This is a genomic window from Pseudomonas sp. NFACC42-2 (genome assembly GCF_900116055.1).
Lineage (GTDB): Bacteria > Pseudomonadota > Gammaproteobacteria > Pseudomonadales > Pseudomonadaceae > Aquipseudomonas > Aquipseudomonas marginalis.
This window is the reverse complement of record NZ_FOZO01000015.1, coordinates 1-115,343: the sequence shown is the minus strand read 5'-3', so window position 1 is coordinate 115,343 and position 115,343 is coordinate 1. Positions and strand designations below refer to the sequence as shown.

Below are 115,343 nucleotides of genomic sequence, written 5' to 3'. Positions count from 1 at the left end.
CAGCGGCATCTTCCAGCGTCTTGCCGTGCTCTTCACTGATCAGCTGCGAAATGCGCGCTTCGTTCTGCTCCAGCAATTGCTTGAACCGGAACATGACCTGGGCGCGCTTGGCCGCCGGCGTGCTGCGCCAAGCCGGAAAGGCCGCCTTGGCCGAGTCGATAGCACGTTGAATGGTTTCGCGGCTGGCCAGTGGCACCTGGTGAATCACCTGGCCGGTGGACGGGTTATACACATCGGCAGTACGGCCGGATTCACTGACCAACTCACCGTTGATCAAATGCTGGATAAGGCTCATGCAGGGCTCCTGAAAAGTTGTTCTATATAGAAGGAGAAATCAGTCGATCTTGTTCAGCACTTCGCCGACCGCATCGAACAGACGATCCAGGTCCTGCGGCTTGCTGTTGAAGGTTGGCCCGAACTGCAGCGTGTCACCGCCAAAGCGCACATAGAATCCCGCTTTCCACAGAGCCATGCCGGCCTCGAATGGACGCACGATGGCATCACCGTCACGCGGCGCAATCTGAATCGCACCGGCCAGGCCGTAGTTACGGATGTCGATCACGTTCTTGCTGCCCTTCAGGCCGTGCAGCGCATTCTCAAAGTGCGGGGCGACTTCGGCCACGCTCTGCACCAGGTTTTCCTTCTGCAGCAGGTCCAATGCGGCCAGGCCGGCCGCGCAGGCAACCGGGTGCGCCGAGTAGGTGTAGCCGTGGGGGAATTCCACTGCGTACTCAGGCGTCGCCTGGTTCATGAACGTCTGATAGATCTCGCTGCTGGCAATCACCGCGCCCATGGGGATCGCGCCGTTGGTGACTTGCTTGGCGATGCACATCAGGTCCGGGGTCACGCCAAAGCTGTCAGCGCCAAACATCGAACCGGTACGACCAAAGCCCGTGATCACTTCGTCGAATACCAACAAAATGTTGTGCTGGTCGCAGATCTCACGCAGGCGCTTGAGGTAACCCTGTGGCGGCACCAGCACGCCAGCGGAGCCGGCCATTGGCTCGACAAACACCGCGGCGATGTTCGACGCGTCGTGCAGTTCGATCAGTTTGAGCAACTCATCGGCCAAGGCGATACCGCCCTGCTCCGGCATGCCCCGGGAGAACGCATTGCTCGCCAGCAGGGTATGCGGAAGATGATCAACATCCATCATCGCCTGACCAAACATCTTGCGGTTGCCGTTGACGCCGCCCAGGCTGGTACCGGCGATGTTCACACCGTGATAACCACGGGCGCGACCGATCATCTTGGTCTTGGTGGCCTGGCCCTTCAGGCGCCAGTAGGCACGCACCATCTTCACCGCGGTATCGGCGCACTCGGAACCGGAGTCGGTGAAGAACACGTGGTTGAGGTTGCCTGGGGTCAAATCGGTAATTTTTTCCGCCAGCTGGAAGGACAGTGGATGGCCGTACTGGAAGCCTGGAGAGTAATCCAGCGTGCCCAGTTGCTTGGCGACCGCCTCCTGGATTTCCTTGCGCGTATGCCCGGCGCCACAGGTCCACAGGCCCGACAACGAGTCGTAGACCTTGCGCCCCTTGTCATCGGTCAACCAGCTGCCTTCAGCGGCCACGATCAGGCGCGGGTCACGCTGAAAGTTACGGTTGGCGGTGTAGGGCATCCAGTGAGCGTCCAACTTCAATTGGCTGGCCAGGGACGATGGGGCGTTTTCGGGCATGTTCATCAGCAAAACCTCGCAGGGCAACAGGCAGCGTCGGGATTGAAAAAGCGTTGTTGCAGCTAAATTGCCACGGGGATAAAGTCGGTGAAATCCAACTCTTCTAACCTTCAGTCAGGCCTTCACTAAACTATGAGCAGCCGTCGACCCGATCCCCTGGCCCAAGTCAGCGACTTCGATATTCGCCTGCTGCGCATCTTTCGCAGCGTCGTGGAGTGCGGCGGCTTCTCGGCGGCGGAAACCGTGCTCGGCATCGGCCGTTCCGCCATCAGCCAGCAAATGAGCGACCTTGAGCAGCGGCTCGGATTAAGACTTTGCCAACGCGGCCGCGCCGGTTTCTCGCTGACCGAAGAAGGCCGCGAGGTCTACCAATCGGCCCTGCAACTATTAAGCGCCCTGGAAAGTTTCCGCACCGAGGTCAACGGCCTGCACCAGCACTTGCGTGGCGAGTTGATCATCGGCCTCACCGACAACCTGGTGACCCTGCCCCATATGCGCATCACCCACGCCCTGGCACAGCTGAAGGAGCGTGGACCGGACGTACAAATCCAGATCCGCATGATCGCTCCCAACGAAGTCGAACAAGGCGTACTCGACGGCCGCCTGCATGTCGGTGTGGTGCCCCAGGCCAGCGCCCTGTCCGGCCTGGAATACCAGGCGCTGTACAGCGAACGCTCACTGCTTTACTGCGCGGTTGGCCACCCCCTGTTTTATGCCGACGACAAGCAACTGGGCGACGAGCGCATCGACGCCCAGGACGCCATCGCCCCCACCTTCCGCCTGCCCGCCGAGATCCAGGCCCACTACCAGGCGCTCAACTGCACCGCCAGCGCCTCGGACCGCGAAGGCATGGCATTCCTGATTCTCACCGGTCGCTACATCGGTTACCTGCCCGACCACTACGCCAGCCTATGGGTGCAACAAGGCCGACTGCGCGCGCTGAAACCGGCTACGCGCTTTTACGATTTAAGCCTGGCATCGGTCACGCGCAAAGGCCGTCGCCCTCATTTGGTGCTGGAAAGCTTCCTGGAAAGTCTGGCGGCAACGCGCTAACGCGGGCCTTACGAAAAAAGCTGAGCACCTGGACAGCTTTTTGCAAGGACACGAGGACCTAGAACCGTACGCCTCGAGTTTGCTTGCCATGCCACCAGAATCCTCCAGCCCCAGCGACCTGATCTACGGTCTCAATGACCGCCCCAAACCCGCCCCTGCATTGCTGGCCGCACTGCAACATGTGCTGGCCGCCTTTGTCGGCATCATCACGCCACCGCTGATCATCGGCTCCACATTGGGCCTGACCGCACACTTGCCCTACCTGATCAGCATGGCGTTGATGGTGTCCGGCGTCGGCACATTCATTCAGGCCCGCAGGCCATTTGGGATCGGCGCCGGGATGATCTGCCTGCAAGGCACCAGCTTTGCGTTTCTCGGCGCGGTGCTGTCGGCCGGGTTTCTGGTCAAGCAACGCGGCGGCAGCCCGGAAGACATCATGGCGATGATCTTCGGCGTGTGCTTTTTCGGCGCTGCCGTGCAGATCATTCTCAGCCGCTTTATTGGTCAACTGCGCCGAGTGATCACCCCGCTGGTGACCGGGATTGTCATTACCCTGATCGGCATCAGCCTGATCAAGGTCGGTATCACCGACCTGGGCGGCGGTTTCAACGCACCGGACTTCGGCGCACCGGCCAACCTTGCGTTGGGCCTGTTCGTGGTGCTGACCATCATCTTGCTCAACCGCTCCCACACACCCTGGGTGCGCCTCTCGGCGATCATCATCGGCCTGGCCCTCGGCAGCCTCGCCGCCTGGTTCAGCGGCAAGCTGGTGCCCCAGGCCCTGGGCGACTTGCCTTTGGTCAGCCTGCCGATCCCGTTTCGATTCGGCTTCAACTTCGACTGGAGCGCCTTCCTGCCGATCGCGCTGATTTATCTGATCAGCAGCATTGAAACCGTCGGCGACCTCACCGCCAACTGCATGATCGCGCGCCAGCCCATCAGCGGCCCTTCCTATATAAGCCGGCTCAAAGGCGGCGTCCTCGGCGATGGCGTCAGTTGCATGATCGCCGCCACGTTCAGCGCCTTCCCCAACACCACCTTTGCCCAGAACAACGGCGTGATCCAACTGACTGGCGTGGCCAGCCGTTACGTCGGCCTGTACATCGGCGTGGTGCTGTTCTGCCTGGGTTTGTTCCCGCTGATCGGTGCCGTGCTGCAACAAATCCCCAAGCCCGTATTGGGCGGCGCCACCCTGGTGATGTTCGGCAGTGTGGCCGCCGCCGGCGTACGCATCCTCGCCCAGGCACCACTGGACCGTCGCAGCATGCTGATCATCGCCACCTCGTTCGGCGTCGGCCTGGGCATCGCCGCCCAACCGAACCTGCTGCACCTGATGCCAACCCTGGTGCAGAACCTGTTCGACTCAGCCATCACCAGCGGCGGCCTGACCGCCATCGTGTTGTGCCTGTTACTGCCGGAATCCAAGGTGCCCGCTCGTGACGCAAACCACGCGCAGGAAAGCGACACCCTGGAACCGCTTTGACGGTTTTATTGCATCGGGACTTGTCTGAGGCTTGAGGGTGGGTTATCTGTGCACACGTCGTCTCTATCGATCAGCACGGAAACCTCCATGAGCCTCGAAGTTCCTGCCCACAGCAACCACGCCGGTAAGCCCGCCAGCCGCATTCGGCAAAAGAACGAACAAGCGATTCTCCAGGCTGCTGAAGATGAGTTCGCGCGCCATGGCTACAAGGGCACCAGCATGAACACCATTGCTGCCAGTGCCGGGCTGCCCAAGGCCAACTTGCACTACTACTTCACCAACAAGCTGGGCCTGTATATCGCGGTGCTCAGCAATATCCTCGAACTGTGGGACAGCACCTTCAACACGCTGACCGCCGAGGACGACCCGGCCGTAGCCCTCTCCCGCTACATCCGCACCAAGATGGAGTTTTCGCGGCGCCAGCCCCAGGCCTCGCGGATCTTCGCCATGGAGATCATCAGCGGCGGCGAATGCCTGACCGAATATTTCAGCCAGGATTACCGCGCCTGGTTCAGTGGTCGGGCGGCGGTGTTCCAGGCCTGGATCGACGCCGGCAAGATGGACCCCATCGACCCCGTGCACCTGATCTTCCTGTTGTGGGGCAGCACCCAGCATTACGCCGACTTCGCCACCCAGATCTGCCGCGTCACCGGTCGCACCAAGCTGACCAAGCAGGACATGGAAGACGCCGGCACCAACCTGATCCACATCATTCTCAAGGGCTGCGGCATCAAGCCGGCCCTCTAGACGAAGCCATCTATGTCTTTCACGCTCACCGGCCTTTGCGAGTTCCGCGAAGAAATTCGCAAAAGCCGCTTCATTACCCTGGCCGCACCGATCACCAGCCCGCAAGAAGCCCAGGCATTTTTTGAGCAGCACAGCGACCTTAACGCCACGCACAACTGCTGGGCCTGGAAGCTGGCCGATCAATACCGCAGCAGTGACGACGGCGAACCCGGCGGCACCGCAGGACGGCCCATCCTGGCGGCCATCGAGGCCCAAGGTTTCGATCAGGTCGCGGTGCTGGTGATTCGCTGGTATGGCGGCATACAACTCGGTACCGGCGGCCTGGCCCGCGCCTATGGCGGCGGTGCGAACAAGTGCCTGCAAAATGCCGAGCGCATCGAACTGATCAGCCGCGTGCCGCTGAGTTGCGCCTGCGGATTCTCCGAGCTGAACCTGGTCAAGCTGCGCGTCGCCGAGTTGGGCGGGCTGGTGCTGGAAGAAACCTTCACCGCCAATGGCGTGGAGTTACAACTGGCCCTGGGCGAAGCCCACATCGACACCCTGCAAACCCAGCTCGCCGACCTGAGCCGTGGGCGCATCCTGCTGCAACGCTGAAACTGCTACTGTTGTTCGCTGAACACCCTGAACCGCGACTTTTAAAGGAAGCCTTCATGTCTACGCCAAAAACCGCACTGATCATCGGCGCCTCACGCGGGCTGGGCCTCGGCCTGGTCAAGCAATTGCTCCAGGACGGCTGGGAAGTGACCGCCACCGTGCGTGACCCGAACAAGGCCGATGCCCTGAAAGCCGTGGGCCCGGTGCAGATCGAGAAACTCGACATGGACGATCAGCAAGCCGTGATCGCCCTGAACCAACGCCTCAAGGACCGCACCTTCGACCTGTTGTTCGTCAACGCAGGCGTCAAGGGCCCCGCCAATCAAGAACCTGGCCATGCCACCCTGGCGGAAGTCGGCCAGCTGTTCTTCACCAACGCCGTGGCGCCGATCAACCTGGCCCAGCGCTTTGTCGGGCAGATCCGCAAGGACAGCGGCGTGCTGGCGTTCATGAGTTCAGTACTGGGCAGCGTGACCATCCCCGACGGCTCGGACCTGGCGCTGTACAAGGCCAGCAAGGCCGCACTCAACTCCATGACCAACAGCTTCATTACCCAACTGGGCGATCACAAACTTACCGTGCTGTCGCTGCACCCGGGCTGGGTGAAGACTGACATGGGCGGCGAAAACGCGCACATCGATGTCGACACCAGCGTGCGCGGCCTGGTAGACCAGGTGAACGCCTACACCGGCAAGGGCGGCCATCACTTCGTGGACTACAAGGGCGACACCATCGCCTGGTAAGCCGCACAGGGTCGTTATCGAGCGATTGCCGTCGATAACGATCCGCGCGTAGACTGCCCACCTCGCCCTCACCGGCGACCCTGGATCAGCAGACAGGGCATCACTGAGCTGGCAAACCTGAACCCATCATTCAGAGGAGCCGGCCAATGCCTGCGACCCGTATCTGGTTAAAAAAACCCCTCGCGATTTTCACCGCCAACGGCCTCGACGCCCGTGGCGGCCTGGTGCTGCAAGACGGTGTGATCGCCGAAGTGCTGGCACAGGGTCAGGAACCCGCACAGCCCTGCGCCCAAGTGTTCGATGCGCGTGAGCATGTGGTCCTGCCCGGGCTGATCAACACCCACCATCACTTCTATCAGACCCTGACCCGCGCCTGGGCGCCGGTGGTCAATCAGCCCTTGTTTCCCTGGTTGAAAACCCTGTACCCGGTCTGGGCGCGACTGACTCCGGAAAAACTCGCCCTGGCGTCGAAGGTGGCACTCGCGGAGTTGCTGCTCTCGGGCTGCACCACGGCGGCAGACCACCACTATCTGTTCCCCGACGGCCTGGAAAACGCCATCGATGTGCAAGTCGACAGCGTGCGCGAATTGGGCATGCGCGCCATGCTCACCCGCGGTTCCATGAGCCTGGGCGAAGCCGACGGTGGCCTGCCACCGCAACAGACTGTGCAACAGGGCCAGGTCATCCTTGACGACAGTCAGCGCCTGATCCGCGAATACCATCAACGCGGCGATGGCGCGTACATCCAGATTGCCCTGGCGCCCTGCTCACCGTTTTCCGTCACCCCGCAAATCATGCAAGCCAGCGCCGAACTGGCCAACAGCCTGGATGTGCGCCTGCACACCCACCTGGCCGAAACCCTCGACGAAGAAGATTTCTGCCTGCAGCGCTTCGGCCTGCGCACGGTGGATTACCTGGACAGCGTCGGCTGGCTCGGCCCGCGCACATGGCTGGCCCATGGCATTCACTTCAATCCGGATGAAATTGCGCGCCTGGGCGCCGCCGGTACGGGCATCTGTCATTGCCCAAGTTCAAATATGCGCCTGGCCTCCGGCATCTGCCCGACCCTGGACCTGATCGCTGCCGGCGCGCCCATCGGCCTGGGTGTGGACGGCTCTGCCTCCAACGATGCGTCGAACATGATCCTCGAAACCCGCCAGGCCCTGTACATCCAGCGCCTGCGTTACGGCGCCGAAAAGATCACCCCCGAAGGCGTGCTGGGTTGGGCGACCAAGGGGTCGGCGCAGCTACTGGGGCGTACGGATATCGGTGAACTGGCCGTAGGCAAACAGGCCGACCTGGCGCTGTTCAAACTGGATGAGCTGCGTTTCTCCGGCAGCCATGATCCGATCTCCGCACTGCTGCTGTGCGGCGCGGATCGGGCGGACCGGGTGATGATCGGCGGCAAATGGCGGGTTATCGACGGACAGGTGGAAGGCCTGGACCTGAAAGGCTTGATCGCCGATCACAGCCAGGCGGCACGGCGGCTAATCGCCGGAACCTAAGCCAAACACCGCTCAAACATGTGGGAGGGGGCAAGCGCCCTCCCACTTGGAGTGAGCGGTGCTTACAAGCCCAACAGCGACAACATGATAAAGGTCGCAAACAACACAAAATGGGTCATCCCTTCGATGGCATTGGTTTCGCCATCGTTGAGGTTGATCGCACTGACGATCAGCGTGATAAACACCATCACCGTTTGCACCGGCGTCATCGCCATCTGGAACGGCTGGCCGGTATAGAGCGCCATGGCTTCCATCACCGGCACCGTCAGGATCACCGTCGACAACGACGCACCCAGGGCGATGTTCACCACCGACTGCATGCGGTTGGCCAGCGCAGCACGCAAGGCCGTCAGAATCTCCGGTGCCGCCGAAATAGCCGCCACCACGATCGCCGTGATCACCGGCGGTGCGCCCGTGCCTTCCAGGCCCAGGTCGAGGGTCTTGGACATCACCTCGGCCAGCGCACCGATCACAACCACGCCAAACACCAGGGTGCCGATGGAAAACGCCAGGTTCACCGGCGGCGACGCTTGTTCCTCGGGCAGTGTCTTGCGGCGCTTCTCCGGGTAGCTATAGCTGAAGAAATAACTGTGGGGCCCCACCTGCATGCGCAGGAACAGGGTGTAGAGCACCACCATCGCGCCGATGGTGAAGGCCGAGTAAATTTTCCAGTCGGCTTCGGGGATAAATTCCGGCACCACCATCGACACGCCCATGGCGGTCAGGATCATTACGCTGTAGGTCCGCGCCGAATCATCATTGTAGGACTGTTCGCCATGCTTGATGCCGCCCATCAACGCTGCCAGGCCGAGGATGCCGTTGATATCGAGCATCACCGCCGAATAGATGGTGTCCCGCACCAAGGTGGGTGATGGCTCGTTGCTCATCATGATCGCCAGGATCACCACCTCCACCAGCACTGCGGCGAGGGTCAGGATCATGGTGCCGTAGGGATCGCCGACCTTTTCCGCCAGTTGCTCGGCATGGTGGGCCACACGCATCGACGCCACGACGATAAAACCGATCAACACCACGCCGGCCAACAGTGCCACCATTTGCCCGCTGTGCAGCATCCAGTGCTCCAGCGGGTAGGCGGCGATGGCGGCAATCAGCGCCAGCAGCATGAATTTTTCTTGCTTGAGGGATGTGAGCATTCCGGGCCTTTTAGTACGGCAAATCAGTCATTGATGGGGTACAGACTGCGCCAAGCCGCTAACGTTTCGTTACACCTTAGTTCACACAGCCCTTGCGTGAATAAATCGAATACTCTTCTGCTGGTCAGGTTTTGCCGATTATTTCAGCCACGGCCTGTAGAATGCCGCCATTGCACCTGATGAGAATTTAGAAAATGTACGATTGGCTCAACGCCCTGCCCAAGGCTGAATTGCACCTGCACCTGGAGGGCTCGCTGGAGCCTGAGCTGCTGTTCGCCCTGGCCGAGCGCAACAAGATCGCGCTGCCGTGGAACGACGTCGAAACCCTGCGCAAGGCCTATGCCTTCAACAACCTGCAAGAGTTTCTCGACCTGTATTACAAGGGCGCCGATGTGCTGCGCACCTCCCAGGATTTCTACGACCTGACCTGGGCCTACCTGCTGCGCTGCAAAGCCCAGAACGTGATCCACACCGAGCCCTTCTTCGACCCGCAAACCCATACCGACCGTGGCATACCGTTCGAAGTGGTGCTCAACGGCATCGCCGCGGCGCTCAAAGATGGCGAACAGCAGCTGGGCATCACCAGCGGCTTGATCCTCAGTTTCCTGCGCCACCTGAGCGAAGCCGAAGCCGAGAAAACCCTCGACCAGGCGCTGCCGTTCCGCGATGCGTTTGTGGCCGTGGGCCTGGACAGTTCGGAAATGGGTCATCCGCCGAGCAAGTTCCAGCGAGTGTTCGACCGTGCCCGCCACGAAGGCTTCCTCACCGTCGCCCACGCCGGTGAAGAAGGCCCGCCCGAGTACATCTGGGAAGCGATCGACCTGCTGAAAATCCAGCGTATCGACCATGGCGTACGCGCCATCGAAGACGAGCGCCTGATGCAGCGCATCATCGACGAGCAGATCCCGTTGACCGTCTGCCCGCTGTCCAACACCAAGCTTTGCGTGTTCGACGACATGGCCCAGCACAACATCCTCGACATGCTCGAGCGTGGCGTGAAGGTAACGGTGAACTCGGATGACCCGGCGTACTTCGGCGGCTATGTCACCGAGAACTTCCACGCGCTGTACACCTCGCTGGGCATGACCCAGGACCAGGCCAAACGCCTGGCGCAGAACAGCCTGGATGCGCGCCTGGTAAAACCCTGACTGGACGCAAAGTCATCATCGCCAGGTCCATGGAATCAAAAAGGCCAGGGCGATGATCGCAAACCCTCAAGGCTAAGGTTGTTCGGACATGGCCAATCGGGCGATTTCTGCCAGCCCGTTGTCGTTGAGCTGCACCGCCTGGGACTCATTGACCAGGCTGATCCAGTTCGATTGCAGGAACAACTGCAACAGCCCCGCACCCAGCGCGCCGCCCAGGTGCGGTTGCCGCTGGCTCCAATCGAAGCAGTCGCACACCAGTGGCGACGCCAGCGCCTGGGTATAAATACCCAGGCCCGCCAGGTGCTGTGCGCCCTTGATCGTCACCTCAATGCGTTGCTCATGACGCTCGATCCACCCCGCCGCCAACATCCGCTCATGCAGCTGCGCCGCCACTTCGCCGCCGAGGTGGCCCTGGCACAGACGCGCATGTCGCAACAATGGCGGCGCCACCAACACCGGCGGTGAAGCATGCGGCGCAGTACGTGCTGCGCTGGCCAGTGTCGTACTGGCCAAGGCATCGATGGCGACGCTGACATCGGCCGCCGCCATGCGAAACAGCCGCTTGCCACGCCGACCCTCGGTACGCAGCAAGCCACTCCCCGTCAGCCGTGCCAGATGGGCATTGGCCGAGGCGGGTGACAACCCGGCAAGCAGCGCCAGTTCCTCCGAGGACTTGGTCGAGCCGTCCATCAGGGACCAGAGCATGGCGGTGCGTTTGGGTTCGGCGAGCAAGCTGGCGATCTGACTGATGCATGGTGCTTCTTCCATCGATTCACTCCCTGTCGAATTATTTTTCTGCTGTGGTGGGCGCCAAAGTATAGGTGCGTAAACCAGCGGTTCCGCGGCGTCTGACAGCATGAATAGGGACATGAGCTGAGTGAAATTTCCTTGTGTGATGGAGGCTAATACGTCGTACCCAATCGCTCCGGCAATTGAGCGGTCAATGTCGCACAGCGCGACACGAGCATTTCCCGCAGCAGGTTGATGGGTTTGCTCAACTGGGCCCGATGGGCGCATAGCAAGTTGAGCGGTGTGCGCTCGCCACGCAATTCAGGCAAGACCAGGCGCAAGCGCCCGGCCAGCACATCGGTGCTCACATCCAGCCAGGATTTGTAGGCAATGCCCACGCCCGCCACCGCCCAGCGGCGCACCACATCGGCATCGTCGCTGAAGCGATCACCACTGACCGTGAGGCTGACTTCGCGTTTGCCATCGTGGAAGCTCCAGTGGTCATGCACTCGGCTGCCAAGCATGTAAAGCAAGCAATTGTGCTGGGCCAATTGCTCCAGCTGTCGCGGCTCGCCATAACGCACGAGATAGCTGGGGGCTGCACACAACACGCGAACGTTGTGCGGCGCGACGGGCAGGGCGACCAGGCTGGAGTCTTCGGGCTCGCCATAGCGCAGGGCAATGTCCACCGGCTGGCGGAACAGGTCGGCAATCCGATCGCCCAGCAGCAGGCGCACGGCGAGTTGCGGGTACTCGTGCTGAAATTCGTCCAGCCAGGGCAGTAATTGGTTACGGCCGAAATCCGAGGGGGCCGAGAGTTGCAACACCCCACTGACATGGTCCTGGCCACTGGCCAATAAGCGCCGTCCTTCGTCCAGGGCGCTCAATGCAGTTCGGGCATATTCCAGGAAACCCTCACCTTCGGCGGTCAGGCGCAGGCTGCGGGTGGAGCGCGCCAGCAAACGCGTGCCCAGCTGCTGTTCGATACGCTTGAGCGCCGCGCTGGCCACGGCGGGCGACAGGTCCATCACCCGCGCCGCCGCCGACAAACTGCCCAGGTCCGCGGCGCGTACAAACAACTGCAAATCATCAAAACGCAGCATTCAACCACCCATTATCAAAATATTATTGAAACAGAGTGCTGTTTTAGCCGCTTTTATCTTGTAGGGAAATGGCTAATCATTTGCCCATCCCGTTATCACGTGTCTGGAGTTGAATATGTCCACAGCCTTTAACGTCATCGCCACACTGATCGCCAAACCTGGCCAACAGGCCACCTTGGAGCCGCTGCTGCGTGACCTGCTGGAACCCACCCGTCTTGAAGCCGGCTGCGAGCAATACGACCTGCACCAGGACCTGCAACACCCTGAGACCTTCTACATGCTCGAACGCTGGAGCGATGACGCCGCACTCGCCGACCACGACCAGAGCGCACATATCCAACATTTTCGCGCTAAAGCCGCTGATGTCATCGAGCACTTCGAACTCAAGCGCCTGAAGTTTCTCGCCTGATCACCGCCTTTTTCCGGAGCCCCCCCCATGAAAGCCATTGCCTACTACGCATCACTGCCGATCAACGATGAAAAATCCCTGCAAGACATCCAGCTGCCGGAGCCCGTCGCCGGCCCCCGGGACCTGCTGGTAGAAGTCAAAGCCATCTCGGTCAACCCGGTGGACACCAAGGTGCGCCAGAACGTCGCCCCGGAGAACGGTGCGGCCAAAGTGCTGGGCTGGGACGTGGCCGGTGTGGTCAAGGCCGTCGGCAGTGAAGTGAGCCTGTTCAAAGTCGGCGACAAGGTGTTCTACGCCGGTTCCCTGGTCCGCCCGGGCGCTAACAGCGAACTGCACACCGTCGATGAGCGCATCGTCGGCCATATGCCCAAGAGCCTGGGCTTTGCCGAAGCCGCCGCGCTGCCGCTGACCGCCATCACCGCCTGGGAGCTGCTATTCGAACGCCTGCAAGTGCGTGAAGGTAAAGAGGCTGAAGGCCAGAGCCTGCTCATCGTCGGTGCCGCCGGTGGCGTGGGTTCGATCCTGACCCAGCTGGCCAGCCAGCTCACCGCCTTGACGGTGATCGGCACCGCGTCGCGCCCGGAAACCCAGGAATGGACCAAGGCACTCGGCGCCGACCTGGTGATCGACCACAGCCAACCGCTGAGCGAAGCGCTGAAACAAGCCGGCCACCCGCAGGTGACCCACGTCGCCAGCCTGACCCAGACCGAGCATCACCTGGACCAACTGGTCGAAGCGCTGCAACCCCAAGGCAAGCTGGCGCTGATCGACGACCCCAAGGCGCTGGACGTGAGCAAACTCAAGCGCAAGAGCCTGTCGCTGCATTGGGAGTTCATGTACACGCGCTCAATGTTCGAGACGCCGGACATGATCGAGCAGCACAACCTGCTCAATCGCGTGGCCGAACTGATCGACGCCGGCACCTTGAAAACGACGGTGGGCGAGCACTTCGGTGTGATCAATGCGGCGAACCTGCGCCGTGCCCATGCCCTGCTGGAAAGCGGCAAGGCCAAGGGCAAGATCGTGCTGGAAGGGTTCTGAAGATAACGTCTATCAGTGTCGTCCGTTATTCGTGTGAGTGAGGGACGACACCGCTAGTCAGAGAGTTGATCTTTGTCATATTTGTGAGCGTATTCGGGTTTATATTGGCCGCCTTTGCCACGATTCTTTTACGTGAGGAAGTCAGCAATGAAAATCCTGATAAAAGCGTTAGCAAAATCCCCCGGCAATAAATGGCAGGTTCGTCTCGACGGCGATGCGTTCACCTTCCGCAGCGAGGCCGAGGCCCGCGCCTTTGCCGAAACCCTGCAAGCCCGCATCCAGGCTCCCCACCGCTTCCCGCTCAGCCAGCAACGCTCCGCCGCTGGCTGACCTGCATTTCAGCCCTGCGCCTGCGTGGCCCTTGCCCGTTGCAGGCGCTGGGTCGACATCGCAATCGTCACCGCCAACACCCCGCACAAGCTGATGACCATCGCCATCGGTATCGCCGTGCCGTCGTGCAGCACGCCCACCAACGAAGCCGCCCCTGCCGCCACGCCAAACTGAATGCAACCGAGCAAGGCCGACGCGCTGCCGGCCCGGGCGCCCTGCCCGCTCATGGCGCAGGCCGAGGTGTTGGGCAGAATGCAGCCCAGGCTGGCGATACAGATGAACAGCGGTACCAGCAACGGCCATAGCGCATCGGTGCGCAAGGCCGCGATGCCCAACAGTGACAGCGCCGCCAGCAGATAGACCCACACCGTGCGCGACAGCAGAAACGCCGGGCCACGCTTGGCCAGCAACCGCGCGTTAACCTGTGCAACCAGGATGAACCCAGCGGCGTTGGAGCCGAACAGCCAGCCGTAATGCTCGGCGGGCACGCCATAGAGTTTGATAAATACGAACGGGGAGCCGGCGATGTAGGCAAACATCCCGGCAATCGAAATGCCCCCGGTCAGGGCGTAACCGAGGTAGACCCGGTCTGACAACAGCGCGCCATAGCGGCGCAGCGATCCCGACAAGGGTTGACGCGGCTGATGGGCTGGAAAGGTTTCCGGCAAACCGACCGCCACGGCAATCGCCGCCATCACGCTGAAGATCGACAGTGCGAGGAAAATCGACTGCCAGCCCCACAACCCGACCATCACACCACCCGCCAATGGCGCAAGGATCGGCGCCAGGCCGGTCACCAGCATCAGTTGCGAATACACCTTGGCCGAGCCCACCGCATCACATTTGTCACTGACCACGGCGCGGGAAATCACCATGCCCGCGCAACCGCCGAGGGCCTGCACGAAACGTGCGCCAATCAGCCATTCCAGGGACGGCGCGTACGCGCAGGCAAAGGATGCCAGGGTAAACAGGGTCACGCCGCTGAGCAGCGGGCCGCGTCGACCAAAGCGGTCCGCCAGAGGGCCGTAGATCAGTTGGCCGATGGCCAGGCCGGCGAAATACACCGCCAGGGTCAGCTGGATATGTTTTTCGTCGGTCCCGAAGGCCGTCGCCATGGCAGGAAAGCCAGGCAGGTAGAAATCGATCGCCAGCGGCGCGAAGGCGCTCAAGGCACCCAGGATCAGGATTATGCGAAGGTTCATCAGGCACCCAAGTGTGTCGGCAGCCCGACAGTTTAGCCGCGCTTGGGTGCATTGAATACGATAGCTCGCTAACTATTTGAATGGGTCAGGCGAGCTTGGCGCTGTAGCCCTCTTCGCTGATCAGGCTGATCACTTCCTCGGCAGACAGGCGGCTTTCGACGCCCACCTCTTTCGCCGCCAGGTCGACCTTCACGCTGGCCGCCGGATCCTGGCTCTGCACCGCCTGGGTCACGGCCCGAACGCAGTGGCCGCAGGTCATTCCTTCAACGCTGAATATTTGCATGACATGACTCCTTTGATGAGGTTGAACCCAGTCTTGACCTTGCCACGATGGCAAGGTCAAGTTCTGAAACTTTCGGCCGGGCTGGTATTACACCGCGGCGTCGGCCAAGCTTCACCCATCTTCGATTCAAACCACGGAGCATTCGCCATGCGCTGGTCGTTTTTTGGCCTTGTCGGCCTGATGAGCTTGTCTGCCGCTGCGGCCCATGCCCTCGCCGCAGAAGACTATGCGGTGCTGATCATTTCCCGCGAACGCCTGGAAGTACCGACCAATTGCGAGATCGGCCTGTACATCCAGGACCAGTTGGCCGGGCGTCTGTTCCAGGAACAGTCCACCTCGTTCAACCTGCCCGCCGGCAATGTGTCGCTACGCCTGAAACTGCTGCCGGGCCAGTCACCGGGTTGCTTGCCGGGCCTGCTCGCGCCGCCGGCGCAGAACATCACACTCAAGGCCGGTGACGTACGCAAGTTGCGCATTGCCCAGGGCCCGGAAGGCATGTACCTCAAACCCGCCGCACTGGAATACTGAAGACGCTTGACCTTCCCCACAGGTCAAGGTTGATCCTAGGGGCAACTTCTCTGGAGGACTGCCCCATGAATGGATCCACCACCTTTGACCTGCCCATCGGCGGCATGACCTGCGCCAGTTGCGCCGGGCGTGTCGAGCGCGCGCTGGGCAAAGTGCCGGGGGTGCAAAGCGTCAGCGTCAACCTGGCCAACGAGCGCGCCCACGTCGAAGTGCTGGGCCAGATCGACCCAGCCGTGCTGATCGCCGCCGTCGACAAAGCCGGCTACACCGCCAGCCTGCCGCAAAGCGAAACCAGGACCGAGGCCGATCAGGCCCAACGCCTGCACCGCGAGCGCTGGTCACTGCTGCTGGCGGTTGTGCTGGCATTGCCCCTGGTTCTGCCGATGCTGGTGCAGCCCTTCGGCCTGCACTGGATGCTGCCGGCCTGGGTGCAGTTCCTCCTGGCGACCCCGGTGCAATTCATCTTCGGTGCACGCTTCTACATCGCAGCCTGGAAGGCCGTGCGGGCCGGCGCCGGCAATATGGACCTGCTGGTGGCCATCGGCACCAGCGCCGGTTACGGCCTGAGCCTCTATGAATGGCTGACCGCGCCCGCAGGCACCATGCCCCATCTGTACTTCGAAGCGTCGGCCGTGGTGATCGCCCTGGTGCTGCTCGGTAAATACCTGGAGAGCCGCGCCAAACGCCAGACCGCCAGCGCCATCCGCGCCCTGGAAGCCCTGCGCCCTGAACGCGCGATTCGTGTGCAGGATGGTCGCGAGGAAGATGTCGCCATCAACGCGCTCAAGCTTAATGACCTGGTGCTGGTCAAACCCGGCGAGCGCTTCCCGGTGGACGGTGAAGTGGTAGAAGGCCAGAGCCATGCCGATGAGGCATTGATCAGCGGCGAAAGCCTGCCGGTGCCGAAGCAACCTGGTGATGCCGTCACCGGCGGCGCCATCAATGGCGAAGGCCGTCTGCTGGTGCGTACCACCGCACTCGGTGCCGAAAGCGTACTGGCGCGCATCATCCGCCTGGTGGAAGACGCCCAGGCCGCCAAGGCACCGATCCAGAAGCTGGTGGATAAAGTCAGCCAGGTATTCGTGCCGACCGTGCTGGTGCTGGCGTTGATCACGCTGGTGGGCTGGTGGCTGTACGGTGCGCCGCTGGAGACCGCGATCATCAACGCCGTGGCGGTGCTGGTGATCGCCTGCCCGTGCGCCCTCGGGCTGGCCACACCGACCGCCATCATGGCCGGCACCGGCGTGGCCGCACGCTATGGCATCCTGATCAAGGACGCCGAAGCGCTGGAGCGTGCCCATGAAGTAAGCACCGTGGTGTTCGATAAAACCGGCACCCTCACTTCCGGCACCCCGAAAATTGCCCATTTAGCGGCAGTGGATGGCGATGAAGCCACATTGCTGCAACAGGCCGGTGCGCTGCAACGTGGCAGCGAACACCCGTTGGCCAAGGCTGTGCTGGATGCGTGCAGCGAGCAAGGGCTGACGGTGGCGGATGTGAGCGCCAGCCAATCCCTGACCGGACGTGGCATTGCCGGCACTCTCGACGGGCGTCAACTGGCATTGGGAAATCGGCGCCTGCTGGAAGAAAATGGCCTGGACGCGGGTGGGCTGGCCGACTCTGCCACGGCCTGGGAAGCCGAGGGCCGCACCTTGTCCTGGCTGATCGAGCAAGGCGCACAACCCCGTGTGCTCGGGCTGTTTGCCTTTGGTGACACGCTCAAGCCTGGCGCGCTGGAAGCGGTGGCACAACTCAAGGCCCGGCACATCGGCAGCCACTTGCTCACCGGCGACAATCGCGGCAGCGCCCGCGTCGTTGCCGAAGCGCTGGGCATCGATGACGTACACGCCGAAGTCCTGCCCGCCGATAAAGCCGCCACCGTCGCCGAACTGAAAAAAACCGGCGTGGTGGCCATGGTCGGCGACGGCATCAACGACGCGCCGGCCCTGGCTGCCGCCGACATCGGTATCGCCATGGGCGGCGGCACCGACGTGGCCATGCATGCCGCCGGCATCACCTTGATGCGCGGCGACCCACGCCTGGTCCCGGCCGCCCTGGAGATCAGCCGCAAGACCTACGCCAAAATCCGCCAGAACCTGTTCTGGGCCTTTGTGTATAACTTGATCGGCATTCCCCTGGCCGCATTCGGCCTGCTCAATCCGGTGCTTGCAGGTGCGGCCATGGCCTTGTCCAGCGTCAGTGTCGTGAGCAATGCCTTGCTGTTGAAAACTTGGAAACCCAAGGAATTGGAGGATCAACGCCCATGAACATCGGCCAAGCCGCCCGGCAAAGCGGGCTGAGCGCGAAGATGATTCGCTATTACGAATCCATCGGCCTGCTCAAGGCGGCCCATCGCACCGACAGCGGCTACCGCATCTACGGCACCGACGACCTGCACACCCTGGCGTTTATCAAACGCTCGCGGGACCTGGGGTTCTCATTGGAAGAGGTGGGCAAACTGCTGACCTTGTGGCAGGACCGGCAACGGGCCAGCGCCGATGTGAAAGCCCTGGCGCGCCAGCATATCGATGAGCTGAACCAGAAGATCCTGGAGCTGGGGCAATTGCGCGATACGTTGCAGGACCTGGTGGAGCACTGCCAGGGCGATCACCGGCCGGATTGTCCGATTCTCAAGGAGTTGGCGTCGGGAAGCTGCTGCGCGTGACGGAATCTATCTGAATGCATGCAAAACCAAATGTGGGAGGGGGCTTGCTCCCGATAGCGGTGTGTCAGTTACAGATATAGAGACTGACACACTGCCATCGGGAGCAAGCCCCCTCCCACATTTTGATCTTCATGTACCCGAAGATCACTGCATCCAGGGCGGCGGCGGTGGCTCTTCCGACGCTTTGCTCGGTGGCGCATCATCCGCCGCCCGAATGGCCTGACGCCGTTCTTCATCCAGCCGCGCCGCTTCGATCTCGCGGATCACACCGCCCACGTCCGCCAGTTCTTCCGGCTCGTCGAACTCGCCGGTCAAGACGCTGGCCGGGTGCAAGGTGCCGGCTTCGTAGAGTGCCCACATTTCCTTGGCGTACTTGGTCTTCTTCAACTCCGGGGCAAAACGCCCGAAGTAGGAAGCCATGTTGCCCACATCCCGCTCCAGCATGTTGAACGCGTGGTTGTTGCCCGCCGCATCGACCGCCTGGGGCAGGTCGATGATGACCGGACCGGTCGGCGTGAGCAGTACGTTGAACTCGGACAGGTCACCATGCACCAGGCCGGTACACAGCATCAGCACGATCTGGGAAATCAGGAAGGCGTGGTATTCACGCGCCTGGTCCGGCTCCAGGGTCACGTCATTCAGGCGTGGCGCAGCATCGCCGTACTCGTCGGCCACCAGCTCCATCAACAACACGCCTTCGAGGAAGTCGTATGGCTTGGGCACGCGAACGCCCGCACCGGCCAGGCGGAACAACGCCGCTACTTCGGCGTTCTGCCAGGCATCTTCGGTTTCTTTCTTGCCGAATTTCGAGCCCTTGGCCATGGCCCGGGCCTGCCGGCTGTTACGGACCTTACGGCCTTCCTGGTATTCGGACGCTTGACGAAAACTTCGTTTGTTCGCCTCCTTGTAAACCTTGGCGCAACGCAATTCATTGCCGCAGCGCACCACATAAACAGCTGCTTCTTTACCACTCATGAGTGGGCGCAGCACTTCGTCGACCAGACCGTCTTCGATCAGGGGTTCAATGCGTTTAGGAGTCTTCATCAGCTTTTATTGTGGGTCCTTTATTACCAAATACGCGTATGGCACTCGTTATACGGCAATCGGCTCGCCGGTGGGAGGGGCTACCGACCTCTGACCACTCAAGAATGCATCCAATATGCCAATTTCGGCGAATTCAACGTTCGATGATCGCCGTCACGCCCTGGCCGCCGGCGGCGCAGATCGAAATCAGCCCGCGCCCCTTGCCCGCCGCGTCGAGCAACTTGGCCAGGTTGGCGACGATGCGCCCACCGGTGGCGGCAAACGGATGCCCGGCCGCCAGGGAACTGCCCTTGACGTTCAGGCGGCTGCGATCGATGGCCCCTAATGGGGCGTCCAGCCCGAGACGGGTCCTACAGTAGCCCGCGTCCTCCCACGCCTTGAGCGTGCACAACACCTGGGCCGCGAAGGCTTCGTGGATCTCGTAGTAATCAAAATCCTGCAGCGTCAGGCCGTTGCGCGCCAGCAAGCGGGGCACCGCATACACCGGCGCCATCAGCAGGCCTTCGGCGCCGTTGACGAAATCCACCGCAGCCGCTTCGCCATCGCGCAGGTACGCCAGGATCGGCAAACCACGCGCCTGGGCCCATGCCTCGCTGCCCAACAGCACCAGGGATGCACCGTCGGTGAGCGGTGTGGAATTGCCGGCCGTGAGCGTGCCTTTTTCGCTGCGCTCGAACGCAGGCTTGAGTGCGGCGAGTTTCTCCAGGCTCAGGTCGGGGCGCAGGTTATTGTCGCGGGTCAGGCCCAGAAACGGCGTGAGCAGATCGTTATGCCAGCCTTCGGCATAGGCAGCGGCCATTTTCTGGTGGCTCTCGAGGGCGAGTTGATCCTGCTCGGCACGGGGAATCTGCCAGGTCTGTGCCATCAATTCGCAATGCTGGCCCATGGACAAACCGGTGCGCGGCTCGCCGTTACGCGGCAGCTCAGGCTTGAGGTGCTGGGGACGAAGTTGTAACAGGACTTTTAATTTATCCGCCATGGACTTGCTGCGATTGGCTTGCAGCAGGATCTTGCGCAGCCCTTCATTCACGCCGATAGGCGCGTCGGACGTGGTATCCACCCCACCGGCAATCCCGCATTCAATCTGGCCCAGGGCGATCTTGTTGGCCACCAGCAACGCCGCCTCGAGCCCCGTGCCGCACGCCTGCTGAATGTCATAGGCCGGGGTTTGCGGCGACAGGCGTGAACCCAGCACGCATTCACGGGTGAGGTTGAAGTCGCGGGAATGCTTGAGCACCGCGCCGGCGGCCACCTCGCCCATGCGCAGGCCGTGCAGGTTGTAGCGTTCGATCAGGCCCTCCAGGGCCGCGGTCAGCATCGCCTGGTTGCTCGCCGTGGCGTAAGGGCCATTGGAGCGGGCGAAAGGAATGCGGTTACCGCCAATGATCGCTACACGGCGCAATTGAGTCATGGAAAGCTCCCTGTCGGTTGTGGTCTGGATAACTGAGCCTAGTCGAACGACTGCTACCCTGGGATGGTCAACCCTTTGAACCCCAGCCTTCGGAGAGCGTTCCATGTCTGACCGTTATATCGACTTCGCCAACTCAAGCCTCGGCCATCGCCTGGTCGCCGCCCTTGGCCTGCCGTCACCGGTACGCCTGGAACGCTGGCAAGCCGGGCGCCTGCGCCCGGTGGAAGGTGCGCTGTTACTGGGTGGTGGCGCGCTGGCAACGAACGTGAAAGCGTTCGCCAACCGGCTCACCGACGCCATTTACACGTACGGCGCCGACACTTCGACCTGGATTCCCGGCCACGGCCCCAAGCTCAAGGCCGTGGTATTCGATGCCAGCGACCTGCAACACACCGACCAGCTCAAGCAACTGCGTGAGTTTTTCCAACCGTTGCTGAAAAACCTGGATCACAGTGCACACCTGGTGATCCTCGGCCGCGCGCCGGAAAGCCTCAGCGACCCGTTCGCCGCCAGCGCCCAGCGCGCCCTCGAAGGTTTCAGCCGGTCGCTGGCCAAGGAACTGCGCAACGGCGGCGTGTTGCAATTGCTCTACGTCGGCGACGGTGCCGAAGACCAACTGGAAGGCGCACTGCGCTTCTTCCTCTCACCGAAAAGCGCCTATATCTCCGGCCAGGTGATTCGCCTGAAGGCCTGTGCCACGCCCGTCGAAGACTGGACTCGCCCCCTCGCCGGGCGCAAGGCATTGGTCACCGGCGCAGCCCGTGGCATTGGCGCGTCCATCGCCGAAACCATGGCCCGCGACGGTGCCGAAGTGATCCTGCTCGACGTGCCCCAGGCCAAGCCCGACCTCGAGGCCCTGGCCGCACGCCTGGGTGCGCGCACCGTGGTGCTGGATATCTGCGCCGAAGACGCCGCCGGCCAGTTGATCGAACACCTGCCCGACGGCCTCGACATCCTGGTGCACAACGCCGGGATTACCCGTGACAAGACCCTGGCCAACATGACCCCGGAATACTGGGACGCGGTGCTGGCGGTCAACCTCAATGCCCCGCAGGTGCTGACCAAGGCACTGCTGGACAGCGGCACCCTGCACGACAACGCCCGCGTGGTGGTGCTGGCCTCCATCAGCGGCATCGCCGGCAACCGTGGGCAGACCAACTATGCCGCGAGCAAGGCCGGCTTGATCGGCCTGGTACAGGCGTGGGCACCGTTGCTGGAGGAACGCGGGATCAGCATCAACGCTGTAGCCCCAGGCTTTATCGAAACCCAGATGACCGCGCATATTCCGTTCGCCTTGCGTGAAGCCGGGCGGCGCATGAGTTCCCTGGGCCAGGGCGGTTTGCCGCAGGACGTCGCAGAAGCCGTGGCCTGGCTGAGCCAGCCGGGTTCCGGTGCGGTCAGCGGGCAAGCGCTGCGGGTGTGTGGGCAAAGTCTATTGGGAGCGTAAGCATGGATTGGCAAACCTTAGGCAGTACGCCGTTTCTGCCACCGTTGTATTGGCGGGCAGCGCTCAAGCGCAAGATCACCGGCAACACGCTGCCCGAGCAAGGCTTGCGCTGCCGGGTGAGCGTCGACCCCAAGCAGGTGGCGGCGTACCGCCATGTCTGCGGGTTTACCGAGAGCCCCATGCTGCCGGCGACCTATCCGCACATCCTGGCATTCGGTCTTCAGATGCAGTTGCTCACCGATAAGAAGTTTCCCTTCCCTCTGCTGGGATTGATTCACCTGAGTAACCGTATCCGCATCCATCGCCCACTGGGCGGAGTCAGCGAATTGTCCATCGGCGTGCACACGCAGAACCTCAGGCCCCACCCCAAGGGCGCGACCTTTGAAGTGGTCACCACAGTTGAAGACTCTCTCGGCCTGCTGTGGGAAGCCGAGAGCCGAATGCTGTGCCGGGGTGTAAAGCTCGAAGGCGAAGCGACCGATGACGCCCGTCCCAGCCCTGCCGAGATCAGCGAATTGACTCGCTGGAAGGCCCCAGCCGATATCGGCCGCCGCTACGCACGGGTGTCAGGAGACTACAACCCGATCCACCTCAGTGCGCCGACCGCCAAACTGTTCGGTTTCCCCCAGGCCATCGCCCACGGGCTATGGAACAAGGCGCACACCCTCGCCGCCTTGGGCGAGCACCTGCCTGCCGCCAATATCGAAATAGACGTGGAGTTCAGGAAGCCCGTGCGCCTGCCCAGTGACGTCAGGCTACTGGCCAGCGCCGCCGGTTCCAGCGGCGAATTCTTATTGAAAGGCGCGGGTGACATCGAGCATATGCTGGGTAGATGGCAGCCCATTGCATAAAAGCGACTGATAAATTGTATATATACACCCTAAGTGATAGCGGGCCTTTTCAGGCTCGCTTTTTTATATACAGGTTTTTGATTTTAAATCATATATACATCCAGAAATATCATGCCCTATACCTTTGGCATTAGTCGCTTAAACGGTACAAGCCAGCCGTATATAAATCATTAATACCAATTTGAGCATTGAGAGAAAGAGCGCCCGGGCCTGTTATAGCCACACGGACAAACGCATCGCTATCCGCAGAAATAGCCAGCGTTTGAGACAACTCAGGTTGTACAGGTGCAAGGAACTCAATCATGAAGACTCAAGTCATGTTCTGGAAAGCAAGTACCACACTGGCACTGGCAATCGCACTCACACTCGGCGGTTGCAGCAGCGGTGGCGGCGGACATCACAGTGGGGGCTCCGCTTCCTCGGGTACTGCCGCTGGCGGTGGCGGCAGCGGTGGTGGAGGCACAGACGGTGGCGGTACCGGCACAACCAGCACCCTGGTAACGGCCAGCGTGGCCGACACCCTCGGCGATACCGTGACCGACCTCGGCGGCACCGTCAGCAGCCTGGGCACTACCCTCGGCAGCCTGCCTATCGTGGGTGCAACCACGCGCAGCCTGGTGCGTGCTACCGGCAACGCCGTCAGCAGCATCGGCGACGGCCTGTCGGATGGCCTCGGTTCACTGGGTACCGACAGCAATGCACTGGGCAACACCGTTGCGGGCGTGGCCGACGGCGTCTCCGACCTCGGTGCAGGCGTGACCGCCACCGGCCAGAACGTCGCCACCTTGCTGGGGCACGTGCCTGTGGTCAGCGGCGCGGCACCCGTGGCAGGCAACGTCGTCGGCAAGCTCGGCAATGCCGTGACCATGCTCGGCGACACCCTCAGCACCGCCAGCACCACCGGCCCGCTGGGTTCGGCCACCCATACGCTTGGCGCAAAGGTATTGGTCCCTGTGGTGTCGCTGGTGGAAAGCACCACCGGTAAAGTCGGCAGCACGACCGGCCTGGACAGTCCCGTGGGCGGCCTGCTGCAAAAGCTCGGCGATACCGTCGATAGCCTGGGCAATCAAGTCGCCGACACCGGCGGCAGCGGCAACCCGGCGACCGGCGCCGTGGGCGGCGTGCTCAATGGCGTGGGTACCGTGGTCGGCAAGGCCAGCGGCTATGTCGACGCCACGGGTAACAGTGGCGGCAGCAACCGCAGACCGGGCCTGGCGGAACTCATCGGCGGCGTGATAGCGGGCGCCGGCAGCGGCCTCAATGCCGGCAGTAGCAGCGGTCTGGTCAGCGCCACCGGCGTCACCGGTGTGAAGGCGGGCACTACCGTGGCATCCCTGGGCACCCTTCTGGGCGGCAGTGGCGTCCCCAACACCGCCGCAAGCGCCCCCATTGCCACGTTGACCAGCCAGGTCGGCGGCGCGTTGAACCCCGTCACCAGTGGCGTCACCCGCCTCACTCAAAACGTCGGCAATGCCACCGGCCTGGGCACTCCAATCAACGGCCTGGCCACCAACGCCGGCGGCGCCGTCAGCAGGCTGGGCAGCCAAATCACCGGCACCAACGCCAACCCGGTCATCAACGCCTTGGGTGGTACCGTCAACGCAGTGGGTGGCACCGTGGCCTCGGTCGGAGGAGTGGTCAGCGGCGGCCCCAACACCGGTGGTGGTTTGCTCGGCGGCGGCCTGGCCGTGACGACCTCCGCGGGTGCCAGCACCAGCACGAATGGCGGTGCCCTGGGCGGGCTGCTGGGTGGCCTGACCGGCAGAAAATGATTGCACCTGGCCGATTAGACGGCCTCACCTACAGCGCCTACGCTTGGTTGAGACGAGAGACCAGCTAAGTCTCTCGTCTTTTTTCATGGGTCAATGATCGCCCCCTGAAAACACCCAGACCGCGCTCCCCGAGCCCGACGGGAACCTGCAAAACGCTGCAGCAGTTTTGACCATGGAGTGTCCTATGCGCGCTTTGACACCATTGTTACTGCTCACCCTCAGTGCTTCCGTCCACGCCGACCCCCTGCCCAGTTTCCTGAATAGCAACGACACCGTCCGCAACCTGCCCGTGCCTAACCTGCCCGCCGACGCCTATCGACCGGCGCCCCCGCAGACCCGACTGCCCGCCCCTGCTGCCAGCGCGGAGCAGCCGTTGCTGATGGACACCAAGGTGACCATTCGAAAGCTGCAGATCGACGGTGGCACGGTCTACCCGCTCAGGGACGTCGCCCAGGCATTCGAACCGCTGATCGGCCATGAGACCAACCTGGCGCAATTGATCGAAGCCACCCGCAGCATCACCCGCCGCTACCAGGAAGATGGCTACCTGCTGTCCTATGCGTTCCTGCCAGAACAGCGCTTCGACGGCGGCCTGGTGCATGTGGTGCTGGTCGAAGGCTATATCCGCGATTACCAGCTGCAAGGCGACATCGGCCCGGTTTCGTCCTACGTCGACAAACTCGCCGAAAAACTCAAGGCCGAACGTCCACTCACCCGTAAGACGTTCGAGCGTTACACGACACTGATGAGCGCCATCCCGGGCGTAACCTTGCAGGCCCAGGTACCGCCGCCCGCCACCACCGACGGCGGCACGCCGATGCACATCACCGCCAGCCGCAAACCCTTCACCACCAGCATGAGCCTCAACGAGGCCAGCCGAGGCGGCACGCAGGCGCTGCTCACCGGCACCGGCAACTCCTGGACCTCCATGGGCGAACAACTGAGCCTCAGCGGCCTGCTCCCGCCCGGCGACGACAAAGAACATTACTACCGCGCAGCCTACAGCCAATTCATCAATGCCGAGGGCACCCAGCTCACGCTGTCGGGTGAACGCTATCGCGCCGATCCACGCACCAGCCTGCAACTGGGCGAAGGCCTGGAGCTCAAGCCACACCAGGAAATCGACCGCTACGCCATTGGTTTCAGCCACCCGCTGATCGCGTCGCCCAACGAGTCATTGAACCTGGGCGCCCGCTACTATGCCGTCGACCAGACTACGCGCTACCAACTCGAAGGTTTCCCGCAACGCCTGACGCTGCAAACAGACCTGCGCGCACTGGCGTTCGAAGGCGATTGGCGCAAGGCCGACACGACCCAACTGCGCATCCTCAGCGCCGGTGTGTACCAAGGCATCAACGGCATGGGCGCCAAGACCCGCACAGACTTCGGCGGGCTCAAGCCGGACCTCGACTTCTTCCGCCTGCGCCTCTCCGGCGTGCAGAGCAACAGGCTCTTCGATAACTGGCAAGGTGTACTCTCCGGCGCACTCTACTGGAGCCACGACGACCTGCCCGACAGCGAGCGCGCCACCTTCGGCGGGCAGAATTTCGGCCGTGGCTACCCCGATGACCAGGGCTCCGGCGACAAAGGCTGGGGCGTGGCGTATGAGATCAACTACAGCTACAACCGTACCGGCGAGTGGGTGCGGATCCTGCAGCCCTATATGGTGCTCGACCGCGCCAGGGCCTGGTTCAACGACCTGCCGGTCAAGGGCAGCGATATGTCATCGGCAGCCCTGGGCCTGCGTTTTGGCGACGCCAGGTACTACAACATTTCCGTGGAAGCGGCCAAGCCGATGGCGGATGTGGCGCGGGATAACTTCGACCGACGGCCGCGGTATACGCTGAGCTTCACTTATCAGCTGTGAATGAGCGCTTAATACCTGGAGTGAGAGAGAGGAAACAGGTTGTTGAGCGTATCGATCAGGCGCACCAGATAGATCGGCTTGCGGAACAGGTCCAGCACCTGCAGGCGCAGCATGTCGCTGACGTCATCCATCTCGGCATGGCCGGACATCACGATCACCGGCAGGTGCGAGCGCGAGGTGTGTTCGCGCAGGCGCTTGATCAAGGAAATGCCGCTTTCCTCAGGCATGCGCAGGTCGGTAATGACCAGGGCGATATCCGGATGCAGTGTCAATTCTTGCAAGGCGAAGGTCACGGAGGTGGCGGTAAAACAGACAAAGCCCTCGTGTTCGAGGGATTCGGCCAGCTCAACCAGAGCATCCTCTTCGTCGTCCACCAATAGTATTTGTTGGCGAGACAAAGAAGATGTGCTCATGGCCGTACCTGGAAGAATGGGGTAATTGGAGAATAGCTGCTGCAACTTGGCAGTCAGGTCGCCGTTGGCAGCTTGGTAGCGATCGACGTGAAAATTCCACTTATCTTGGTGCCCAGGCCGGTTCCGGCACCCACAATGACAAGGGCCACCAGCGCCACGATAATGGCGTACTCAATACCTGAAGCAGCCTCTTTGCGTTTGAAGAACAGTTGTGTTTGAACATATAACTTCAACATCAGGTCAAGGAACATACGACTTCTCCCTAATACGCCACTAAAAGCCAGTACGGCTCTAGCACGATGTTTGCGACGTGCAATTAGAGCATTGCCAACAAACCTCAGCCTCACAACTGTAAGAACTCATTAATCAGAAAGTATTAGTCGTCGGCGCATGCCTGACTACCCGGCTGCAAATAGCGTTCAAATAAAATTTTATCCGTGACAAATGGCGTTTCGTCCTGGCTGAGCTACCTTCAAATAGCCAAATCGTTAGATGTTCATCACAGCCAGGTTGCGAATTAGTTCGTTTGGATTGACGAGCAGGTAGTGCAACGGGAAAGGGAGAGCCGTCATGAACAGTCGCATCAGCATGGCCCTGGCCGCTGTGCTGCTAATCGGGGCATTGATTGCAGGGTACTGGGGGCTGGTGTTGAGCCGCCAACCGGAGCCCGTCGCAACACCTGTCATTTCTGCCGAAAAGCCCACTGCTGTCGTCGAAGACCAGACCCGCCAACCAGTGGTCGTACTGGCGCATGACGTCCCTGCCTTCGTTGCACTTACCGCTGCCGACCTGGTCGTGGAGAAACTCCGCACGGTGCCCGTCGGCAGCCTGACGCGGCTGGACCAGGCCATCGGCCGCCAACCACTGCGCGCACTCGGAGCAGGTACCTGGCTCAGCGAAGAAAGCTTCAGCGCCGGCGGCCCGCTTGCCCGCATGATTCGTCCCGATGAGCGCGCATTGGCCGTGGCCGTCGACGAGGTGATCGGCGCGGCAGGCCAACTGAGCCCCGGCGATTATGTGGATGTGCTGCTGTTCCTGCGCCAGGATGCTGGCAACGCGGAGCAGTCGGCACAAATCGTCCTTCCGGCCCTGCGCCTGCTCAGCGTCGGTGACCAATTGGGCCTGGCCAACGATGGCTTGCCGGCCGTGCCGCCCGCCGCCACGCCCGAGGAGCGCGCCCAGGCTGCCCAGCGTCGCGCTGCTGCACGCACCGTGGTGCTGGCCGTGCCGGAGCCTCTATTGAGCCGCCTGATGCTGGCGTCGCAAGCCGGTACCTTGCGCCTGGCCGTGCGCAGTGCCGAGGAGCAACTGCTCAGCCAGTACTGGGCCGGGGAAAACGACGCTTCGGACAAACTGGCCAATGCCAATCGTGACCTCTACCAATTCACCCAGCTTGCCCTTGTGGGACCGCCCAAAAGCGTCGCGCAAATCAGCGGCGCACCCGCTGTACGCCGGGGCGTCGAGGTGATTCGCGGCGCGCAGGCCACTGAACAAACCCCGTGATTGAGCAAGGATGCCTTGAATGAGCCATCGCTACGCCCTCATGTTCACGCCAATTGCCTGGGCCTTGATGCTGACAAGCCTGCCAGCCGCCATGACCCTGGCGGCACCCGGCAATTGCAGCGCCATGGGCCAGTTGCCTGCCGTGGTCGAGGTGGGCGAAGGCTTGCAACAGGAGCTGCAATCGCCGGTGCCAATCACCCGCCTGGCGATTGGCGACCCGAAGATCGCGGATGTGCGCGTCAATGGTGACCGTCATTTCCTGCTGACCGGCGTCGCCAGCGGCGCTACCAGCCTGATGGTGTGGACTGCCTGTACCAAGGCGCCGCGCCAGAGCATGGTGTTCGTCAAGGGCAAGGCCACGTCGGCACTGACCAGTTTGTCGCGGCCACCCTCCGAAGACCCATTGCTGCCCAGCCAGGTGCAGACGGATATACGCTTTGTCGAAGTCAGCCGCACCAAGCTCAAGGAAGCCAGCACCCAGTTCCTGGGACTGGGCAACAATTTTTTCCTCGGCAGCCCCAGCCTTCTCTCCCCGGCAGAAGGCGTGTTCAAACTGCCGGTGAGTGCCGAGTCTTTCAATGTCGGTTTTGGCGGCGGTCGGGTCAAAGCGATGATCAACGCCCTCGAGAGCAGCGGTTTTGCCTACACCCTGGCGCGTCCCAGCCTGGTAGCCCTGAGCGGCCAGAGCGCAACCTTCCTGGCCGGCGGTGAAGTACCTATACCCGTACCCAGCGCCGGCAGTGACACCATCTCCATCGAATACAAGGAATTCGGCATTCGCCTGACCCTCACGCCGACGGTGATTGATCGCAACCGCATCACCCTCAAGGTAGCGCCGGAGGTCAGCGAGCTGGACTACAGCAACGCCGTACAGATCCAGGGCATCCAGGTGCCGGCCCTGACCGTACGCCGCACCGACACCAGCGTATCCCTGGCCGATGGCGAAAGCTTTGTGATCAGCGGCCTGATCAGCACCAACAACCGCTCCAGCATCAGCAAGTTTCCGGGGTTGGGCGATATCCCGGTCCTGGGTGCGTTTTTCCGCGACACCAATATCCGCCGCGAAGAAAAGGAGCTGCTGATGATCGTCACGCCGCACCTGGTGCAACCGCTGGCGGCCAACGCTCAGTTGCCTTCCTTGCCCGGCGAAAAACTGCGCAACTATGACCCCAACTGGTACCGCCTGTTTTTCCTCGAAAACGGTAATTTCGACCGCCGCAGTGGACTTTCCCAATGAGCGATAGCTTGAGCCAGACGTTCCTCGCCATCACTCGCAACACCATCGACCTGGAGTGGCTGCAGGGTGCCCTGGCGCCCCTTGGCCAAGTCGTGAGCGCTGGCACCGGCAGCCTGGACGAGCTACTGGCGCTGGTAGACGTGACCTTTGCCAACCTGGTGTTCATCGGTCTGGACCGTGAAAACCTGGTGGCCCAGAGTGCGCTGATCGAAGGCGCCCTGGAGGCCAAGCCGATGCTCGCCGTGGTCGCCCTGGGCGACGGCATGGACAACCAGTTGGTACTCAACGCCATGCGGGCCGGCGCCCGGGATTTCGTCGCCTACGGCTCACGCTCCAGCGAAGTGGCCGGCCTGGTGCGCCGCTTGAGCAAGCGCCTGCCGACCGTCACCCCCAGTGCACATTTGGGCGGCCTGACCGTTCTGTTTGGCACCCAAAGCAACGCCGACGGAGCGATGCTCGCGACTCACCTGGCCCTGGTGGTGCAAAAAAGCGGCCAGCAGACCCTGCTGCTGGATCTGGGCCTGCCACGCAGCGACAGCCTGGCGCTGCTGGGGCTGGAGAGCACTTTCAACTTCGGTGACGCGTTGCGGCATTTGCGCCGCCTCGATACCACGCTGATCAACAGCGCCTTTACCACAACCGCGGATGGCCTGCGCATCCTGGCGTATGCCACCGGCGACGAACCGCTGAAACTGACCAGCGCCGCCGAGCTGTACATGCTGCTCAGCGCACTGCGCCAGCACTTCCAGCACATCGTCGTGAACCTTACCGGGCAACCGGACAGCGACGCACTGCGCACCTTTGTCGGCCACTGCGACAAACTGCTGTGGTGCACCGACCAGAACGTACTGGACTGTCGCCGCAACCTCGCGGTGCTCAACCGCTGGCGCGACAAAGGCATGAAACTCGACCACGCCAGGCTGGTGGTCGACCGTTATATCAAGTCCTGCGTACCAGACACCGACACCCTGGAAAAAAGCTACGGCCTTGAGTGCGTCGCCGTGCTGCCGCTGAGCGCCGAACTGCGCCTGAACGTAAAAAACCAGGGCCAGACCCTGTTTGCCCTGGCCCCACGTGAAGCGTTGAGCCAGGCCGTGCGCACCTTGGGCGAACGCCTGGCGAAACGCTCCGAGGGCTTGGAAAAACCATCAATGCGTTGGTTCGAACGCATCCTGGGGACGGTGCGATGAACGGCGAGAAACTCTTCGGCGGCCCGGCCCGCAGCGGCGGCAACACGGATCACGATGGCTTGAAGCTGGTGCTGCATCGCTACATCATCGACGCTATCGAGGAGTCGGGTAAGAACCTGCTTGAAGACACGCGCCAATCCCTGGCGCAATTTGTCGTCGACAAGGTGTCCGAGTACATCACACGCATGCGCCTGGCGATCTCGCGCTATGAGATGGAACGCCTGGCCGAAGAGATCGTCGACGAACTTACCGGTTTCGGCCCGCTGGAGGTGCTGCTGCGCGACCCATCGGTCACCGAAATCCTGGTCAATGGGCCGCACCGGGTGTTTATCGAACGTGAGGGCCTGCTGCATCAGAGTGACCTGCGTTTTATCGACGACCACCACGTGGAGCGTGTGATGCAGCGCATCCTCGCGCCGTTGGGCCGGCGCCTGGACGAGTCCTCGCCGATGGTCGACGCACGCTTGCCTGACGGTAGCCGGGTCAACGCGATCATCCCGCCGATCGCCCTGGATGGGCCATGCCTGTCAATCCGCAAGTTCCGCAAGGACATGCTCAAGAGCAGCGACCTGGTTGCCATGCAGACCATCGACCAGAGCATCTTCGAGTTTTTCCAGGAAGCCGTCGGCAGGCGCTGCAATATCCTCATCAGCGGCGGCACCGGCACCGGCAAGACCACGTTGCTCAATATCCTCAGCCAGTTGATCAATCCCCACGAGCGTCTGGTGACCATCGAAGACGTTGCCGAATTGCAACTGGGGCATCCCCATGTGGTGCGCCTGGAAACCCGTCCGCCCAATGCCGAGGGCCACGGTGAGGTCAGGTCCAGCGACCTGATTCGCAACGCCCTGCGGATGCGCCCGGACCGCATCATCCTGGGGGAAATCCGTGGCGTGGAAGTACTCGACGTAATGACGGCCATGAACACCGGCCACGACGGTTCCATGAGCACCGTGCACGCCAACAATGCCCAGGATGCGTTGCTGCGCCTGGAAACCCTGGTGGGCCTGACCGGCCGCGTGATCGCGGAAAAAACCCTGCGCCAGATGATCTGCGCAGCGCTGGATGTGGTGATCCAGCTGACGCGCATGCCCGATGGCCGTCGTTGCGTGAGCGAGGTGGTGGAAGTGGTCGGTGTGCGCGATGACGTGTATGTCACCAATACCCTGTTCCGGCTGGACCGGCGCACCGGCGTCGGTTTCCTGCGCGAAGCCATCAACCCGGCCGGCGATAAGTTGCGCCGCGCCACAGCCATGCCGCTGTAGGGAGCGCCTGATGACCGGACCTGTATTGCTGCTGGTTTGCCTGTTGCTGATCGGTCTGTCGTTCTGGCTGTTTCAGCATGGCCTGCGCAAGGCTCGGACCAGTCGCGTGCTGGAGCGCCTCGGCGATGGCCAACCCGAGGCACAGGAGCAGCCCGGCACCTGGACCGGCCTTGAGCGCATGTTTCTGCGCGCCGGGCTGGGCAAACCCAAGGAACGCCTCGGCCTGTGGCTGAGCGCGTGGGTGGTCGGCGCCCTGCTGGGCTACTTGGTCGCCGACGGGCTGGGCCTGGTGTTGATGGCCCTGGGCCCGCCCCTGGCATTGCGAGCCTATATCGCCTGGCGTTACCAGCAGCGGGTGCAACGTATGGTCGAGCAACTGCCGCAGTTGTTGGACCATAGCGTACGCAGCCTCAAATCCGGCCGCACCCTGGCCGACGCAGTATTGGGCGGTATCGAGAGCGTGGAAAACCCGCTCAAGCACGCCATGGGCCGCATGCAGCGCAACGTGCGCCTGGGGGTGAGCCTGCCGGATTCGGCCAGCGACTTCGCCGAATTCTACGAACAGGACGAGTTCCGCCTGTTCGCCCTTGGCCTGAAGGTCAACCACCGCTACGGCGGCAACGCCAGCGAACTACTGGAAAACCTGATCAAGATGATCCGCGAGCGGGACCAGGGCGCCCGGCAACTCAAGGCGATGACGGGCGAGACCCGCATGACGGCCTACGTGCTGGGCGGTTTGCCGATCCTGATCGTGGGCTACTTCATCATGGTCAACCCTGGCTACTTGATGACCATGTGGAACGACGACACGGGGCGCTCCCTGCTGTTCGGCGCACTGGCGATGGACCTGACGGGCACCTTTGCCATGTGGCGCATGCTGAGGAGTGTGTGAGATGGCCCTGATGGTCAGTCTGTTGCTGGCGCTCGCCGCCATGGTACTGGTGGGCGGGCAATGGCTCGAACATCGCCGTCGTGATCGCCGGGTCGTTGAGCGCTTGCAAGGGCGCAGCGCCAGCGATGACAAACTTGGCACATTCATTCGCCAACTGGGCGCAAGCACGCTGGCCCAGCGCTCAGTCAGCCTGGATAACGAGACCCAGGTCCTGCTCAACCGGGTCGGTTGGCGCAAGGCCAGCCAGCGCTCGCTGTTTGCCGCCTTCCAGATCGGCGTGCCTGTCGCGGCGATGGGCCTGACCCTGCTCGGCCAGCAACTACTTTTCCCTCACGCCAGTCCCGCCTGGATTGCCCCGGCGGTCGCCCTGGGCATCGGCTACCTGTTGCCAAAACGCGTGCTCGCCGCTGCCGCCAAATTCCGCCAGCAGCGCATCGCCAAGGAAATCTCAACCTTCATTCCGCTGCTGCGCATCCTGTTCGAGTCGGGCATGGCGATTGAACAATCCCTGCGCGTGATGGCCAACGAAGCCCAGCGCTTGCTTCCAGACCTGACCCACGAATTGCGCCTGATCCTGGCACGCGTCGACTCCGGCCTGGAACTGAGCGAAGAACTGGGCAAGACCGCGCGCATATTGGAGGTGGATGAGTTCACCGACACCTGCATCATCCTCCAGCAATTGATCCAGCAGGGTGGTGGCGCGATGAAATCCCTGCTGACGCTCAAGCAATTGCTCGACGACCGGCGCCTGACCCGCATGCAGGAATACATCTCGAAAATGTCGGCCAAAATGTCGGTGGTGATGATGGTTTTCCTGTTTCCCGCCTTGCTGATCGTGCTCGGCGGCCCCGCCTTTATCGGCATCGCCCGCGCTTTGAGCCAATTCTGAGGACCACCTTGATGAAACCACTGATTGCCGGCCTGACCCTGCTGATGCTCGGCGGATGCGCCACCAACGGCCACACCCCATGGGCCGCGTTGACCGCGCCGGGCAGTTGCGCCAAACCCAGTGCGGAGCAGGAACTGACGCTGAACCTGTCCGATGACCTGGCCAACGAGGGCAAGCTGCACGCCAGCCTGGCCAACCTGCAGAACCTGCCCGACAGCTTGCCCCAGGTGCGCCAGCGCCAGGCCCGTAACTTTCGCTTGCTGGGCCGCAGTGAGGCCGAACCCTTGTATCGCAGCCTGCTGGGTACTTGCATGACCGCCGAAGGCGAACATGGGCTGGGGCAACTGGCAGCGGCCAAGGGCGACCACCCACAGGCGATGGCTCACCTGCAAAGGGCCGCGCGCCTGGCGCCCACCGATGAAAAAATCCGCAATGACCTGGGCGTGGTGTACCTCAACCAATTACGCCTGGAAGACGCACGCTTTGAGTTCATGACAGCTATCGAGCTCAAACAGGGCGACACGCTGGCTGCGGTCAACCTGGTGACCTTGCTGATTTATCAGGATGATTGGGGGCAAGCGGCCAGAGTGGTCAGCCAGCTGGGCTTGAACCCCGGCCAGGTCACCGAGGCACAGGCCCGCGCGGCCCGGCTCAAGCGCTCAGCCAGGACCGCGCGCAACGTCGCGACGGCCGCCGATGCCCTGCCGGTGAGTATCAAGTGAGGAGTCGATGATGAAAGCCCATTACGTTGTGTGTCTGGCGCTGCTGCCATTGAGCGCCTCGGCCATTCCACCGGGGCCCTCGTCCCCGCAGCAGGCCGAAACGGAAAACTGGATGGCATTGCAGGTCAATGGGCGGGCAGCCTCGCCGACACCGCAGAGCACCACTCCGGCGGAAAAGGAGCAGGCCTTGCAGCGTTGGCTGGACAGTCACAAGCACCCGATCCCGGAGTTCTTTGAAACCAAGTCGGAGGCGGGCGGCAAGAGCCAATGAACCCCGTGCGTCAGTGCGCACTCATCTGCTGGCGCATCGGCGAGTGGCTTGGCGACAACGCCAGCGCCAGCTGGGTGCGGTTGTGCATATGGGTCAGGCGCAACACCTGGGACACATACAGCTTGACGGTGTTTTCGGTGATGCCCAATTCGCAGGCGATCTGGTAATTGGTCTGGCCCTTGCCTACCAGCCACGCAACCTCCATCTGACGCGGTGACAACTGGTTGAAGATGGATGGAATCTGCGCCGGCCCGGCGTCTTGCCCGCCCTCGGCGTCAGCGTCCTGCAGCGGGCCGCGCCGTACCTTGTCGAGGTCCTGGTACAAGTCATTGATGGATTCGGAAAGGTACTGCAGTTTCTGGTTCAAGTGCCCCAGTTGCAGCTCCTTCTGCCGCTCTTCCAGCGCCGCTTCCTGGCGCTGCAGGCCCTCGAGCAATTCATCGAGGTTGATCGGCTTCTGGTAGTAATCCGAGATGCCCGCACGCAGGGCCTTGATCACGTCCTGTTTGTCAGCACGCCCGGTGAGCATGATGGCCTCGAACGCACGCTGCTTGCCGGCGATCTTCTGCATCGACTGCACCAGCTCGATCCCATCCATGTCCGGCATGTGCAGGTCACACAGCACCAGGCCGACCTCGGCGTCCTCGCTGAAACGCTGCAAGGCCTGGCGGCTGGATTCACACGGGACGCAGTGGTAGCCACTGCTTTCGAGGAACTCGCAAAGCTCCTCAACGATAATCGGTTGGTCGTCGACCACCAGCACTTTTACAGCCGATTTCAGCTTGTTCACACGCGACTCCATGCCTGGCAAGCCAAAAGACTGACCTATCCGTTTGGACGAAGAATCCTATACATCCGTTCCATAAACGTAGACCTACTTTCCGACTCTGTACATAGCAATAGAGGCATTGTGCGACTAAAGGGTCCACACCCCATACAGCACAAAACCCGCGAATAAAAACGTGGCGAAAGGCTGCTTGGCAGGCGGGCCTTGTACCCGATCAGCAGCGCGCGGACCGAGCTGTTGACGAACGACCAACCAGCCGACCAGGGTGATGGCGGCACCGATCAGCGACCACAACACATGATCCACCGTGGTGGCCAGGCCCAGCGCCGCGAGCAGCTTCACGTCGCCCGCACCGAAGCGGTCCAGCGCATAGCCCGGCAGGGTCAACAGCAGCGCCAGGGAAAACGCCAAGAGACCGGCGCTCGCGGGCGCGCCCAGCCAGGTGACACCTGTACACAACAGGTATAACAGCGCCAGCAACGCCACGCCCAGGGTCAAGCCATTGGCGATCTGTCGCCGGCGAATATCCTGCACCGCACAGATTCCCAGCCAAAGCATTATCACTACGCCATGAATCACGTAAAAACCGTTCCTTTTCGCTGAATGATTCTATGCTGATATCGAGTCGTAGACGTCAGGGTAGACGCAGTCATGAAAACAGGCCTGCCGGTAAAGCAAAAAGGGGCTGCGGCGATCGAATTCGCCTTGGTCTTCGGGATCTTTTTTGCGGTGTTCTATGGCTTGATCAGCTTCAGCCTGCCGCTGCTGTTGATGCAGTCGTTCAACCAGGCAGCGGCCGAGGCCGTGCGCCAGGCCATGGCGGTAGACCCGGTTGCGGCAGGATCGGCCTATCCCACCCTTGTCACCCAGCGTGCGAAAGATGCGGTAGCGGCGCAATTGAGCTGGATCCCCGCCAACTTCCAGTTCCAGCCGTCCTTCATCAGCGCCACCTACACCGGCACCACGCTGACTGTCACGATCAAATACCCCTCCTCCAACCTCTACTCCGTATTCCCGGCGCTGGTGGTGCCAGGCATTGGCACTGTACCGAACCTGCCGACCAACCTTTCGGCCAGCTCGAGTCTTCAGTTTTGACTGCGGGGAATAATTTCTTCGAGCGCCTGCGGGGCCGTGTCGGCACCCAGGCCTTCGAGGCGCCCACTGTCCCTGCGGCAGGGCTGCGCGTGTTATTGGATCATCAAGGCCATGTGGTGGACATCAGCGGCACACTGCGCTCGCAACTCGCCATGCCCGTCGCGGGTGAAGCACGGCCGCTGCTGCGGGAATTGCTGTGCGCCAGCAGCGCCTTGAGTATCGAGGGCAGCCCTGCCGACTGGCAACCCCATACCCTGGACCTGGACTTCCAGGGCTCTGCCGGCCAGGTCCTGCCCACCCGCGGCTGGGTCGAGCCGGAGGGCGACCGCTGGGTGCTGCACCTGCTGGACATCGGCGACTTGCTCGCCGGCCGCCACTTGGCTGAACAGCGCGAGCAGAACCACCAACTCGCCTGCAGGATGAGCGAACAGTTGCGAGTGTGCAGCCTGAGTCGCTTGCCCGAGACGTTCAACGAGCAACTGCGCAGCCTGGCCCAACGCTGGCGTATCCCCTGTGTGGCCCTGGCATTGCTCGATGAAGCCAACCAGGGTTGGCGGATCTACAGCCAATACACCGCTCACGACGCCCCGGGCTTGTGGCAAACCGGCCAACATCTGGGGGCCAGCCTGGACAGTGTCAACGGCAACGCGCTCCTGAGCCTGGCCCGCGGGCGCATTGACAACCCCCGCCTGCAGAGCATTTTCGGCGATATCGACGGTTTGCTGGTGCCCTACCGTGACAGCCAGGGCGTGGCGGCCTGGTTGCTCTGCGGTTTCTACAGCGGCGAACCGCACACCCGCGAACGTGACTGGCTGGACCTCACCGCCGCACTCGCCGCCCCGCTGCTGAGCCGCCTGCGCGAACAACGCAGCCATCAGCAACTGGAGCGCATGGAGGCCCTGCAAGAACTGCTCGGCACCGGCTGGTGGGAACTGCTGCCCGCCACCCAGGAGATCCAGCTCGCCCCCCAGTTGTTGCATAGCCTGGGCCAGGAACACGGCGACACTCGCCAGGCACTGGCCCTGTGGCTGGAGCTGATCCACCCCGCTGATCGCCAGGAACTGCTCAGCCACCTGCAAGACCTGCAGGCACTGGACAAACCCCTGCTGACCAGCGTGCGCCTGCCAGGCAGTGACGCGGACCACACGCCCATCTGGTATCGCGTGCAGGGCCAGGTACTGGGCGTGGGCGACAACCGGCGCTGGGTCGGTTTCATGCTCAACATCAGCGACATCAAGAACCAGCAACTGCAAGCCGCCGCCGCCCATGCACGCCTGGATAACCTGATCGCCAGTTCACCGGCGGTAATCTACGTGCAGCGCTACGTCGGCGGCGCGCTGCACCCGGCGTTTTTCAGCGACAGCCTGTTGCCGCTGCTGGGCTGGAGCCTGGCCGATTGCAGCCATGACGGGCTGGCCTCGTTGATCCACCCCGAAGACCGTGAGTTGTACTTCCAACGCACCCGTCAATTACTACGCGAAGGGAATGTACGCAGCCGCTACCGGGTGCGCGACACCCGCGGCGACTACCATTGGCTGCTCGATGAGGCCAAGCTGCTGCGCGATGACCTGGGCCTGCCGGTGGAGGCCGTGGGGCTATGGCTCGATGTGACCGACGCGACCCTGGCCGCCGAACAGGTCAGGCAGAGCGAAGAGCGCTACCGCATCCTGGTGGAAGACTCGCCGGCAATGATCTGCCGTTATCGCCCGGACCTGACCCTGACGTTTGGCAACACGCCACTGGCCAACTACCTGGAGTGCTTGCCCGCGCAACTGCCGGGGCGGCAATTGGACGCGTGGTTGTCGGATGAACAGCGCCAGGCATTTATCCAACGCATCCGCCAACTGACCCCCGAGTTTCCGGTGAGCACCGCCGAAATCAGCCTGCAGCTGCCCGGGCGCGAACATGCCTGGTGGGTATGGTCCGACCGTGGTGTGTTTGATGAACAAGGTCAACTGGTGGAGGTGCAGGCCGTGGGCCGCGACAACACCGAAGTGCGTCGCTCCCAGCAACAACTGACCCAGAGCGCCAAGATGGCGACCCTCGGCGAAATGGCCACGGGCCTGGCCCATGAGATCAACCAGCCGCTGAACGTGATGCGCATGGCGATCGTCAATGTGCTCAAGCGCCTGTCCAACGGCGACGCGCAGATCGATTATCTCACCGAAAAACTCAAGCGCATCGACACCCAAGTGCAACGCGCGGCGAGGGTGGTGGACCATATGCGCGTGTTTGGCCGCCGTTCGGAAATCGAACAGCAACCGTTCGACCCAGTGCAAGCCGTGGAAGGGACCTTGTCGCTGCTGAGTGAAGGCCTGCGCGGCAAAGGCGTGGACCTGCGCATCACACCTGCGGACTTCAGGGTGCAGGTCAAAGGTCATGTCGACCAGCTTGAGCAGGTGTTGATCAACCTGATGGTCAACGCCCGCGATGCGCTATTGAGCCAGCGCGAAACAGCCGCGCAATCGCGCCCCTGGATTGCGCTGCACTGCGAGCACGACAGCCGGCATGTGCGCATCTGGGTCGAGGACAACGGGGGCGGCATCGATTCACGATTATTGGAGAGGATTTTCGAGCCGTTTTTTACCACCAAGCCGATTGGGGTGGGGACCGGCCTGGGGCTGTCGGTAAGCTACGGGATTGTGGAAAACATGGGTGGGCGCTTGAGCGTGATCAATGGCGAGGAAGGCGCACGGTTTTGTGTGGAACTGCCGGTGGTTCAGATCACCAGGTAGGCGCGGCCCATCTGACACGTCAGGTTGGCGCCGACTTCGGCGTTGCCCAGGTTGATGCCCAGGGCCGGGAGCAGCGTGTTGACAATGGGGTCGAGCAGCGGTGACAGGACGTCCTGGACAAGGGTGACCACCGCGCTGGTGATGGTAGCCAGGGCCGTCGTAACAGTGCCGTTCGCCGCACCGGGTGTGCTGCCGCTGGGCGGTACGTAGGTAACCTGCAGGCCGCTCAGGGTTGCTCCGAGGCTATTGACGATATTGGCGGTGCCGGGTGGACTTTTGTAGGTCGGCGCGGCATTCATATCGGCGACCGGTAAAAACAGCAACGAGCTGGTCTGCGCCGCCACGGTAGACAACGCCTTCACATTCAAACCACCGCCTACACCCGCTGTACGCGTGCCGCATATCAGCGACAGCACAATGCAATAGCGCTGGCCAAAATCGATCAGCCTGACCGGCTGCACGGTGACTGGCGCCGATGACGAAAACGCGGTGGCAGGGTCGACATAGCCCACGCCCAAGGTGGCCATGGTGGTGGTGGCCTGCACCGTTAGCGACTTTGTGGCCGGCGTGGCACAGCTGTAGTCCGTAACTTGACTCTGCGCACTGGCCGCTTCGATGTAGATGGACAGTGATTGTGTGATATCCACGTCGGTGACGTTACACGCCACCAGGCACAACACGCCGCCCACCACTGCCGGGATATTCAGGTTCAACAGGCCGCCGACCACCTTCGACACCGGTGTCGCCAACCCGGTCAGGATTGATGAAACCCCCGACACCAGCTTGATAATCGGCGCATCTACCGTAACCAATGTGCGCACTTGCGCGGTTCGGACAACAATCTGATCCGTCTGCGGGTTATTCAGAAGCCCCGCCTTGGCCTTCGCCGGATTACCGATCGCCGACAATTGCGGCGGCTCGATGACTTTGGTCTGGATCGAGACATTGCCCACCAGGGGAATATTCACCTGAGCGGCCGCACTCACCGCACTCTTGCTATTGGACAGCTGCGCCACGGCCTCCAGCAATTGAAACAACTGCACATTGGTATTCAACGCCGCGGCCGGTGTTCCGCTGGCAACCTTCAGCAGGTCTGCGACTTTCAGCAGCTGGGTAGTGGGCGCGATGGCTTTCAATGAAATCACATCGTTGATGACGGCCGTGGCCACCGCGCCGTTTTTTTGCAGCACCTTTACCGCGGCATCGATCAACTGGTTGGCGGATACGGCGGTGTTGAGCAGCGCATCGTAGTCACCCGCCCTCACGTTCAGCTCAATCGCCAACTGGTCCAGGTAGCCGAGCAGGTTGACGTTCGTCGCCAGCAAGCCATTCCAGCCCGCCGCCGTCAGCGACAGGCTGCCGCCCAACAGGTTGCCAATGACCATGTTCAATAGCGGGGACTTCGCAGAATCCACCGTCGCCAGGTTGCTGCGAATCGTCAGTTGCGCCACTGGCGGCGCGTACGCGGCCACGGCGGTGGCACCCAGGGTCATCTGGGTGGACGCCGGCGTACCGCTGAACATATTCCAGATACCGGTGGCGACGCTGGTTACTACGCTGCGCGTCGCCACTACCCGAATGGCCTCGTTTTTGCTGGCGTCGGCGCTGAATACGCGGATGTTGCCGGCATTGGTCGTCAATGTGCCGCAGGTCACGGCCAGGCCACGACTGCTGTCGCCGGCAACCACGGTGAAGCCATTGCGCGCGGCGTTCTGCACGGCATAGTCGTTGGCGCTGGTGGTCGGGCTGCACAGGCCACCACGCCCGGCGGCCTCCAGGGCGGCGGTGTCGGCAATGGACTGCAGCTTGCGCTTTTCCAGGTAGAGGCGGCCGCTGTCCACCGCCAGCAGCAGGAACACCAGCGCTAACGCCAGGGTGCCCGCTGCCATCAAGCCAATCGCACCACGCTGCCTGCAACCGAGTCGGGGAGACATCAGGCACTCCTTAGCGCTTACTCTCCGTGTTGCGGTGGAGTGTAGACAAGGCTTGGCAGGTGCGCCGGCCGGTCGCTACAAACGGTCAGTGCGGTGGGTAGCTGGAGAGGATCCGGGTCACCGTCGTGCGAATTGCGTTATTACGATCCTGGGGGTTGGGCGTGCTGCTCATCATCTGTTCATCACTGCCGCGCCACACCAGCTTGCCGTCCTTGCCGTCGAGCAGGTCGATCTGGATGGTCGCCACCTTGTAGGTGATGTTGCGTGTTTCGTTGTACATCGGCCCGCCCCAATAGCCGTTCCACGGGCCACCCCAGGCGCCGCCATAGTTGGTGGTGACTTGTTGCTGGCGGTCTTCGACGATCAGGTAGGCCTGCACGTTCAGGTCAGCCCGGGTGCCTGCGGCTGCCGGGCGCAGGCCGCGCTGGTCAAGCTGTTCACCCACGGCCTGGCGGATGCGTTGTTCGGTGAGGTCGCTCTTGATCCGTGGATCATCGGGGCGGTATTGCAGCGCCGGGTCTTTCCAGGCCCAGTTGCGGTAGGCGCCGAAGTCGCGGCTGGCATCAAAATCGTGGTTGACCTGGCTGGTCTGGCAACCGCCCAGCAGCACAACAAAAGCTAGCGTAGCGATACGACGAAACATGGTTGATCTCCAACAAGCGACCGGGCTTTAGATGAGAATAGCTGTTAACTCGGAGGATAGGCGGTCATCGCCTTCTGCACGGCCTGGCGCAACGCATCCGCACGCTCGCTGAGGCTGCCCTGGCTGCCGGTTTCCGCACTGGCACTCCACACCGGCTGACCGCTGCGGGCGTCGAACAGGTTGACGCGCACCACCACCACTTGAACTTCATAGGTGCGCACGATCGGCACCGAGTTGTACATGCCGTAGCCCGGACCGTAGCGGTTATAGCCGCCGTATCCGTAGCCGTAATCGTCCCGGACCTGCTTGAGACGCTTCTCCAGGCGCACATCGGCGCTCACCAGCAGGTCCGCCGGGCGGTTGTCGTGCAAGGGCCGCAGGCCGCGCTGGTCAAGGGCGCCACTGACCGCTTCGGCAATCTGCGCCGAGTCCGCCCAGGCCGTGCCGGCCGGGAGCTGGCCGTTGCGCCAGGCCCAATTGCGGTAGGCGCCATAGTCGCGCACCGGCGCCGGGTAGGCGCTGGCGTCGAAGGTAGTGGCCGCCTGCGCGGGCGCCGGCGGCATGGGCGCAGAAGCCGCCACATAAGGGTTGGGGCTGGAGCAGGCGCCCAGCCCGAGGGATAACAGGATCAAACAGAGACGACGCATTTCGACCTCCGCAGACTGGGCCGCTTATACCGGACGGCAGATCCAGTGCAAATAACGCCCAAGTCCGGCAAAGCTTGGGTGACGACGGTGAGCGAGCTCCATCTCTACAAGGTCCTTCAAGTCGGCGCGGGCCTGGAATTCCACCGGCATATAGTCGTGGAATACCCGCACGCCACTTTGGCTTTCGACCTGCCAAAGCCCTTCGAGTTGCGCCGCCAGCTCGCGCGGGTCGAGGGGCTGTTGCGGGGTCAGGCTCTGCTTTTCGCCGGCCATGTCATTCTTGCGCATCTTGCGGAAATGGCCTTTGAGCAGGTTGCGATAAATCAGTGCATCGCGGTTGTAGAACGCCAGCGACAGCCAGCCTCCGGGCAGCGTCAGCTGGTGCAGCACCGGCAGGATCCCGTGGGGTTCGGCCAGCCATTCCAGCACGGCGTGGCACAGCACCAGGTCGTAGGGCTCCGTGAGTTGGCCTAGCAGGTCTTGCCACGGCGCGTGGATAAAGGTGGCGTCCTGTCCGGCCTCGGCGAAGCGCTGGCGCGCGCCCTCGAGCATCGGCTCGGCGGGTTCGGCCAGGGTCACCTGATGGCCGCGCTCGGCCAGCCACAGCGACATATGCCCCAGGCCCGCGCCGATATCCAGCACGCGCAACGGGCGCTCCGGCAGAGCCTCAGCCAGGTCGGCCTGGAGCACTGCCAGGCGAATCGCGCCTTTTGCGCCACCGTAGATTTTCTCGGCGAAGCGCGTGGCCAATTGGTCGAAATGCCGGTCACTCATGGGCAAACCGCCGCTCGCTGTCGGCCAGTTTGGCGCGCACCACCTCGTTCATGTCCAGGCCCAGCTCGCTGCACAGCAACAGCAGGTACAGCACGATATCGCCCACTTCCTGGCCGGCGTGGGCAAGTTTGTCGGCGGGTAACTGGCGGGACTGGTCTTCGGTGAGCCACTGGAAGATTTCCACCAGTTCGGCCATTTCCACGCTGGCGGCCATGGCCAGGTTCTTCGGGCTGTGGAAAGGCTTCCAGTCGTTGGTATCGCGGATGCGGTGCAGGCGTTCGGTGAGGTGTTCGAGGTTCATGGGGGGCTCCTGAATGGGTATAGCTTCAGGGGGATGGAGAGTGAAGGCAAGTGAATAGCGGCGGTGCGACGATTCGACTTGCCGCCGCTGAGGCCCTAATCCACCACGCTGAATTCGAGCCGGGCGGTCTGGCCGGCTTCGTCGAGGACGCTGAGTTGGTAGCGGCCCAGGCGCTCGAAACTGGCATTGATGCTGTCCTGGTTGGCGCTGTCGCCCAGCGGTGCGCCGTTGAGGAACCACCAGCGCCGGCCGCTGCCGCCCAGGGCGGAAAGCTTGAGGCGCAGGGTTTGCTGGCTGGCGGCGGGCAGGCGCAGTTGGTCGCCTTCGCGCACGCCGACAATCGACAGCGGCGAGGACGCCGCCAGCGCCGGTGGCGGGCAGTCGGGGTCGGCGGCGGGAATCCGCGCTTCACGGCGCTCGATCCTGGGCAACCATGGCTCCAGGGGCGCGGGCCACAAGGCGATATTTTTAGACTCCGCCCCAGGGCAATGGGCATCCACCCTCAAGCCCTTGGCGTTGACCCAGACGCTTTCCATCAAGCCAACGCTCAACGGCTGATCCAGCGCCTGCAAGGTCGGCGGCGTGGTGTTGTCCAGGGTCCAGGCAAAGCGCTGGCGGCGGCAATTCGGATCGCTGCGGTTCATGGGCTGGCCCAACGGCCAACAGATCGCCGCCACGCCGACATTGGTCGGCACCGCCACCACCTGCGCGCTGATGCCGCGCTGGCTGTCGCGATTGGTCAGCACGTCATGCACCTGCAACATCAGCGGCGCCGCCGAGGCCAAACCGAACTGCCCCGGCACCGGCGTGCCGTCCGGGCGACCGATCCACACACCGATCAAATAGCGCGGCCCGACGCCAATCGCCCAGGCATCGCGAAAACCGTAGCTGGTGCCGGTTTTCCAGGCCAGGACCGGGCGCTGCACCAGCTCGGCACGCGGGTCGCGATCAGGCCGCGCCTGGCCACTGAGGATGCGCCGAACAATCCAGGCGGCCCCTGGCGACAGCAAGGGCCGTTCTCTAAGCGTATCGTCCGGCTGCAATCGAAGGGTGGCGCTCCTGCCGTCGCGGGCGAAGGCGCTGTAGCCGCTGACCAGATCCTCCAGGCGGCTGCCCGCGCCGCCGAGGATCAGCGCCAGGTTGGGCTCGGCCAACGCCGGCAGGGCCAATGGCACGCCGCCGATGCGCATCTGCGCGGCAAACCGCTTGGGCCCGTACGCTTCCAGCAACTGCACCGCCGGCAGGTTCAGCGAACTGGACAGCGCCGTGCTCGCCGGCACTGCGCCGGTAAAGCCCATGGAAAAGTTGCCCGGGCGATAATCGCCATAACGCCGGGGCACATCCTGCAGCAGCGATTCGGAGTGAATCAGGCCCTCGTCCAGGGCCATGCCATACAGGAACGGCTTCAAGGTAGAGCCCGGCGAACGCAGCGCGCTGATCATGTCCACATGGCCAAAGCGCTTGGCGTCGTTGATGTCCACTGACCCCAGGTAAGCGCGCACGGCCATGTTTTCTTCTTCCACCACCAGGATTGCGGCCGAGGTGTATTCCGGCAACCGTGCACGCCAGCCCAGCAACAGGTCTTCAAGACGGCGCTGCAGGGTGGCATCCAGCGTGGTGCGAATCAGCGGCGGGCTGTCCGGACGGTTCAGGCGGCGGGCAAGCAGCGGCGCCAGGCTCGGCTCCAGGCGCGGGGCGAGCAGCAACGGTTCTTCCAGCGCTTCGTCGACGGCCGCTTGTGGCCACACCTGGAACTCGGCGAGGCGGCGCAGTACTTTGTCGCGGGCCTCCTGGGCGCGCTGCGGGTGGCGATCCGGGCGCAGGCGGCTCGGCGCCTGGGGCAATACCGCGAGCAAAGCGGCTTCGGCGTGGGTCAGTTGTGCCGGGGATTTACCCAGGTACGCCCAGCTGGCGGCCGCCACGCCCTGCAACGTGCCGCCGAACGGCGCGCGGTTCAGGTACAGGTTGAGAATCTGTTCCTTGGACAGGTGCCACTCCAACTGCGCCGTGCGCCACAGTTGGCGCAACTTGCCGTGAAAGGTCCTCGAGTGAGGATCCAGCAGACGCGCCACCTGCATCGACAACGTACTGCCACCCGACACCACCCGCGCGCCCGTCAGGTTCTGCCACGTCGCCCGCACCAGCGCCAACGGGTTAACACCGGGATGCTGATAGAACCAGCGGTCTTCGTAGGTGAGCAGTGCATCGAGGTAATACGGCGACACTTCGCTGGTTTGTACCGGATAACGCCACACGCCGTTGGCATCGGCAAACCGCCATAACGGCGTGCCATCCTCGGCCAGCACCACCCGCGCCAGGTCGTCCTTGGGCAACGGCAACGGCCAGATACGATCGGCCAGCCACAGCAGGGCAATCATCAAGACCAGGCTCGCCAGGGCCCAACGGACAAGTAAACGCAAATTCAAGCGGGCAAACCTCTATGCTTGTAGGGAACTAGCCTGTTGCAATAACAACCAAAGGCACAGATACGCCCACCTTCTTATCAGGACACACATATGCAGGTAGAAAGCTTTTTCGAATGGTTGGGCCAGGCGCTTGGTTCCGTCATCCGCTTTATCGTCGACGGGCTCAGCGGATTGTTCGGAGCCTTGACCCACGCCGGCGGCAACTTTGTCGAAGGCCTGTCACGCACATTGGGCATGGACACCTCGATCATCAGCATCCTCACCCTGATCGTCGGCCTGCTGTTTCTGTACTCAGCCGTACGCGCCTTCATGCGCGCTTCGATCGTCTTCGGGGTGATCTGGCTGATACTTGGCCTGTGGCTGCTCAGTTGGGTCGTGCACTAACCCCTCTCCTCATCCCGTAGACACCGTCTTATCCAACACCGCACAAATCCGTAGGGTTTGCGCGGTGCGAATAAGACGGTATCTGCCAGCGCCGTCTCAGCGTCCCTTGATCACCAGGTCCGCCGGCGTCTCCCCCACTGCCTGCCAGTTCGGCCGGTACATCGACTCCACCTGCGGCGGCGGCACGCGGTAAGTGCCCGGTGTCACGGCACGGGCCAGGTACAGCAAGTGCGTGGTGCCATCGCCGTCAAGGTTGATGGCCGCCACGTAACGGTCATCACGAAACTCCTGATGCCTGAGCGCCGCGTTCTGCATCGACTCACGCCATTCCTTCACCTGGCTGCTGGCGTTTTCCAGGCTGGCGGCACTTTGGGCCAGGTTCTGGTTTTCCAGCTCCAGGCCCGCCGGCAACAGGTCCACCACCAAGGCATCCGGCACGCGCTGCCTGGCGCTCACCGCCAGGTGCACCAGCACCAGGTCGCCGCTATTGAGGTTGCGCAGGTTCAGCGGTTGGCCATTCATGCCCAGGTATTCCCGGCGGATGCTCAGGTTGTCGCCACCCGGTGCCGGTGGCACCTGGGGGTAACCAGAGATCGTCAGTTGCTGGTAGACCGGCACATCGCCCTGATTGGTCAGGTTCAGATCGCCAGAAAGCAGCTTGCCTTCCAGGTCCAGCGTCGACTGTTGATTGTTCAGCTCATGTTCCCCACCGCTGCCATTGAGCAGGACCTTCCAGGCAGACTCGGGCTGGGCGAACCCCAGGCGCCCGGCCAGGAACAGCGAATTGCGCTCCTGGGTCGACAGGTACGGGCTGGCCGCCAATTGGTCCGACAGGGTAAACAAACGTTCCTCACGCTTGCCCTTGGCCAAGTCGTTTTCTTCCAGCAACGCCAGGATCATCGCCTGGTCGCGCAGCGGGCTGCCGTAGTCGGCCAGCCACTCCTTGGCGTTGCGTTGCGTCGCCAGGCCGGCCAGCAAGGCCTGATCCGCGCGGGGCTGGTCACCCATCTTCTGTAATGCGATGGACAACTGCACCAACGGCAACCCGGAACGCGCGTCGCTGCGCCGCTCGAAGATACTGCGCAATGCGCCCAATGGCGCCTGCTGACTGCGCGCCAGTACCATGCCGGCGTAGGCCTGCACGGCAAAGCGCGTGTGGTCGGCGTTGTCGCTGTAGTCGACTTCGATCAGGTTACGCTCCTGCACATAACGCAGCAGGCGCTCGCTGGCTTTTTTCAGCGCTTCGGGCGGTACCGCGAAGCCCTGGTCACGGGCACGCAACAGGAAGTCGGTGACATAGGCCGTCAGCCAATATTCCTCTTCGCCGTCGGCGCCCCACAAACCGAAGCTGCCGTTGTAGCGCTGCATGCCCAGCAGGCGTTCGATGCCCAGCTCGATCTTGCGTTTGCGCTCGGCATCCGGCTCGCCCTTGATGCTCAGGCGCTTGAGCAGCGCGTCGTCGGCATACAGCGACGGGTACAGACCACTGGCGGTCTGCTCCAGGCACCCATACGGGTAGGCCTTGAGCGCCGAGATCTGCGCACCCAGGTTCAGCGGCGGCCGGCTCGACAGGCTCAGCAGCGCCTCACGCCCAGAGGCATCGAATTGATCCAATGCGCCGGCGGGCAGGCTCCACGGCTCGCCCTTGAGCACCGCGCGGTAATGCTTGAGCAACGCCGGGTAGGCCGGGCGCACGCCCAGGGTCCATTCGCGGCTGAACGGCGGGAGGTTCTCACCGGGCAGGTCCAGGCCATTGACCGTAACCTTCACCTTGCCTTGACCCAAGCCACCCCAGGCTTTCACCGGGATACGCAGGGTGGTGCGCTGGCCTTGCTTGAGCTCGACGCTTTGCGCGCCCGTGTTGACCAACTCCAACTGCCCTTCGGCACTCAGTTGCACATCGAGTTTCTGCGCCTTGCCCGACAGGTTGGACAGGTCCAGGGCCAGTGTGGTCTGGTCACCGCCGGCGAGGAAGCGCGGCGCCGACAGCTCGGCGATCAGCGGCGCGGCGATCACGGTCTTGCCTTCGGCCATGCCGTAGCGGTCGTCGCTCCAGGCCTGGGCCATCAAGCGCAGTTCACCGTTGAAGTCGGGGATGTTGACGCTGACCTCACCCTCGCCCTGCTCATTCAAGGTCACCGGTGCGCTTTGCAGGGCGACGATGGTCACACTGGTGTCCGGGCGCTTGCCGCCCTTGGCCAGCGCGGCGTCACCCCCAAAGGCCAGGCTGGCCAGGCGGCCCTGCCCGGCTTCGATCAACTGGCCGTAGATATCGAACTGGTCCACGCCATAGGCCTTGCGGCCGAACAGGCTGGAATACGGATCCGGTGTCGGATACTCGGTGATATTGAGGATGCCCACGTCCACCGCTGCCACCAGCACGTGCACCTGTTTCGGCACGCTGCCATCGGCGTTCTTGGCGGCGATCTTCACCGTCAGCGGTTGTTTGGGGCGCATTTTTTCCGGCGCGGTCAGGGTCACGCCAAGCTTGCGCTGGGTGCGATCCAGCGGCAGATGCAGCAGGCCTACCGCACGCTTGGGGGTGATATTGGCTTTGCGCTCGCCGGGGCGAATCACCAGGGCGCTGACGTACAGGTCATGGCGCGACCATTTCGGATCAAGCTTCACGGCAAAGCTTTTGCCTTCGGCCGGCACGTCGATTTCCTGCCACCACAGCGGCCCTTCGGCGGATTCCACCAGCAGGTAGCCTTTACCGGCAGCCGGCGGCGTGACCGTGACGTTGGCGGTGTCGCCGTCGCCATAGGCGGGTTTATCCAGCGCCAGCTTGACCTGATCGGGCCGCACGGCACCGCCTTCGGTGTTGTCCTGGGCCTGGTAGCCGGCCCAGAAGCGCAGGCTGCTGACCAGGCCGGTCTGCGGGTCTTCGACCTCGACGCGGTACGGGCCCCACTCCACCTGAAAGCTGACCTTGGCAGTATCGCCGGCCTTGATGTTCAGGGTCTGTTCATCGAGGTTGAGGAATTTCTCATTGTAGTGATAGCTCCAGCCATCGCTGTCGGAGTAGTTCCAGTAGTAGTCACGGCGCTCGCGCACCAGGCGGACCTTGAGGTTTTGCGCGGCGAGTTTCTGCCCGTCCTGGTTGGCCAGCAGCACTTCGAACTCTGCCGGGCCGTCACCATTGGTTTCCTTGCCGTCAAACAGGCCACGCAGGCCCGGCAGTTGCTCGGCCGGCCAGATCGGCTGTACCAGGCGCCGGGTGATCGGCCGCCCGCCCGACTCGTGCAGGCTGGCCTGCACGATCAGTTGCAGGGGAGATTTGGCCTCCGCCCATTTGCTTTCCAGGGTCAAGTCTTCCTGGCCCTTGGCGTCGAGCACGCTTTCGTCCAGCTCGAAGTCCTGGCTCAGTTCCTCTTCGGTGACGGAGCCGAATTGATAGCCCGGCAGCGACTTGACCGCTTCGCGCAGGGGGCGCACATAGACTTGCCCGCTGACGCGATTGCCCGACGCGGGAGCACCGTAGAGGTAGCGACCGTTGACCTTGATCACCGGGTTATCCGCCGGGCTCAATGCCGTGTCGCTGCCCTTGAGTTCCAGCGCCAGGCGCTCGGGCAGGAAGTCTTCGACGAGGAACTCATACAGCTGCGGCTTGCCATCGCCCAGGTCGAACACTAACTGCCAGCGGCCGGTCGGTGCTTCGCCGGCCAGTTGCAGTTGATATTGATAGAGGCCGGAGGCATCGGCATCCCAGACGAACTTGCGGCTCACCTGTTCATCCGGGCGACGCACTTCGACGCTCACCGGCTGCGGCTTGACCGCGTTGCCGTCCTTGTCCCGCAGCAGGGCGTTGAGCAGCACGGTTTCGCCGGGGCGATACAGGTCGCGCGGGCCAAACACAAAGAACTGCAACGGATGGGAGGGTTGGCCGCCGATATCGAACTCGGCCAGATCCAGCGCAGCGCTGTCCAGGCGCAGCATACTGGTCTGCTCGCCCTGCTTGGCCAGCAGCACCTGGGCCTTTTTCGGCAACGGCAACTCAGCGTGACCGCCCTTCTCGGTCTTGCCCTGGCCCAGCACACGGCCGTCGGCATCGAGCACTTCAAGGTCGACGCCATCCAATGCCTTGCCACCTTCCAGCGCCTGGGTAAACACATCCAGGCGATTGGCGTAGCGGTGCACCGACAGGCCGATATCGCTCAAGGTAAACAGCGTGGCCGGTTGCGAATAGTTGTAGGTGCCCGAGGCACGCATCACCGCCAGGTACACGCCCGGTTGCTGCAATGGCTTGAGGCCGGCGATCGGCAGCAGCAGGGTTTCACGGGTATTGCGCGCCGGGTTCAGGTCGAAACGGCCGCCGTAGACCAGGTCGGCCAGCGGCAGCAGTTCGCGGGATTCATAACTTTGCAGGCTGGTATTGCGCCCCCACTGTGCCAGGAACGACGGCAGGGATTCGGGCTTGATACGGAAGAACTCAACGTCGATCTTGTCGACGTTCAACGCGATTACCGGCAGGCCTTCGGCCAGGCGCGTCGGCAACAATGTGCCACGGCTGGCGAAGCCGACGGTGGCTTGCAGGTCACGGGTTTCCAGGCGCGCGATGTACTCGGCGGCGAGCGTGTTGGCGTTGACCGCCTTCACCCCGGTATCCACCGTCAGCACCAGTTTGCGCTGGGGCTCCAGGTGACGCAGGCGCAGTTCCATGAGGTTATCGGACAGCTCCCAGGCGCCGTCGACCTTGCCGGACTTACTGTCGACCAGATGGAGTTTGTCGGCAAACTTCTGCTCCGGATCCAACGGAATGGAAAAGCTCACCGACAAGGTACTGGCCCCGTCCAACTGCACCTCGGACACGTCCACCACACTCAACTCACGCCCGGCATAGCGCTGCTTCAATGCCGCCACGTCCACCGCCGCCTTGGCCGGTTTCGGCGCTGCCGACACGGTGGGCGCAGGCGGTGCAGCCGGTTTATCTGAGGAATCGCAGGCGCTCAGCAGGGCCAGCGCACAGGCCAGGAACAATCCTTTGTTAAGCATGGGGCACTCGTAGTCAGAGGGAACCGAGGGGTGAACTATATATCAGCGCCGGCAAAGCCGATGTGGCGCTGGTCACATTGACCGACGGAGGGTGAGTTGGTTCTCAACGTTCTCAAGTCCCAGCCAAATCCCACGGACATAGGAGATCAACATGTGGGAGGGGCGGTTACAATGCCGTTCCCCCAAGGAGCCTGCATGTCCACCTTACTCACCGACTGGCGCCACCGCCCTACCCATCGCCGCGTATGGGCTTTGGCTGCGCCGATGATCCTGTCGAACATCTCCGTGCCGTTGGTTGCACTGGTCGACAGCATGGTCATCGGCCACCTGCCTCACGCCCACCAACTGGGCGCCGTGGCCGTCGGCGCCAGCTTGTATACCTTCCTCGCCTGGGCCATGGGCTTTTTGCGCATGGGCTCCACAGGGTTCGCTGCCCAGGCTGCGGGCCGCAATGATGGGGCGGCACTGCGGCAAATCCTGCTGCAAGGCCTGTTGCTGGCGCTGGGGCTGGCGATGCTGCTGGGCACCGTCGGCATCCCGCTGAGCCATCTGGCGCTGGAGTGGATGCAACCGTCCCCCGAACTCAACCAACTGACCCGTGAGTTCTTCCACGCGCGTCTGTTCGGCCTGCCCGCTGCGCTGGCCAGCTATGCGCTGGTAGGCTGGTTCCTCGGTACGCAAAACGCCCGGGCGCCGCTGGCGATTCTGCTGACCACCAACCTGGTGAATATTGCCCTGAACCTGTGGTTCGTATTGGGCCTGGACTGGGGCGTGGTCGGCTCGGCCCGCGCATCGGTGATCGCCGAATGGACCGGCGCCCTGCTTGGCCTTGCCCTCACGCAAAAAGCCCTGCGCGCCTACCCCGGGCATATCGCCTGGGCCGCACTCAAGGTGTGGCAAAGCTGGCGCCCGTTGCTGGCGGTGAACCGCGACATTTTTATCCGCAGCCTGGCGTTGCAGTCGGTGTTTTTCATGATCACGGTGCAAGGCGCACGCCTGGGCGATGCCACCGTGGCGGCCAACGCGCTGTTGCTCAACGGCCTGCTGCTGACCGCTCATGCGCTGGACGGCTTGGCCCACGCCGTCGAGGCGCTGTGCGGACACGCCATTGGCGCCCGTGACCGCCCGGCCCTGCGCCGTTCGCTGGTGGTTGCCGGCGGTTGGTCACTGATCGCCAGTGTGGGTTTTGCCCTGCTGTTCAGCGTCGCCGGCCACCTATTTATCGCCATGCAGACGGACATCCCCAGCGTGCGCGCAACCGCTGACCTCTACCTGCCGTACCTGGCGGTACTGCCGTTGATTGCGGTGTGGAGTTACTTGCTCGATGGCCTGTTTATCGGCGCTACGCGCGCGCGGGAGATGCGCAATGGGATGCTGCTGACGTTGCTGCTGACACTGCCCGTCGCCTGGGCATTGCAGGGCCAGGGCAATCACGGACTGTGGATAACCTTTCTGCTGTTCATGGCACTGCGCAGCCTGACCCTGGGGGTCATCGCCTGGCGGCTCAAGCAGCGGAGTGAATGGTTCGGCCCCGCGCCCACTGAACCTACCTGTTAGTTCTGACAGGTTACAAACCGGCACTCCAGGCGTTGAATGGCCGTGGGTAAAACCCATTCCATACCTTCAAGGAGAGTCGGATATGAACATCAAAAAAACGCTGTGGGTCGCCGCCGCTTGCACACTGGCAACCATCGCCGGATGCACCAATGGGCAAGGGCCGACCACGGTCGCGGGCACATTGCAGATCACAAACAGCAGCCAGTCCAACCTGACGGTGATCCAAGGGACCGAATTTCACCCCCTCGCTCCAAATGCACGGATTGAACTGCCCATCAACAGCAGAAGTGTCACGGTGGCGCGTACCAGCGGCAATGCTGACAAGATTGAACGGGTTGTCCTTGAATTCAACCCGGGTCAATGCCCGCTCAGTCTGTGCCTGGTCGCGCACTGATCCGCGAGAAGCAGCGCGCGTCATTCAACCCAGTGTCAGGAAGACAGGTAAGAAGACCGTGTCAGCCCCAACCGCAACGCATCCAGAAACTGTGTACGCTCACTGACACTGATCTTCGCGCTGGCGCACTTGTCACGGTAGTGAGTCATCAACTCCTCCGGCGACAAGTGCACATAGCGCAGCATGTCTTCGATGGTGTCGTGGGTCTCGATGCCGGCGCTGTACACCGAACCGTCTTCGCGCTGGTAGATGTTCACCGAGTCGGTGTCACCGAACAGGTTGTGCATGTCGCCGAGGATTTCCTGGTAGGCGCCCACCAGGAAGATGCCCAGCAGGTAGTCTTCGCCTTCATTCAAGGCGTGCACCGGCAGGCTGGTCTCGATGCTCTGCTCGTCGACGTACTGCTTGATCTTGCCGTCAGAGTCGCAGGTCAGGTCTTGCAGCACGGCGCGGCGCAGCGGCTCTTCGTCTAGACGGTGCAGCGGCAGGATCGGCAGGACCTGGCCGATGGCCCAGGTGTCCGGCAGGCTCTGGAACACCGAGAAGTTGCAGATGTACTTGTCGGCCAGCTTGTCGTTGAGTTCGTCCAGCACCTGGCGATGCGAGCGCTGGCGGGCTTTCAACGAGTTGTGCAGGCGGCGGCACACGGCGAAGTAGCACTGTTCGGCCAGGGCCTTCTCGGCCAGGGTCAGTTTGCCGTCGGCGTACTGGGTGGCCACATCGCTCATGTAGTGAGTGGCGCGCCAGTAGGTTTCGGTGACCATTTCGATATCGGTCGGGCCGAGCAGGTCAACCAGCCATTGCACGGTTTCGGGCAGGCTTTCCTTGTTTTCGATGACCGGGATTTCGTCGTTGTGTTTCTCGACGTCGGTGACCTGCACCACCAGCATGGCGTGGTGGGCAGTCAGGGAGCGGCCGCTTTCGGAGAAGATATTCGGGTGCGGCAGGCTCTGGGCGTCGCAGAATTCCTTGAGCATGCCCACGACCACACCGGCGTAGTCGTCCATGTCGTAGTTGATCGAGCTGGCGTTACGCGAGTGGGTACCGTCGTAGTCCACGCCCAGGCCGCCGCCCACGTCGATGTGGTCCACCGGCAGGCCGAGGTTGCGCAGTTCGCCGTAGTAACGAATGGCTTCCTTGAACCCATGCTGGTAGTCGGCCAGGTTGGCGATCTGCGAACCCATGTGGAAGTGCAGCAGGCGGATGCCCTGGTCCAGGCCCGCCGCGCGGAAGCGCTCGACCACCGACAGCAGTTGCGCCGCCGACAACCCGAACTTGGACTTCTCGCCACCGGTGTCCGCCCACTTGCTCGACGCCAGGGACGACAGGCGCACGCGCAGGCCCACCTGTGGCTTGACCTTGAGGCTGGCGGCCTCTTCGATCACCAGTTCAACTTCGGATTCTTTCTCGATCACGATAAACACATTGTGGCCGAGCTTCTGGCCCATCAGCGCCAGGCGGATGAACTCGCGGTCCTTGTAACCGTTGCAGACGATGGTGCCGCCCTTCGGCGCCAGGGCCAGCACGGCCAGCAGCTCAGGCTTGGAGCCGGCTTCGAGGCCGATGGAAACGTTCTGGGTGGCGATGATGTTCTCGATCACCGCTTCCTGCTGGTTCACCTTGATCGGGTACAGCGCGGTGTACTTGCTCTGGTATTCCAGGCGCTCGATGTTGGCGTCGAAAGCGCCGGTCAGCTGGCGTACACGGTCTTGCAGGATGTCGGGAAAACGCACCAGCAGCGGCAGGGAAAGACCGCTCTTGCGCAGCTCGTCCACTTGCTCGTAAAGGTCGACGGGTGTGCTGTTCGGGCCGTTCGGACGGACTTCAACGCGACCGGCATCATTGATCGCGAAATACCCGGCCCCCCAATGGCGAATCCCGTAAACACTGCGGCTGTCCGCAACTGTCCATTGGCTGCCATCGTCTTTGCGTGTGCGTCGTACGGACATCGAAGTCCCCTATAAATGAAGGCGAAGGCGCCGCCTCTCGTTCGAGGCTGGCGCAGTCTAAAGAATGAAAATGACGATTTGCCTGTAAGCAAGGTAGACCCCACTCGCAGGACAGAGTTTAGACACAGGTTGGGAAGAGGCTTTCAGCCGCCGGACTTCTTGGCCTTGTAACCCAGCCTGATCAGCTCGGCCAACAGCAGTTCGACGTGATCGCCCTGGATCTCGATGACACCGTCTTTCAACGCGCCACCGGTGCCACAGCGCTTTTTCAGCGTGGTGGCCAGTGCCTTGAGCGGCTCTTCGGCCAACGGCACGCCGGTGATGGTGGTCACCGTCTTGCCGCCACGGCCTTTGCTTTCGCGGCGCACGCGGGCAATACCGTCGCCTTCGGGGATCAGGGTCTGTTTGCAGGTACACGAATCCACGGGCTGACGACAGTCCGGGCAGTGTCGACCTGCGTCGGTGGAAAATACCAGGCCACCAAGGGCGGCGAAGGATGCGGCTTTTTTGGCCACCGGCAATCCTCTTGGGAGGACAAAGACTGATCGGCCTCCGCTAAGGGACGACCGACCGCGAAGCCCCACTCAGGCAGGGGCAGCGCTACCGAGCCGCCAAGGCGGTTCGGGTGAAAAGTCGCGCAGTGTAACGGCAAAAAGCCCACTTGCTAAGAGCCAAATGGCGCCAATTTATGCAGCTTTAGCGACGTGAGGCCAGATAGCGCCGCAAGCCCTCCTGGGCGTCCGGGCAGTAAGGCTTGTGCTCGGCTTCCTGCAGGACCGTTTCCACGGGCAAAAAGCGCGCTTCCATGACCTCTTCAGGCTGCAGGCGAAGGGGACCGTCCCAGGTCGCCGAGTAGGATTTGCACCAGAGCCGGCTGTTGCCATCCTCAAAGTAGAAATGGTCATGCTCGATCAATTCCACCCCGCCGACACCCAACTCTTCTTCCAGCTCGCGGGCCGCCGACACCGCGTAGGACTCACCCGCCGCAACCATCCCGCCCGCCGCCGTATCCCAGAACCCCGGGTACAGGGCCTTGCTCAGGGTGCGCCGATGCACGCACAGCTCACCCTTGGAATTGAACAGGAAGATAAAGGTGCAACGGCCGATCAGGCCGCGCTGGCGCAAATCGGACCTGACGAGGTGGCCGAGCAGGTTGTCCTGCTCGTCGACCCAGCAGATCAGTTCGGCATCGGAGGCCGCACGGTGCGCGGCCTCGTTTTGAGCAGCGTCCATCATCAACCCTGGTTGAGCAGTTGACGCAAATCGATCACCGCCGCGTTGGCCCGGGAAATGTAGTTGGCCATGACCAGCGAATGGTTAGCCAACACGCCGAAACCGCTGCCGTTGAGGATCATCGGGCTCCAGACCGGCTCTTGCGAAGCCTCCAGCTCACGAATGATCTGGCGCACGCTGACGGTGGCGTTTTTCTTGGCCAGTACGTCGGCAAAGTCGACTTCGATGGCACGCAACAGGTGGGACAGCGCCCAGGCCTGGCCACGGGCCTCGTAGAACACGTTATCGATCTGCATCCATGGGGTTTCCACCACTTCTTCGTCGACCTGCGGCACTTCGCCCGGCGCCAGGGCTTCGGTTTTCAGTGCGGTGTTCAATTTGACCCGGCCGACGCTGGCCGACAGGCGTTGCGACAGCGAACCCAGGCGAGTGGCCACATCGCCCAGCCAGTTGTTCAGGTTGTCGGCGCGGGCATAGAACAAGGCGCCACGCTGATTCGGGTCGGACAGGCGCGCTTCATAGCGGTTCAGGGAGTTGATGCCTTCCTGGTACTCCGACTCACTGGACGGCAGCACCCAGCTCTTGTTGTCGAAGTTGAAACGCGGCTCGGCCTTGGCCAGATCGGCGTCTTCGGCCGACTGCGACTGGGAGCGGGCGAAGTCTTTACGCAGGGCGCGGGTCAGGTCGCGCACCTGCACCAGCACGCCGTATTCCCAGCTGGGCATGTTGTCCATCCACAGGCCCGGCGGGAAACGGTCGTTGGAAATATAGCCACCGGGCTTGTTCAGCAACGTGCCGACCACGGTCTTGAGGGTTTCGACGGTGGTATAGCCCACCACCATCTGCTTGCCTTCCTTCTCGGCAGCAAGCTGCGCGTTCTGCTGGACCGGGAACAGCGCCGGCTCTTCGCTCCAGTACCAACCCAGGGCGCCGGTGACCAACAGATACAGGCCGAGCACGCTGAGCACGGCTCGGCTCATCAGCAGGGTACGAAAATAGCTGCGGTTGGCCGACTTGGGCTCAGGGGCAGGGCCTTTGGCACTGCCCGCACGGTTTTTCCAGTCCAGCATGGCGATATCCTTTCAATCACTTGAGTTCATGCACTTGAATTGAGGGCGTGCGTTCAAACACTCCGACCACAACCCTACCCCATCGTGCCCGCCCATGCGGGGCTTTTCACCAAACGTGCATGCGGCAAGCATTCGACTATAAAGGATGCACGCTTTTTAAGCTGCGCGACCGTCAGGTCACCCACTGAATATCAGGGACACGCAGTTAATTGACATATGACACTCATCCCATTGAAAAGAGGTGCTAGCATAGAGCCATCAGTTCGACCTCAGCATGCACCCTCACTAGTAGTCAGGATATGACCGAGCCAGAAGACCCCAGCCGTGAGCGTCTCAAGCAGCATTTTGCCCAGCGGGTAATTCATCAGGCACGTCAAATTCTTGAGATCTGGCAGCGCCTGCAACGCAGCGAATGGTCAGGCGCCGACCTCTCCGAACTCAGCGAGGCCAACCTGCGCCTGCAGCGCTTCGCCGAGCGTTTCGAACAGCCCGAGCACGGCCAACTGGCCCGGCACATCGGCGAATCGCTCAAGGCCGTGGACGAAAACCGCGGGCGCCTGAGCAGCCAGTTGATCACCGAGCTCAACCGCTTGATGCAGCGCCTGTCCCGCACCGGCCTGCGCCAGGGCGACCAGCTGGAACAAACCTTCCTGCCGCCGATGCGCAAGCCGATTTACGTGATGCTGGCCGATCACGACCGCGCCGAACGCCTGGCCAAGCAGCTGGAATTCTTTGGCATGAGCGCCCAGTCCCTGGACAGCGTCGCGGCGTTTCGCGCGTCCATGGCCGAGCGCCTGCCGTCGGCGATCGTGATGGACGTGGACTTCTGCGGCACCGGCCTGGGCCTCAAGCTCGCCGCCGAAGCCCAGGAAGGCCTGGAGCATAAGCTGCCGCTGTTGTTTTTCAGCCTGCACGAAACCGACACCCCCACTCGCCTCGCCGCCGTGCGCGCCGGCGGCCAGGAATTCCTCACCGGCACGCTGGAAGCCTCCAGCCTGCTGGAAAAGATCGAAGTGCTGACCTGCGTCGCCCAGTACGAACCGTACAAAGTGCTGATCATCGATGACTCGCGCGCCCAGGCGCTGCACACCGAGCGCTTGCTCAACAGTGCCGGCATCGTCACCCGCACCTTGATCGAGCCGATCCAGGCCATGGCCGAGCTGGCAGACTTCCAGCCCGACCTGATCATCCTCGACATGTACATGCCGGCCTGCACCGGCACCGAACTGGCCAAGGTGATTCGCCACAATGACCGTTACGTCAGTGTGCCGATCATCTACCTGTCGGCCGAAGACGACCTGGACAAGCAACTGGACGCCATGAGCGAAGGCGGCGACGACTTCCTCACCAAACCGATCAAGCCGCGCCACCTGATCACCACCGTGCGCAACCGTGCCGCCCGTGCGCGCAACCTCAAGGCGCGGATGGTGCGTGACAGCCTGACCGGGCTGTACAACCACACCCATATCCTGCAATTGCTCGAAGACTGCAGCTTCCGCGCGCGCCGCGAGAACAAGCCGCTGAGCTTTGCCATGCTCGACATCGACCACTTCAAGCGGGTCAATGACAGCCACGGCCACCCCATGGGCGACCGCGTGATCAAGAGCCTGGCGTTGTTTCTCAAGCAGCGCCTGCGCAAGACCGACTACATCGGCCGCTATGGCGGTGAAGAGTTCGCCATCGTGATGCCCGACACCGACCTGGACTCGGCCTGTAAGGTGCTGGATGAAATTCGTGGGCGTTTTGCCGAGATTCACTACCCGGCGCAACCGCAGGATTTGTGGTGCACCTTCAGCGCCGGGGTGGTGGAGCTGTGTGACGGCTCCGACAGCCTGATGATGGCCGCCCAGGCCGACGAGGCGCTGTACCGCGCCAAGGATGCCGGGCGTAACCGCGTGCACGCGGCGCGCACGTCAAAGCAAAGTGCCACCTTTTCACCAGAATCCAGTGATTCCGTCATAACCCTGTAATGAAAACGCAATAACTTCAGGCACTTACCTTTTGCTGTCGGTTGATACCCCGCATGCGCCTGAAGCTGCTGACCAATCTCAATACCCTCCTGCTGGTGGCCGTGTGCCTGGCACTTGGAGCGACGCTGTGGTGGTCGCAACGGGCGCTGGAACGACCTTATTTGCTGATGGAACGCTACCTCGGTCTGTCACAGACCTTCCAGAACCAGGCCGCGCGCAATATCGACGACTACCTCGCCAGCGGTGATGCATTGCGCTTGAGCAGTGCCAGCCAGAGCCTGGAAAGCCTGTTGCAGCACCTGGATGAACTGCCCGCCGATCTCGCGCAGAACCTGCGCCCCAGCCTTGCGGACCTGGATGCCTTCAGCAAGACCGACCTGCTGGCGGCCGGTAAGTTGGCAGGTGACCCACAAGCCCTGTTGCTGCAGGCCGAGCGGGAGCTGGGCGCCAACCTGGAGCAGTTGAGCCAATACGCAATGGGCGTCAACAGCGCCGAAGCCGCGCGCTACCTGCCACCGCTGCTGGCGGCCTCACTGCACCTGGACAAGCTGTCCCTGGCCCGCGACAAACTGGTGAGCAGCGGCCGCGCGGAACTGGCGGACGATGTGGAACGCGAAGTCGGCAATATGCGCAGCCAGGCCGACCTGCTGGAGCAACTGCCATTACTCGGGGTAAAGGCCAGCGCAGAATCCAACACCGATGATTTTTCGGCCTTGATGGGCCTGGAAAACAGCGCAAAAACCGAAGCCCAGGACACCGGCGTCGACCTCAAGCGCGAACTCAACGGCCTGCTGGCCCGCTACCCCGCCGAACTCCAGCGCACCCGCACGCAGATCCAGCAGCGTGCCGACCTGGGCGCCGCCACCCACTTGAAAATCGCCGCCGTTCAGCAGGCCATCGCCGGCCTCGAGCCGGTGGTGCGTGCGCAACACGGCAAGATCCAGGGCGAAGTGCGCCTGATGCAAGGCGTGATGATCGGCCTGATTCTGCTGATCGCCCTGTTGATCGACACCCTGCAACGGCGCCTGGCGCGGGTGCTGACCAACCTGGCCCCCGCCTTGTCGACCTGGGGCGAGGGCAACTTCAGCCAGCCGATCACCTTGGGCAAGACCAACCGCGAGCTGCGCGACATCGAAGCGTCCCTCAACCGTCTACGCGCCTACCTGGTGGATCTGGTGGGAACCATCCGTGGCAATGCCGAAGAAGTGGCCGGCAGCAGCCGCGCCCTGGCCGAACTGAGCAGTGGCCTGCACGACGGCGCCGAACGCCAGGCAGGGGATACCGCGCAGATTCGTGACTCCCTGGGCGAACTGGAGGCCACCATCCAGCAAGTCGCCGGTGATGCCAGCCAGGCGGCCGGCGCCAGCCGCAGCGCGGGCCAGGCGGTCGAGCAAGGCCAGCGCGTGATCGGCCTGAGCCTCACCGGCCTGCACGCGCTGGTGGGTGAAGTGCAGCAAAATGCGCAGATGATCGAGAAACTTGCCGAGGAGTCCGCCACCATTGGCGGCGTATTGACCGTGATTCGCTCGATTGCCGACCAGACCAACCTGCTGGCGCTCAACGCCGCCATCGAAGCCGCACGCGCCGGTGAGGCCGGGCGCGGCTTTGCCGTGGTCGCCGACGAAGTGCGCACCCTGGCCCAACGCACCGCTGGCGCCACCGCCGAGATCCAGGGCTTGATCACCGGCCTGCAAACCGCCGCGCACCAATCGGTGCAGGGCATGCGCGCCCAGGTCGAACACGCCGAAGCCACCGCCCAGCAAGCCCAGGCGGCGGATGGCGCGCTGGATGAAATCGTCGGCGCGATCCAGACCATTTCCGCCACCGCCGTGCGGATTGCCGATGTAACGGCGCAGCAAAGTGGCGCCGTGAGTGAGATTCGCGACAACAGCGAGCGGATTCATCAGCTCGGCGAGGATAATTTGCTGCGCATCGGCCAGGGCCGCAGCCAGGGTGAGCATTTGCTGGTGCTGGGTGGGCAGCTCAATACGGCAGTGCAGGCGTTCCGCGTCTGACCCGCCCCATGAAGATCCAAAATCAAATGAAAATCAAAATGTGGGAGGGGGCTTGCCCCCGATAGCGGTGGATCAGTTACAGATGCGAGACTGACACACTGCAATCGGGAGCAAGCCCCCACATTTGATCTCCACGGGATTCAAGGGCGTATTACCAATGACCGGATCCCGACCCCCAGTCACAAATTTTGCGCAATCCTCGCTAATCGTGCTGCCTACTGCATAGAACTGGACAGTCACAAAGGCTTTGCGGCATAGTCGCCGGGTTCTGCCTTGCCCACACCAATAACAAGGAACAGCCGATGGCGACCTTACTGGTTCTTCACGGACCCAACCTGAACCTGCTCGGCACCCGTGAACCGGGCGTCTACGGGGCAGTAACCCTCGATCAGATCAACCTTGACCTGGAACGACGGGCACGTGAAGCCGGCCACCATTTGCTCTACCTGCAAAGCAATGCCGAGTATGAATTGATTGATCGCATCCATGCCGCCCGTAGCGAAGGCGTGGACTTTATCCTGATCAATCCCGCCGCTTTTACGCACACAAGCGTTGCATTACGTGACGCGCTGCTGGCGGTGAGCATCCCATTCATCGAAGTGCATTTATCGAACGTGCACAAACGCGAACCTTTCCGCCATCACTCTTACTTCTCCGACGTTGCGGTAGGAGTGATCTGCGGCCTTGGCGCCAGCGGTTACCGACTGGCCCTGGAGGCCGCCCTGGAACAGCTTGAAGAACAGGCCAAGCGCCCCTGACCGACCCTTGGGAGTTGATGATTCATGGATATCCGTAAAGTTAAGAAACTGATCGAACTGCTGGAAGAATCCGGTATCGACGAGCTGGAAATCAAGGAAGGCGAAGAGTCCGTACGGATCAGCCGCCACAGCAAGACCCCGGCCCAACAGTTCTACGCACCACAGATGCAAGCACCGGCACCGGCTGCTGCTCCGGCCGCCGCGCCTGCTGCTGCCGCGGCACCTGCCGCACCGGCAGCCCCTGCGCTGAACGGTTTCGTGGTCAAGTCGCCAATGGTCGGTACGTTCTACCGCACCCCGGCACCGACCTCGCCAGCCTTCGTTGAAGTAGGCAAGACCGTGAAAGTGGGCGACACCATCTGCATCGTTGAAGCGATGAAGATGATGAACCACATCACGGCCGAAAAAGCCGGCGTCATCGAATCCATCCTGGTAGAAAACGGTCAGCCGGTTGAGTACGACCAGCCGCTGTTCACCATCGTTTGAACCGCGGAGCGCCTTCGATGTTGAAACCTGCGAAGAAACTGCAAAAAGTCCTGATCGCCAACCGCGGCGAGATCGCGCTGCGTATCCTGCGCGCCTGTAAGGAAGAGGGCATCAAGACCGTCGCTGTTTACTCGACGGCCGATACCGAATTGATGCACGTGAAACTGGCGGACGAGAGCATCTGCATCGGCCCGCCACTGGCCACGAACTCGTACCTGAAAGTCTCGAACATTATCGCCGCCGCAGAAGTGACCGGCGCTGATGGCATCCACCCGGGCTACGGCTTCCTCGCGGAAAACGCCGATTTCGCCGAACAGGTGGAAAAATCCGGGTTTGCCTTCATCGGCCCGAAAGCCGAAACCATTCGCCTGATGGGCGACAAGGTCTCGGCCAAGGACGCCATGATCGCCGCCGGCGTGCCAACCGTTCCTGGCTCCGACGGCCCGCTGCCTGAAGACGAGGAAACCGCACTGCGCATTGGTCGCGAAGTCGGCTACCCGGTGATCATCAAGGCCGCCGGTGGCGGTGGTGGTCGCGGCATGCGCGTGGTGCACAAGGAAGAAGAACTGATCGAAGCGGCCAAGCAGACTCGCTCCGAAGCGGCTGCCTGGTTCGGCAACCCGATGGTCTACCTGGAGAAGTACCTGACCAACCCACGTCACGTGGAAGTGCAGGTGCTGTCCGACGGCCAGGGCCACGCCATCCACCTGGGCGACCGCGATTGCTCGCTGCAACGTCGTCACCAGAAGGTGCTGGAAGAAGCACCGGCACCGGGCCTGGACGAAACCGCTCGCCAGGAAGTCCTGGCTCGCTGCGTCAAGGCGTGCATCGACATCAACTACCGTGGCGCCGGCACCTTCGAGTTCCTCTACGAGAACGGCCGCTTCTACTTCATCGAGATGAACACTCGCGTGCAGGTAGAGCACCCGGTGTCGGAGATGGTCACCGGTATCGACATCGTCAAGGAGATGCTCAGCATCGCCGCCGGCAACGTGCTGTCCTTCACCCAGGACGACGTGAAGCTCCACGGCCACTCCCTGGAGTGCCGGATCAACGCCGAAGACCCGAAGACCTTTATCCCAAGCCCTGGCCTGGTCAAGCATTTCCACGCGCCCGGCGGCAACGGCGTACGTGTGGATTCGCACCTGTACAGCGGCTACAAGGTTCCGTCCAACTACGACTCGCTGATCGGCAAGCTGATCACCTGGGGCGCGACCCGCGACGAGGCCATGGCCCGTATGCGCAATGCCCTGGACGAAATCGTGGTCGACGGCATCAAGACCAACATCCCGCTGCACCGGGACCTGGTTCGTGATGAAGGCTTCTGCGAAGGTGGTGTGAACATTCACTACCTGGAACACAAGCTGGCCAACCAGTAAGTGCTCCACCCAACAAAGCCGCCTTCGGGCGGCTTTGTTGTTTGTGGGCCCTCTACTTTTTTGAAGATGTACACCGTCAAAATGTGGGAGGGGGCTTGCCCCCTCCCACATTTGACCGGCGTGCAGTCAGTAGTGTCGTCTTCTGCCCGCCGCTCGCGTAAACTTGCGCGCTTTCGCAGCCTACCCCGCTGCACACTCATTTTTTTCAAAGGTGCCCGCCATGCCTTGGCTGCAAGTCCGTCTCGCCATCAGCCCAGAACAAGCCGAAACCTACGAAGACGCGTTCCTCGAAGTGGGCGCCGTCTCGGTGACCTTCATGGATGCCGAAGACCAACCGATCTTCGAACCCGAGCTGAATACCACCCCGCTGTGGTCCCACACCCATCTACTGGCCCTGTTCGAAGACGGCACCGACGACGCCGCCGTGCTGGCCCATATGGAATTGCTCACCGGCAGCCCATTGCCTGAGCATCACAGCGAAATCATCGAAGACCAGGACTGGGAGCGCAGCTGGATGGACAACTTCCAGCCGATGCGCTTCGGCCAGCGCCTGTGGATCGTGCCGAGCTGGCATGCCGCCCCGGAGCCGAACGCGGTCAACCTGCTGCTGGATCCGGGCCTGGCATTCGGCACCGGCACCCACCCCACTACCGCGTTGTGCCTGGAGTGGCTGGACGGCCAGGACCTGACGGGCAGCCACGTGCTGGATTTCGGCTGCGGCTCGGGGATCCTGGCGATTGCCGCCCTGTTGCTGGGCGCCAAGGAAGCCGTGGGCACCGACATCGACGTGCAGGCCCTGGAAGCGTCCCGGGATAACGCCGGGCGCAACAACATTCCTGACGGCAAATTCCCGCTCTACCTGCCGCAGGATTTGCCCCAGGTGCAGGCCGACGTGCTGGTCGCCAATATCCTCGCCGGCCCGCTGGTGTCCCTGGCGCCGCAACTGTCGAGCCTGGTCAAGCCGGGCGGGCGCCTGGCGCTGTCGGGCATCCTCGCCGAGCAGGGCGAAGATGTCGCCGCCGCCTACGCCAAGGATTTCGAGCTGGATCCGATCGCTAACCGTGATGGCTGGGTACGCATCAGCGGACGTCGGCGCTAGAATGAGCGCTTGCCTGAATCGGATGGCCGCATGACCGACAGTTTCGTCACCCAGTGCCCGCATTGCCAAACCCGCTTTCGCGTCAACCACGCCCAATTGAGCGTGGCTCGCGGCGTGGTTCGCTGCGGCTCGTGCCTGCAAGTCTTCAACGCTGCCCGCCAGCTGCTGGAGCAGCGCGCCCAGGCGCCTGCGCCGGAGCAGCCGGCCACGATCGAGCCTGTGCGCGAAGCCGCGCCTGAACCACAGCGGGCAATCAGCCAGAAGCAGTGGAGCGCCGAAGAGCTGGACCTGGACAATCTGGACCTGGACCAGGAACTGGCCAAGCTGGAACGCCGCGAGATTCAGCACACGCTGCCCGTAGGCGCGGAACGCCGCCAGCCCGGTGCCGACCGCCGGCAGAAAGAAGACGCTCTCAGCGCCAGCCGCGAAACCGTCAAGGCCGAAGAAGAAAAATGGGCCGCCAGCCTGTTCAGCGAACCGCCTGAAGAACGCGCCTCCGCCGCCGAAGACGAACCTGAACCGACCAAAGCCCCTGCGACCAGGCAGCGCACCGAGCCCTCCATGTCGTTGCACCTCGACGATGAGCCCGCGCTGCGCTCAACCCCGGAAGATGAACACATCGACCCGCCGTTCACGCCCCTGACAGCGGCAGCGGATGAAGCGGAGCCCGAAGAGCGCGCGCAATCCCGTCGCAAGCGCCCACGCTCCGAAGCCGGCATCCATGACGACCTGCTCCAGGACCTGGAAGACGACCCTCTGCACCTGTACGCGCAAAAACGCCCGCAGGGCCTGGGCCGTCGCCTGATCTGGATGCTGCTGGTACTGATCGCCGCCGCCGGCCTGGCCGCGCAGTACATTGCCTATCAGTTCGACGATCTGGCCCGCCAGGACGCTTACCGCCCATGGTTCCAGCAACTGTGCCCGACACTGGGCTGCACAGTGCCGTCGCGGGTCGATATCGCCCATATCAAGAGCAGCAACCTGGTGGTACGCAGCCACCCGGAGTTCGCCGGGGCGCTGGTGGTGGATGCGATCATCTATAACCGCGCGACGTTCTCCCAGCCCTTTCCGCTGCTGGAACTGCGTTTCGCCGACCTCAACGGCAACCTGATTGCCAATCGTCGCTTCAAGCCCACCGAATACCTGAGCGGCGAGTTGGCCGGGGTGAGCGAAATGCCATCGCAAACCCCGATCCATATCTCCCTGGATATCCTCGATCCGGGCAATAAAGCCGTGAATTACAGCCTGAGCTTCCACTCGCCCGAGTGAATCGGCCTACGCACCGTCGCTTGACGGTGGAGTATTGACTGGGCACCGCCCATCCAAACCGGCGGCGATAAAGAAATAACTGTTCAGATTTTATCCAATTCAGCCTTTATCCAGTCATCGAGAGCGGGTATCATGCCAACCCTTTTTCGAACTCTAATGATCCGGCCCCACAACAGGGAAGTCCTATGTCGGCGGTACGCATCGGCCCATATACATTGCAGAATGGCTTGATTCTCGCCCCGATGGCGGGCGTCACCGACCAGCCCTTTCGTCAGCTGTGCAAGCGTTTGGGCGCGGGTCTAGTAGTCTCGGAAATGGTCACCAGCGACATGAGCTTGTGGAACACCCGCAAATCGCGGATGCGCATGATCCACGAAGGTGATCCCGAGCCCCGCTCGGTCCAGATCGCCGGGGGTGATGCGCAGATGCTGGCGGATGCGGCCCGGGCCAACGTGGAGTTGGGCGCACAGATCATCGATATCAACATGGGCTGCCCGGCCAAGAAGGTCTGCAACAAGGCCGCCGGTTCCGCGCTGTTGAAAGATGAGCAGTTGGTTGCCGAGATCCTGCAGGCCGTTGTTGCCGCAGTGGATGTGCCGGTGACCCTGAAGATTCGTACCGGCTGGGACCGGGACAACAAGAACGGCCTGACGGTGGCGAAGATCGCCGAACAGGCAGGCATTACAGCGCTGGCGGTGCATGGTCGCACCCGCGCCGACCTTTACACCGGTGAAGCCGAGTACGACACCATCGCCGCGATCAAGCAGGCGGTGTCGATGCCGGTATTTGCCAATGGCGACATCGACTCGGCCGAAAAAGCCCGGCGCGTGCTGCACGCCACCGGTGCCGATGGTGTGTTGATTGGCCGGGCCGCCCAGGGGCGGCCGTGGATTTTTCGTGAGGTCGAGCATTTCCTGCGTACGGGTGAAGTCCTGCCAGCGCCGGAACTGGTCGAGGTGGAACGTATTCTGCTAGAGCATCTGGCTGCACTTCACACCTTCTATGGAGAGGTGATGGGCGTGCGTATTGCTCGCAAGCATGTGGGTTGGTATCTCGCAACCCTGCCAGGCGCCAGGGAGTTTCGCGCCGGGTTCAATCGTTTGGATGAAACGCAAGCACAGGTCACCGCCGTTCGTGAGTTTTTTGCCGAACGAGACAAGAGCCTGAGAGCAGGGGACGGAGAATGGGTGGCCGCATGACGATGATGACCGAGACTTTAGTGAGTGGAACAACACCCGTGAGCGACAACGTCAATTTGAAACAGCACCTCAACACGCCGAGCGAAGAAGGCCAGACCCTTCGCGGGAGTGTCGAGAAGGCGCTGCATAATTATTTCGCCCACCTTGAGGGCGCTTCCGTCACGGACGTGTACAACCTGGTGCTCTCCGAAGTCGAGGCGCCCCTGCTCGAAAGCGTGATGAACTACGTCAAGGGCAACCAGACCAAAGCCAGTGAGCTGCTGGGCCTCAACCGTGGCACCTTGCGCAAAAAGCTCAAGCAATACGATTTGCTGTAAGCATTCAATCAAACCAGAAAGGCGCCCGCGTAAAACCGGTCGCCTTTTTTGCTGACTCCTTTGCTTTTGATGGAAATTGAAATGACCGACCAGACTACCCGCCTGCCGATCCGCCGCGCCTTGATCAGTGTCTCCGACAAGACCGGGATCCTCGAATTTGCCCGGGAGCTGGAAGCCCTGGGCGTGGAAATCCTCTCCACGGGCGGGACCTTCAAGCTGCTGCAGGACAACGGCGTGGCCGCAGTGGAAGTGGCGGACTACACCGGCTTCGCAGAAATGATGGACGGTCGCGTCAAGACCCTGCACCCGAAAATCCACGGCGGCATCCTCGGCCGTCGCGGCATCGACGACGCCATCATGACCGAGCACGGCATCAAGCCGATCGACCTGGTGGCCGTCAACCTCTACCCGTTCGAAGCCACCATCAACAAGCCGGGCTGCGACCTGCCGACCGCCATCGAAAACATCGATATCGGCGGCCCGACCATGGTTCGCTCGGCGGCCAAGAACCACAAAGACGTGGCCATCGTGGTCAACGCCGGCGACTACGCCCACGTGCTGGAAAGCCTGAAAGCCGGCGGCCTGACCTATGCCCAGCGTTTCGACCTGATGCTCAAGGCGTTCGAACACACCGCCGCCTACGACGGTATGATCGCCAACTACATGGGCACCGTGAACCAGGCCGCCGAAACCCTTAGCACAGAAGGCCGCAGCCAGTTCCCGCGCACCTTCAACAGCCAGTTCATCAAGGCCCAGGAAATGCGCTACGGCGAGAACCCGCACCAGAGCGCGGCGTTCTACGTGGAAGCCAAGCCTGCCGAAGTGGGCATCGCCACTGCGACCCAACTGCAAGGCAAAGAACTGTCCTACAACAACGTGGCCGATACCGACGCCGCGCTGGAATGCGTGAAGAGCTTCGTCAAGCCGGCCTGCGTGATCGTCAAGCACGCCAACCCGTGCGGCGTGGCCGTGAGCCCGGACGCTGAAGGCGGCATTCGCCAGGCGTACGAACTGGCCTACGCCACCGACACCGAATCCGCGTTCGGCGGCATCATCGCCTTCAACCGTGAACTGGATGCAGAGACGGCCAAGGCCATCGTCGAGCGTCAGTTCGTCGAAGTGATCATCGCCCCTTCCGTGAGCGAAGAAGCCCGCGCCATCGTGGCGGCCAAAGCCAACGTGCGCCTGCTGGCCTGCGGCGAGTGGTCGGCTGAACGTGCCGCTGCCTGGGACTACAAGCGCGTCAATGGCGGCCTGCTGGTACAGAGCCGCGATATCGGCATGATCGGCAGCGCAGACCTGAAAGTGGTGACCAAGCGCGCCCCGACCGAGCAAGAGATCAACGACCTGATCTTCGCCTGGAAAGTGGCCAAGTACGTTAAATCCAACGCCATCGTCTACGCCAAGAACCGCCAGACCATCGGTGTCGGCGCTGGCCAGATGAGCCGCGTGAACTCGGCGCGTATCGCCGCGATCAAGGCCGAGCACGCCGGTTTGCAGGTGGCCGGCTCGGTGATGGCGTCGGATGCATTCTTCCCGTTCCGTGATGGCCTGGACAACGCCGCGAAAGCCGGCGTGACGGCCGTGATCCAACCGGGCGGCTCGATGCGCGATGCCGAGGTGATCGCCGCTGCCGATGAAGCCGGCATTGCCATGGTCTTCACCGGCATGCGCCACTTCCGTCACTGAGCTAACTCGAGCGAAATGTGGCAGCCGGTTTCGTGGCGAGGGAGCTTGCTCCCGCTGGGGGGCGAAGCGCCCCCCAGCGGGAGCAAGCTGCGCTGTCGAACGGGAGCAAGCGCCCTTGCCACAAGAGTCCGGCTCCACATTAAAGCGCTCGTACAGCGCCTACAGAATTTGAGGTTTTTGGAATGAATGTTTTGATCATTGGCAGCGGTGGCCGTGAACACGCCCTGGCCTGGAAAGTTGCCCAGGACCCACGGGTCCAGAAAGTCTTCGTCGCCCCCGGCAACGCCGGTACCGCCATCGAAGCCAAGTGCGAAAACGTCGCCATCGACGTACTGGCTCTTGAGCAACTGGCCGACTTCGCCGAGAAAAACGTCTCCCTGACCATCGTCGGTCCGGAAGTGCCATTGGTTGCCGGTGTCGTAGACCTGTTCCGCAGCCGCGGCCTGGATTGCTTCGGTCCAACCGCCGGCGCGGCCCAGCTGGAAGGCTCGAAAGCCTTCACCAAGGATTTCCTGGCGCGCCACAAGATCCCGACCGCCGACTACCAGAACTTCACCGAGATCGAGCCCGCCCTGGCCTACCTGCGTGAAAAAGGTGCACCGATCGTGATCAAGGCCGACGGCCTGGCCGCCGGTAAAGGCGTAATCGTCGCCATGACCCTGCAGGAAGCCGAAGACGCCGTGCGTGACATGCTCGCCGGTAACGCCTTCGGTGACGCGGGTTCGCGCGTCGTCATCGAGGAATTCCTCGACGGCGAGGAAGCCAGCTTTATCGTGATGGTCGACGGCAAGAACGTGCTGCCGATGGCCACCAGCCAGGACCACAAACGCGTCGGCGACGCCGACACAGGCCCGAACACCGGCGGCATGGGTGCCTACTCCCCTGCCCCGGTGGTGACCGCCGACGTGCACCAGCGCGTGATGGACCTGGTGATCTGGCCGACCGTGCGTGGCATGGCCGATGAAGGCAATGTGTACACCGGTTTCCTCTACGCCGGCCTGATGATCGACAAAGCCGGTAACCCGAAAGTCATCGAGTTCAACTGCCGCTTCGGCGACCCGGAAACCCAGCCGGTGATGCTGCGCCTGCAATCGAGCCTGGTGCTGCTGGTGGAAGCCGCGCTGGCCCAAGCCCTGGACAAGGTTGAAGCGCAGTGGGATCCACGTCCGAGCGTCGGCATTGTGCTGGCCGCCGGTGGTTACCCGGCCGACTACGCCAAGGGCGATGTGATTGAAGGCCTGGACGCGGCTGCTACCCTGGAAGGCAAGGTGTTCCATGCGGGCACCGCGCTCAAGGATGGCAAGGTCGTGACCGCCGGAGGCCGTGTGCTGTGTGCCACCGCCATGGGTGCCAGCGTCGACGCCGCACAGCAACAGGCGTACAAGCTGGCCGCGAAAATCGACTGGAAAGGCTGCTTCTACCGCACGGACATCGGCTACCGCGCCATTGCCCGTGAACGTGGCGAAAACCAGTAACGCAAGCTATCCGTTCGGTTAGGCAAGGGCTTCTGGCCCTTGCCGTATACAGGCCTCCCCGCGCATAGTTAACCGTGCATCAACCTACGAAGGGATTTCGCCGTGCGCTGGCTCAGGATCGCCATAGGTTTCACTGTCAGTCTGCTGACGCTGCTCTGCCTGTTCCCGGCCCAGGCCGCCGCGCAAGGCAGTGGCTGGGCAGTATTGCTTGATGAACAGGCCGACCTGCAGCTGAGCGACATCCGCTCCTCGCGCTACACCAATCAATTCAGCCCCATCGAACTGGACCGCATTACCGCCGCGGAACCGGACGGTGCGTTGTGGGTACGTTTCAAGCTGCAACCCGGCAAGCACGAGCAGGTGCTGCGGGTATTCGCCCCGGACCTGGCACACCTGAGCCTCTATGTGCTGGACGGCGACACCCTGATCGAGCAACAAAGCAGCGGTAACCGCCAGCCCCAGGCGGAACGCCCGCTGCCCAGCAACGATTTCATGCTGCCGATGCCCCAGAGCCAACAGACCCTCGACGTCTACCTGCGCCTGGTTTCAGAGCACGAACTGCGCCCCTATATCACCCTGGAACCGGCCGTACTGGCCGCCGCCGACCAGACCCAGACATTGATCTACGGCCTGCTGTTCGGCTGCCTGCTGATGCTGATCCTGCACAACCTCACGCGTTTCGCTTACCACCGCTCGCGCAGCAGCCTGTGGCTGGCGGCCTGCGAACTGCTGCTGATGCTCAGCCTGGCGCTGCTGCTCAACCTGGTAGGCCCATGGCTGCCGAACTGGCACGCGGTCCAGACCCCGGGCGCCTACCTGGCCCTGCTGCTGACCGCGCCGTGCGGGCTGATGTTTGCCTATCGCTTCTTCATGCCCCTGGGTCCGCACCCGCTGAACAAACTGTTGATGGCCGACATCCTGTTTATCGTGCTGTGCGGCCTGCTGCTGTTGTTCGTCAGTACCCTGCCGCTGAACATCATCACCTACGCGCTGGTGGCCCTGGCGGGCCTGAGCATGCTGTTTGTCTCGGCGTATCACTGGCAGAAAGGCTACCGCCCGGCGCGCTTGTTCGTGGCGGGCATGGTGGTGTTCAACATCGGCACGCTGATCATTCTCCCGGCCTTGCTGGGGCTGACGATGGTGTCGCCCCAGGGTTTGATCGTCACATTGCTGGCCTTTATCTGTCTGAGCGGCCTGTTGATGAGCCTGGCCCTGGGCGAGCGCCAGCGCGCGATTGTCGAGGCCCGCTTCAGCCTCAGCCGCGACCTGGCCGCCAGCAATGCCGAGATCGCCGCCAAGGCCGAATTCCTGGCCAAGATCAGCCACGAAATCCGCACCCCCATGAACGGCGTGCTGGGCATGACCGAACTGCTGCTGGGCACGCCACTGTCGGTGAAGCAGCGCGACTACGTGCAAACCATCCACAGCGCCGGGAACGAGCTGCTGACATTGATCAACGAGATCCTCGACATCTCCAAGCTCGAATCCGGGCAGATCGAGCTGGATGACGTGCAATTCGACCTCAATGCGCTGATCGAAGACTGCCTGAGCATCTTCCGCGCCAAGGCCGAGCAGCAGAACGTCGAGTTGATCAGCTTCATCCAGCCCCAGGTGCCCCGCGTCATCAGCGGCGACCCGACCCGCCTGCGCCAGGCGCTGCTGAGCCTGCTGGAAAACGCCCTGCACAAAACCGACGAAGGCGAAGTGCTGATCGTCGTCGCCCTGGACGACCGCAGCACCAAGCCGCGCCTGCGCATTGCCGTGCAGGACAGCGGCCTGCCGATGGAAGCCGCTGAACGCGAGGCCCTGCTGCACAGCGAACTGCACAGCAAGAACTTCCTCTCGGCCACCCGTTTGAGCGGCCACCTGGGCCTGGTGATCGCGCGCCAGTTGATCCTGTTGATGAACGGTGAATTCGGCATCAAGAGCGGCAGCCATCAGGGCAGCACGCTATGGCTGACCCTGCCGCTGGACCCGGAACGCCTGGAACACCCCACCTCCGACCTCGACGGCCCGCTCAAAGGCGCGCGCGTGCTGGTGGTGGACGACAACGATACGTGCCGCAAAGTGCTGGTGCAGCAATGCTCGGCCTGGGGCCTGAATGTCAGCGCCGTGCCGTCCGGTAAAGAGGCCCTGGCCTTGCTGCGCACCAAGGCGCACCTGCGCGATTACTTCGATGTGGTGCTGCTGGACCAGAACATGCCCGGCATGACCGGCATGCAACTGGCGGCGAAGATCAAGGAAGACCCGAGCCTGAACCACGACATCCTGCTGATCATGCTCACCGGCATCAGCAATGCGCCGAGCAAGATCATCGCGCGTAACTGCGGGATCAAGCGCATCCTCGCCAAGCCGGTTGCCGGTTACACCCTCAAGACCACCCTGGCCGACGAGTTGACCCAGCGCAGCAAAGGTGGCGTGCAGCCCCGTCCGACCCTCAGCGTCCCGGCGGCGGTGACCGTGCCCAGCGATTTCAGGATCCTGGTGGCCGAAGACAACAGCATCTCCACCAAAGTGATTCGCGGCATGCTCGGCAAGCTCAACCTCAACCCGGATACCGCCAGCAACGGTGAGGAAGCCCTTGAGGCGATGAAGGCCCAGCGTTATGACCTGGTGTTGATGGACTGTGAGATGCCGGTTCTCGATGGTTTCTCGGCCACCCAGCAACTGCGGGCGTGGGAAGTCAGCCACCAGCGCATTCGCACCCCCGTGGTAGCGCTCACGGCGCATATCCTCTCGGAGCACAAAGAGCGCGCACGCCAGGCGGGGATGGACGGGCACATGGCCAAGCCGGTGGAGTTATCGCAATTGCGTGAGCTGGTGGAGTTCTGGGTGGCGCAGCGTCAACAACGGCCTGAACACGCCCCGTCCTGACTTGAAGATGTAATTCCAAAGTGGGCTCGCCACAGGTACGGTGTTCCTCCTTAACTGAGTGGCATCAGGGCAAGCCCCCTCCCACATTTGCTCCGTGGCGCCTGTTAGACTCTCCACACGTTTCCTGCCGCGAGCCACCCCCATGCTCCACGTGTTATTCAGCGTTTACCTGAAGATGCTGGTGCTCTACAGCCCGTTCTTCGTGCTGTCCTGCTTTATCAGCCTGACCCGTGGTTATTCGAGCAAAGAACGGCGACGCCTGGCCTGGAAAGTGGCGCTGGCAACCCTGGTGTCCAGCGTGTTGCTCTACCTGTTCGGCCGGGTGATCTTCAGCGTGTTCGGCATCACCGTCGACGCCTTTCGCATCGGCGCCGGCAGTGTGCTGTTTATCTCCGCCCTGGGCATGGCCCAGGGCAAGTCGGCCGTGCAGACCGACAATGTGCAGCAGGACGTGACCATCGTGCCGCTGACCATCCCCCTCACGGTCGGCCCCGGCACCATCGGTGCGCTGTTGGTCATGGGCGTCAGCCAACCGCACTGGGATGACAAGATCACGGCCATCCTCAGCATCGCCCTGGCCAGCCTCACGGTCGGCGTGGTGCTGTACCTGTCCAACCGTATCGAACGGATTCTCGGTGACCAGGGCTTGCAGATTGTCAGTCGGTTGATGGGATTGTTCGTGTGTGCCCTAGCCGCGCAAATCATCTTTACCGGGGTGCGCGGCTACCTGGTGCCTTAGATCCGGTATTTGGCGATCGCCGACTGCACCTTGTCGCCCGCGCTCTCGCGCATCAGTTGGATGGTTTTTTCGTTGACCATCGAGGTATTCAGCACCAGGCAGGTCTGCCCGCTGAAGGCCTCGAACGAGGAACTGTCCCACTCCAGGAACGGCAGCCCCACCTGTTTGTTCACGCCTTGGGTGCTGTACGTCACCAGCACCATCATCAATTCGCCGTCGGTTTCGGCGCAGGATGCCAGGCCGAAATCACCGCCCTGGTGCACCGTACTGTTGCGCTTGAACAGTTCGAAAGAACTCGGTTGCTGCTTCAGTGTCTCCAGCGCATCGGCCGCCAGTTTCGGCAGCGCCGTAACCAGCGGTCCCGAAACCGACGCCCCCGCCAGTATCGCGGTGATGATATTCAACGCAGCCAGTTGCACGGTCAGGCCCTTGCCCGACTGTGAGACCCGCTCGAAACTGCTGCGCACCGGCAGCCAGCCCAGGCTGATCATCACCTTGATAAATTCGTCGTACCAGGCCTCGGTACCTCGCTGGATTTTCAATACATCGCTGACGTAGCTGCTGGCCAGCAGATAGCTTTTACGGATGTATTCCCGGTTCAGCCCGGACAGCCCCTCGGCAAACGAAATCACGCTGTTGTTGACTACCGCCGCGTTGCAGTCGTCCTCCGTGTCGAGCGGCAATGAGGGCTGCGCACCTCGCGCCCTCGGCAATGTGTAGCGCGCAATCAACTTGCGCCGTTTTGTGTTGTTGATCCTTCTGTGATGTCGCTCCATTTCAGTTCTCCACAAACACCCCGGCTCGGGGCTTGTGTCCACACTAGTCCAGTCAGCGGCGGCTCTTCCATGCCACAAACATCGCTTGCCGGCACGCGGCAAAAAACGCTGCCCAGCAATGACAGGGCGCCCCTCGGGGCCTTCCGGCTTTCGTCACTCAAAAAAGAAAAAGCCCCGAGCAACAGCAGGTGATCACCCATTGTCATTCGGAGCTTTCGTGCAGCCACCCAGGCGTTTTCAGGAGGCGGGCTTTGCACCGTACCAGCGCGGTGTGTACACCCATTCACCGCCACCGGCGCGAGGGAATGTGCAGGTAGTGGATGAGCCGACCAGCACCATGGTGCGCATGTCCACCTGGTCTGGCGTGAGTTGCCCGAGGGTGGTGACGCGCAGGGTCTGGCCGGGGCGGCCGATATCGCGACCCAGCACTACCGGGGTCTCAGGCGTGCGGTGTTGCGCGACGATTTCCAGGGCGCGTCCCAGCTGCCAAGGCCGCGAACGCGAAATCGGGTTGTAGAACGCCAGGGCCAGGTCGGCCTGGGATGCGAGGTCCAGGCGCTTTTCGATGATCGACCAAGGCTTGAGGTTGTCCGACAGCGACATCACGCAAAAGTCGTGGCCCAACGGCGCGCCGGCCTGGGCCGCGGTGGCCAGGGAGGCCGAAACCCCCGGCAGGATTTCCAGGTCGACCTGATGCCACGCCGGATCGCCGGACTCGTGCAACGCCTCGAGCACCGCCGCCGCCATGGCGAAGACGCCCGGGTCGCCGGACGACACCACCACCACCGAACGCCCCTGGGCGGCCAGCTCGAAGGCGTGGCGGGCGCGCTGCATCTCTTCGCGGTTATCGGTGCAATGCTGTACCTGATCGTCACGGAACGGCCCGGCCATGCGCACGTAGGTTTCGTAGCCCAGCACATCGGTGCAGCGCGCGAGCTCGGCCTTGACCGCCGGCACCATCAGCTCGGCGGCGCCAGGGCCCAGGCCGATCACGGCAAGGCGGCCACGGCGGCGGCCGACCTGGGCCAGGTCCAGCGGTTGGTCAGCCATCTCGATGACAATATCGGCAGCCTGGGTAACACCCCCAAAGCGCAGCGGCACACCCAACGCCGACGCGGCTTCGTGCAACGACGGGTCAGCCATCTGCGTATCGCTGGCCAACAGGCACGCCAGGGATTGCACGGCAATGCCCGCCTCGTGCAAGGCCGCGCGCACACGCTCGGCCAACTGCGTACCCGGCTTGCAGGTCACGCACACAGTCTTCGGATAGATCAGCAACTCGTTGGCGGCAGGCACACGCTCGGCACTGCCCACGTGAATGGCTAGATGCGCTTGCTGGTCCTGGGGCAAATTCGCCTGGTCCAACCACGGTGCCGCGCCTTCGATGCGCACGCTTTCGCCGGCCAGCAGGTCGGACACGAAGCGCTTGCCCAGCTCCAGGTCCGCCAGTTCATAACCTGCGGGCGGGTTGAGCAGGCAGGTGCCGAATCGCAACTCGCCACTGGTGGTGATCGCCGCAGCGACACCCGTTGCTGCCGCGATGTCCCGCGCCATGACATTCACCCCGCCAAGGCCACCGAGCAACGGCACCACGGCGCTGCCGTCTTCCGCCACGGCCAGCACGGCGGGTTCTTCGCCTTTCTCCAGCAGCAGCGGCGCCAGGGTGCGGATCACGATGCCGGCCGCACACAGGGCGATCAGCGGCGTGCCCTGCTGGTACAGCTGACGCAGGGTCGCGCCGAATTCGCTGTAAGACTGGTCTGCACCCTCAACCCGCCCGGCCAGGCCGTGGATCAGTGCCCCAGGGTAAACCTGCTGGATCCTGCGCGCGGTGGCCAGGCTGCCCTGGCCCAGAATGACAATCGCCGGGTTCATCAACCTTGCCACCGTTCACCCGGCACGATGATCAGCGAGAAGTACGGCGAAGACATCGGCTCCACCTGGTCCAGCGCCACGATTTTCTGGTTGGCCATGGTCGCGCGTTCCACATACAGCGCGCGCTCGGCCAGGCCGAGTTCTTCGAGGACCTGGCGCACCTTGGGGAAGTTGCGCCCCAGCTTCATGATCACCGCCGCGTCGGCATCCGCCAGGCGGCGCTTGAGGTCTTCGTGGGGCAATACGCCCGACAGCACCGACAGGCTCTGGTTGCGATACACCAACGGTGCGCCCAGCACCGAGGCGCCGCCAAGCATCGAGCACACACCGGGGATAACCTGGGCTTCGTAGCGCTCGGCCAAGCGGTCATGCAAATACATATAGGAGCCGTAGAAGAACGGGTCGCCTTCACAGATCACCGCCACGTCGCGACCGGCGTCCAGGTGCACGGCCACCTCGACACTGGCGGTGTCGTAGAAGTCGCTGATCACTTGTTCATAGGACAACGGCGCCGGCAGCGCTTCGGTGGTCACCGGGTACACCAGTGGCATCAAGGTTTGCTGCGGCACCAGATGGTCTTCGATGATGCCGAAGGCGTTACCCTTCTTACCCTTGGCTACGAAATAGGCCACCACCGGCGATTCGCGCAGCAGGCGCAGGGCCTTGAGGGTAATCAGTTCCGGGTCGCCGGGGCCGACGCCCAGGCCGATCAAACGTCCGCGTGCCGGCATCATTCGACCTCCGTGGCGAGCGCATTCACCGCCGCGGCGGCCATGGCACTGCCGCCCAGGCGGCCCTGCATGATCACGAACGGTACACCGCGGCTGTCCGCCGCCAGCATCGCCTTGGATTCGGCCGCGCCGACGAAACCGACCGGGAAGCCGAGGATCAACGCCGGTTTCGGTGCCCCCGCGTCGAGCATTTCCAGCAGGTAGAACAACGCCGTCGGCGCATTGCCGATCACCACCACGCTGCCTTCCAGGTGCGGACGCCACAGTTCCAGGGCCGCAGCGGAGCGGGTATTGCCCAGCTCCCGCGCCAATTCCGGCACGCTGTCGTCGCGCAGGGTGCAGATCACCGGGTTGTTGGCCGGCAGGCGCGCACGGGTCACGCCTTCGGAGACCATCCGCGCATCACACAGAATCGGCGCGCCAGCGGCCAGCGCATCGCGCCCGGCCTTACCCGCACCGTTGGAGAACTGCAGGCCGTCGATGGCCTCGACCATGCCGCAGGCATGGATCACCCGCACCGCGAGTTTCTCCAGGTCGGCCGGGATACGCTCCAAGTTGGCTTCCGCGCGAATAATCGCGAAGGAGTTGCGATAGATCTCCTGACCGTCGCGGATGTAATCAATCATCGGTGTTGCTCCGTGGGTGAGCGCGCAGCAAGGCGCCCGCCGCTTCAGTGGAAAGGGTGCGTGCGTGCAGCCGGCCGAAACCGGGGTGGGCTGCATCGCGAAAATACAGGTCGTAGTAGCCGGGGCTCACCGCCAGCAAGGTGACCGGCGCGATATGTGCAGCGGCGCAGGAACGTGGGCAGCCGGACAGGTGCACGTCATGGCCGGGATGCAGCGCGGCCAAGCGCACGGCGTCGGCCTTGGTGTCGGCGAGGGCCTTGCCACAGCCGCTGGAACCGGTACAGGCGATCACGCGGGCCAAGGGTTGATCGACGGTGCAGAGGAAGCCCAGTTGCGCCAGGCGTTGGGTCACGGCGTGAGGTTTTTCGACGTTAGGCAGTAACACACCTTGCCAGGGGGTGAAGCGCAAGGTGCCGTCGCCATATTCGTTGGCGAGCTGCGCGACGCCGGTGAGCATCTTCGAATCCAGGCGCCCCAAGGGTGCGATGGCCGCGACGTAGAATTGATTGTTTTGAGCCTGTGGGTAACTACCGAGGTGCAGCAAAGCGCCGCTGGGCGGGCGTTTGAAACCGTCGACCGGCAGCAGCGGCAGGCTGAGACGACTCAACAACTTATCCACAGCCAGGTGGCGCATGCGGGTTTGTTCCGGGGTGGCGAGGTCAAGAAACGCCTCCAGCACCGCCACCACCAACCCATGACCCTGCGCCAACGGCACGGCGGCCAACGGCGCATCCAATCCTGGACAACCTGCCAGGCCGAACGCGAGGAGTGTCTCGCCATTGCGTACGAACGCCGACAGCCACAGATCATGATGATGCTCGAGCATCGCCAGGGCCTCGCCGCCATCCAGTTGCACGGCGAACTTGGCCGACAGCTCATGGAAACGCGGACGGTTTTGCAGGGTGGCGAGGATCTGCTCGGCCAGCGGCCGGGTGTCGAACAGCATCTGCGGGTCGATACCGGCGCTGGGGCTGAGCATCAGGTTGCGCACGTCATCGCCAGCGGCGGTACTCGGGCCCAGGTCGGCGGCCAGCAGCATGGCGATCAAGGCGTCTTGCTCGGCACCGATCCCACGTATCTGCAGGTTGGCGCGGTTGGTCGCCTCGATCACCCCGCCCGCATAGGCCTGGGCCGCGTCCGCCACGGCGCGGGCCTGGGCGGCGCTGATCGAACCACCGGCCAGTTTGATCCGGCAGATGCCGCCATCCAGCGCCTGGACGATACGCAGCAACCCCGGACAAGCCGAGGGGCGCAAGGTATTCACAGCGGGCGTTGGGTTCACGGGGCTACCGGTTGACGGGTAAAGGCGCGGTATTATGCCTGCTTTGTCCGGCGGCATGAAAAGCCTGCCCGTCGGATGTCGCTCAAGGAATTGATATGTCGCCCTGGCTGACGGTTGTAGGCATCGGTGAAGACGGCTTCAAGGGGCTGGGCAGGAATGCCCGGCATGCCCTGTTGCGCGCTTCGCGGATTATAGGTAGTCAGCGCCAGTTGGACCTGTTGCCGGTGTGTATTCGCGGTGAGCGCCAGGTGTGGCCGAGCCCGTTCTCCCTGGAACCGGTACTGGCGCGGCGTGGCGAGCCTGTGTGCGTGCTGGCCAGTGGTGACCCGATGTTTTATGGCGTGGGGGCCAGCCTGGCGCGACAGGTGACGGCTGAAGAACTGCTGATTTTGCCGGCGCCGTCGTCGGTGTCGTTGGCGGCGGCGCGGTTGGGCTGGCCGTTGCAGGAGGTGGTGACGCTGTCCGTAGTGGCCCGGCCGGTGGCGGCGATCAATGCGCATCTGGCCACAGGTGTGCGTTTATTGGTACTGAGCAATGACGGCGGCAGTCCCGCGTTGATTGCTTCGTTGTTGGCTGAATCCGGGTTTGGGCCCAGCCGATTGACAGTATTTGAACACCTGGGCAGCGCGGATGAGCGGCGCATCGACGGTTTGGCTGAGGATTGGCAGCACGCCTGTGTCGCCGATTTGAACCTGGTCGCCATCGACTGCCTGGCCTCCAGCGACACACCACGTCTGTCGCGCCTCGCTGGCTTGCCCGATTCCGCCTTCCAGCACGACGGCCAACTGACCAAACGCGATGTGCGCGCCATGACCCTCGCCCGCCTCGCCCCGATGCCCGGCGAACTGCTGTGGGACGTGGGTGCGGGCAGCGGCTCCATCGGTATCGAATGGATGCGCGCCCATCCGAGCTGCCGAGCATTGGCAATTGAAGCAGACGAAGGCCGCCAGGGCCTTATTGAGCACAATCGCGACGCCCTCGGCGTGCCCGGTTTGCAGTTGATTCGTGGCAAAGCCCCGGAAGCGTTGCACGGTCTTACAGCACCCGACGCCATCTTCATCGGCGGCGGCGTCACCCGCGACGGCGTGCTCGACACCTGCTGGCAACACCTGCGCCCCGGTGGTCGGTTGGTGGCCAATGCCGTCACCCTGCAAAGTGAAATGACCGTGATGAACTGGCGCGCGGCGCATGGCGGCGAACTGACGCGTATCCACGTCGCTCAGGCCCAGCCGCTGGGTGAATTCGATACCTGGCGGCAGGCGCTTCCAATCACCCTGCTGGAAGTGGTCAAGCCGCGATGAAACGCATCCTGCTGCTGGGCGGTGTGACCGAAGCACTGGCTATCGCGCGCACCTTGGGGCCGGCGCATATCTACAGCCTGGCGGGTGTGGGGCGTGTGCCGACCGATCTCACCTGCCAAGTGCGTGTCGGCGGTTATGGCGGCGCCGAAGGGTTGGCGCAGTTTGTTCGCGACGAACAGATCAGCCTGATCCTCGACGCGACCCATCCGTATGCGGCGCAGATCAGCCGCAATGCCGCCGAGGCTGCTCGGTTGAGCGGTGTGCCGTGTTGGGCATTGCGTCGCCCGGCGTGGCAGCCGCAGGCCGGCGATGACTGGCGGGAGGTCAGTGACTGGGCTGAATTGATCGAGGCCTTGAAACCCTTCAAGCGCCCATTGTTCACCTTGGGCCGCGAGCCGTTGCAGCACCTTGATGAAATCCCGCCCGAGCAGTTCTGGACGCTGCGCGCGCTGGATGTGTATCCCGGTAATGATCGCTGTGAAGTGATCGGCGCGCGCGGGCCGTTTCTGCTTGAAGATGAACGCGCGTTGTTTGAACGGCGTGGGATCGATGTGCTGATCAGCAAGAACAGTGGCAGCACCGCCACCGAGCCGAAGCTGGAAGTGGCGCGGGAACGAGGGGTGCCGGTGTTGGTGTTGAAGCGGCCGGTGTTGGCTGTGGTGGATCGGGAGTTCGCCACAGTGGCGGCGGTCTTACAGGCCATCCAATCTTCCTGAACAACGCAGTTCAAATGTGGGAGGGGGCTTGCTCCCGATGGCAGTGTGTCGGTCACTGATTTATTGGCTGATCTACTGCAATCGGGAGCAAGCCCCCTCCCACATTTTGAACTGCGTTGTTAGCTGCCCGCGGCGGACACCTGCCCAACGCCGCGGTGTACCCGATCAGCCAACAACTGCGCCAGTTCGATCAACTGCGCAACGCCAAGCAACTCCTCGCGTTTCGAACCTTCCAGGTCAAACGCCAGGTCGCAACTCAGCGCATTGGCCGAGGCGAGTGTTTCGCTGAGGTTGACCAACAGGTCTTCGGTGCTGATGCCATCTGCCACGGTGAACAGCCGGACGGGGGGATTGGGGGTGGGTTTGATCATTGTGAAGCTCCTCAGGAATGTGGAGCTGCCACTGATTCGCCGCGACGCGAGAGGGTGGCAGCTGTACGCAGGTTCGCGGACCGGTCCCGAGGCAACCCGGCATACCCAAAGGTATCCCGCGCACAGCCGCCATAGCGCCGCACAGTAGACGATAAAAAAGCATCAACTGAAAGCAGACGATAGCGCTTTTGCTCTTAGGAAGTCGGGCCGCGACGCCCGTCCGCGGCATTTGCAGCGGTGTACGAAGACTAGAGATTGAGTTTCCTACCGGCAACCTCAAAGAGGTGTCGGAAGTTTCAGTGGAACGACCTCATATTCGGGCTGCGCGGCGGGTCAAGGAGAATTTACCTACATGCGTAACGGAACCCGCTGACTACCTAGAACCGCATACCCTTGGCGATGATCCCCGACGCTTTGTCCTACGGCGTAAATATGAGGTTCACATGACTAACAAACCCCGTACGCAGCACCTGACTCGACCTGCTGAAAGCACAATTATCGAGCACATAATCCCGAACCCAGAGTTCGCACACGCGCTAAGCCTTGAGGCCGACGAACTGAAATTGGATGAACCCGAAGTCGCAGCTCGATTAAACCAATGGCTGGAAAAAGCCCAATACCTATCTGACAGAAAGACAACGTTCACAGTTTTCGACGCTGCTGACCATCTCCACACACAAGAAGAGATGGATGCTTTCCTTGAAGCCTGTATCGAAGAAGACCCAGGCGATGGCTCATTGATCAAGGTGGCGCGAGCCGACATTGCCCGCGCGACTCGCAGGCTCAACGCCAAGCAATAGCCAAACACAATCCAAAATGTGGGAGGGGCGTTGACTTGAAGATCGGCATCCTCTCGATTCCCCGTCTATTCTCAAACCCAGCACTGCGACACCAAACCACACCACCACTTTTTACTTCTCCCCCCCGATCAGGCTAAATACCCGCCTGATCGTTTAACCCTACGGATTGTCCGCCATGGCCCGTCAACGCGTTGCAATTGCCTGGATCGCCTGCCTTGCAGTGCTGTTCAACGCCTTTGCCATGCCAATGGCCAGCGCGATGCAGCAGTCCAAGGACCCCGTGCAGCAATTGCTGTGGGGCAGTTTCTGTTCGTCCAATGGCGCCAGCCTGAAGACCATTGCCCTGGGCAAGCTGGAGATTCCGGCGCCGCAGCAGGACGATCATTCCACCATGCAGCATTGCTGGTGTTGCTCGGGCTCGGCGCCGTTGGTGGCGTTGCCGGGGCATGTGCCGCAGTTGTATCTCACGCGATTCGAGACGGTACAGCGTCAACCACACACGCCATTGCAAACCCCCACCCCGCGCCAGCAATGGCCGAGCCTTAACCCCCGCGCCTCTCCGACGGCCTGATCTTCTTCGCAAGTGAACTGCGTTTAGAACCGTTCTGGAGAACTGCCATGCTTAAATCTTCCCTGCTTCTGGCTGCGTTGCTGCTGCCGGTGTTCAGTGCTGCCAATGCCGAAGACTACAAGGCCGGCGACCTGCTGGTCAGCGATCCCTGGTCCCAGGAATTGCCCCCCAACGCGCCCACCGTCGCCGCGTATTTCGTGATTCATAACACCGGCGCTACCCCGGACCTCCTGCTCAGTGTCGACACGCCAGTGGCCGACAAGGCCGAGTTGCATGAGCATGTGATGCAGGGCGACTTGATGAAGATGCAGCAAGTCCCCAGCGTTGCCGTACCGGCCAAGGGTGACTTGACCTTCGCGCCCATGGCGTATCACGTCATGTTGCTGGGCCTCAAGGACCGCAGCCTGCTGGCCGATGGCAAGCAATTCCCGCTGACCCTGACCTTTGAAAAAGCCGGCAAGGTCGAGGTGGAAGTGTCGGTACAGAAAGTACCGCCGATGGCCGGTCACGAGCACAAGCACCCTCAGTAGACTGACCCCAGATGGGCGCCCCTCGCGCCAGGCTATCCCCACACCGCCGCGTGAAGCGCGGCAGTTGGATCAGCCTGTTCGCCATGCTGATGATCTTTATCGGTCCGCTGATTTCCCAAGCGATGCCGATGGATCATCACGCCGGTATGTCGATGAACATGTCCATGGACATGCCCGGCGACCACGGCGACGCCCATCACAAGAAAGCCCCTGACGAACACCACGCCCTCTGGTCCAAGTGCGGCTATTGCGACTTGCTCTACAGTTGCCCGGCCCTGCCTGGCAGCGTGTCATTCGTGGCCATCGGCAGCCCGCCGCCGGCCAATGCCCTTACCCCCGCACCGCGCCTGGGCCATGCCCGGCAGAGCATCTTCCCCGGCGCCCGCAGCCGCGCCCCGCCCATCGCCTCGTAAGCACCCGACACCGTTACTTCACCCCGGCCGACTTTAGACAGACAGCCGCAGGCTGCTGGCCGTGTTGTTTACGATTGATTGATGGAATTTGTCATGTCCAGGTTTACTGCTGACTCCCGTTTGGGAAGCACCTCTGTGCTCGCTGCCCTATGCGGCGCCCTGCTCGTTCCCCACGCCCAGGCCGATGAACACGCCGAGCATGAGCTGACGCCCACCGTGATCACCGCCATTGCGCCCAGCTCGCCGCTGACCGTGGTCACCAACCCCAAGGACCCGCGCCAACCGGTGCCCGCCAGCGACGGCGGCGACTACCTCAAGACCATCCCCGGCTTCGCCCTGGTACGCAACGGCGGCACCAATGGCGACCCGGTACTGCGCGGCATGTTCGGCTCGCGCCTGAACATCCTCACCAACGGCAGCATGATGCTCGGCGCCTGCCCCGGCAGGATGGATGCGCCGACCTCCTACATTTCGCCGGAAACCTACGACAAGCTCACCGTGATCAAGGGCCCGCAAACCGTACTCTGGGGCCCCGGTGCTTCAGCCGGCACCATCCTGTTCGAGCGCGAACCGGAACACTTCGGTGAACTCGGCACGCGGCTCAACGCGAGTGTGCTGGCCGGCTCCAACGGGCGCTTCGACAAGGTCATCGATGCCGCCGCCGGTGGGCCGCTGGGCTATGTGCGGGTGATCGGCAACCAGGCCCATGCCGATGACTACAAGGACGGCAACAACGACACCGTCGCCTCGCGCTACGACAAATGGAATGGCGACGTCGCCGTCGGCTTCACCCCGGATGCCGACACCCTGCTGGAGCTCACCGCCGGCCGTGGCGACGGCGAAGCGCGTTACGCCGGGCGCGGCATGGACGGTTCGCAGTTCCTGCGCGAAAGCCTGGGCCTGCGCTTCGAGAAATCGAATATCGGTGAAGTGCTGGATAAGGTCGAAGCCCAGGTCTACTACAACTACGCCGACCATGTGATGGACAACTACAGCCTGCGCACGCCCTCGGGCACCGGGATGATGGCCGGGCCCATGGCCTCCAACGTCGACCGCCGCACCCTCGGCGCGCGCATCAAGGCCACCTGGCGCTGGGCCGATGTACAACTGATCAGCGGCCTGGATGCGCAGACCAACGAACACCGCCAACGCAGCAGCATGGGCATCGACACCTACAAGGACTTGCCCAAGGTCAAGGACGCCAACTTCCACAACTACGGCGTGTTCGGCGAACTGACCTGGTACGCCGCCGACCGTGACCGCCTGATCACCGGCGCGCGCCTGGACCGCGCCTCGGCCAAGGACTTTCGGCAAACCACCGGCTCGGGGATGAGTGCACGCGCCAACCCGACCGCCGACGACACCCGCGCCGATACCTTGCCCTCGGGCTTTATGCGTTACGAGCATGACCTGGCCGACAGTCCTACCACCCTCTACGCGGGCCTGGGTCACTCGGAACGCTTCCCGGATTACTGGGAGCTGTTCTCGCCCAACACCGGCGCAGTTGGTTCGGTCAACGCCTTCGACGGCGTGAAGCCGGAGAAAACCACCCAGCTCGACGTCGGCGCGCAATACAAGGCTGACGACCTCGAAGCCTGGGCCTCGGGCTACGTCGGCCAGGTGCGTGACTTCATCCTGTTCGACTACCGGGCGGGGATGATGGGCACCACCTCCCAGGCGCGCAATGTGGACGCACGCATCATGGGCGGTGAACTGGGCGCGGCCTACACGCTGACGCAACACTGGAAAGCCGACGCCACCCTCGCCTACGCCTGGGGCAAGAACAGCAGCGACGGCAAGGCCCTGCCGCAAATGCCGCCGTTGGATGCACGTTTCGGCCTGACCTACAGCGAGGACGATTGGAGCGTCGGCGCCCTGTGGCGGGTAGTGGCGGCGCAGAACCGCATCGACCAGGACAAGGGCAACGTGGTCGGCAAGGACTACGACAAGAGCGGCGGCTTTGGCGTGTTCTCGGTCAATGGCGCGTATCGCATCAACAAGAATTTCAAGGTCAGCACCGGCGTCGACAATCTGTTCGGCAAGGCCTACGCCGAGCACCTGAACCTGGCCGGCAACGCCGGGTTCGGCTACCCGGCCAACGACCCGCAGGCCATCAAGGAGCCGGGGCGGACCCTTTGGACCAAGGTGGACATGAGCTTCTAAAAGCATCGGGGACAAGCCCCCTCCCACAGTTGGAATGCATTCCACATGTGGGAGGGGGCTTGCCCCCGATGGCGGCCTGACCAACGACAAAAAATTCAAGCTTTGCGGAGCATCCCCGATGACCACTCAAAAAGTTTCTTTCTACAACCTGGCCTGGCGCTGGCACTTCTACGCCGGACTCTTCGTCGCCCCCTTCATGGTGCTGCTGGCCCTGACCGGCATCATCTACCTGTTCAAACCCCAGCTCGACCCGCTGATGTACGGCGACCTGCTCAAGGTGCAAAGCGCCGAGCACGCCTTGAGCGCCGACGAGCAGTTGCAACGCGCCCAGGCGGCCTTTCCCCAGGGCAAGATCAGCAAATACCTGCCACCCATCGACGCCACCAGCAGCGCGCAGTTCGTGATGCACGACGGCGGGCGCGAAGTGACGGTGTTCGTCGACCCCTATCGCGGCACCGTACTCGGCGAGCAGGATGCGAAAAACAACCTGCAAGCCATCGCCCGCGCCCTGCACGGCGAGCTGATGATCGGCACCGTCGGCGATCGCCTGATTGAACTCGCCGCCGGCTGGGGCGTGATGCTGGTGGTGTCCGGCCTGTACCTGTGGTGGCCGCGCGGCAAAACGTCGGCCGGGGTGTTATGGCCGCGTTTCACGAGCCGTGGCCGCGTGTTCTGGCGTGACCTGCATGCCGTCGCCGGCTTCTGGGGCGCGGCGTTTCTGCTGGTGATGCTGCTTAGCGGCATGACCTGGACCGGCTTCTGGGGCAAGCAATACGCCGACCTGTGGAACACCTTCCCGGCGGCGATGTGGAACAACGTGCCGCAGTCCGACCAACAGGCGCGCGTGCTCAACACCGCGACGCAACAGACCGTGCCCTGGGCCATGGAAAACACGCCGATGCCGATGTCCGGCGACCATGCCGAACACATGAACCACGGCGCCATGCACGCTGCTCCCGCCGCGCCCACGGTGCGCTTGCAGCAAGTAATAGACTTGGCCACTGCACGTAAAGTCGAGCCGGGCTACAGCATCACCTTCCCGACCACTGCCGAGGGCGTGTTCACCGTGGCGGTGTTCGCCAACGACCCGCGCAACGACGCCACCCTGCACGTGGACCAATACACCGGCAAGGTCCTCGCCGATGTGCGCTGGGCGCACTACAACATCGTGGCGCGGGCCACCGAGACCGGCGTAATGCTGCACGAGGGCAAGATGTTCGGCTGGGTGAACCAACTGATCGTGCTGCTGATCTGCCTGATGATCCTGCTCAGCGCGGTGAGTGGCGTGGTGATCTGGTGGAAGCGCCGGCCCCAGGGCGGCCTGGGAGTTCCGCCGTTGCGTCACGACCTGCCGAAGTGGAAAACCGCGATGGTGATCATGCTCGCGCTGGCGATCCTGTTTCCGCTGGTGGGCGCCTCGTTGATCGCGGTCTGGGCGCTGGATCGCCTGGTGTTGTCGCGGTGGCTCACGCAACGTGAAACCACCTCAGGTTCGACATGAAGTAGGCGAGCCCCTGGCATTGTGAGCTACCGGGCGACGGCACCAGCGCACCGTCGCCCCGTGACCTGTGCTTTATCGGCCTGATACGCAAGCGCTAACGCTTACAGCTCATCACGGTCGCGAATGCTCAGCGGTTCATCCTCCTCCGGGCCCTCGATTTCCGGGCCATTGGAACGCTCCAGTTGTTGTTCGGACAACTGCCCTTCGTTCATCCAGAAATCATCCTTATCCAGGACAAACAGCTTCCCGACCTTGACCAAGCCCTTCAGAAAAACGCTGGGATACACGTTCGGACCCGCCACCAGCACCTGGCTTTCCTGAGGCGAAAAGCTCGGCAGATACTTCAACAACCCACCGCCCAGGCCCGACAGGTACAGCGCCGCGGGCTGACGAGTGCCACCCCGTAATACCCGAATGAAATAGCTCACGGCGGACGGTGCCACAAAGTTGCGGATCAGGGCTTGGTCCCTGGCTTCAAGGCTGTCCGTGGCCGGCATGCGGCTGAACAGCAGGTGAACGCCTGCAACCGCATAGCCTGGCGGGAAGTCCGGCATAGGTGCAGGTGGCACCGCCGGTTGGACCGGCCCCTGGGGCCCGCTGTAGAACAAGCGCAGAATCAGCGCCTCGGCAAGCCCTGCAGCGACCGGCAATGTGGACAGGAACGAAGCCCCCTCGCCATTGGCAAGCACCGCGGAGAGATACTGCTGCCTCTGATACGGCGACAGTCGGCGCTTGAGGTCGCGCACGGCGTCATCCGCGTGGGAAAACACCGGCCCACAGGCCGCCGCCCACTGTTCGACAAAGATCTCGGCAGTGCCAGGCAGCCAGAACTGATCGATACGATTGCGCGTGGTCCAGACTCGTCCCTGAACAAGGGTGTCCAACTGGCCGGTCGCGATAAGGTCATGCACGTAGCTGAGTACCGTCCTCACGCCATCGCGCAACTGTTGCCGAATCTCGACCAATCGCCCCCAACTGTCCAGTTGAGCGTCGGAGCCCTGGTACTGATACTGAAGCAAGGCTCCGTCCTGGCACGACAGGTAAAACGCCAGTTGCTTGTCCTTCACCCCCTGCAAGGCAAAGCGGATGCCGGTGTCGATATCCCCTGGAGAAAAGAACGCCTGGCGCAGCGGATCACCGACGGGGGCCAGGGCTTCATTGCTGGCACACAGATAGAAGCCTTCCAGCCCATAGTCCTGGGGGAGCAGGCCATGGGGAAAGACTTGCCCAAAATCACGATAGCTCTGGCGTACCAGGGGCAGGCTGGCCATGTAGCGCCCGTTTCTCTTCGACTTGAAGACGTAGCCAAATTGCAGGTATTCACCATGCCTGCGGTGCTCATGGGCATAACGCACCGCATCCTTTTGCTGGGTGAAGATCGGAGTGAACGCCGGGTCTGCCAGCGCGTTTCTGATCATCAACGGCTCAACCTGAACAGCAACGAATGCCCCCGTTATCCTGCGCGGGATTCCCCAGGCCTGACTGCCCTCCACCACACGCAAGACACCGGCATTGCCCAGGCGGGTCACGAACTCGGCGGGGGTCAATTCGCCCTTGCGAATCTGGCGTTCGATGCGGTTTTCCAAGCGGTTCGCGCGTACCAGGTTCAGCGGCACCAAGTCCTTTTTCAGTTGTTCTTCCAGGGTTGTATGGCTGCGGGTATAGCTCAGAACACACCCATCGGAGCCCAACAGGTACTCGCGAACCAGGCTGGCATCCTGGCCCGAGAGGGCCGCAGAAATCACCCGGGTGGACAGCATGTTGCGATAGAGGCTCTCCTGCCGGGCTTCAAGCGCAAACGGCAGGTCGCGAGGCGAGCTCGAGCGGTAGCGCGCGACAATGGTATGGCCACCCGGGAAACCGCCGGTACTGACCACTTCGTCAGGGAAAATCCACTTGGGGTCAAAGTCTTCCCGAGGCACTTTCAGGGGTTCGGTGGCCACGAACAAACCATCCGGACGCTTGAGAATCAAGCCGCCCATCAAGCCGTTACTCTGGAGCAGCGAGCGCGCATGGCGTGCCGCGTCGTCCTGATCGTGGAAAGCCGGGCCCAGGCGGCGGCGGATGAAGTTGGCATACGGTCGCCATTGTTCGGTGCCGTGGCTCACCACGCCTCGTCGGTCCCAGCACTGGCTGCTGTACAGCACCCGCAGGTCACCGGCGCGGGCGATCAGTGAAATGTACCGGCGCGTATCAAACGTGCCATTGCGCAGGCTCATGCCTTCAATCGTCACGCCCTCGTCAGCGCTTGGCGCCTTGAGCAGCGTGGAAGCTTGGGGCTGGTAACGCAACAGGGCGCCATCCAGGGTCGACAGGTAGACCGGCAGCACGCCCTCGGTGGAAGCGCGAGGCAGATGCCGGGCCTCTTCTTCAGCACGCAACAGCACCTCGGGCGTGACAAAAAACTGCGTCAGCCAGGCCTCCAGGGTCGACAATCCCGAAGGTTGCCATTGCTGTGAATAAAGCAGCCCCACCAGCACGAAATGCTGGGCAAAACTCCCACCGCCCAGGTAGCCGCTCCCTCTGGACCTGTCGCTCAACCATCGCCCGTTGGTACTGACGGGTAACAGTTCACTGACCACGTACTCATCCGCCTGCGGGTGCTTGAGGATGTACGCGGTACACCCTTGGGTATCCAGGTTCCTGCCGTACCCGCGAACATGGGCATTGATCGCGGCCGCGTCCTGGCTGCTGAAAATCGCACCCAACGCCGGGGTTTGCAGCGCAGCGGTGGCGTACTCGAAGTTCGGCGTCCAGTCGTTGTAGACCCTCCCTCGCGGCCCCCACAAGGCGCTCTGCACCAGCACCTGCAAACTGCCCGCGTCGGCCAGTCGGGTCACGATGTCCACCGGTTTGAGCGCGCCCGACTCCAGCCGCTCGAAATAGCCGTTCTTGCCCGGCTCGCGAGTGGTATTGCCTTGCACCAGCAGCTCCCGGTCCGAGCCACTGGGGGTGTAGCTGATCAGGTTATTGGGCGAACCGCTCAAATAGGCCGGCAACCGCGACTGGATCACCGAACGGATCTCCACATCCGAGAACAGCGTGGTGTTGACCTCCAGGTCGGTCAGCGTCCACTTCAATCGCTGCTGGCGTTCCCGATCACTCGCAGACAGCGCTGCGTGGGAGGCATAGCGCGCATGAATCCGATAGCCCGCAGGTGGCACCAGCACACCATTGCCCGTGACCGGCGTGAGCAGGTCGGCGGCAAATCCATCGCCGTGAATGATCATCGGCTCAGTGAACACAAATCGCCCCGCGCTGCCCTTGAGGATATAACCGCCATAGGCGGCTCCCCGGCGAAAGCCGATCTTCTCGTGGGCATGGCGTGCGGCATCATCTGCGGTGAGGAACGCGGCACTCAATGACACTGCAGTCGAGCCCAGTGGCAACGCCTCGCTGTCATGCACCAGCCCCAGCGTGTTCCATAGCCCGCCTCGCTGAACCACCATCAGGTCGCCAGCACGGGCCACCCGGCGGACAAAATCCCGGGGGGACAGCGAGCCGTCGAGCAACGCCGCTTCATTGCCTTTGTCGGTGACGGTTTGGCCGTCGAGGGTAAACAGCTCCTGGGCGGACTCGGCACTCGGGATCTGCCAGTGCAGCAGGGCATTATCGACAGTTCGCAGGTAGAGCTTGATCCCGAAGGAGGCGATCTGGATACCGGTGGTGGCCATCGACTGCGTCATCACATCCACCAGCAGCGCTGGCGACGCAAAGCGTTTATACAGCCACGCGTCCTCGGGCGGCAGTTTCTGCGGTGCCTGGGCCGAGTTCGCGTAATAGAGCCCCACCAGGCGGTAGTTCGACACCAGCTTCGGCTGGCCGTTTTCACGCACAGGAAACAAGCTGCCCAAGGTGGTGCCCGGGGCCGCCGGCAACGTGGCGATATAACTCGAGGTCGTTCGGTGCTTGAGTACAAACCCCATGGCGGCATGCCCCGATAGATCGCGACTGTTCAGGGCGACCAACACAGCGGTGCTGCCCATGCTGGTCTGAGGGGTAAAAAACGGCTGGTCCTGCACCGTGGTCTCGCGGCTGACGGGGCTGCCCAGGGTCCAGCCCTTTATCACACGACCGCGAATCCCGCCCCACACTTTGTTGGCGACCACCACCCGCAAGTCTCCGGCTTTCGCCAGGTTCCACACGGCACCTTCAAATGCCGTGAACGGCACCACTGGCTCGGCCCCGGTCATCTGTCGCAATAACACTTGCTCTTCGTTCGAACCACTGCTGGTGTACTTGAGCAACGAGCCGTCAGGCCCGGACAGATAATGCACCGGCGTGAAGTCACGGTGGGTCAGGGCAAACACCTGATCGGCGTTCGAGAAGAAGCTGATGAACAGCGCCACCTGCTCCTCGCTGAAGCTGGGATTGTGCTGCTTCACCTCGCCAGTGTCGGCAGGGTGGGAATGATAGAGACCCTGGCACTCATAAGAGGCCGGGGCGATGAAATGCCCCTGATCATCGGTGGCCAGGATGCGCTGGAAGTCGAACCGCACCCCGTCACCTGCAACCGGCACCGTGGCGAAATAGTGGTTATCGCGCTTGAGGATCGCGCCGCCGTATTCCTTGTCCCGCCGCTCGCCAATACTGGTGTGAGCCCAGTAGGCGGCGTCATCGGGCAAGGCAAAGGCTGGGCCGACCACCGGTTCGGGAATGTTCGAAAAAGGCCGCCAGTTATCCACCACCTCCCCCGCCTGGTCCCAGATCCGGCTGGTACTGAGCACCTGCAGCGTCCCGGCCATTGCCACCTTGTGGACGTACGCCTGCGGGGTCAGTACCCCCGTCAGCAGTGCGGTTTCAAAGCCGTGATCGTCCACCGTAGTGCCTTGGACGCGATAGAGGCCAGCCTCCTTCTGCGAATAGGAAAACCGGTACGCAAGCACAGCGCCGTCCGGGGTCCGCTGATAAATCCCCACGCCCTGCTCCGCCACTTGCACACTGGGGATCAGACGCGCCTGCTGCGCCGCCGTCGCCAACCCCAACGCCGGGAAAAAGCTGCGATAAAGCCACGGCTGTGCCTCCGGTACCCGGGATCGCGCCGGGGGGGCATCACAGTAAAACCCGTCGATGACAAACCCATCAGGCAGTACATAACGACCGTCCTGGTTCCACATCAGAAAGTCGGTCATGGAGAACCGCGGTTGCTGAGTGCCCAGCGCTGGGGTCGCCAGGTATTCCGGCTGGCCACTACGCTTGAGGATCAGGCCGATACGCCAGGTGTCCTGACTGGCGGGCAGGCCTTCCACGGCAGCCTGGATAGCCTCGGTGGGCGTACTGCATACGGCAGACAGCAATGGCAGCAACCCAGTCGGTGGTTGCGCGAATGCCTGGTAGGGTTGCCAGTTTGTCGGCACCACGCCTCGAGAACCGCCCCACAGGGCGCTGGCGGTGACAAAACTCAGCTCCCCCAGCACCTGCATTTTTTTTATGAAACCCTCCAGCGTCCCATCGCTGCCGAAAGGGCCATCGGCAATTTCTCCCAACAGCCACTTGGCGTACTGTTTTTCCGCAAATGAGCCACTGGGCCGATAGCGAATCAGTGAATCATCCGGCCCGGACACGTACGAAAGCGCGAAGTTTTTTTGCCAGACGATGTCGGCGGCGGCGTCCCACGTGGAGAAAAAATTCAGGTGTACCTTCACCTGCTGCGGGGAAAAATCCGGATTACCGCTCGCCACCACATCATGGTCCGCCGGGTGGGAATGGTAGAGCGCAGCCCGCTGATACCCAGGGATCGACAAGAAGCTGCCGTCGGCATGGGTGCTCAACACCTCGCGCACATCGAACTCGAGCTCTTTGCCATGCACCGGTTCGGTGGCGAAAAAATAGCCGCCAGGGTTTTGCAGAATCACCCCGCCGTACTCGCGTTCACGTCGCGCCCCGATACGCCGGTGGGCCCAGAGCGCCGCGTCATCCGGCGAAATGAACGCCGGACTCAAGGTCGGCAGGGCCACCACCCTGTCGACGCCACCCGGCCGGGATTGGGGGCGAGGTACTGCCGCAAAGGGTTTCCAGTGCCGATCAACAACGCCGGCCGCCCCCCATAACCCATTGCCCAGGACAACCCGCAATCGGCTGACCTCTGCCAGCTTGCGTACGACGTCGGCGGGCTTGTAGGTACCATCCGCCAGGTGCCTGGAGATCAGGCTGCCTTGGGTCGCCGGCGCGAAAAGACGGGTGAATTCGGCGTGGTCCGGCGCCTCGGGTTCCAGCACGACCAGGCTGTCCACAGCGCCCGAGAGATAGCCCGGCACCTGCAACTGATGAATACGGTATGCCTCGACATCCGAGAAGCTCTGGACGTGGACGCGGGTATCGTCCTGGGTCCACCTCATCTTGAGCGCGGCATCGAGGTCCCCGGACGCCGCCGTCCTGTGTGAGCCGAACCAGGCCTGCAACTGGTAACCATCGGGCAGTGCCAGCTGTTTGCTGTAGATGTCCCAGGGAAAAAATCCCTCGAACCCAAAGGGGTTGGCGCCCGTTTCCAGCAGTTCGGTCAACACGTAATGCTGGTCGGGATGCTTGAGTATCAGCGCCCCGTATTCACGGTCACGCCGCACGCCCACCTGCGCATGGGCGAACTGCGCCGCCTTGTCGGCCGACGAAAACGATTGGCCCAGCGTTGGTTTTTTGAACCGGAAGGTTGCATAGGGCGCCCAGCTACTCTCGACCACACCGTCCACATCCCACAGCGGACTGGTCTGCTCGACGCTCAGCTCGCCGGCTTCAGCCACCCGCGCCACAAACTGACGCGGGGTCAACGCCTGCTGAAGGTCTGCCTGCTCAGTACCGAGCAACCGGGTTTCAGCTGGCGAGCCACTGAACCGGTAGCGCAACAGCGCATTGTCCCGGGTGCGCAGGTACAACGAGATACCCAGCACAGACGGCGACGCATGCAGGTAGCGACGGGACGCGGCGATGTAGGCTGCCAGCTCCTCGGGGCTGAAGAATTGCTGGTACAGCCAGGGTTCTACCGTGGGGAACAGCGCTGGCACCGGCCGCGACAAATAGAAGAACCCATGCAGGTGAAAGCCCTCCGGCAACAACGGCCCGCCCGCAAGCAACGGCAGTTGGTTATCGGCCGGCAGTTGCGCTGCGCTGCTGAGGGAAAAAGCCTGGGTAGCGACGAACTCATCACGCAGCTCATGTTTGAGCACCATTGCCATCTGGTGCACATTGGGCGTGCGCCTCATGCGGGCCTGCGCAGCACTCAGTGCCCGCGTCACATCAGGGTAGAGCCCGCCACACGCAATCGTCTCACGCCCTGCCTTCAAGGGCAGGTAAGGCTGCCAGAGATGATCGATGACGCCATTGCCGCCGCCCCAATCAGCGTTGGCGACCAACAACGACAAGCGGCCCACAGACGCCACCTTCTTGATGAAACCTTCCAGCGAGCCGTCATGACCATCCTCAGGCACGGCGGTGCTGACGCTATCAAGCCAATCGACAAACCTGCGCTCGGCTTCGGAGAAGCTGGGCAGGTACTTGAGCAGTACCCCATGGGGACCCGACAGGTAGGCGGCGCCAAACGCTCGCCCTTCATAGTGATTGAAGACAACGTCCCGCTCGGAAAAAAAACTGTTGAAAATACGCACCTGAAGGTCTCTGAACCGTGGGTTCTTCGCCTTCAAATCGTCAAATTGCTCAGGGTGGGAGTGCACCCCGCCCACCAGTTTATAGCCCGCCGGATCGAGAAACTCGTTGCGCGCCCCGCGCTCCAGCAGCAATGAAAAATCGAAGGTCACCGCCTTGCCGGGAATCGGCTCGGTGGCAAAGACCTTGTCATCCGCCAGGCGCTTGAGAATCACACTGCCGTATTCCTTGTCGCGCTTGGTGCCAATGCGCGCGTGCACATAACGCGCGGCATCGTCGGCACTGATAAATGCAGGACTGAGCTTGTACTGAATGCCTCTCACCGCCGAGGCGGCCGCTCGTTTTTCTCTGGGTAAATACTCTTCCATGACACTTCCTTGATCACGCTCATTGTCGGTGCTCACCCGCACCGGGCTCGCAGAACGCCAGCCCCCCAACAGCGTCCTCGCTTGGATCACAGCGAGGGCGCTGCATAGTTATCCAAGGCGTTTTCGGGACAGAGCACTCTTTAGGCGCATCGCCTGCACACCCCATGGCCACCTGCTCGCTATTGGTGCACGCACAACCACTGCCAGTCCTTTTCTCCAGTAAAACCGGGCATTTCGCCATCGGGCACAGCCTTTGCTAGTACCTGTTCAGCGTTCACATCGGCCTATCAAAAAAAACTAAACGTTTACGGAGACCGCACCATGAAGCGTCGCAGCTTGATCAAGGCTTTCACCCTGTCCGCCTCCATTGTCGCCATGGGCATGACCTGGACCGTGCAGGCCGCCGAGACCATCAAGGTCGGCATCCTGCACTCGCTGTCCGGCACCATGGCCATCTCCGAAACGTCCCTCAAAGACATGGCGCTGATGACCATCGACGAGATCAACGCCAAGGGCGGGGTGAACGGCAAGATGCTTGAGGCGGTCGTGGTGGACCCGGCGTCGAACTGGCCGCTGTTCGCGGAAAAGGGCCGGCAGCTGCTGACCCAGGACAAGGTCGCCGTGGTGTTCGGCTGCTGGACCTCGGTGTCGCGCAAGTCGGTATTGCCGGTGTTCGAAGAACTCAACGGCCTGCTGTTCTACCCGGTGCAATACGAGGGTGAAGAGATGTCGCCGAACGTGTTCTACACCGGTGCGGCGCCGAACCAGCAGGCGATCCCGGCGGTGGAATACCTGATGAGCGAAGAAGGCGGCAGCGCCAAGCGTTTCTTCCTGCTCGGCACCGACTACGTGTACCCGCGCACCACCAACAAGATCCTGCGTTCGTTCCTGCATTCCAAAGGCGTAGCGGATAAAGATATCGAAGAGGTCTACACCCCATTCGGCCACGCCGATTACCAGACCATCGTTGCCAACATCAAGAAGTTCTCCGCCGGCGGCAAGACAGCGGTGATTTCCACCGTGAACGGCGACTCCAACGTGCCGTTCTACAAGGAGCTGGCCAACCAGGGTTTGAAGGCGACCGACGTACCGGTGGTGGCCTTCTCCGTGGGTGAGGAAGAACTGCGCGGCATCGACACCAAGCCGCTGGTGGGCAACCTCGCGGCCTGGAACTACTTCCAGTCAGTGGAGAACCCGGTGAACAAGAAGTTCGTCGCCGACTGGAAAGCCTACGCGAAGAAACACAACCTGCCGGGCGCGGACAAAGCCGTGACCAACGACCCGATGGAAGCCACCTACGTGGGCATCCACATGTGGGCGCAGGCGGCGGAAAAAGCCAAGTCCACCGACGTCGACAAAGTGCGCGAAGCCCTGGCCGGCCAGACCTTTGCCGCGCCATCGGGCTTTACCCTGACCATGGACAAGACCAACCACCATCTGCACAAGCCGGTGATGATCGGCGAGATCCAGTCCGATGGGCAGTTCTCGGTGGTGTGGCAGACCCAGGAGCCGATCCGGGCACAGCCGTGGAGCCCGTACATTCCTGGCAATGACAAGAAGCCGGACTATGCGGTGAAGAGCAACTAAAGCCCGACCACAGGTCAATTGTGGGAGGGGGCTTGCCCCCGATAGCGGAGTGTCAGGCAATGCACTTGTTACTGACCCACTGCTATCGGGGGCAAGCCCCCTCCCACACTGTCCGCGCATGACTAGGACATTTGTTTATGCCCGCTGCCCTCAATCGCTATTTCCTGGCATTGCTGCTGTTACTGCCTTTGGCGGTACATGCCGGCGACGCCGAAGACTTCCTGGCCGCCAACCCGACGCAACAAGCCAAGCTCCTCCAGGACTGGGCCGCCCAGCCCGACCCGGCGCGCATCGAGTTGGTGGACGCCCTGCAACAGGGCCAGCTCACGCTCAACGGTGAAACCAGGACCGTGCGCCTGAACAACCGCCTGCGCGGCCTGATCGACAACGTGCAAGCCAGCCAGCAACTGCTCGCAGCCGACCCCAAGGTGCGCCTGGCCGCGGCACGCACCCTGCAAAAAAGCGCGCAACCTGCGCAACTCAAATTCCTCGACCAGCAGGTCGCCGCCGAGACCAATGAGGACGTGCACACCGCCCTCAGCCTGGCCCTGGCCAACCTGCAACTGGTGGACACCGACCCGGTAGTGCGCCTCGCTGCCGTGCGCCTGCTCGGCAGTACCGGCGACCCGCTGGCCCGCACGCGCCTCGAAGCGCTGCTGGCGCCCGGGGTGGAAACCGACGCCGCCGTGCACACCGCCGCCGAGACCAGCCTGGCCCAGGTCAAACGCAAACTGATGATGGGTGAGATCCTCGGCCAGGCCTTCAGCGGCATGTCCCTGGGCTCGATCCTGCTGCTGGCGGCCCTGGGCCTGGCGATCACCTTCGGCCTGCTCGGTGTGATCAACATGGCCCACGGCGAGATGCTGATGCTCGGCGCCTACTCCACCTATGTGGTGCAACTGCTGATGCAGCGCTATGTGCCCCAGGCCATCGAGTTCTACCCGTTGATCGCACTGCCGGTGGCGTTCTTCGTCACCGCCGCCATCGGCATGGCCCTGGAGCGTACGGTGATTCGTCACCTGTACGGACGCCCGCTGGAAACCCTGCTCGCCACCTGGGGCATCAGCCTGATGCTGATCCAACTGGTACGCCTGGTGTTCGGTGCGCAGAACGTCGAGGTCTCCAACCCTGCGTGGCTGTCCGGCGGGATCCAGGTGCTGCCCAACCTGGTGCTGCCATACAACCGCATCGTGATCATCGCCTTCGCGCTGTTTGTGGTTGTGCTCACCTGGCTGCTGCTGAACAAGACCCGCCTGGGGCTCAACGTGCGCGCCGTGACCCAGAACCGCAACATGGCCGCCTGCTGCGGCGTGCCCACCGGGCGGGTGGACATGCTCGCCTTTGGCCTGGGCTCCGGCATTGCCGGGCTGGGCGGCGTGGCGCTGAGCCAGATCGGCAACGTCGGCCCCGACCTGGGCCAGAGCTACATCATCGACTCGTTCCTGGTGGTGGTGCTCGGCGGTGTCGGCCAGTTGGCCGGTAGCGTCATGGCGGCGTTTGGCTTGGGTATCGCCAACAAGATCCTGGAACCGCAGATCGGTGCCGTGCTCGGCAAGATCCTGATCCTCGCGCTGATCATTCTGTTTATCCAGAAACGCCCGCAGGGACTCTTCGCACTGAAAGGACGGGTGATCGACTGATGAACCAGCCATTGATGCTCACGGCCGCACAAAAGGCCGGCCCCCAGGTGACGATTGCAGTCGGCGCGGTGGTGCTGTTGCTGCTGCTGGCCCTGCCGTTGTGTTCGCTGCTGTCGCCGGAAAACCCGCTGCATGTATCGGCCTACACCCTGACCTTGGTGGGCAAGATCCTCTGCTACGCCATTGTCGCCCTGGCCCTGGACCTGGTGTGGGGCTACGCGGGGATGTTGTCCCTGGGCCACGGCCTGTTCTTTGCCCTCGGCGGCTATGCCATGGGCATGTACCTGATGCGCCAGGCTTCCGGCGATGAGCTGCCGGCGTTCATGACGTTTTTGTCGTGGACCGAATTGCCCTGGTATTGGGTCGGCACCGAGCACTTCCTCTGGGCCCTGTGCCTGGTGGTATTGGCGCCGGGCGTGCTGGCGCTGGTGTTCGGTTTCTTCGCGTTCCGCTCGCGGATCAAGGGCGTGTATTTCTCGATCATGACCCAGGCGCTGACCTTTGCCGGCATGCTGTTGTTCTTTCGCAACGAGACCGGGTTCGGTGGCAATAACGGCTTCACCAACTTCCGCAGCATCCTCGGTTTCGGCATCACCGAACCGGGCACGCGGGCCGTGCTGTTCGTGGCAACAGTGGGGTTGCTGGTGGCGAGCCTGTACATCGGCTGGCGCCTGGCCCGGAGCAAGTTCGGCCGGGTGCTGACCGCCCTGCGCGATGCCGAGAACCGCCTGATGTTCTGCGGCTACGACCCGCGCGGCTTCAAGCTGTTCGTGTGGGTGCTGAGCGCGGTGCTGTGCGGCCTGGCAGGCGCGTTGTACGTGCCGCAGGTGGGCATCATCAACCCGAGTGAAATGTCGCCGACCAACTCCATCGAAGCCGCCGTGTGGGTGGCCCTGGGCGGGCGTGGCACGCTGATCGGGCCGCTGCTCGGCGCCGGCGTGGTCAACGGCATGAAGAGCTGGTTCACCGTGGCCTTCCCGGAGTACTGGCTGTTCTTCCTCGGGGCGCTGTTCATCATCGTCACCCTGTACCTGCCCAAGGGCGTTATCGGGCTGTTGAAGAAATGAGGAACGTCATGCTCGAACCTATTTTCGACGCGGGCAGCGGCCGCGATGCCATCGGCATCGGCCAGGCCGCAGGCACCGGCCTGAACACCCGCCATGGCACCATCCTGACCCTCGAAGACATCAGTGTCAGCTTCGACGGTTTCAAGGCGCTCAACGACTTGAACCTGTACATCGGCGTCGGCGAATTGCGCTGCATCATCGGCCCCAACGGTGCGGGCAAGACCACCCTGATGGACGTGATCACCGGCAAGACCCGGCCCAGCCACGGCAAGGCCTGGTTTGGCGAAACCCTCGATTTGACCAGCATGAGCGAAGTGCAGATCGCCCAGGCCGGCATCGGCCGCAAGTTCCAGAAACCCACGGTGTTCGAAGCCCTGAGCGTGTTCGAAAACCTGGAGCTGGCGCAGAAGACCGACAAGTCGGTGTGGGCCAGCCTGCGTGCACGCCTGAGCGGTGAGCAAAAGGATGGTATCGATGAAGTGCTCGACACCATCCGCCTCACCGCTTCGGTGCATCGGCCCGCCGGGCTGCTCTCCCACGGGCAAAAACAGTTCCTGGAAATCGGCATGCTGCTGATGCAAGACCCGCAACTGTTGCTGCTGGACGAACCGGTGGCGGGCATGACCGACGCCGAAACCGAATTCACCGCCGAACTGTTCAAACGCCTGGCGGGCAAACATTCGTTGATGGTGGTGGAACACGACATGGGGTTTGTCGGCTCGATTGCCGACCACGTGACCGTGTTGCACCAGGGCAGCGTGTTGGCCGAAGGGTCGCTGGAACAGGTGCAGGAAAATGAGCGGGTGATCGAGGTGTACCTCGGTCGCTAAGGAGAACTGAACATGCTGCAAGTCGACAAGCTGCACCAGTACTACGGCGGTAGCCACATCCTGCGCGGTCTGTCCTTTGACGTGAAGATCGGCGAAGTCACCTGCCTGCTCGGCCGTAACGGCGTGGGCAAGACCACCCTGCTCAAATGCCTGATGGGTTTGCTGCCGGCCAAGGAAGGCGCGGTGAACTGGGAGGGCAAGGCCATCACCGGCTTCAAGCCGCACCAGCGGGTGCACGCAGGGATCGCCTACGTGCCCCAGGGCCGGGAGATTTTCGGACGGCTGACGGTGGAGGAAAACCTGTTGATGGGGCTGTCGCGTTTCCCCGGTGCCGAAGCCAAGGAAGTGCCGGCGTTTATCTATGAACTGTTCCCGGTTTTGCTGCAAATGAAGCACCGGCGCGGCGGCGACCTGTCCGGCGGCCAGCAGCAACAGTTGGCCATCGGCCGCGCCCTGGCCAGCCGCCCGCGCCTGTTGATCCTCGATGAGCCCACCGAAGGCATCCAGCCCTCGGTGATCAAGGAGATCGGCGCCGTGATCAAGAAGCTCGCGGCGCGCGGCGATATGGCGATCCTGCTGGTGGAGCAGTTCTACGACTTTGCCGCCGAGCTGGCCGACCAGTACCTGGTGATGTCGCGCGGTGAAATCGTGCAGCAGGGCCGTGGTGAAAATATGGAGAGTGAGGGTGTGCGCGGTTTGGTTACCATCTAACCTGTAGCGTCCTGACGATAAGCACAAGAAACCATGAACCTGCCCGTTTCCCCTGCCCTGTTCACCCCCAGCTGGCACGCCGAGCTGGACCTCGGCTACGCGCGTTTCGGCGACACCACGCGCCCGGTGATGCGCCGTCACCTTGGCCCCCTGCGGGTGCAAAAGCACCTGTATGCCGAAGGCCCCGAGGTGTGCCAGCACATCATCGTGCACCCGCCTGGCGGGATTGCCGGCGGTGACCGCCTGGACATCCGCGCCCATGTCGCCGAGGGTGCGTGGGCGCAATTGACCAGCCCCGGCGCGGCGAAGTGGTATCGCGCCAGCGGCCCGGCGTATCAGCAACTTGATCTCACCGTGGAGGCCGGCGCGACCCTGGAATGGCTGCCCCAGGAAACCATTGTGTTCAGCGCCGCCCAGGCCGAACTCAGCACCCGCATCGACCTGCACGGCGATGCCCGGCTGTTCTACTGGGACGTGATCGCACTGGGGCGTCCGGCCAGTGGCGAGCGCTTCGACCTGGGCCACTTTCAATCGCACCTGGATATTCGCCGCGACAGCCAGTTGCTCTGGCACGAGCGCCAGCGCATTGTGGGCGCCGATGGCCTGCTCGACTCGCCCATCGGCCTGGACGGCCAACCGGTGTTCGCCACCCTGCTGGTGACCGGCGATATCGAGCCCGAATTACTCGAACACTGCCGCGCCCTGCCCCACGCCGTGCGCGGCGACCTGACCCAACTGCCTGGCTTGCTGGTCGCCCGCTGCCTGGCCAGTGAAGCGCTGCTGGCGCGGGGGTGGTTGATTGATTTATGGAAACTGTTACGCCCGGCGGTGCTAGGACGGGAAGCAGTCTCACCACGAATATGGAGCACATGAAGATCAAAATGTGGGAGGGGGCTTGCTCCCGATGGCGGTGGGTCAGTGACAGCTGTATTGCCTGATACTGCCCTATCGGGGGCAAGCCCCCTCCCACACTTAATCTCCATTGTATTTACGAATGTATTTCACGACGGACTGAACCATGGACCTGACCCCACGGGAAAAAGACAAACTGCTGATCTTCACCGCCGGCTTAGTCGCCGAACGGCGCCTGGCGCGCGGTGTGAAGCTCAACTACCCGGAAACCATCGCCTATATCTCCGCCGCCTTGATGGAAGGCGCCCGCGATGGCCGCACCGTGGCCGACCTGATGCACTACGGCACCACCCTGCTCAGCCGTGAACAGGTGATGGAAGGCATCCCGGAAATGATCCCGGACATCCAGGTGGAAGCCACCTTCCCCGATGGCACCAAGCTGGTGACCGTCCACCAACCCATCGCGTGAGGCACGGCCATGATTCGTGATGCAACCGAGCAAGACCTGCCGGCGATCCGCGACATCTACAACGACGCGGTACTCAACACCACGGCGATCTGGAACGAACAACTGGTGGATCTCGGCAACCGCCAGGCCTGGCTCAGTGCACGCCAGGCCCAGGGCTATCCGATTCTGGTGGCGACCGAAAATGAGCAAGTGATCGGCTATGCCTCGTTCGGCGATTGGCGCGCGTTCGAAGGCTACCGCTACAGCGTCGAACACTCGGTGTATGTACGCAACGACCAGCGCGGCAAGGGCCTTGGCCCACGGCTGATGCAGGCCCTGATCGAACGCGCCAGAACCTGTGGCAAGCATGTGATGGTGGCGGCCATCGAAAGCGGCAACCTGGCGTCGATCCGCCTGCATGAACGCCTGGGGTTCGTCACCACCGGGCAAATGCCCCAAGTGGGCATCAAGTTCGGCCGCTGGCTGGACCTGACCTTTATGCAACTGACATTGAATCCGGGCGCGCAACCGCCCAAGGAGTGAGTTCGATGAACGCCGCGCAACTGCGTCGAGTCAATGCTGAAAGTTTTGCCCACTACCGTCGAGGCCTGATCGAGCTGTTGCTGGATGCGGTCAAGCACGGTGCGTCGGTGGGTTTCATGGCCGACTTCGATGAGGCCCAGGCCCGTGCCTATCTGGACGGGGTACAGGCGAGCATTGAAGACGCCAGCCTGTTGCTGTGGGTGGTGGTGCGCGATGAGCAGGTGATCGCCAGCGTGCAGTTGGCGCTGTGCCAGAAAGCCAACGGCCTGAACCGCGCCGAAGTGCAAAAGCTGCTGGTGCACAGCAACGCGCGGCGCCACGGCCTGGGCCAACAATTGATGAACACCCTGGAACTCGCCGCGCGCCAGCACAAGCGCGGCCTGCTGTACCTGGACACCGAAGCCGGTTCGCCTGCCGAAGCCTTCTACCAGTCGCTGCGCTACACCAAGATCGGTGAACTGCCCGACTACTGCCAAAGCCCGGACGGGCGCTACAGCCCGACCGCCATCTACTTCAAGACCCTGGGGCAACCTGCATGATTCCTGGCGAATATCAGATCCAGCCTGGCGAGATCGAACTCAACGTCGGCCGGCGCACCGTCACCCTCAGCGTGGCCAACAGCGGCGACCGGCCGATCCAGGTGGGTTCGCACTACCATTTTTTCGAGACCAATGACGCGCTGACATTTGACCGCCCATTGAGCCGCGGCATGCGCCTGAATATTCCGGCGGGCACGGCGGTGCGGTTCGAGCCGGGGCAGAGCCGTGAGGTCGAGCTGGTGGATTTGAGCGGCGGTCGGCGGGTGTTCGGGTTTGCCGGGCGGATCATGGGCGACCTTTAGGGCCTCATCGGGGGCAAGCCCCCTCCCACAGGGGAACGCATTCCAAAGGTGGGAGGGGGCTTGCCCCCGATAGCGATTTCACATTCAACACAAATATTTCAGGGCACACACATGAAAATCAGCCGCCAAGCCTACGCCGACATGTACGGCCCCACCGTCGGTGACAAGGTCCGCCTGGCCGACACCGAGCTGTTCGTCGAAGTCGAGCAGGACTTCACCGTCTACGGCGAAGAAGTGAAATTCGGCGGCGGCAAAGTGATCCGCGACGGCCAGGGCCAGAGCCAATTGCTCGCCCATGAAGTCGTCGACACCCTGATCACCAACGCGCTGATCATCGACCACTGGGGCATCGTCAAGGCCGACGTCGGCTTGAAGAACGGCCGCATCCACGCAATCGGCAAGGCCGGCAACCCGGATATCCAGCCCGGCGTGACCATGGCCATCGGCGCCAGCACCGAAGTGATCGCCGGCGAAGGCATGATCCTCACCGCCGGCGGCATCGACTCCCACGTGCATTTCATCTGTCCGCAGCAGATCGAAGAGGCGCTGACCAGCGGTGTCACCACCATGATCGGCGGCGGCACCGGGCCGGCCACCGGCACCAACGCCACCACCTGCACCTCCGGGCCCTGGCACCTGGCGCGCATGCTGCAGGCCAGCGACTCGTTCCCGATGAACATCGGGTTTACCGGCAAGGGCAACGCCAGCTTGCCCGAGCCGTTGATCGAACAGGTCAAGGCCGGCGCCATCGGCTTGAAGCTGCACGAAGACTGGGGCACCACGCCCGCCAGCATCGACAACTGCCTGAGCGTCGCCGACCAGTACGACGTACAGGTGGCGATCCACAGCGACACCCTCAACGAATCCGGCTTTGTCGAAACCACCCTGGCCGCGCTCAAGGGCCGCACCATCCACACCTACCACACCGAAGGTGCCGGCGGCGGCCACGCGCCGGACATTATCAAGGCCTGCGGCTTTCCCAACGTGCTGCCCAGCTCCACCAACCCGACGCGGCCGTTCACGCGCAACACCATCGACGAGCACCTGGACATGTTGATGGTCTGCCATCACCTGGACCCGAGCATTGCCGAAGACGTGGCCTTCGCCGAAAGCCGCATCCGCCGCGAGACCATCGCCGCCGAAGACATCCTGCACGACCTCGGCGCGTTCTCGATGATCAGCTCCGACAGCCAGGCCATGGGCCGCGTCGGTGAAGTGATCACGCGCACCTGGCAGACCGCCGACAAGATGAAGAAACAGCGCGGCGCCCTGCCCGGTGACGGCCCCGGCAACGACAACTTCCGCGCCAAGCGCTACATCGCCAAGTACACCATCAACCCGGCGATCACCCACGGCATCAGCCATATCGTCGGTTCCATCGAAGTGGGCAAGTGGGCTGACCTGGTGCTGTGGCGCCCGGCGTTCTTCGGGATCAAGCCGACCCTGATCCTCAAGGGCGGCGCGATTGCCTCCAGCCTGATGGGCGATGCCAATGCGTCGATCCCCACCCCGCAGCCGGTGCACTACCGCCCGATGTTCGCCAGCTTCGGCAGCTCATTGCACGCCACCAGCCTGACCTTTATCAGCCAGGCAGCCCTGGACGCGGGCTTGCCGCAAGCCCTGGGCCTGAAGAAACAGATTGGGGTGGTGAAGGGGTGTCGCGATGTGCAGAAAACCGACCTGATCCACAACGATTACCTGCCGGATATCGAGGTGGACCCACAGACCTATCAGGTCAAGGCCGACGGGGTGCTGCTGTGGTGTGAACCGGCGGATGTGTTGCCGATGGCGCAGCGGTATTTCCTGTTCTGATTCAAAACCAACAGACAACCACCTGTGGCGAGGGAGCTTGCTCCCGTTGGGCCGCGAAGCGGCCCCGAAATCCTGGGAGCGCTTCGCACTCCAGCGGGAGCAAGCTCCCTCGCCACAGGTACGGCGTTCGTTTTGAGCCTTAGAACTGCTCGCGCGGGTTAAACGCGGCTTTCTGCGCCAGCTCCTGCCACAACGCCTTCACCTCGTCATCGCCGGCCGGTGGCATCACCGCCTTGAGCTGCACGTACAGGAAGCCACGCTGCCCGGCCTTGTTCAGCAAGCCATGGCCCTTGGCGCGCATGCGCTGGCCGTTCTGGCTGCCGGCCGGCACCTTGAGGTTGATCTTGCCGGTCAGGGTCGGCACGGCCACTTCCGCGCCCAGCGCCAATTCCCATGGTGCCAGCGGCAGGTTGATGATCAGGTTTTCGCCATCCACTTCGAACTTGGGGTGCGGCGCAAACTTGATGATCAGGTACAGGTCACCGTTGGCCCCGCCGCCAACACCCGGTGCGCCCTGGCCTTTGAGGCGAATACGCTCACCGTCGGCCACGCCGGCCGGGATCTTCACGTTCAGGCTCTTGGTGGTGTTGCTGACATGCCGGCCCGAGGCGTCGTATTGCGGCACCTGGAAGCTGATCTGCTTGGACTCGGTAGACAGTGTCTCTTCGAGGAACACCGACAGCTGCATCTCCACGTCCTGGCCCTTGCGCCCGGTGGGACGGCGCTGGCCGCCACCGAACGCATCGCCACGCCCGCCAAAGATCGAGCTGAAGAAGTCGGAAAAGTCCTCGGTGCCCTGACCACCGCCAAACCCGCCACGGCTCTGCCAGCCTGGCGGGCCCTGGAACGGCTGGCCATGCTGGCCGTATTTGCGCAACTCGTCATATTCGGCGCGCTTGTCGGCGCTTTTAAGTGCTTCATAGGCTTCGGACGCGTCCTTGAACTTGGCTTCGGCGTCTTTTTCCTTGCTCACGTCCGGGTGATATTTGCGCGCGAGCTTGCGATAGGCAGCCTTGATTTCCTTGTCATCGGCGCTCGGCTCGACACCCAGAATCTTGTAGTAGTCTTTGAAATCCATCGGCGGTTCACCATCCTTAATCGAGATCGCACAGCCCGGGGCACAACGTGCGCTGGTTTGCACCTGTTGAGTCTTGTGGCCTGGGGGTGCGTCAAAGTGTTATCGGCGCTTGCCGTATGCACCAGATGTGGGGGCGAATGCCGAACTTTCAAGCACGATTTAACGGATGGTCGGCCTACGCATCCGCCCTCGACTGGCATACACTGCGCGGCCGTTTTTCAACCGGAACCCGATAGACATGAAAAACCCATCCCCAGCCCGTGCCTGCGGTATCGACTTCGGCACGTCCAACTCCACCGTCGGCTGGATCCGCCCCGGCATGGAAACGCTTATCGCGCTGGAGGACGACAAGATCACCCTGCCGTCGGTGGTGTTCTTCAACTTCGAGGAGCGCCGCCCGGTCTACGGTCGCCTGGCCCTGCACGAATACCTGGAGAACTACGAAGGCCGGCTGATGCGCTCGCTCAAGAGCCTGCTGGGTTCCAAGTTGATCAAGCACGACACCAGCGTCTTGGGCACGGCGATGCCGTTCACCGACCTGCTGGCGCTGTTTATCGGCCAACTCAAGAGCCGCGCCGAAGCCACCGCCGGCCGCGAGTTCGAAGAAGTGGTGCTGGGCCGCCCGGTGTTTTTCGTCGATGACGACCCGATGGCCGACCAGGAAGCCGAAAACACCCTGGTCGACGTGGCGCGCAAGATCGGTTTCAAGGACATCTCATTCCAGTACGAACCGATTGCCGCCGCGTTCGACTACGAGTCCACCATCGAGAAGGAAGAACTGGTACTGATCGTCGACATCGGCGGTGGTACGTCAGACTTCTCGCTGGTGCGCCTGTCCCCGGAGCGCCGCCACAACGACAACCGCCAGGACGACATCCTCGCCACCGGCGGCGTGCACATCGGCGGTACCGACTTCGACAAGCAGCTGTCCCTGGCCGGCATAATGCCGCTGTTCGGCTACGGCAGCCGCATGAAAAGCGGCGCCTACATGCCCACCAGCCACCACATGAACCTGGCGACCTGGCACACCATCAACTCGGTGTACTCGCAGAAATCCCAGCTGGCCCTGGGCAGCATGCGCTATGACATCGAAGACACCGGCGGCATCGACCGCCTGTTCAAGCTGATCGAACAGCGCGCCGGGCACTGGCTGGCCATGGAAGTGGAAGAGACCAAGATCCAGCTCACCCACGAAGACAACCGCCACGTGCTGCTGGACCGGGTTGAGCCGGGGTTGAGCGTAGACCTGAGCCGCGCACTGTTCGAGTCGGCCATCGATGGCTTGCTGGAGCGCGTGCGCAACAGCGTGACGCAGTTGCTCACCGATGCTTCGATGGCGGTGGCCCAGGTGGACACGGTGTTCTTTACCGGCGGTTCCAGCGGCATCCCGGCGCTGCGCCACAGCATCTCGGCCATGCTGCCGAATGCGCGGCATGTGGAGGGGAATATCTTCGGCAGTATCGGCAGCGGCTTGGCGATCGAGGCGAGCAAGCGCTATGGCTGCTGAGTTTCACCTGAAATACCGTGGCGACTTCATCGGGGGCAAGCCCCTTCCTACACTGACCGTGTTCACAAGTCGACCTGTGTAGACACAGTAAATGTGGGAGGGGGCTTGCCCCCGATGGGGCCCGCCCAGGCAACACACGCCTTAAACCATCCCGCCGAGCTTCAGCTCACTCTTCAGATACGCATAGTAAATCGGTCCCGCCACCACCCCCGGCAAACCAAACGCCGCTTCAAACACCAGCATCGCCAGGAGCAGCTCCCAGGATTTGGCACTGATCTGCCCGCCGACGATGCGCGCGTTGAGGAAGTACTCGACCTTGTGGATCACGATCAGATACCCCAGCGCCGCCACCGCCACCCAGATCGACAGCGACAGCGCGACGATGGTGATCAGGGTGTTGGACATCAGGTTGCCGATCACCGGCAACAGGCCGAGCAGGAAGGTCAGCACGATCAGGGTCTTGGTCAGCGGCAGGTGGATGCCGCACAGCGGTAGGACAACGGCCAGGAAGATCGCAGTGAAGGCCGTATTGAGCGCGGCGATCTTGATCTGCGCGAAGACGATATTGCGAAAGGCCTGGACCAGCAGGTGCAGGCGGTCGAACAGCGCGGCTGCCAGGGGTTTGCGCTTGGTCAGGTCGGGCACCCGCTGCAGGGCGATGATCGCGCCGAGCACCATGCCGATCAGCAGGGTGACAAACATGTGGGCGGCGTCTTTGCCGACCAGTTGCAGTTCGCTCAGGTGCTTGCTTAGCCAGTCGCCGATGGCCACGCGGAACTCGGCCGCGCTGGCGGGCAGGTAGGCATCGAGGAACGGCGGCAGTTGGCCGCGCGCGCGGTCGACTACGCCCATGAATTTATCCAGGGAAGCCCCGGGGTTTTCCGCTTCATGAAGCAGGAAGCTGATGGCGCCGGCGAAGATCAGGGCCAGCACGCTGACGATCAGGGTGCCGAGCAAGGCCACCGCCAGCCAGCGCGCGCGGCGCCCTTCGATAAGCCGTTGCAGTTGGGGGGTGAGCATGTTGACCAGTTCATAGACCAACAGGCCGGCCAGCAGGCTGGGCAGCAATTTCAGCGGCAGTACCAGCAGCAACCCGCCGAAAATGATGATGTAGCTGGCCAGCAATAACACGTGACGCTGAGAAAACGTTGGCATACAGCCTCAAAACGAACGGCGTTAAAGGATGGGCAGTCTGCCAGCCTTGAGAGAATCAAGCGAGTGGATAGGTTGCGAATACGATCAAGTGTGGGAGGGGGCAAGTCGAATAGTCGCCCCCTCCCACAAGGGGATTCGCGTACTCAACTGCCCTTGAGGCAGGTGCTCATGAACGTCTTGCGCGCATCGCCGGTCAACGCCTTGGTTTTCGCCGACGCATTGCAATCCTTCATCTTCTGCTGTTGCGGGGTGAGCGTCTTCGCATCATTGGCCGCCGGCGCCGACAGGCAGGTTTTCATGAAAGCCTTGCGCTCGTCGCCCTTGAGCGTCTTGGTGGTGGCTTCGGCATTGCAGGTGGTCATCTTGTTTTGCTGGGCAGTGGCGGCAAAGCCCTGGGAACACAGCAGCAGGCCCATCATCAACAGCGGAATACGCAGCATCTTCATGGAGTTTTCTCCCTGTTACCGTGCCGGGAGGCACGGCCTACCCAGCAGTGTAGCCAAACCTTGTTACATCTTCATCGGCTGCGAATATTCGTCCGTCGGTACTGCTCCGGCGTGCAGCCGGCCTGGCGCTGGAACATCGCGATAAACGCCGAGGCGCTGCTGTAGCCGAGGTCAAACGCCACATTTTGCACACTGCGCTCGCTGTCGAGGGCTTCGATGGCGGCAAGGTAGCGCAGGCGCTGGCGCCATTCGCCGAAGCTCATGCCCAGCTCGCGCACAAATTGCCGCGCCAGGGTGCGCTCGCTGACATGCACTTGTTCGGCCCAGTGCGCCAGGGGGCGGTTGTCAGCGGGGTCGGCCTGCATGCCTTCCAACACGCCGAGCAGCCCCGGGTGACGGGCGTAGGGCAGGAAACAATCGTGGATCGGCGCCTGCCTGAGCTGATCGACCAACACCTGGGCCAGGCGAATATCGGCGTCGGTGTGCGGGATATTGACGTCACGCTGGGCGAAGTCGCTGAGGATGGCCTTGAGGATGTCGCTGATCGCCAGGGTGCAAGGCTGCTTGGGCAATTGCTCGCAGAGCGACGGCGAAAGGCCCACCGAGCGGTAGACAATCGCCTGGGCGTTGTAGGAACTGTGTTCGGTATCGGGTGGGATCCACACCGCGTACTGCGGTGGCGACATAAAGCGGTTGCCGGCCACTTCCATGCGCATCACGCCACTGGCGGAGTAGTCCAGCGAGCCCCAGACATGCTGATGCGGGGTGCACTCAGTGTCGGGGGCAAAGTCGGAGTAACGGAAGTACACGGGGCTTGGCAGGTGGCCAAAATCCGCGAGGCGTACGGTGTGTCGGGCCATATTGTCTGGATACAGAGGTCGTTTGTCTGGATCGCAGTATAGGCTTCGATCCAGACAAGGGATAATCCTGCCTCATCAACACAGGTGGTTTCTTTCGATGCAATACGCGTATCCCCTGCTGGCCATCTTTATCTGGGCCGGCAATACCGTGGTCAACAAACTGGCCGTGGGTTCGATTTTCCCGGCTGAAATCGGCTTTTACCGCTGGTTACTGGCTGCATTGCTGTTTACGCCGTTCATGCTCAAGCCGGTCATCACCCACTGGCCGCTGATTCGCCCGAACCTGGGCAAGATCGGCATCCTCGGCGTGCTGGGCATGGCGGTGTACCAGAGCCTGGCGTACTACGCCGCCTCGCTGACCAGCGCCACCAATATGGGCATCATCCTGTCGTTGATGCCGTTGATGGCCTTGACGGCGGCCATCATCAGCCTGGGCCAGCGCCTGACCTTTGGCGCACTGACGGGTGCGGTGCTGTCATTCGCAGGGGTAGTGGTGGTGGTGTCGGCCGGCAGCCTCGGCGCGCTGCTGCAGCACGGCGTGAACCTGGGCGATGCGATGATGCTGGTCGCGACCCTGGCGTACGCGGTCTACAGCACCCTGTTGAAAAAATGGCAACTGCGCCTGCCGCCACTGGTGCTCCTGTATTTGCAGGTGCTGGTGGCGGTGGTGGTGCTGTTTCCGCTGTTTCTGTTCTCGGCAAAAGCCGGCCTGGGCTGGACGAATATTCCGCTGGTGCTCTATGCGTGCTTGCTGGCTTCGATGCTGGCGCCACTGGCGTGGATGCATTCGGTAAAGACCCTGGGCCCCAGTCGCACCACGCTGTTTTTCAACCTGCTGCCGTTGATCACTGCATTGATTGCCGCCGTGGTGTTGAAGGAAGAGTTGGCGTTGTATCACCTGGTGGGCGGCTTGCTGACCTTGGGCGGGGTGATTTTGTCCGAGCGCTGGACCACACCAGTGCGCCGCCAGGCTTAAACCCCGGCCGCCTTCAGGCGCTGGGCATGCTCGACGAACAGGCGGATGGGCTCGGCGCCCTTGCCCACCAGGCCCATGGATTGGTTGACGATGTCGAAGTGGTCCAGGGCGTAGTCATCGCCGATCACCCGCCCCAGGTGCGAGCTGCAGCGCCCGACCATGCCGTCGCACTGGCCCTTCTCGCGCACGAAGCTGCGGGCGAACAATCGGCAACTGCGATTCGTCCCGTCCAGCAGGTTGCGCCCGCGATCGGTCTTGCCCGGTTGCAAGGTGCCGGACCATGAGTAGTAGCGCACGCCATTGACCACCTCCGCCCCGTGCCCGCCCCAGGTGTGCGGCAGCCCTTGGGGATAGTCGCGGTTGAACAGCGCCACGCCTGCGCTGGTCAGGGAATGGTGGGACGCCTGCAAGTCCGCCTTGAAGCGCGGGCCGCGATAGCCGGTTTCCAGCAGGCTCATCACCGCTGCAACCAGATGAAACAGCGCGCTCATCAGCCGCCCCTTCACGCTGTCGGCCGGATAATGGGCGTGGATATGGTCCGCCAGTTCCGAACCGTGGTTGGGCCCGGCCACCGACGTCACCGACGCCACCCACTCCGGGCGCTTGGCCGCCGCATAACGAGCGGTCAGCGCGCCCTGGCTATGGCCGATCAGGTTGACCTTGTCGGCGCCGGTCTCAAGGCGAATCCGCTCGATCTGCGCCAGCAGCTGCTCGCCACGCACCTCGCTGGAGTCCAGCGGCGCCACCTGGATGGGAAACACCTGCGCCCCACCCGCCCGCAGTGCCGGGACAATGCCGTACCAGTAAGGGAAAAACCCCAGGCGCACGAACCCCAGCATGCCAGGCACCAGCACCAAGGGATAACGCGTGGCTAACGACTGCGACATGAAGCGAACGTCCTTGATCAAGAGAGGATGATGGCAGGCTAGCCCAATTCCGGCGACGCGCTGATGACACGCCAGGCAAATCCAATAAAACTTTTTGCTGCGCCCGTGACTCACAACTGGGAGCGATCACGCCGACAGAGCGTGGCGTAAAACCGGATTAGCCCCAGGAGATTGAGATGACTGAAGCAAACTTGACTGACGTTGCGACCCTGCGCAGCCGCGCCCGCCAGAACGTCGAAAACGGTGCCGTGACCGAGGGCTATGACGCCGACCGCGAAGAGATCATCCGCCTGCTCAACGGCTCCCTGGCCACTGAACTGGTGTGTGTGCTGCGCTACAAGCGCCACTACTTCATGGCCAGCGGCGTTAAAGCCGCTGTCGCCGCGCAGGAATTCCTCGAGCACGCCACCCAGGAAGCCGAGCACGCCGACAAACTCGCCGAACGCATCGTGCAACTGGGCGGCGAGCCGGAGTTCAACCCGGACCTGCTGTCGAAGAACTCCCACGCCCAATACGTGGCCGGTAACAGCTTGAAGGAAATGGTCTACGAAGACCTGGTGGCCGAGCGGATTGCGGTGGACAGCTACCGCGAAATCATCCAGTACATCGGTGATAAGGATCCGACCACGCGCCGTCTGTTTGAAGAGATCCTGGCTCAGGAAGAAGAGCATGCGGACGATATGGCCGACATCCTCGAAAGTCTCTAAGCAGCGCAATTCAAAAAAATGTGGGAGGGGGCTTGCTCCCGATGCGTCGTTTCAGCCACTGCATCTGGTGACTGACACTCCGTCATCGGGGGCAAGCCCCCTTGTATGTTTAGACTTGAAGGGGTGGGTGGGACTAAAAGCCCGATTCTGACTCTAACCAGTACAGACCGTGGGAGACTTCGTCCCACCCCTTCTACCCAAAAGCGCCAATAAGGAATTCATCGGCAAGACCGACGATAGAGACAAGTCAGCGCACCGGTAGACCCCAACAAGCTCTTAAACCCTAGCTCCGAGGATTCGTCATGACAATCCTTACTTCGCAAACGGTCGTGGGTGTTGATGTGGCCAAGGCTGAGGTGCTCGTCTATCGTGCCGATCTGCAAACCACACAAGCCATCCCCAATAATCGAACAGCAC

General features: G+C 62.6%; 102 protein-coding genes (1 of these 102 running past the window's edge). 65 read left to right on the top strand and 37 right to left on the bottom strand.

What is annotated here, in order from left to right; genetic code table 11:
• Both BM416_RS22785 and BM416_RS22780 read right to left on the bottom strand, forming a co-directional pair.
• Positions 1-295, bottom strand: the 5' end (the start) of a protein-coding gene (locus tag BM416_RS22785) for a CoA-acylating methylmalonate-semialdehyde dehydrogenase (RefSeq protein ID WP_092489545.1). The gene continues 1,199 nt to the left of window position 1, outside the view; 295 of the gene's 1,494 nt are visible here — the first part of the coding sequence; the start codon lies at positions 293-295; the stop codon falls past the left edge of the window.
• 39 nt (positions 296-334) lie between these two features.
• On the bottom strand, positions 335-1,684 hold the full coding sequence (locus BM416_RS22780; RefSeq protein ID WP_027607942.1) for an omega-aminotransferase AptA: 1,350 nt from the start codon (positions 1,682-1,684) through the stop codon (positions 335-337).
• Between the two features lie 126 nt (positions 1,685-1,810).
• Here BM416_RS22780 and BM416_RS22775 point away from each other — a divergent pair, with 126 nt between their 5' ends.
• The 6 genes from BM416_RS22775 to BM416_RS22750 all read left to right on the top strand — a co-directional run bounded on the left by BM416_RS22775 (position 1,811) and on the right by BM416_RS22750 (position 7,803).
• The gene (locus tag BM416_RS22775; protein WP_027607943.1) at positions 1,811-2,731 is read left to right on the top strand and encodes a LysR family transcriptional regulator; all 921 of its coding nucleotides are present in this window, start codon (positions 1,811-1,813) and stop codon (positions 2,729-2,731) included.
• Positions 2,732-2,819: 88 nt separating this feature from the next.
• The gene (locus BM416_RS22770; protein WP_092489544.1) at positions 2,820-4,214 is read left to right on the top strand and encodes a uracil-xanthine permease family protein; all 1,395 of its coding nucleotides are present in this window, start codon (positions 2,820-2,822) and stop codon (positions 4,212-4,214) included.
• An 87-nt stretch (positions 4,215-4,301) separates the two neighbouring features.
• On the top strand, positions 4,302-4,961 hold the full coding sequence (locus BM416_RS22765) for a TetR/AcrR family transcriptional regulator (protein ID WP_027607945.1): 660 nt from the start codon (positions 4,302-4,304) through the stop codon (positions 4,959-4,961).
• Positions 4,962-4,973: 12 nt separating this feature from the next.
• On the top strand, positions 4,974-5,555 hold the full coding sequence (locus tag BM416_RS22760; RefSeq protein WP_027607946.1) for an IMPACT family protein: 582 nt from the start codon (positions 4,974-4,976) through the stop codon (positions 5,553-5,555).
• A 56-nt stretch (positions 5,556-5,611) separates the two neighbouring features.
• Positions 5,612-6,298 carry an SDR family oxidoreductase gene (locus tag BM416_RS22755; protein WP_092489543.1) on the top strand — a complete coding sequence of 229 codons (687 nt, stop codon included), beginning with the start codon at positions 5,612-5,614 and terminating at the stop codon, positions 6,296-6,298.
• A 146-nt stretch (positions 6,299-6,444) separates the two neighbouring features.
• Positions 6,445-7,803: an 8-oxoguanine deaminase gene (locus tag BM416_RS22750; protein WP_092489542.1), complete on the top strand. Its 1,359-nt coding sequence runs from the start codon at positions 6,445-6,447 to the stop codon at positions 7,801-7,803.
• A gap of 62 nt (positions 7,804-7,865) precedes the next feature.
• Here BM416_RS22750 and BM416_RS22745 read toward each other — a convergent pair whose 3' ends face one another.
• Entirely contained in the window at positions 7,866-8,957 is a 1,092-nt protein-coding gene (locus BM416_RS22745) for a calcium:cation antiporter (protein ID WP_092489541.1), read from the bottom strand.
• 194 nt (positions 8,958-9,151) lie between these two features.
• Between BM416_RS22745 and BM416_RS22740 the strand changes: the two genes are divergently transcribed.
• Entirely contained in the window at positions 9,152-10,105 is a 954-nt protein-coding gene (locus BM416_RS22740; RefSeq protein WP_027607950.1) for an adenosine deaminase, read from the top strand.
• A gap of 72 nt (positions 10,106-10,177) precedes the next feature.
• Here the strand turns inward: BM416_RS22740 and BM416_RS22735 are convergent, their stop codons facing one another.
• Both BM416_RS22735 and BM416_RS22730 read right to left on the bottom strand, forming a co-directional pair.
• On the bottom strand, positions 10,178-10,873 hold the full coding sequence (locus BM416_RS22735) for an ArsR/SmtB family transcription factor (protein WP_092489540.1): 696 nt from the start codon (positions 10,871-10,873) through the stop codon (positions 10,178-10,180).
• Between the two features lie 134 nt (positions 10,874-11,007).
• Complete coding sequence (locus BM416_RS22730; protein WP_092489539.1) at positions 11,008-11,937, bottom strand: LysR family transcriptional regulator; 930 nt, start codon at positions 11,935-11,937, stop codon at positions 11,008-11,010.
• A gap of 115 nt (positions 11,938-12,052) precedes the next feature.
• Between BM416_RS22730 and BM416_RS22725 the strand changes: the two genes are divergently transcribed.
• From BM416_RS22725 to BM416_RS22715, 3 genes are all read left to right on the top strand, one after another.
• Positions 12,053-12,346: a putative quinol monooxygenase gene (locus BM416_RS22725; RefSeq protein WP_065925529.1), complete on the top strand. Its 294-nt coding sequence runs from the start codon at positions 12,053-12,055 to the stop codon at positions 12,344-12,346.
• Between the two features lie 27 nt (positions 12,347-12,373).
• Positions 12,374-13,387: a zinc-binding alcohol dehydrogenase family protein gene (locus BM416_RS22720; RefSeq protein ID WP_092489538.1), complete on the top strand. Its 1,014-nt coding sequence runs from the start codon at positions 12,374-12,376 to the stop codon at positions 13,385-13,387.
• A gap of 147 nt (positions 13,388-13,534) precedes the next feature.
• Positions 13,535-13,717 (top strand): hypothetical protein, encoded by a 183-nt coding sequence (locus tag BM416_RS22715; protein WP_065940968.1) that lies wholly within the window; start codon positions 13,535-13,537, stop codon positions 13,715-13,717.
• Between the two features lie 8 nt (positions 13,718-13,725).
• Here BM416_RS22715 and BM416_RS22710 read toward each other — a convergent pair whose 3' ends face one another.
• Both BM416_RS22710 and BM416_RS22705 read right to left on the bottom strand, forming a co-directional pair.
• On the bottom strand, positions 13,726-14,919 hold the full coding sequence (locus BM416_RS22710; RefSeq protein ID WP_092489537.1) for a multidrug effflux MFS transporter: 1,194 nt from the start codon (positions 14,917-14,919) through the stop codon (positions 13,726-13,728).
• A gap of 85 nt (positions 14,920-15,004) precedes the next feature.
• Positions 15,005-15,202, bottom strand: coding sequence for a heavy-metal-associated domain-containing protein (locus BM416_RS22705; protein ID WP_027607957.1), 198 nt, complete (start codon positions 15,200-15,202; stop codon positions 15,005-15,007).
• A 147-nt stretch (positions 15,203-15,349) separates the two neighbouring features.
• Between BM416_RS22705 and BM416_RS22700 the strand changes: the two genes are divergently transcribed.
• From BM416_RS22700 to cueR, 3 genes are all read left to right on the top strand, one after another.
• Positions 15,350-15,730 carry a hypothetical protein gene (locus BM416_RS22700; RefSeq protein ID WP_092489536.1) on the top strand — a complete coding sequence of 127 codons (381 nt, stop codon included), beginning with the start codon at positions 15,350-15,352 and terminating at the stop codon, positions 15,728-15,730.
• 65 nt (positions 15,731-15,795) lie between these two features.
• Complete coding sequence (locus BM416_RS22695) at positions 15,796-17,997, top strand: heavy metal translocating P-type ATPase (protein WP_092489535.1); 2,202 nt, start codon at positions 15,796-15,798, stop codon at positions 17,995-17,997.
• Complete coding sequence (gene cueR / locus BM416_RS22690; RefSeq protein ID WP_065925533.1) at positions 17,994-18,395, top strand: Cu(I)-responsive transcriptional regulator; 402 nt, start codon at positions 17,994-17,996, stop codon at positions 18,393-18,395. Before BM416_RS22695 ends, cueR begins: the two co-directional genes overlap by 4 nt.
• Positions 18,396-18,539: 144 nt before the next feature.
• Here cueR and BM416_RS22685 read toward each other — a convergent pair whose 3' ends face one another.
• Both BM416_RS22685 and BM416_RS22680 read right to left on the bottom strand, forming a co-directional pair.
• Positions 18,540-19,439 (bottom strand): PA4780 family RIO1-like protein kinase, encoded by a 900-nt coding sequence (locus BM416_RS22685; RefSeq protein WP_027607961.1) that lies wholly within the window; start codon positions 19,437-19,439, stop codon positions 18,540-18,542.
• Between the two features lie 133 nt (positions 19,440-19,572).
• On the bottom strand, positions 19,573-20,850 hold the full coding sequence (locus tag BM416_RS22680; protein ID WP_092489534.1) for an acetyl-CoA C-acetyltransferase: 1,278 nt from the start codon (positions 20,848-20,850) through the stop codon (positions 19,573-19,575).
• Positions 20,851-20,953: 103 nt separating this feature from the next.
• On the opposite strand from BM416_RS22680, the gene BM416_RS22675 reads away from it, so the two are divergent.
• Positions 20,954-22,297 (top strand): 3-oxoacyl-ACP reductase, encoded by a 1,344-nt coding sequence (locus BM416_RS22675; RefSeq protein WP_092489533.1) that lies wholly within the window; start codon positions 20,954-20,956, stop codon positions 22,295-22,297.
• A gap of 2 nt (positions 22,298-22,299) precedes the next feature.
• Positions 22,300-23,148: a MaoC family dehydratase gene (locus tag BM416_RS22670; RefSeq protein WP_092489532.1), complete on the top strand. Its 849-nt coding sequence runs from the start codon at positions 22,300-22,302 to the stop codon at positions 23,146-23,148.
• A gap of 130 nt (positions 23,149-23,278) precedes the next feature.
• Here the strand turns inward: BM416_RS22670 and BM416_RS30630 are convergent, their stop codons facing one another.
• The gene (locus BM416_RS30630; protein WP_175539090.1) at positions 23,279-23,452 is read right to left on the bottom strand and encodes a hypothetical protein; all 174 of its coding nucleotides are present in this window, start codon (positions 23,450-23,452) and stop codon (positions 23,279-23,281) included.
• Here BM416_RS30630 and BM416_RS22665 point away from each other — a divergent pair.
• Both BM416_RS22665 and BM416_RS22660 read left to right on the top strand, forming a co-directional pair.
• Positions 23,451-24,920, top strand: a complete 1,470-nt coding sequence (locus BM416_RS22665; protein ID WP_092489531.1) for a collagen-like triple helix repeat-containing protein — start codon at positions 23,451-23,453, stop codon at positions 24,918-24,920. The two genes, BM416_RS30630 and BM416_RS22665, sit on opposite strands and share 2 nt — an antisense overlap.
• 184 nt (positions 24,921-25,104) lie before the next feature.
• Complete coding sequence (locus BM416_RS22660; RefSeq protein ID WP_092489530.1) at positions 25,105-26,787, top strand: ShlB/FhaC/HecB family hemolysin secretion/activation protein; 1,683 nt, start codon at positions 25,105-25,107, stop codon at positions 26,785-26,787.
• A gap of 8 nt (positions 26,788-26,795) precedes the next feature.
• On the opposite strand, the gene BM416_RS22655 is transcribed toward BM416_RS22660, so the two are convergent.
• A complete protein-coding gene (locus tag BM416_RS22655) occupies positions 26,796-27,200 on the bottom strand; it encodes a response regulator (protein WP_027607967.1) in 405 nt (134 codons plus the stop codon).
• Positions 27,201-27,253: 53 nt separating this feature from the next.
• Positions 27,254-27,451: a Flp family type IVb pilin gene (locus BM416_RS22650; protein ID WP_027607968.1), complete on the bottom strand. Its 198-nt coding sequence runs from the start codon at positions 27,449-27,451 to the stop codon at positions 27,254-27,256.
• 319 nt (positions 27,452-27,770) lie between these two features.
• Between BM416_RS22650 and cpaB the strand changes: the two genes are divergently transcribed.
• The 8 genes from cpaB to BM416_RS22610 are packed head-to-tail and all read left to right on the top strand — an operon-like array spanning position 27,771 to position 35,169.
• Positions 27,771-28,703 carry a Flp pilus assembly protein CpaB gene (gene cpaB / locus BM416_RS22645; protein WP_092489529.1) on the top strand — a complete coding sequence of 311 codons (933 nt, stop codon included), beginning with the start codon at positions 27,771-27,773 and terminating at the stop codon, positions 28,701-28,703.
• Positions 28,704-28,722: 19 nt separating this feature from the next.
• Positions 28,723-29,940: a type II and III secretion system protein family protein gene (locus tag BM416_RS22640; RefSeq protein ID WP_092489528.1), complete on the top strand. Its 1,218-nt coding sequence runs from the start codon at positions 28,723-28,725 to the stop codon at positions 29,938-29,940.
• A complete protein-coding gene (locus BM416_RS22635) occupies positions 29,937-31,130 on the top strand; it encodes a CpaE/TadZ family protein (RefSeq protein ID WP_092489527.1) in 1,194 nt (397 codons plus the stop codon). Before BM416_RS22640 ends, BM416_RS22635 begins: the two co-directional genes overlap by 4 nt.
• Positions 31,127-32,395 carry a TadA family conjugal transfer-associated ATPase gene (locus tag BM416_RS22630; RefSeq protein WP_065925542.1) on the top strand — a complete coding sequence of 423 codons (1,269 nt, stop codon included), beginning with the start codon at positions 31,127-31,129 and terminating at the stop codon, positions 32,393-32,395. Before BM416_RS22635 ends, BM416_RS22630 begins: the two co-directional genes overlap by 4 nt.
• Positions 32,396-32,405: 10 nt before the next feature.
• Positions 32,406-33,287 (top strand): type II secretion system F family protein, encoded by an 882-nt coding sequence (locus BM416_RS22625; protein WP_092489526.1) that lies wholly within the window; start codon positions 32,406-32,408, stop codon positions 33,285-33,287.
• 1 nt (position 33,288) lies between these two features.
• A complete protein-coding gene (locus BM416_RS22620) occupies positions 33,289-34,176 on the top strand; it encodes a type II secretion system F family protein (protein WP_092489525.1) in 888 nt (295 codons plus the stop codon).
• Positions 34,177-34,187: 11 nt separating this feature from the next.
• The gene (locus BM416_RS22615; protein ID WP_092489524.1) at positions 34,188-34,898 is read left to right on the top strand and encodes a tetratricopeptide repeat protein; all 711 of its coding nucleotides are present in this window, start codon (positions 34,188-34,190) and stop codon (positions 34,896-34,898) included.
• A gap of 10 nt (positions 34,899-34,908) precedes the next feature.
• Entirely contained in the window at positions 34,909-35,169 is a 261-nt protein-coding gene (locus BM416_RS22610; protein WP_092489523.1) for a DUF3613 domain-containing protein, read from the top strand.
• Between the two features lie 10 nt (positions 35,170-35,179).
• Here BM416_RS22610 and BM416_RS22605 read toward each other — a convergent pair whose 3' ends face one another.
• Positions 35,180-35,959: a response regulator transcription factor gene (locus tag BM416_RS22605; RefSeq protein ID WP_092489522.1), complete on the bottom strand. Its 780-nt coding sequence runs from the start codon at positions 35,957-35,959 to the stop codon at positions 35,180-35,182.
• Between the two features lie 126 nt (positions 35,960-36,085).
• A complete protein-coding gene (locus tag BM416_RS22600) occupies positions 36,086-36,535 on the bottom strand; it encodes a prepilin peptidase (RefSeq protein WP_092489521.1) in 450 nt (149 codons plus the stop codon).
• Positions 36,536-36,607: 72 nt separating this feature from the next.
• On the opposite strand from BM416_RS22600, the gene BM416_RS22595 reads away from it, so the two are divergent.
• Positions 36,608-37,051 (top strand): TadE/TadG family type IV pilus assembly protein, encoded by a 444-nt coding sequence (locus BM416_RS22595; RefSeq protein ID WP_092489520.1) that lies wholly within the window; start codon positions 36,608-36,610, stop codon positions 37,049-37,051.
• The gene (locus BM416_RS22590; RefSeq protein ID WP_092489519.1) at positions 37,048-39,786 is read left to right on the top strand and encodes a PAS domain-containing sensor histidine kinase; all 2,739 of its coding nucleotides are present in this window, start codon (positions 37,048-37,050) and stop codon (positions 39,784-39,786) included. Before BM416_RS22595 ends, BM416_RS22590 begins: the two co-directional genes overlap by 4 nt.
• Here BM416_RS22590 and BM416_RS22585 read toward each other — a convergent pair.
• The 6 genes from BM416_RS22585 to pbpC form a co-directional block, all read right to left on the bottom strand.
• The gene (locus BM416_RS22585; protein ID WP_092489518.1) at positions 39,771-41,720 is read right to left on the bottom strand and encodes a pilus assembly protein TadG-related protein; all 1,950 of its coding nucleotides are present in this window, start codon (positions 41,718-41,720) and stop codon (positions 39,771-39,773) included. The two genes, BM416_RS22590 and BM416_RS22585, sit on opposite strands and share 16 nt — an antisense overlap.
• 85 nt (positions 41,721-41,805) lie before the next feature.
• A complete protein-coding gene (locus BM416_RS22580; RefSeq protein WP_027607982.1) occupies positions 41,806-42,363 on the bottom strand; it encodes a DUF4136 domain-containing protein in 558 nt (185 codons plus the stop codon).
• A 44-nt stretch (positions 42,364-42,407) separates the two neighbouring features.
• Complete coding sequence (locus tag BM416_RS22575) at positions 42,408-43,010, bottom strand: DUF4136 domain-containing protein (RefSeq protein ID WP_092489517.1); 603 nt, start codon at positions 43,008-43,010, stop codon at positions 42,408-42,410.
• Positions 43,011-43,034: 24 nt separating this feature from the next.
• Positions 43,035-43,784: a methyltransferase gene (locus BM416_RS22570; RefSeq protein WP_027607984.1), complete on the bottom strand. Its 750-nt coding sequence runs from the start codon at positions 43,782-43,784 to the stop codon at positions 43,035-43,037.
• Entirely contained in the window at positions 43,777-44,085 is a 309-nt protein-coding gene (locus BM416_RS22565; RefSeq protein ID WP_058423592.1) for a MazG-like family protein, read from the bottom strand. Before BM416_RS22565 ends, BM416_RS22570 begins: the two co-directional genes overlap by 8 nt.
• Positions 44,086-44,180: 95 nt before the next feature.
• Positions 44,181-46,511: a peptidoglycan glycosyltransferase PbpC gene (gene pbpC / locus BM416_RS22560; RefSeq protein ID WP_092489516.1), complete on the bottom strand. Its 2,331-nt coding sequence runs from the start codon at positions 46,509-46,511 to the stop codon at positions 44,181-44,183.
• A 90-nt stretch (positions 46,512-46,601) separates the two neighbouring features.
• Between pbpC and BM416_RS22555 the strand changes: the two genes are divergently transcribed.
• Positions 46,602-46,895, top strand: coding sequence for a hypothetical protein (locus BM416_RS22555; RefSeq protein WP_092489515.1), 294 nt, complete (start codon positions 46,602-46,604; stop codon positions 46,893-46,895).
• A 96-nt stretch (positions 46,896-46,991) separates the two neighbouring features.
• On the opposite strand, the gene BM416_RS22550 is transcribed toward BM416_RS22555, so the two are convergent.
• A complete protein-coding gene (locus BM416_RS22550) occupies positions 46,992-51,887 on the bottom strand; it encodes an alpha-2-macroglobulin family protein (protein ID WP_092489514.1) in 4,896 nt (1,631 codons plus the stop codon).
• A gap of 195 nt (positions 51,888-52,082) precedes the next feature.
• Between BM416_RS22550 and BM416_RS22545 the strand changes: the two genes are divergently transcribed.
• Both BM416_RS22545 and BM416_RS22540 read left to right on the top strand, forming a co-directional pair.
• Positions 52,083-53,444 carry an MATE family efflux transporter gene (locus BM416_RS22545; protein ID WP_092489513.1) on the top strand — a complete coding sequence of 454 codons (1,362 nt, stop codon included), beginning with the start codon at positions 52,083-52,085 and terminating at the stop codon, positions 53,442-53,444.
• Positions 53,445-53,526: 82 nt separating this feature from the next.
• On the top strand, positions 53,527-53,838 hold the full coding sequence (locus tag BM416_RS22540) for a hypothetical protein (RefSeq protein ID WP_092489512.1): 312 nt from the start codon (positions 53,527-53,529) through the stop codon (positions 53,836-53,838).
• Between the two features lie 35 nt (positions 53,839-53,873).
• Here BM416_RS22540 and speA read toward each other — a convergent pair whose 3' ends face one another.
• From speA to BM416_RS22520, 4 genes are all read right to left on the bottom strand, one after another.
• The gene (speA, locus tag BM416_RS22535; RefSeq protein WP_092489511.1) at positions 53,874-55,787 is read right to left on the bottom strand and encodes an arginine decarboxylase; all 1,914 of its coding nucleotides are present in this window, start codon (positions 55,785-55,787) and stop codon (positions 53,874-53,876) included.
• Positions 55,788-55,930: 143 nt separating this feature from the next.
• Positions 55,931-56,302, bottom strand: coding sequence for a translation initiation factor Sui1 (locus BM416_RS22530; protein WP_027607992.1), 372 nt, complete (start codon positions 56,300-56,302; stop codon positions 55,931-55,933).
• 181 nt (positions 56,303-56,483) lie between these two features.
• Positions 56,484-57,020 (bottom strand): NUDIX hydrolase, encoded by a 537-nt coding sequence (locus tag BM416_RS22525; RefSeq protein ID WP_092489510.1) that lies wholly within the window; start codon positions 57,018-57,020, stop codon positions 56,484-56,486.
• Between the two features lie 2 nt (positions 57,021-57,022).
• Positions 57,023-58,000: a DUF2333 family protein gene (locus tag BM416_RS22520; protein WP_370671257.1), complete on the bottom strand. Its 978-nt coding sequence runs from the start codon at positions 57,998-58,000 to the stop codon at positions 57,023-57,025.
• Between the two features lie 389 nt (positions 58,001-58,389).
• On the opposite strand from BM416_RS22520, the gene BM416_RS22515 reads away from it, so the two are divergent.
• From BM416_RS22515 to BM416_RS22455, 13 genes are all read left to right on the top strand, one after another.
• Positions 58,390-60,060, top strand: coding sequence for a response regulator (locus tag BM416_RS22515; RefSeq protein ID WP_092489509.1), 1,671 nt, complete (start codon positions 58,390-58,392; stop codon positions 60,058-60,060).
• Positions 60,061-60,113: 53 nt separating this feature from the next.
• Positions 60,114-62,075, top strand: coding sequence for a methyl-accepting chemotaxis protein (locus tag BM416_RS22510; RefSeq protein ID WP_092489508.1), 1,962 nt, complete (start codon positions 60,114-60,116; stop codon positions 62,073-62,075).
• 302 nt (positions 62,076-62,377) lie between these two features.
• On the top strand, positions 62,378-62,833 hold the full coding sequence (gene aroQ, locus BM416_RS22505; protein ID WP_065925560.1) for a type II 3-dehydroquinate dehydratase: 456 nt from the start codon (positions 62,378-62,380) through the stop codon (positions 62,831-62,833).
• 24 nt (positions 62,834-62,857) lie between these two features.
• Positions 62,858-63,319, top strand: coding sequence for an acetyl-CoA carboxylase biotin carboxyl carrier protein (accB, locus tag BM416_RS22500; RefSeq protein WP_027607997.1), 462 nt, complete (start codon positions 62,858-62,860; stop codon positions 63,317-63,319).
• A 17-nt stretch (positions 63,320-63,336) separates the two neighbouring features.
• Complete coding sequence (accC, locus tag BM416_RS22495) at positions 63,337-64,698, top strand: acetyl-CoA carboxylase biotin carboxylase subunit (protein WP_092489507.1); 1,362 nt, start codon at positions 63,337-63,339, stop codon at positions 64,696-64,698.
• A 220-nt stretch (positions 64,699-64,918) separates the two neighbouring features.
• Complete coding sequence (gene prmA / locus BM416_RS22490) at positions 64,919-65,797, top strand: 50S ribosomal protein L11 methyltransferase (RefSeq protein ID WP_092489506.1); 879 nt, start codon at positions 64,919-64,921, stop codon at positions 65,795-65,797.
• Positions 65,798-65,827: 30 nt separating this feature from the next.
• Positions 65,828-67,066, top strand: coding sequence for a DUF3426 domain-containing protein (locus BM416_RS22485; RefSeq protein ID WP_092489505.1), 1,239 nt, complete (start codon positions 65,828-65,830; stop codon positions 67,064-67,066).
• Positions 67,067-67,251: 185 nt separating this feature from the next.
• Entirely contained in the window at positions 67,252-68,265 is a 1,014-nt protein-coding gene (gene dusB / locus BM416_RS22480; RefSeq protein WP_027607756.1) for a tRNA dihydrouridine synthase DusB, read from the top strand.
• Positions 68,262-68,582, top strand: coding sequence for a DNA-binding transcriptional regulator Fis (fis, locus tag BM416_RS22475; protein ID WP_002555375.1), 321 nt, complete (start codon positions 68,262-68,264; stop codon positions 68,580-68,582). The genes dusB and fis overlap by 4 nt, the downstream gene beginning before the upstream one ends.
• Before the next feature lie 81 nt (positions 68,583-68,663).
• Complete coding sequence (purH, locus tag BM416_RS22470; RefSeq protein WP_092489504.1) at positions 68,664-70,271, top strand: bifunctional phosphoribosylaminoimidazolecarboxamide formyltransferase/IMP cyclohydrolase; 1,608 nt, start codon at positions 68,664-68,666, stop codon at positions 70,269-70,271.
• Between the two features lie 182 nt (positions 70,272-70,453).
• A complete protein-coding gene (gene purD / locus BM416_RS22465; protein WP_092489503.1) occupies positions 70,454-71,746 on the top strand; it encodes a phosphoribosylamine--glycine ligase in 1,293 nt (430 codons plus the stop codon).
• Positions 71,747-71,848: 102 nt separating this feature from the next.
• Entirely contained in the window at positions 71,849-74,620 is a 2,772-nt protein-coding gene (locus tag BM416_RS22460) for a hybrid sensor histidine kinase/response regulator (RefSeq protein WP_092489502.1), read from the top strand.
• A gap of 142 nt (positions 74,621-74,762) precedes the next feature.
• The gene (locus BM416_RS22455) at positions 74,763-75,359 is read left to right on the top strand and encodes a MarC family protein (protein ID WP_003217330.1); all 597 of its coding nucleotides are present in this window, start codon (positions 74,763-74,765) and stop codon (positions 75,357-75,359) included.
• Here BM416_RS22455 and BM416_RS22450 read toward each other — a convergent pair.
• From BM416_RS22450 to cobG, 5 genes are all read right to left on the bottom strand, one after another.
• Entirely contained in the window at positions 75,356-76,135 is a 780-nt protein-coding gene (locus tag BM416_RS22450; protein ID WP_092489501.1) for a hypothetical protein, read from the bottom strand. The genes BM416_RS22455 and BM416_RS22450 overlap by 4 nt on opposite strands.
• 237 nt (positions 76,136-76,372) lie before the next feature.
• Positions 76,373-78,010 carry a precorrin-3B C(17)-methyltransferase gene (cobJ, locus tag BM416_RS22445; protein WP_092489500.1) on the bottom strand — a complete coding sequence of 546 codons (1,638 nt, stop codon included), beginning with the start codon at positions 78,008-78,010 and terminating at the stop codon, positions 76,373-76,375.
• Complete coding sequence (locus tag BM416_RS22440; protein WP_371856064.1) at positions 78,010-78,744, bottom strand: precorrin-2 C(20)-methyltransferase; 735 nt, start codon at positions 78,742-78,744, stop codon at positions 78,010-78,012. The genes cobJ and BM416_RS22440 overlap by 1 nt, the downstream gene beginning before the upstream one ends.
• Positions 78,741-79,367, bottom strand: a complete 627-nt coding sequence (locus tag BM416_RS22435) for a precorrin-8X methylmutase (RefSeq protein ID WP_092489499.1) — start codon at positions 79,365-79,367, stop codon at positions 78,741-78,743. The genes BM416_RS22440 and BM416_RS22435 overlap by 4 nt, the downstream gene beginning before the upstream one ends.
• On the bottom strand, positions 79,360-80,706 hold the full coding sequence (gene cobG / locus BM416_RS22430) for a precorrin-3B synthase (RefSeq protein ID WP_092489498.1): 1,347 nt from the start codon (positions 80,704-80,706) through the stop codon (positions 79,360-79,362). Before cobG ends, BM416_RS22435 begins: the two co-directional genes overlap by 8 nt.
• A gap of 38 nt (positions 80,707-80,744) precedes the next feature.
• Between cobG and cbiE the strand changes: the two genes are divergently transcribed.
• Together cbiE and BM416_RS22420 are read left to right on the top strand one after the other, a co-directional pair.
• A complete protein-coding gene (gene cbiE, locus BM416_RS22425) occupies positions 80,745-81,950 on the top strand; it encodes a precorrin-6y C5,15-methyltransferase (decarboxylating) subunit CbiE (protein WP_092489497.1) in 1,206 nt (401 codons plus the stop codon).
• Positions 81,947-82,666, top strand: a complete 720-nt coding sequence (locus tag BM416_RS22420) for a cobalt-precorrin-6A reductase (protein WP_092489496.1) — start codon at positions 81,947-81,949, stop codon at positions 82,664-82,666. Before cbiE ends, BM416_RS22420 begins: the two co-directional genes overlap by 4 nt.
• A 119-nt stretch (positions 82,667-82,785) precedes the next feature.
• Here the strand turns inward: BM416_RS22420 and BM416_RS22415 are convergent, their stop codons facing one another.
• Complete coding sequence (locus BM416_RS22415) at positions 82,786-83,037, bottom strand: DUF6124 family protein (RefSeq protein WP_092489495.1); 252 nt, start codon at positions 83,035-83,037, stop codon at positions 82,786-82,788.
• 443 nt (positions 83,038-83,480) lie between these two features.
• Between BM416_RS22415 and BM416_RS22410 the strand changes: the two genes are divergently transcribed.
• The 6 genes from BM416_RS22410 to BM416_RS22385 all read left to right on the top strand — a co-directional run bounded on the left by BM416_RS22410 (position 83,481) and on the right by BM416_RS22385 (position 89,015).
• Complete coding sequence (locus BM416_RS22410) at positions 83,481-83,837, top strand: helix-turn-helix domain-containing transcriptional regulator (protein WP_092489494.1); 357 nt, start codon at positions 83,481-83,483, stop codon at positions 83,835-83,837.
• 175 nt (positions 83,838-84,012) lie between these two features.
• Positions 84,013-84,408 carry a DUF2946 domain-containing protein gene (locus BM416_RS22405; protein ID WP_092489493.1) on the top strand — a complete coding sequence of 132 codons (396 nt, stop codon included), beginning with the start codon at positions 84,013-84,015 and terminating at the stop codon, positions 84,406-84,408.
• A gap of 47 nt (positions 84,409-84,455) precedes the next feature.
• The gene (locus tag BM416_RS22400) at positions 84,456-84,938 is read left to right on the top strand and encodes a copper chaperone PCu(A)C (protein ID WP_092489492.1); all 483 of its coding nucleotides are present in this window, start codon (positions 84,456-84,458) and stop codon (positions 84,936-84,938) included.
• Between the two features lie 11 nt (positions 84,939-84,949).
• Positions 84,950-85,351 (top strand): DUF2946 domain-containing protein, encoded by a 402-nt coding sequence (locus BM416_RS22395; protein WP_092489491.1) that lies wholly within the window; start codon positions 84,950-84,952, stop codon positions 85,349-85,351.
• A 93-nt stretch (positions 85,352-85,444) separates the two neighbouring features.
• Entirely contained in the window at positions 85,445-87,514 is a 2,070-nt protein-coding gene (locus BM416_RS22390; protein ID WP_092489490.1) for a TonB-dependent copper receptor, read from the top strand.
• A gap of 118 nt (positions 87,515-87,632) precedes the next feature.
• Entirely contained in the window at positions 87,633-89,015 is a 1,383-nt protein-coding gene (locus tag BM416_RS22385; RefSeq protein ID WP_092489489.1) for a PepSY-associated TM helix domain-containing protein, read from the top strand.
• A gap of 101 nt (positions 89,016-89,116) precedes the next feature.
• Here BM416_RS22385 and BM416_RS22380 read toward each other — a convergent pair whose 3' ends face one another.
• Positions 89,117-96,979 (bottom strand): DUF4329 domain-containing protein, encoded by a 7,863-nt coding sequence (locus tag BM416_RS22380; protein WP_092489488.1) that lies wholly within the window; start codon positions 96,977-96,979, stop codon positions 89,117-89,119.
• Positions 96,980-97,300: 321 nt separating this feature from the next.
• Here BM416_RS22380 and urtA point away from each other — a divergent pair, with 321 nt between their 5' ends.
• The 11 genes from urtA (at position 97,301) to ureC (ending at position 107,310) form a co-directional block, all read left to right on the top strand.
• Entirely contained in the window at positions 97,301-98,566 is a 1,266-nt protein-coding gene (gene urtA / locus BM416_RS22375; RefSeq protein ID WP_092489487.1) for an urea ABC transporter substrate-binding protein, read from the top strand.
• 137 nt (positions 98,567-98,703) lie between these two features.
• Positions 98,704-100,206 carry an urea ABC transporter permease subunit UrtB gene (gene urtB, locus BM416_RS22370; RefSeq protein WP_092489486.1) on the top strand — a complete coding sequence of 501 codons (1,503 nt, stop codon included), beginning with the start codon at positions 98,704-98,706 and terminating at the stop codon, positions 100,204-100,206.
• A complete protein-coding gene (gene urtC, locus BM416_RS22365) occupies positions 100,206-101,273 on the top strand; it encodes an urea ABC transporter permease subunit UrtC (protein ID WP_092489485.1) in 1,068 nt (355 codons plus the stop codon). Before urtB ends, urtC begins: the two co-directional genes overlap by 1 nt.
• A complete protein-coding gene (gene urtD / locus BM416_RS22360) occupies positions 101,270-102,103 on the top strand; it encodes an urea ABC transporter ATP-binding protein UrtD (protein WP_174562753.1) in 834 nt (277 codons plus the stop codon). The genes urtC and urtD overlap by 4 nt, the downstream gene beginning before the upstream one ends.
• A gap of 12 nt (positions 102,104-102,115) precedes the next feature.
• Complete coding sequence (urtE, locus tag BM416_RS22355; protein WP_016972546.1) at positions 102,116-102,814, top strand: urea ABC transporter ATP-binding subunit UrtE; 699 nt, start codon at positions 102,116-102,118, stop codon at positions 102,812-102,814.
• Positions 102,815-102,847: 33 nt separating this feature from the next.
• Positions 102,848-103,687, top strand: coding sequence for an urease accessory protein UreD (locus BM416_RS22350; RefSeq protein ID WP_092489484.1), 840 nt, complete (start codon positions 102,848-102,850; stop codon positions 103,685-103,687).
• Positions 103,688-103,832: 145 nt separating this feature from the next.
• Positions 103,833-104,135 carry an urease subunit gamma gene (gene ureA / locus BM416_RS22345; RefSeq protein WP_003171437.1) on the top strand — a complete coding sequence of 101 codons (303 nt, stop codon included), beginning with the start codon at positions 103,833-103,835 and terminating at the stop codon, positions 104,133-104,135.
• 9 nt (positions 104,136-104,144) lie between these two features.
• Entirely contained in the window at positions 104,145-104,657 is a 513-nt protein-coding gene (locus BM416_RS22340) for a GNAT family N-acetyltransferase (RefSeq protein ID WP_065925589.1), read from the top strand.
• Positions 104,658-104,662: 5 nt separating this feature from the next.
• A complete protein-coding gene (locus BM416_RS22335) occupies positions 104,663-105,196 on the top strand; it encodes a GNAT family N-acetyltransferase (RefSeq protein WP_027607725.1) in 534 nt (177 codons plus the stop codon).
• Complete coding sequence (locus tag BM416_RS22330; RefSeq protein WP_027607724.1) at positions 105,193-105,498, top strand: urease subunit beta; 306 nt, start codon at positions 105,193-105,195, stop codon at positions 105,496-105,498. Before BM416_RS22335 ends, BM416_RS22330 begins: the two co-directional genes overlap by 4 nt.
• 111 nt (positions 105,499-105,609) lie before the next feature.
• Positions 105,610-107,310 (top strand): urease subunit alpha, encoded by a 1,701-nt coding sequence (gene ureC / locus BM416_RS22325; protein WP_065925590.1) that lies wholly within the window; start codon positions 105,610-105,612, stop codon positions 107,308-107,310.
• 139 nt (positions 107,311-107,449) lie between these two features.
• Here ureC and BM416_RS22320 read toward each other — a convergent pair whose 3' ends face one another.
• Positions 107,450-108,388 carry a DnaJ C-terminal domain-containing protein gene (locus BM416_RS22320; protein ID WP_092489483.1) on the bottom strand — a complete coding sequence of 313 codons (939 nt, stop codon included), beginning with the start codon at positions 108,386-108,388 and terminating at the stop codon, positions 107,450-107,452.
• Positions 108,389-108,626: 238 nt separating this feature from the next.
• Here BM416_RS22320 and BM416_RS22315 point away from each other — a divergent pair, with 238 nt between their 5' ends.
• Entirely contained in the window at positions 108,627-109,895 is a 1,269-nt protein-coding gene (locus tag BM416_RS22315) for an Hsp70 family protein (protein WP_092489482.1), read from the top strand.
• A gap of 141 nt (positions 109,896-110,036) precedes the next feature.
• Here the strand turns inward: BM416_RS22315 and BM416_RS22310 are convergent, their stop codons facing one another.
• The 3 genes from BM416_RS22310 to BM416_RS22300 form a co-directional block, all read right to left on the bottom strand.
• Positions 110,037-111,050 carry an AI-2E family transporter gene (locus BM416_RS22310; protein WP_012721958.1) on the bottom strand — a complete coding sequence of 338 codons (1,014 nt, stop codon included), beginning with the start codon at positions 111,048-111,050 and terminating at the stop codon, positions 110,037-110,039.
• 143 nt (positions 111,051-111,193) lie between these two features.
• Complete coding sequence (locus BM416_RS22305; protein ID WP_010213547.1) at positions 111,194-111,496, bottom strand: PsiF family protein; 303 nt, start codon at positions 111,494-111,496, stop codon at positions 111,194-111,196.
• Between the two features lie 71 nt (positions 111,497-111,567).
• A complete protein-coding gene (locus tag BM416_RS22300) occupies positions 111,568-112,356 on the bottom strand; it encodes an AraC family transcriptional regulator (protein ID WP_092489481.1) in 789 nt (262 codons plus the stop codon).
• Between the two features lie 97 nt (positions 112,357-112,453).
• Here BM416_RS22300 and BM416_RS22295 point away from each other — a divergent pair, with 97 nt between their 5' ends.
• Positions 112,454-113,332 (top strand): DMT family transporter, encoded by an 879-nt coding sequence (locus tag BM416_RS22295; protein WP_092489480.1) that lies wholly within the window; start codon positions 112,454-112,456, stop codon positions 113,330-113,332.
• Here BM416_RS22295 and BM416_RS22290 read toward each other — a convergent pair.
• Positions 113,329-114,219 (bottom strand): esterase/lipase family protein, encoded by an 891-nt coding sequence (locus BM416_RS22290; protein WP_092489479.1) that lies wholly within the window; start codon positions 114,217-114,219, stop codon positions 113,329-113,331. The two genes, BM416_RS22295 and BM416_RS22290, sit on opposite strands and share 4 nt — an antisense overlap.
• Positions 114,220-114,395: 176 nt before the next feature.
• Here BM416_RS22290 and BM416_RS22285 point away from each other — a divergent pair, with 176 nt between their 5' ends.
• A complete protein-coding gene (locus tag BM416_RS22285; protein ID WP_027607715.1) occupies positions 114,396-114,926 on the top strand; it encodes a ferritin-like domain-containing protein in 531 nt (176 codons plus the stop codon).
• Positions 114,927-115,343 lie beyond the last annotated feature (417 nt).

Coding starts and splice junctions, on each gene's coding strand:
- BM416_RS22775 (WP_027607943.1), top strand. CDS start 1,811: ATGAGCAGCCGTCGACCCGATCCCCTGGCCCAAGTCAGCGACTTCGAT.
- BM416_RS22420 (WP_092489496.1), top strand. CDS start 81,947: ATGAAACGCATCCTGCTGCTGGGCGGTGTGACCGAAGCACTGGCTATC.
- BM416_RS22680 (WP_092489534.1), bottom strand. CDS start 20,850: ATGACTCAATTGCGCCGTGTAGCGATCATTGGCGGTAACCGCATTCCT.
- BM416_RS22400 (WP_092489492.1), top strand. CDS start 84,456: ATGCTTAAATCTTCCCTGCTTCTGGCTGCGTTGCTGCTGCCGGTGTTC.
- BM416_RS22670 (WP_092489532.1), top strand. CDS start 22,300: ATGGATTGGCAAACCTTAGGCAGTACGCCGTTTCTGCCACCGTTGTAT.
- BM416_RS22770 (WP_092489544.1), top strand. CDS start 2,820: ATGCCACCAGAATCCTCCAGCCCCAGCGACCTGATCTACGGTCTCAAT.
- BM416_RS22340 (WP_065925589.1), top strand. CDS start 104,145: ATGATTCGTGATGCAACCGAGCAAGACCTGCCGGCGATCCGCGACATC.
- BM416_RS22545 (WP_092489513.1), top strand. CDS start 52,083: ATGTCCACCTTACTCACCGACTGGCGCCACCGCCCTACCCATCGCCGC.
- BM416_RS22685 (WP_027607961.1), bottom strand. CDS start 19,439: ATGAAGACTCCTAAACGCATTGAACCCCTGATCGAAGACGGTCTGGTC.
- BM416_RS22700 (WP_092489536.1), top strand. CDS start 15,350: ATGCGCTGGTCGTTTTTTGGCCTTGTCGGCCTGATGAGCTTGTCTGCC.
- BM416_RS22735 (WP_092489540.1), bottom strand. CDS start 10,873: ATGGAAGAAGCACCATGCATCAGTCAGATCGCCAGCTTGCTCGCCGAA.
- BM416_RS22705 (WP_027607957.1), bottom strand. CDS start 15,202: ATGCAAATATTCAGCGTTGAAGGAATGACCTGCGGCCACTGCGTTCGG.
- purH (WP_092489504.1), top strand. CDS start 68,664: ATGACCGACCAGACTACCCGCCTGCCGATCCGCCGCGCCTTGATCAGT.
- BM416_RS22665 (WP_092489531.1), top strand. CDS start 23,451: ATGAAGACTCAAGTCATGTTCTGGAAAGCAAGTACCACACTGGCACTG.
- BM416_RS22540 (WP_092489512.1), top strand. CDS start 53,527: ATGAACATCAAAAAAACGCTGTGGGTCGCCGCCGCTTGCACACTGGCA.
- BM416_RS22510 (WP_092489508.1), top strand. CDS start 60,114: ATGCGCCTGAAGCTGCTGACCAATCTCAATACCCTCCTGCTGGTGGCC.
- BM416_RS22335 (WP_027607725.1), top strand. CDS start 104,663: ATGAACGCCGCGCAACTGCGTCGAGTCAATGCTGAAAGTTTTGCCCAC.
- BM416_RS22720 (WP_092489538.1), top strand. CDS start 12,374: ATGAAAGCCATTGCCTACTACGCATCACTGCCGATCAACGATGAAAAA.
- ureC (WP_065925590.1), top strand. CDS start 105,610: ATGAAAATCAGCCGCCAAGCCTACGCCGACATGTACGGCCCCACCGTC.
- aroQ (WP_065925560.1), top strand. CDS start 62,378: ATGGCGACCTTACTGGTTCTTCACGGACCCAACCTGAACCTGCTCGGC.
- urtB (WP_092489486.1), top strand. CDS start 98,704: ATGCCCGCTGCCCTCAATCGCTATTTCCTGGCATTGCTGCTGTTACTG.
- BM416_RS22640 (WP_092489528.1), top strand. CDS start 28,723: ATGAGCCATCGCTACGCCCTCATGTTCACGCCAATTGCCTGGGCCTTG.
- BM416_RS22520 (WP_370671257.1), bottom strand. CDS start 58,000: ATGAGCCGAGCCGTGCTCAGCGTGCTCGGCCTGTATCTGTTGGTCACC.
- BM416_RS22650 (WP_027607968.1), bottom strand. CDS start 27,451: ATGTTCCTTGACCTGATGTTGAAGTTATATGTTCAAACACAACTGTTC.
- BM416_RS22585 (WP_092489518.1), bottom strand. CDS start 41,720: ATGTCTCCCCGACTCGGTTGCAGGCAGCGTGGTGCGATTGGCTTGATG.
- urtD (WP_174562753.1), top strand. CDS start 101,270: ATGAGGAACGTCATGCTCGAACCTATTTTCGACGCGGGCAGCGGCCGC.
- cueR (WP_065925533.1), top strand. CDS start 17,994: ATGAACATCGGCCAAGCCGCCCGGCAAAGCGGGCTGAGCGCGAAGATG.
- BM416_RS22525 (WP_092489510.1), bottom strand. CDS start 57,020: ATGGACGCTGCTCAAAACGAGGCCGCGCACCGTGCGGCCTCCGATGCC.
- BM416_RS22660 (WP_092489530.1), top strand. CDS start 25,105: ATGCGCGCTTTGACACCATTGTTACTGCTCACCCTCAGTGCTTCCGTC.
- BM416_RS22675 (WP_092489533.1), top strand. CDS start 20,954: ATGTCTGACCGTTATATCGACTTCGCCAACTCAAGCCTCGGCCATCGC.
- BM416_RS22405 (WP_092489493.1), top strand. CDS start 84,013: ATGGCCCGTCAACGCGTTGCAATTGCCTGGATCGCCTGCCTTGCAGTG.
- BM416_RS22450 (WP_092489501.1), bottom strand. CDS start 76,135: ATGGAGCGACATCACAGAAGGATCAACAACACAAAACGGCGCAAGTTG.
- BM416_RS22415 (WP_092489495.1), bottom strand. CDS start 83,037: ATGATCAAACCCACCCCCAATCCCCCCGTCCGGCTGTTCACCGTGGCA.
- BM416_RS22315 (WP_092489482.1), top strand. CDS start 108,627: ATGAAAAACCCATCCCCAGCCCGTGCCTGCGGTATCGACTTCGGCACG.
- dusB (WP_027607756.1), top strand. CDS start 67,252: ATGTCGGCGGTACGCATCGGCCCATATACATTGCAGAATGGCTTGATT.
- BM416_RS22620 (WP_092489525.1), top strand. CDS start 33,289: ATGGCCCTGATGGTCAGTCTGTTGCTGGCGCTCGCCGCCATGGTACTG.
- BM416_RS22655 (WP_027607967.1), bottom strand. CDS start 27,200: ATGAGCACATCTTCTTTGTCTCGCCAACAAATACTATTGGTGGACGAC.
- accB (WP_027607997.1), top strand. CDS start 62,858: ATGGATATCCGTAAAGTTAAGAAACTGATCGAACTGCTGGAAGAATCC.
- BM416_RS22290 (WP_092489479.1), bottom strand. CDS start 114,219: ATGTCGCAGTCGTTAGCCACGCGTTATCCCTTGGTGCTGGTGCCTGGC.
- BM416_RS22410 (WP_092489494.1), top strand. CDS start 83,481: ATGACTAACAAACCCCGTACGCAGCACCTGACTCGACCTGCTGAAAGC.
- BM416_RS22580 (WP_027607982.1), bottom strand. CDS start 42,363: ATGTTTCGTCGTATCGCTACGCTAGCTTTTGTTGTGCTGCTGGGCGGT.
- BM416_RS22385 (WP_092489489.1), top strand. CDS start 87,633: ATGACCACTCAAAAAGTTTCTTTCTACAACCTGGCCTGGCGCTGGCAC.
- BM416_RS22765 (WP_027607945.1), top strand. CDS start 4,302: ATGAGCCTCGAAGTTCCTGCCCACAGCAACCACGCCGGTAAGCCCGCC.
- BM416_RS22745 (WP_092489541.1), bottom strand. CDS start 8,957: ATGCTCACATCCCTCAAGCAAGAAAAATTCATGCTGCTGGCGCTGATT.
- BM416_RS22630 (WP_065925542.1), top strand. CDS start 31,127: ATGAACGGCGAGAAACTCTTCGGCGGCCCGGCCCGCAGCGGCGGCAAC.
- cobJ (WP_092489500.1), bottom strand. CDS start 78,010: ATGAACCCGGCGATTGTCATTCTGGGCCAGGGCAGCCTGGCCACCGCG.
- BM416_RS22725 (WP_065925529.1), top strand. CDS start 12,053: ATGTCCACAGCCTTTAACGTCATCGCCACACTGATCGCCAAACCTGGC.
- BM416_RS22625 (WP_092489526.1), top strand. CDS start 32,406: ATGACCGGACCTGTATTGCTGCTGGTTTGCCTGTTGCTGATCGGTCTG.
- BM416_RS30630 (WP_175539090.1), bottom strand. CDS start 23,452: ATGATTGAGTTCCTTGCACCTGTACAACCTGAGTTGTCTCAAACGCTG.
- speA (WP_092489511.1), bottom strand. CDS start 55,787: ATGTCCGTACGACGCACACGCAAAGACGATGGCAGCCAATGGACAGTT.
- urtC (WP_092489485.1), top strand. CDS start 100,206: ATGAACCAGCCATTGATGCTCACGGCCGCACAAAAGGCCGGCCCCCAG.
- BM416_RS22740 (WP_027607950.1), top strand. CDS start 9,152: ATGTACGATTGGCTCAACGCCCTGCCCAAGGCTGAATTGCACCTGCAC.
- BM416_RS22440 (WP_371856064.1), bottom strand. CDS start 78,744: ATGATGCCGGCACGCGGACGTTTGATCGGCCTGGGCGTCGGCCCCGGC.
- BM416_RS22780 (WP_027607942.1), bottom strand. CDS start 1,684: ATGAACATGCCCGAAAACGCCCCATCGTCCCTGGCCAGCCAATTGAAG.
- BM416_RS22305 (WP_010213547.1), bottom strand. CDS start 111,496: ATGAAGATGCTGCGTATTCCGCTGTTGATGATGGGCCTGCTGCTGTGT.
- BM416_RS22575 (WP_092489517.1), bottom strand. CDS start 43,010: ATGCGTCGTCTCTGTTTGATCCTGTTATCCCTCGGGCTGGGCGCCTGC.
- BM416_RS22635 (WP_092489527.1), top strand. CDS start 29,937: ATGAGCGATAGCTTGAGCCAGACGTTCCTCGCCATCACTCGCAACACC.
- BM416_RS22710 (WP_092489537.1), bottom strand. CDS start 14,919: ATGAACCTTCGCATAATCCTGATCCTGGGTGCCTTGAGCGCCTTCGCG.
- BM416_RS22550 (WP_092489514.1), bottom strand. CDS start 51,887: ATGCTTAACAAAGGATTGTTCCTGGCCTGTGCGCTGGCCCTGCTGAGC.
- BM416_RS22300 (WP_092489481.1), bottom strand. CDS start 112,356: ATGGCCCGACACACCGTACGCCTCGCGGATTTTGGCCACCTGCCAAGC.
- ureA (WP_003171437.1), top strand. CDS start 103,833: ATGGACCTGACCCCACGGGAAAAAGACAAACTGCTGATCTTCACCGCC.
- BM416_RS22760 (WP_027607946.1), top strand. CDS start 4,974: ATGTCTTTCACGCTCACCGGCCTTTGCGAGTTCCGCGAAGAAATTCGC.
- BM416_RS22610 (WP_092489523.1), top strand. CDS start 34,909: ATGAAAGCCCATTACGTTGTGTGTCTGGCGCTGCTGCCATTGAGCGCC.
- cpaB (WP_092489529.1), top strand. CDS start 27,771: ATGAACAGTCGCATCAGCATGGCCCTGGCCGCTGTGCTGCTAATCGGG.
- BM416_RS22320 (WP_092489483.1), bottom strand. CDS start 108,388: ATGGATTTCAAAGACTACTACAAGATTCTGGGTGTCGAGCCGAGCGCC.
- prmA (WP_092489506.1), top strand. CDS start 64,919: ATGCCTTGGCTGCAAGTCCGTCTCGCCATCAGCCCAGAACAAGCCGAA.
- BM416_RS22435 (WP_092489499.1), bottom strand. CDS start 79,367: ATGATTGATTACATCCGCGACGGTCAGGAGATCTATCGCAACTCCTTC.
- urtA (WP_092489487.1), top strand. CDS start 97,301: ATGAAGCGTCGCAGCTTGATCAAGGCTTTCACCCTGTCCGCCTCCATT.
- BM416_RS22755 (WP_092489543.1), top strand. CDS start 5,612: ATGTCTACGCCAAAAACCGCACTGATCATCGGCGCCTCACGCGGGCTG.
- BM416_RS22390 (WP_092489490.1), top strand. CDS start 85,445: ATGTCCAGGTTTACTGCTGACTCCCGTTTGGGAAGCACCTCTGTGCTC.
- BM416_RS22715 (WP_065940968.1), top strand. CDS start 13,535: ATGAAAATCCTGATAAAAGCGTTAGCAAAATCCCCCGGCAATAAATGG.
- BM416_RS22310 (WP_012721958.1), bottom strand. CDS start 111,050: ATGCCAACGTTTTCTCAGCGTCACGTGTTATTGCTGGCCAGCTACATC.
- BM416_RS22695 (WP_092489535.1), top strand. CDS start 15,796: ATGAATGGATCCACCACCTTTGACCTGCCCATCGGCGGCATGACCTGC.
- BM416_RS22455 (WP_003217330.1), top strand. CDS start 74,763: ATGCTCCACGTGTTATTCAGCGTTTACCTGAAGATGCTGGTGCTCTAC.
- BM416_RS22595 (WP_092489520.1), top strand. CDS start 36,608: ATGAAAACAGGCCTGCCGGTAAAGCAAAAAGGGGCTGCGGCGATCGAA.
- BM416_RS22485 (WP_092489505.1), top strand. CDS start 65,828: ATGACCGACAGTTTCGTCACCCAGTGCCCGCATTGCCAAACCCGCTTT.
- BM416_RS22285 (WP_027607715.1), top strand. CDS start 114,396: ATGACTGAAGCAAACTTGACTGACGTTGCGACCCTGCGCAGCCGCGCC.
- BM416_RS22570 (WP_027607984.1), bottom strand. CDS start 43,784: ATGAGTGACCGGCATTTCGACCAATTGGCCACGCGCTTCGCCGAGAAA.
- BM416_RS22330 (WP_027607724.1), top strand. CDS start 105,193: ATGATTCCTGGCGAATATCAGATCCAGCCTGGCGAGATCGAACTCAAC.
- cbiE (WP_092489497.1), top strand. CDS start 80,745: ATGTCGCCCTGGCTGACGGTTGTAGGCATCGGTGAAGACGGCTTCAAG.
- BM416_RS22565 (WP_058423592.1), bottom strand. CDS start 44,085: ATGAACCTCGAACACCTCACCGAACGCCTGCACCGCATCCGCGATACC.
- BM416_RS22750 (WP_092489542.1), top strand. CDS start 6,445: ATGCCTGCGACCCGTATCTGGTTAAAAAAACCCCTCGCGATTTTCACC.
- accC (WP_092489507.1), top strand. CDS start 63,337: ATGTTGAAACCTGCGAAGAAACTGCAAAAAGTCCTGATCGCCAACCGC.
- fis (WP_002555375.1), top strand. CDS start 68,262: ATGACGATGATGACCGAGACTTTAGTGAGTGGAACAACACCCGTGAGC.
- BM416_RS22555 (WP_092489515.1), top strand. CDS start 46,602: ATGCAGGTAGAAAGCTTTTTCGAATGGTTGGGCCAGGCGCTTGGTTCC.
- BM416_RS22395 (WP_092489491.1), top strand. CDS start 84,950: ATGGGCGCCCCTCGCGCCAGGCTATCCCCACACCGCCGCGTGAAGCGC.
- urtE (WP_016972546.1), top strand. CDS start 102,116: ATGCTGCAAGTCGACAAGCTGCACCAGTACTACGGCGGTAGCCACATC.
- BM416_RS22615 (WP_092489524.1), top strand. CDS start 34,188: ATGAAACCACTGATTGCCGGCCTGACCCTGCTGATGCTCGGCGGATGC.
- cobG (WP_092489498.1), bottom strand. CDS start 80,706: ATGCCGCCGGACAAAGCAGGCATAATACCGCGCCTTTACCCGTCAACC.
- BM416_RS22350 (WP_092489484.1), top strand. CDS start 102,848: ATGAACCTGCCCGTTTCCCCTGCCCTGTTCACCCCCAGCTGGCACGCC.
- BM416_RS22730 (WP_092489539.1), bottom strand. CDS start 11,937: ATGCTGCGTTTTGATGATTTGCAGTTGTTTGTACGCGCCGCGGACCTG.
- BM416_RS22295 (WP_092489480.1), top strand. CDS start 112,454: ATGCAATACGCGTATCCCCTGCTGGCCATCTTTATCTGGGCCGGCAAT.
- BM416_RS22380 (WP_092489488.1), bottom strand. CDS start 96,979: ATGGAAGAGTATTTACCCAGAGAAAAACGAGCGGCCGCCTCGGCGGTG.
- purD (WP_092489503.1), top strand. CDS start 70,454: ATGAATGTTTTGATCATTGGCAGCGGTGGCCGTGAACACGCCCTGGCC.
- BM416_RS22515 (WP_092489509.1), top strand. CDS start 58,390: ATGACCGAGCCAGAAGACCCCAGCCGTGAGCGTCTCAAGCAGCATTTT.